Origin of the sequence: Sphingomonas sp. BK580 (genome assembly GCF_014194975.1) — a bacterium.
In the GTDB taxonomy this organism is placed as follows: Bacteria; Pseudomonadota; Alphaproteobacteria; order Sphingomonadales; family Sphingomonadaceae; genus Sphingomonas.
On record NZ_JACIAY010000009.1, the window covers coordinates 1 to 115,343 of the forward strand.

The 115,343-nt window shown below is 71.1% G+C and carries 94 protein-coding genes and 1 tRNA gene (1 of these 95 running past the window's edge); 41 read left to right on the forward strand and 54 right to left on the reverse strand.

Annotated elements, in window-relative coordinates:
- Positions 1-148 precede the first annotated feature (148 nt).
- A tRNA-Leu gene (locus FHY05_RS15365) sits at positions 149-235 on the reverse strand.
- A gap of 155 nt (positions 236-390) precedes the next feature.
- On the opposite strand from FHY05_RS15365, the gene FHY05_RS15370 reads away from it, so the two are divergent.
- The 6 genes from FHY05_RS15370 (at position 391) to gltB (ending at position 9,232) form a co-directional block, all read left to right on the forward strand.
- Entirely contained in the window at positions 391-1,320 is a 930-nt protein-coding gene (locus tag FHY05_RS15370; RefSeq protein ID WP_183945332.1) for a complex I NDUFA9 subunit family protein, read from the forward strand.
- A gap of 45 nt (positions 1,321-1,365) precedes the next feature.
- Positions 1,366-2,175, forward strand: a complete 810-nt coding sequence (locus tag FHY05_RS15375) for an undecaprenyl-diphosphate phosphatase (protein WP_183945333.1) — start codon at positions 1,366-1,368, stop codon at positions 2,173-2,175.
- Between the two features lie 152 nt (positions 2,176-2,327).
- Positions 2,328-3,767, forward strand: a complete 1,440-nt coding sequence (locus tag FHY05_RS15380) for an NAD(P)-dependent oxidoreductase (RefSeq protein ID WP_183945334.1) — start codon at positions 2,328-2,330, stop codon at positions 3,765-3,767.
- Positions 3,764-4,351, forward strand: coding sequence for a hypothetical protein (locus tag FHY05_RS15385; RefSeq protein WP_183945335.1), 588 nt, complete (start codon positions 3,764-3,766; stop codon positions 4,349-4,351). The genes FHY05_RS15380 and FHY05_RS15385 overlap by 4 nt, the downstream gene beginning before the upstream one ends.
- Positions 4,352-4,364: 13 nt before the next feature.
- Complete coding sequence (locus FHY05_RS15390; protein ID WP_183945336.1) at positions 4,365-4,718, forward strand: hypothetical protein; 354 nt, start codon at positions 4,365-4,367, stop codon at positions 4,716-4,718.
- Entirely contained in the window at positions 4,715-9,232 is a 4,518-nt protein-coding gene (gene gltB / locus FHY05_RS15395; protein WP_183945337.1) for a glutamate synthase large subunit, read from the forward strand. The genes FHY05_RS15390 and gltB overlap by 4 nt, the downstream gene beginning before the upstream one ends.
- Positions 9,233-9,492: 260 nt before the next feature.
- Here gltB and FHY05_RS15400 read toward each other — a convergent pair whose 3' ends face one another.
- The 9 genes from FHY05_RS15400 to FHY05_RS15440 form a co-directional block, all read right to left on the reverse strand.
- Positions 9,493-10,062, reverse strand: coding sequence for a hypothetical protein (locus tag FHY05_RS15400; protein ID WP_183945338.1), 570 nt, complete (start codon positions 10,060-10,062; stop codon positions 9,493-9,495).
- Positions 10,063-10,753: 691 nt separating this feature from the next.
- A complete protein-coding gene (locus tag FHY05_RS22890; RefSeq protein ID WP_183945470.1) occupies positions 10,754-10,921 on the reverse strand; it encodes a hypothetical protein in 168 nt (55 codons plus the stop codon).
- The gene (locus FHY05_RS15410; protein ID WP_183945339.1) at positions 10,878-11,078 is read right to left on the reverse strand and encodes a hypothetical protein; all 201 of its coding nucleotides are present in this window, start codon (positions 11,076-11,078) and stop codon (positions 10,878-10,880) included. The genes FHY05_RS22890 and FHY05_RS15410 overlap by 44 nt, the downstream gene beginning before the upstream one ends.
- Positions 11,079-11,247: 169 nt before the next feature.
- Positions 11,248-11,967 carry a PEPxxWA-CTERM sorting domain-containing protein gene (locus FHY05_RS15415; RefSeq protein WP_260181613.1) on the reverse strand — a complete coding sequence of 240 codons (720 nt, stop codon included), beginning with the start codon at positions 11,965-11,967 and terminating at the stop codon, positions 11,248-11,250.
- 226 nt (positions 11,968-12,193) lie between these two features.
- Positions 12,194-13,501, reverse strand: a complete 1,308-nt coding sequence (locus FHY05_RS15420) for a HAMP domain-containing sensor histidine kinase (RefSeq protein ID WP_183945471.1) — start codon at positions 13,499-13,501, stop codon at positions 12,194-12,196.
- 76 nt (positions 13,502-13,577) lie between these two features.
- Positions 13,578-14,243, reverse strand: coding sequence for a response regulator transcription factor (locus FHY05_RS15425; protein WP_183923825.1), 666 nt, complete (start codon positions 14,241-14,243; stop codon positions 13,578-13,580).
- Between the two features lie 15 nt (positions 14,244-14,258).
- A complete protein-coding gene (locus tag FHY05_RS15430) occupies positions 14,259-14,558 on the reverse strand; it encodes a hypothetical protein (RefSeq protein ID WP_260181614.1) in 300 nt (99 codons plus the stop codon).
- A gap of 103 nt (positions 14,559-14,661) precedes the next feature.
- Positions 14,662-15,051: a response regulator gene (locus tag FHY05_RS15435; RefSeq protein ID WP_183945342.1), complete on the reverse strand. Its 390-nt coding sequence runs from the start codon at positions 15,049-15,051 to the stop codon at positions 14,662-14,664.
- Positions 15,048-16,598 (reverse strand): sensor histidine kinase, encoded by a 1,551-nt coding sequence (locus FHY05_RS15440; RefSeq protein WP_183945343.1) that lies wholly within the window; start codon positions 16,596-16,598, stop codon positions 15,048-15,050. The genes FHY05_RS15435 and FHY05_RS15440 overlap by 4 nt, the downstream gene beginning before the upstream one ends.
- A 538-nt stretch (positions 16,599-17,136) precedes the next feature.
- On the opposite strand from FHY05_RS15440, the gene FHY05_RS15445 reads away from it, so the two are divergent.
- Complete coding sequence (locus tag FHY05_RS15445) at positions 17,137-19,071, forward strand: ribonucleoside-diphosphate reductase subunit alpha (RefSeq protein ID WP_183945472.1); 1,935 nt, start codon at positions 17,137-17,139, stop codon at positions 19,069-19,071.
- Positions 19,072-19,137: 66 nt separating this feature from the next.
- Here FHY05_RS15445 and FHY05_RS15450 read toward each other — a convergent pair whose 3' ends face one another.
- Both FHY05_RS15450 and FHY05_RS15455 read right to left on the reverse strand, forming a co-directional pair.
- Entirely contained in the window at positions 19,138-20,985 is a 1,848-nt protein-coding gene (locus FHY05_RS15450) for a methyl-accepting chemotaxis protein (protein ID WP_221191245.1), read from the reverse strand.
- Between the two features lie 512 nt (positions 20,986-21,497).
- A complete protein-coding gene (locus FHY05_RS15455; RefSeq protein WP_311732500.1) occupies positions 21,498-22,271 on the reverse strand; it encodes an IclR family transcriptional regulator in 774 nt (257 codons plus the stop codon).
- 283 nt (positions 22,272-22,554) lie between these two features.
- Between FHY05_RS15455 and FHY05_RS15460 the strand changes: the two genes are divergently transcribed.
- Positions 22,555-24,078: an alpha-L-fucosidase gene (locus tag FHY05_RS15460; RefSeq protein WP_183945345.1), complete on the forward strand. Its 1,524-nt coding sequence runs from the start codon at positions 22,555-22,557 to the stop codon at positions 24,076-24,078.
- A 149-nt stretch (positions 24,079-24,227) separates the two neighbouring features.
- Here FHY05_RS15460 and pcaF read toward each other — a convergent pair whose 3' ends face one another.
- Together pcaF and FHY05_RS15470 are read right to left on the reverse strand one after the other, a co-directional pair.
- Positions 24,228-25,430 carry a 3-oxoadipyl-CoA thiolase gene (gene pcaF, locus FHY05_RS15465; protein ID WP_183945346.1) on the reverse strand — a complete coding sequence of 401 codons (1,203 nt, stop codon included), beginning with the start codon at positions 25,428-25,430 and terminating at the stop codon, positions 24,228-24,230.
- Between the two features lie 982 nt (positions 25,431-26,412).
- Complete coding sequence (locus tag FHY05_RS15470) at positions 26,413-26,664, reverse strand: DUF2171 domain-containing protein (RefSeq protein WP_183945347.1); 252 nt, start codon at positions 26,662-26,664, stop codon at positions 26,413-26,415.
- 56 nt (positions 26,665-26,720) lie between these two features.
- On the opposite strand from FHY05_RS15470, the gene FHY05_RS15475 reads away from it, so the two are divergent.
- The 3 genes from FHY05_RS15475 to FHY05_RS15485 all read left to right on the forward strand — a co-directional run bounded on the left by FHY05_RS15475 (position 26,721) and on the right by FHY05_RS15485 (position 29,541).
- Positions 26,721-26,933, forward strand: a complete 213-nt coding sequence (locus FHY05_RS15475; protein WP_183945348.1) for a hypothetical protein — start codon at positions 26,721-26,723, stop codon at positions 26,931-26,933.
- Between the two features lie 62 nt (positions 26,934-26,995).
- Positions 26,996-28,048, forward strand: a complete 1,053-nt coding sequence (locus FHY05_RS15480; RefSeq protein WP_132909648.1) for a ribonucleotide-diphosphate reductase subunit beta — start codon at positions 26,996-26,998, stop codon at positions 28,046-28,048.
- A 596-nt stretch (positions 28,049-28,644) separates the two neighbouring features.
- Positions 28,645-29,541, forward strand: a complete 897-nt coding sequence (locus FHY05_RS15485; RefSeq protein ID WP_183945349.1) for an alpha/beta fold hydrolase — start codon at positions 28,645-28,647, stop codon at positions 29,539-29,541.
- 361 nt (positions 29,542-29,902) lie between these two features.
- Here the strand turns inward: FHY05_RS15485 and pgi are convergent, their stop codons facing one another.
- Positions 29,903-31,393 carry a glucose-6-phosphate isomerase gene (pgi, locus tag FHY05_RS15490; protein ID WP_183945350.1) on the reverse strand — a complete coding sequence of 497 codons (1,491 nt, stop codon included), beginning with the start codon at positions 31,391-31,393 and terminating at the stop codon, positions 29,903-29,905.
- 101 nt (positions 31,394-31,494) lie between these two features.
- On the opposite strand from pgi, the gene lepB reads away from it, so the two are divergent.
- The 3 genes from lepB (at position 31,495) to FHY05_RS15505 (ending at position 33,669) form a co-directional block, all read left to right on the forward strand.
- Complete coding sequence (gene lepB, locus FHY05_RS15495) at positions 31,495-32,310, forward strand: signal peptidase I (RefSeq protein ID WP_183945351.1); 816 nt, start codon at positions 31,495-31,497, stop codon at positions 32,308-32,310.
- Positions 32,307-33,026: a ribonuclease III gene (gene rnc, locus FHY05_RS15500; protein WP_260181616.1), complete on the forward strand. Its 720-nt coding sequence runs from the start codon at positions 32,307-32,309 to the stop codon at positions 33,024-33,026. Before lepB ends, rnc begins: the two co-directional genes overlap by 4 nt.
- Before the next feature lie 304 nt (positions 33,027-33,330).
- Positions 33,331-33,669 carry an HNH endonuclease gene (locus FHY05_RS15505; RefSeq protein WP_183945352.1) on the forward strand — a complete coding sequence of 113 codons (339 nt, stop codon included), beginning with the start codon at positions 33,331-33,333 and terminating at the stop codon, positions 33,667-33,669.
- A gap of 14 nt (positions 33,670-33,683) precedes the next feature.
- Here the strand turns inward: FHY05_RS15505 and FHY05_RS15510 are convergent, their stop codons facing one another.
- The 3 genes from FHY05_RS15510 to FHY05_RS15520 form a co-directional block, all read right to left on the reverse strand.
- Complete coding sequence (locus FHY05_RS15510) at positions 33,684-34,985, reverse strand: Nramp family divalent metal transporter (protein ID WP_183945353.1); 1,302 nt, start codon at positions 34,983-34,985, stop codon at positions 33,684-33,686.
- Between the two features lie 217 nt (positions 34,986-35,202).
- Positions 35,203-36,513: an amidohydrolase family protein gene (locus tag FHY05_RS15515; protein WP_183945354.1), complete on the reverse strand. Its 1,311-nt coding sequence runs from the start codon at positions 36,511-36,513 to the stop codon at positions 35,203-35,205.
- Positions 36,510-37,931: an amidohydrolase gene (locus FHY05_RS15520; protein ID WP_183945355.1), complete on the reverse strand. Its 1,422-nt coding sequence runs from the start codon at positions 37,929-37,931 to the stop codon at positions 36,510-36,512. Before FHY05_RS15520 ends, FHY05_RS15515 begins: the two co-directional genes overlap by 4 nt.
- 225 nt (positions 37,932-38,156) lie before the next feature.
- On the opposite strand from FHY05_RS15520, the gene FHY05_RS15525 reads away from it, so the two are divergent.
- Both FHY05_RS15525 and FHY05_RS15530 read left to right on the forward strand, forming a co-directional pair.
- Positions 38,157-38,672, forward strand: coding sequence for a MucR family transcriptional regulator (locus FHY05_RS15525; RefSeq protein ID WP_183945356.1), 516 nt, complete (start codon positions 38,157-38,159; stop codon positions 38,670-38,672).
- A 28-nt stretch (positions 38,673-38,700) separates the two neighbouring features.
- Complete coding sequence (locus tag FHY05_RS15530; RefSeq protein ID WP_311732501.1) at positions 38,701-39,552, forward strand: oxygenase MpaB family protein; 852 nt, start codon at positions 38,701-38,703, stop codon at positions 39,550-39,552.
- 33 nt (positions 39,553-39,585) lie between these two features.
- Here the strand turns inward: FHY05_RS15530 and FHY05_RS15535 are convergent, their stop codons facing one another.
- The 13 genes from FHY05_RS15535 to FHY05_RS15595 all read right to left on the reverse strand — a co-directional run bounded on the left by FHY05_RS15535 (position 39,586) and on the right by FHY05_RS15595 (position 55,158).
- Entirely contained in the window at positions 39,586-43,398 is a 3,813-nt protein-coding gene (locus tag FHY05_RS15535; protein WP_183945358.1) for a TonB-dependent receptor domain-containing protein, read from the reverse strand.
- 213 nt (positions 43,399-43,611) lie between these two features.
- Positions 43,612-44,130, reverse strand: coding sequence for a peptidoglycan-associated lipoprotein Pal (gene pal / locus FHY05_RS15540; RefSeq protein ID WP_183945359.1), 519 nt, complete (start codon positions 44,128-44,130; stop codon positions 43,612-43,614).
- A 68-nt stretch (positions 44,131-44,198) separates the two neighbouring features.
- Complete coding sequence (gene tolB, locus FHY05_RS15545; RefSeq protein WP_260181628.1) at positions 44,199-45,563, reverse strand: Tol-Pal system beta propeller repeat protein TolB; 1,365 nt, start codon at positions 45,561-45,563, stop codon at positions 44,199-44,201.
- A 257-nt stretch (positions 45,564-45,820) separates the two neighbouring features.
- Positions 45,821-46,795, reverse strand: a complete 975-nt coding sequence (locus tag FHY05_RS15550; RefSeq protein ID WP_183945360.1) for a cell envelope biogenesis protein TolA — start codon at positions 46,793-46,795, stop codon at positions 45,821-45,823.
- 7 nt (positions 46,796-46,802) lie between these two features.
- Positions 46,803-47,234, reverse strand: coding sequence for a protein TolR (tolR, locus tag FHY05_RS15555; RefSeq protein ID WP_183945361.1), 432 nt, complete (start codon positions 47,232-47,234; stop codon positions 46,803-46,805).
- A 12-nt stretch (positions 47,235-47,246) separates the two neighbouring features.
- Entirely contained in the window at positions 47,247-47,939 is a 693-nt protein-coding gene (gene tolQ / locus FHY05_RS15560; RefSeq protein WP_183923874.1) for a protein TolQ, read from the reverse strand.
- Complete coding sequence (locus tag FHY05_RS15565) at positions 47,936-48,421, reverse strand: YbgC/FadM family acyl-CoA thioesterase (protein WP_183945362.1); 486 nt, start codon at positions 48,419-48,421, stop codon at positions 47,936-47,938. Before FHY05_RS15565 ends, tolQ begins: the two co-directional genes overlap by 4 nt.
- Positions 48,422-48,739: 318 nt before the next feature.
- Positions 48,740-49,234 carry an asparaginase domain-containing protein gene (locus FHY05_RS15570; protein WP_183945363.1) on the reverse strand — a complete coding sequence of 165 codons (495 nt, stop codon included), beginning with the start codon at positions 49,232-49,234 and terminating at the stop codon, positions 48,740-48,742.
- Complete coding sequence (locus FHY05_RS15575) at positions 49,231-51,279, reverse strand: M3 family metallopeptidase (protein WP_183945364.1); 2,049 nt, start codon at positions 51,277-51,279, stop codon at positions 49,231-49,233. Before FHY05_RS15575 ends, FHY05_RS15570 begins: the two co-directional genes overlap by 4 nt.
- Positions 51,280-51,860: 581 nt before the next feature.
- A complete protein-coding gene (locus FHY05_RS22585) occupies positions 51,861-51,986 on the reverse strand; it encodes a hypothetical protein (protein ID WP_260181617.1) in 126 nt (41 codons plus the stop codon).
- 164 nt (positions 51,987-52,150) lie between these two features.
- A complete protein-coding gene (locus tag FHY05_RS15585) occupies positions 52,151-53,446 on the reverse strand; it encodes a PepSY domain-containing protein (RefSeq protein WP_183945366.1) in 1,296 nt (431 codons plus the stop codon).
- Positions 53,447-53,624: 178 nt separating this feature from the next.
- The gene (locus tag FHY05_RS15590; RefSeq protein ID WP_183945367.1) at positions 53,625-54,011 is read right to left on the reverse strand and encodes a hypothetical protein; all 387 of its coding nucleotides are present in this window, start codon (positions 54,009-54,011) and stop codon (positions 53,625-53,627) included.
- Between the two features lie 217 nt (positions 54,012-54,228).
- Positions 54,229-55,158, reverse strand: coding sequence for a LysR family transcriptional regulator (locus FHY05_RS15595; protein ID WP_183945368.1), 930 nt, complete (start codon positions 55,156-55,158; stop codon positions 54,229-54,231).
- Between the two features lie 113 nt (positions 55,159-55,271).
- Here FHY05_RS15595 and FHY05_RS15600 point away from each other — a divergent pair, with 113 nt between their 5' ends.
- Both FHY05_RS15600 and FHY05_RS15605 read left to right on the forward strand, forming a co-directional pair.
- Positions 55,272-55,970 (forward strand): pirin family protein, encoded by a 699-nt coding sequence (locus FHY05_RS15600; protein ID WP_183945369.1) that lies wholly within the window; start codon positions 55,272-55,274, stop codon positions 55,968-55,970.
- Positions 55,971-56,301: 331 nt separating this feature from the next.
- Complete coding sequence (locus tag FHY05_RS15605; protein ID WP_260181618.1) at positions 56,302-59,397, forward strand: TonB-dependent receptor plug domain-containing protein; 3,096 nt, start codon at positions 56,302-56,304, stop codon at positions 59,395-59,397.
- 50 nt (positions 59,398-59,447) lie between these two features.
- Here the strand turns inward: FHY05_RS15605 and FHY05_RS15610 are convergent, their stop codons facing one another.
- Positions 59,448-62,399, reverse strand: coding sequence for a TonB-dependent receptor (locus FHY05_RS15610; protein WP_183945370.1), 2,952 nt, complete (start codon positions 62,397-62,399; stop codon positions 59,448-59,450).
- A gap of 417 nt (positions 62,400-62,816) precedes the next feature.
- On the opposite strand from FHY05_RS15610, the gene FHY05_RS15615 reads away from it, so the two are divergent.
- On the forward strand, positions 62,817-65,687 hold the full coding sequence (locus tag FHY05_RS15615) for a TonB-dependent receptor domain-containing protein (protein WP_183945371.1): 2,871 nt from the start codon (positions 62,817-62,819) through the stop codon (positions 65,685-65,687).
- Positions 65,688-65,747: 60 nt separating this feature from the next.
- On the opposite strand, the gene FHY05_RS15620 is transcribed toward FHY05_RS15615, so the two are convergent.
- Together FHY05_RS15620 and FHY05_RS15625 are read right to left on the reverse strand one after the other, a co-directional pair.
- Positions 65,748-65,936, reverse strand: a complete 189-nt coding sequence (locus FHY05_RS15620; protein ID WP_183945372.1) for a hypothetical protein — start codon at positions 65,934-65,936, stop codon at positions 65,748-65,750.
- A 356-nt stretch (positions 65,937-66,292) separates the two neighbouring features.
- Entirely contained in the window at positions 66,293-67,405 is a 1,113-nt protein-coding gene (locus FHY05_RS15625; RefSeq protein ID WP_183945373.1) for an NADH:flavin oxidoreductase, read from the reverse strand.
- A gap of 101 nt (positions 67,406-67,506) precedes the next feature.
- Between FHY05_RS15625 and FHY05_RS15630 the strand changes: the two genes are divergently transcribed.
- A complete protein-coding gene (locus FHY05_RS15630; RefSeq protein ID WP_183945374.1) occupies positions 67,507-67,890 on the forward strand; it encodes a helix-turn-helix domain-containing protein in 384 nt (127 codons plus the stop codon).
- Positions 67,891-68,024: 134 nt separating this feature from the next.
- Here FHY05_RS15630 and FHY05_RS15635 read toward each other — a convergent pair whose 3' ends face one another.
- The 3 genes from FHY05_RS15635 to FHY05_RS15645 form a co-directional block, all read right to left on the reverse strand.
- Positions 68,025-69,647, reverse strand: coding sequence for an alkaline phosphatase (locus tag FHY05_RS15635; protein ID WP_183945375.1), 1,623 nt, complete (start codon positions 69,645-69,647; stop codon positions 68,025-68,027).
- Positions 69,648-69,854: 207 nt separating this feature from the next.
- Entirely contained in the window at positions 69,855-72,980 is a 3,126-nt protein-coding gene (locus FHY05_RS15640; RefSeq protein ID WP_311732502.1) for a TonB-dependent receptor domain-containing protein, read from the reverse strand.
- A gap of 198 nt (positions 72,981-73,178) precedes the next feature.
- On the reverse strand, positions 73,179-73,985 hold the full coding sequence (locus tag FHY05_RS15645) for a DUF815 domain-containing protein (RefSeq protein WP_183945376.1): 807 nt from the start codon (positions 73,983-73,985) through the stop codon (positions 73,179-73,181).
- A gap of 293 nt (positions 73,986-74,278) precedes the next feature.
- Between FHY05_RS15645 and FHY05_RS15650 the strand changes: the two genes are divergently transcribed.
- Positions 74,279-74,941 carry a hypothetical protein gene (locus tag FHY05_RS15650; protein ID WP_183945377.1) on the forward strand — a complete coding sequence of 221 codons (663 nt, stop codon included), beginning with the start codon at positions 74,279-74,281 and terminating at the stop codon, positions 74,939-74,941.
- Positions 74,942-75,015: 74 nt separating this feature from the next.
- Complete coding sequence (gene aguB / locus FHY05_RS15655) at positions 75,016-75,879, forward strand: N-carbamoylputrescine amidase (protein ID WP_183945378.1); 864 nt, start codon at positions 75,016-75,018, stop codon at positions 75,877-75,879.
- Between the two features lie 238 nt (positions 75,880-76,117).
- Here the strand turns inward: aguB and metK are convergent, their stop codons facing one another.
- The 3 genes from metK to FHY05_RS15670 form a co-directional block, all read right to left on the reverse strand.
- Positions 76,118-77,317 carry a methionine adenosyltransferase gene (gene metK, locus FHY05_RS15660; protein WP_183945379.1) on the reverse strand — a complete coding sequence of 400 codons (1,200 nt, stop codon included), beginning with the start codon at positions 77,315-77,317 and terminating at the stop codon, positions 76,118-76,120.
- A gap of 42 nt (positions 77,318-77,359) precedes the next feature.
- Complete coding sequence (lnt, locus tag FHY05_RS15665; RefSeq protein WP_183945380.1) at positions 77,360-78,895, reverse strand: apolipoprotein N-acyltransferase; 1,536 nt, start codon at positions 78,893-78,895, stop codon at positions 77,360-77,362.
- Positions 78,896-79,314: 419 nt separating this feature from the next.
- The gene (locus tag FHY05_RS15670; protein ID WP_183945381.1) at positions 79,315-82,209 is read right to left on the reverse strand and encodes a TonB-dependent receptor; all 2,895 of its coding nucleotides are present in this window, start codon (positions 82,207-82,209) and stop codon (positions 79,315-79,317) included.
- Positions 82,210-82,602: 393 nt separating this feature from the next.
- Between FHY05_RS15670 and FHY05_RS15675 the strand changes: the two genes are divergently transcribed.
- Positions 82,603-83,991 (forward strand): glycoside hydrolase family 27 protein, encoded by a 1,389-nt coding sequence (locus tag FHY05_RS15675; protein ID WP_183945478.1) that lies wholly within the window; start codon positions 82,603-82,605, stop codon positions 83,989-83,991.
- An 86-nt stretch (positions 83,992-84,077) separates the two neighbouring features.
- Positions 84,078-84,749 carry a FadR/GntR family transcriptional regulator gene (locus FHY05_RS15680; protein ID WP_183945479.1) on the forward strand — a complete coding sequence of 224 codons (672 nt, stop codon included), beginning with the start codon at positions 84,078-84,080 and terminating at the stop codon, positions 84,747-84,749.
- Between the two features lie 240 nt (positions 84,750-84,989).
- On the opposite strand, the gene FHY05_RS15685 is transcribed toward FHY05_RS15680, so the two are convergent.
- From FHY05_RS15685 to FHY05_RS15705, 5 genes are all read right to left on the reverse strand, one after another.
- A complete protein-coding gene (locus FHY05_RS15685) occupies positions 84,990-85,424 on the reverse strand; it encodes a response regulator transcription factor (protein WP_183945382.1) in 435 nt (144 codons plus the stop codon).
- Between the two features lie 88 nt (positions 85,425-85,512).
- Positions 85,513-85,815: a polyhydroxyalkanoic acid system family protein gene (locus FHY05_RS15690; protein WP_183945383.1), complete on the reverse strand. Its 303-nt coding sequence runs from the start codon at positions 85,813-85,815 to the stop codon at positions 85,513-85,515.
- Positions 85,812-86,258, reverse strand: a complete 447-nt coding sequence (locus tag FHY05_RS15695; protein ID WP_183945384.1) for a VOC family protein — start codon at positions 86,256-86,258, stop codon at positions 85,812-85,814. The genes FHY05_RS15690 and FHY05_RS15695 overlap by 4 nt, the downstream gene beginning before the upstream one ends.
- Before the next feature lie 399 nt (positions 86,259-86,657).
- The gene (locus FHY05_RS15700; protein ID WP_183945385.1) at positions 86,658-86,879 is read right to left on the reverse strand and encodes a hypothetical protein; all 222 of its coding nucleotides are present in this window, start codon (positions 86,877-86,879) and stop codon (positions 86,658-86,660) included.
- A gap of 461 nt (positions 86,880-87,340) precedes the next feature.
- On the reverse strand, positions 87,341-89,125 hold the full coding sequence (locus tag FHY05_RS15705; protein ID WP_183945386.1) for a DUF4231 domain-containing protein: 1,785 nt from the start codon (positions 89,123-89,125) through the stop codon (positions 87,341-87,343).
- 224 nt (positions 89,126-89,349) lie between these two features.
- On the opposite strand from FHY05_RS15705, the gene FHY05_RS15710 reads away from it, so the two are divergent.
- From FHY05_RS15710 to FHY05_RS15720, 3 genes are all read left to right on the forward strand, one after another.
- Positions 89,350-91,194 carry a toll/interleukin-1 receptor domain-containing protein gene (locus FHY05_RS15710; RefSeq protein ID WP_183945387.1) on the forward strand — a complete coding sequence of 615 codons (1,845 nt, stop codon included), beginning with the start codon at positions 89,350-89,352 and terminating at the stop codon, positions 91,192-91,194.
- 84 nt (positions 91,195-91,278) lie between these two features.
- Complete coding sequence (locus FHY05_RS15715) at positions 91,279-92,310, forward strand: PEPxxWA-CTERM sorting domain-containing protein (protein WP_183945388.1); 1,032 nt, start codon at positions 91,279-91,281, stop codon at positions 92,308-92,310.
- A 152-nt stretch (positions 92,311-92,462) separates the two neighbouring features.
- Positions 92,463-93,023 carry a hypothetical protein gene (locus tag FHY05_RS15720; protein ID WP_183945389.1) on the forward strand — a complete coding sequence of 187 codons (561 nt, stop codon included), beginning with the start codon at positions 92,463-92,465 and terminating at the stop codon, positions 93,021-93,023.
- On the opposite strand, the gene FHY05_RS15725 is transcribed toward FHY05_RS15720, so the two are convergent.
- Positions 92,993-94,237 carry a cyclopropane-fatty-acyl-phospholipid synthase family protein gene (locus tag FHY05_RS15725; protein ID WP_183945390.1) on the reverse strand — a complete coding sequence of 415 codons (1,245 nt, stop codon included), beginning with the start codon at positions 94,235-94,237 and terminating at the stop codon, positions 92,993-92,995. The genes FHY05_RS15720 and FHY05_RS15725 overlap by 31 nt on opposite strands.
- A gap of 157 nt (positions 94,238-94,394) precedes the next feature.
- Here FHY05_RS15725 and FHY05_RS15730 point away from each other — a divergent pair, with 157 nt between their 5' ends.
- The 9 genes from FHY05_RS15730 to FHY05_RS15770 all read left to right on the forward strand — a co-directional run bounded on the left by FHY05_RS15730 (position 94,395) and on the right by FHY05_RS15770 (position 100,898).
- On the forward strand, positions 94,395-95,213 hold the full coding sequence (locus FHY05_RS15730; RefSeq protein ID WP_183945391.1) for a chromate resistance protein ChrB domain-containing protein: 819 nt from the start codon (positions 94,395-94,397) through the stop codon (positions 95,211-95,213).
- Entirely contained in the window at positions 95,210-96,601 is a 1,392-nt protein-coding gene (gene chrA / locus FHY05_RS15735) for a chromate efflux transporter (RefSeq protein WP_311732503.1), read from the forward strand. Before FHY05_RS15730 ends, chrA begins: the two co-directional genes overlap by 4 nt.
- Positions 96,598-97,296: a DUF2490 domain-containing protein gene (locus FHY05_RS15740; RefSeq protein ID WP_183945392.1), complete on the forward strand. Its 699-nt coding sequence runs from the start codon at positions 96,598-96,600 to the stop codon at positions 97,294-97,296. The genes chrA and FHY05_RS15740 overlap by 4 nt, the downstream gene beginning before the upstream one ends.
- Before the next feature lie 103 nt (positions 97,297-97,399).
- Entirely contained in the window at positions 97,400-97,876 is a 477-nt protein-coding gene (locus FHY05_RS15745; RefSeq protein ID WP_183945393.1) for a cupin domain-containing protein, read from the forward strand.
- 239 nt (positions 97,877-98,115) lie between these two features.
- Entirely contained in the window at positions 98,116-98,691 is a 576-nt protein-coding gene (locus FHY05_RS15750; RefSeq protein WP_183945481.1) for a YkgJ family cysteine cluster protein, read from the forward strand.
- A 144-nt stretch (positions 98,692-98,835) separates the two neighbouring features.
- Positions 98,836-99,318, forward strand: a complete 483-nt coding sequence (locus FHY05_RS15755; protein WP_183945394.1) for a globin domain-containing protein — start codon at positions 98,836-98,838, stop codon at positions 99,316-99,318.
- Between the two features lie 69 nt (positions 99,319-99,387).
- Positions 99,388-99,669, forward strand: a complete 282-nt coding sequence (locus FHY05_RS15760) for a DUF427 domain-containing protein (RefSeq protein WP_183945395.1) — start codon at positions 99,388-99,390, stop codon at positions 99,667-99,669.
- A 451-nt stretch (positions 99,670-100,120) separates the two neighbouring features.
- Positions 100,121-100,315: a hypothetical protein gene (locus FHY05_RS15765; RefSeq protein ID WP_183945396.1), complete on the forward strand. Its 195-nt coding sequence runs from the start codon at positions 100,121-100,123 to the stop codon at positions 100,313-100,315.
- Positions 100,316-100,430: 115 nt separating this feature from the next.
- Positions 100,431-100,898 (forward strand): PilZ domain-containing protein, encoded by a 468-nt coding sequence (locus FHY05_RS15770; RefSeq protein WP_183945397.1) that lies wholly within the window; start codon positions 100,431-100,433, stop codon positions 100,896-100,898.
- 334 nt (positions 100,899-101,232) lie between these two features.
- On the opposite strand, the gene FHY05_RS15775 is transcribed toward FHY05_RS15770, so the two are convergent.
- The gene (locus tag FHY05_RS15775; RefSeq protein WP_183945398.1) at positions 101,233-101,949 is read right to left on the reverse strand and encodes a tRNA (guanosine(46)-N(7))-methyltransferase TrmB; all 717 of its coding nucleotides are present in this window, start codon (positions 101,947-101,949) and stop codon (positions 101,233-101,235) included.
- Positions 101,950-102,006: 57 nt separating this feature from the next.
- Between FHY05_RS15775 and FHY05_RS15780 the strand changes: the two genes are divergently transcribed.
- On the forward strand, positions 102,007-102,786 hold the full coding sequence (locus FHY05_RS15780) for a hypothetical protein (protein WP_183945399.1): 780 nt from the start codon (positions 102,007-102,009) through the stop codon (positions 102,784-102,786).
- Between the two features lie 169 nt (positions 102,787-102,955).
- Here FHY05_RS15780 and FHY05_RS15785 read toward each other — a convergent pair whose 3' ends face one another.
- Positions 102,956-104,038 carry an acyltransferase gene (locus FHY05_RS15785; protein WP_183945400.1) on the reverse strand — a complete coding sequence of 361 codons (1,083 nt, stop codon included), beginning with the start codon at positions 104,036-104,038 and terminating at the stop codon, positions 102,956-102,958.
- A 308-nt stretch (positions 104,039-104,346) separates the two neighbouring features.
- Between FHY05_RS15785 and FHY05_RS15790 the strand changes: the two genes are divergently transcribed.
- Entirely contained in the window at positions 104,347-105,240 is an 894-nt protein-coding gene (locus FHY05_RS15790) for an SGNH/GDSL hydrolase family protein (RefSeq protein ID WP_183945401.1), read from the forward strand.
- Position 105,241: 1 nt separating this feature from the next.
- Here FHY05_RS15790 and FHY05_RS15795 read toward each other — a convergent pair whose 3' ends face one another.
- The 4 genes from FHY05_RS15795 to FHY05_RS15810 all read right to left on the reverse strand — a co-directional run bounded on the left by FHY05_RS15795 (position 105,242) and on the right by FHY05_RS15810 (position 111,408).
- Positions 105,242-106,534, reverse strand: a complete 1,293-nt coding sequence (locus tag FHY05_RS15795) for a nitrate/sulfonate/bicarbonate ABC transporter ATP-binding protein (protein WP_183945402.1) — start codon at positions 106,532-106,534, stop codon at positions 105,242-105,244.
- An 11-nt stretch (positions 106,535-106,545) separates the two neighbouring features.
- Entirely contained in the window at positions 106,546-108,300 is a 1,755-nt protein-coding gene (locus FHY05_RS15800; RefSeq protein WP_221191257.1) for an ABC transporter permease subunit, read from the reverse strand.
- A gap of 14 nt (positions 108,301-108,314) precedes the next feature.
- Positions 108,315-108,638 (reverse strand): hypothetical protein, encoded by a 324-nt coding sequence (locus FHY05_RS15805; protein ID WP_183945404.1) that lies wholly within the window; start codon positions 108,636-108,638, stop codon positions 108,315-108,317.
- Between the two features lie 301 nt (positions 108,639-108,939).
- On the reverse strand, positions 108,940-111,408 hold the full coding sequence (locus FHY05_RS15810) for a PAS domain S-box protein (RefSeq protein ID WP_183945405.1): 2,469 nt from the start codon (positions 111,406-111,408) through the stop codon (positions 108,940-108,942).
- 197 nt (positions 111,409-111,605) lie between these two features.
- On the opposite strand from FHY05_RS15810, the gene FHY05_RS15815 reads away from it, so the two are divergent.
- The 3 genes from FHY05_RS15815 to FHY05_RS22590 all read left to right on the forward strand — a co-directional run bounded on the left by FHY05_RS15815 (position 111,606) and on the right by FHY05_RS22590 (position 114,251).
- Positions 111,606-112,502, forward strand: a complete 897-nt coding sequence (locus FHY05_RS15815; protein ID WP_183945406.1) for an NAD(P)-dependent oxidoreductase — start codon at positions 111,606-111,608, stop codon at positions 112,500-112,502.
- Positions 112,503-112,919: 417 nt separating this feature from the next.
- On the forward strand, positions 112,920-114,074 hold the full coding sequence (gene nhaA, locus FHY05_RS15820) for a Na+/H+ antiporter NhaA (RefSeq protein WP_409321841.1): 1,155 nt from the start codon (positions 112,920-112,922) through the stop codon (positions 114,072-114,074).
- Positions 114,075-114,119: 45 nt separating this feature from the next.
- Entirely contained in the window at positions 114,120-114,251 is a 132-nt protein-coding gene (locus tag FHY05_RS22590; RefSeq protein ID WP_260158640.1) for a hypothetical protein, read from the forward strand.
- Positions 114,252-114,446: 195 nt separating this feature from the next.
- On the opposite strand, the gene FHY05_RS15825 is transcribed toward FHY05_RS22590, so the two are convergent.
- Together FHY05_RS15825 and FHY05_RS15830 are read right to left on the reverse strand one after the other, a co-directional pair.
- Positions 114,447-115,253 carry a MetQ/NlpA family ABC transporter substrate-binding protein gene (locus FHY05_RS15825; protein ID WP_183945408.1) on the reverse strand — a complete coding sequence of 269 codons (807 nt, stop codon included), beginning with the start codon at positions 115,251-115,253 and terminating at the stop codon, positions 114,447-114,449.
- A gap of 8 nt (positions 115,254-115,261) precedes the next feature.
- Positions 115,262-115,343, reverse strand: partial view of a methionine ABC transporter permease gene (locus tag FHY05_RS15830; protein WP_183945409.1) — the end only. It continues 584 nt past the right edge of the window; only the last 82 of its 666 coding nucleotides appear in the window; its start codon lies beyond the right edge, outside the window; its stop codon occupies positions 115,262-115,264.

The following is a 115,343-nucleotide window of genomic DNA, read 5'->3' on the forward strand; positions in this document are numbered from 1 at the left end:
TAGCAAACGCGGCTCTGAACAGGGGCGGTTTTCCGGGACTTTTGGCCTGACGATGGGCCATTTTCCCGTAGCAGCTTGGGGTAGCAGACGCTCTCTGGGGACCGTTTTTGGGACGATCCCCGAGAGATATCACGCACTTGAGAAGTGCTGGTGCCCAGAAGAGGACTCGAACCTCCACGACCTTGCGATCGCCAGCACCTGAAGCTGGTGCGTCTACCAATTCCGCCATCTGGGCACGGGGTAGGCCGGCGCCTCTAGGGGGTGGTCGCCGCCCTTGTCAACACGCATTTTCACGAACCTCGCCGCACTGCCGCATCCGGCCTTGTCATCGGCGGGCGCGGCGGGCAGAGCGGCGCGCGTAGCGGAAAGGCGTTCGAGATGAAGGACGGCATGAACGACAGACTGGTCACGCTGATCGGCGGCGGGGGGTTCCTCGGCCGCTATGTCGCGCAGGCCCTGCTCAAGACCGGCGCGCGCGTCCGCGTGGCGCAGCGCGACCCGCGCCAGGCCTTCTTCATCAAGCCGCTGGGCGGGCTGGGGCAGACCCAGTTCGTCGCCGCCGACATCGCGCGGCCCGAGACGATCCAGCGTGCGGTCGCGGGCGCGGACGCGGTGGTCAACCTGGTCGGCACCTTCGCGGGCAACCTCCAGCGCGTCCACGTCGACGGCGCGCGCATCGTCGCCGAGGCGGCGCGCGACGCGGGCGCGGCGCTGGTCCATGTCTCTGCGATCGGCGCCGACGCGACCGGCGACTCGCTCTACGCGCGCACCAAGGGCGCGGGCGAGCAGGCGGTGCGCCAGGCCGACCCGTCCGCGACGATCCTGCGCCCCTCCACCGTGTTCGGGCGCGAGGACCAGTTCCTCAACCGCTTCGCCGGGATGATCGCGCGGCTGCCGGTGGTGCCGGTGCTGCGCCCGAGCGCGCGCTTCCAGCCGGTCTATGTCGTCGACGTCGCGCAGGCGGTGTTCGCCGCCATCGCCGACCGCGACGCGCACGCCGGCCACACCTACGAGCTGGGCGGGCCCGAGGTGCTGACGATGCTCCAGCTCAACCGCCGCGTCGCCGAGCATATCGGCCGCCGCCCGCGCTTCGTGACGGTGCCCGACGGCGCGGGCGCCCTGCTCGCCGCGCTGCCGCTGACGCCGATCTCGGGCGACCAGTGGAAGCTGCTCGGCCACGACAGCGTCGTCGGCCAGGGCGCCGAGGGTCTGGCCGCGCTCGGCGTCGAGCCGACCCCGATCGACGCGGTCGCGCCCAACTGGCTGGTGCGCTACCGCAAAGCGGGGCGCTTCAGCATGATCAACCAGACCGCGGGCTGATCGGCGCGCGGGAGACGCGCCGGTGAGCTCGGGGGGAGAAAGACATTGAACGACCTGCTGATCACCATCCTCCTCGGCATCGTCGAGGGGGTCACCGAGTTCCTGCCCGTCTCCTCCACCGGGCACCTCGTGCTCGCCGGCGCGCTGCTGGGGCTGAAGGAGGCCGACGCCACCTTCGACATCGTCATCCAGCTCGGCGCGATCCTGGCGGTGATCGTGCTGTTCTGGCGGCGCTTCCTGAAGGTCGGCGAGGGCCTGCTGCGACGCGATCCCGGCGCGATCCGCTTCACCCGCAACGTGCTGCTCGGCTTCCTGCCCTCCGCCGTCGTGGGCGCGATCGCCTATTCCTCGATCCGCAAGGTGCTCGAGGCGCCCGGCATCGGGCCGACCGTGGTGGCGGTGGCGCTGATCGTCGGCGGCATCGCGATCCTGTTCATCGAGCGCACCGTCCCCCCCGCCCCCAAGAGCGAGGTGGAGACGATGTCGTGGCGCGTCGCGCTCGGCATCGGCGTGGTGCAGTGCATCTCGATGATCCCGGGCGTCAGCCGCTCGGGCGCGACGATCATGGGCGCGCGCGCGATGCGCGTCGACCAGGAGACCGCCGCCGAGTACAGCTTCTTCCTCGCGATCCCGACGATGCTCGGCGCCACCACGCTGGCTTTGTGGAAGAGCCGCGACCTGCCCGGCCACGTCGACTACGGCGCGATCGCGATCGGCTTCGTCGTCGCCTTCGTCGTCGCGCTGCTGGTGATCCGCTGGTTCATGGGCGTCGTGACCAAGCACGGTTTCGCGCCCTTCGCCTGGTACCGCATCGTTGCGGGCACGCTCGCGCTCATCCTGCTCGCGCTACATTGATCCGGACCGGCCCTTCTTCTCACGCCCAAGTGGAAGGAGGCTGCGTCAGCGCGCAACAATCGAAGTTTTTGCGGCAGCTTTGCTGACGTATCGGCCAGAAAGTGCGTGACTCACCTATGTCGGTGTGAGACGTCGGCTGTCGGAGGACACCGATGGCCGACATGCTCAAGTTCGTGGATCGCGCGCAATCCTATCCCGCCAAGCGCGGGGCGGCCGATCGCGCCGACGATTTCCGCGAGATCGCCGAGCGCTACGCCACGCCCGCGGCGGAGGATCAGGCCGGGCGCTGCTCGCAGTGCGGCGTGCCCTATTGCTCGGTCCACTGCCCGCTCCACAACCACATCCCCGACTGGCTGCGGCTCACCGCCGAGGGCCGGCTGCGCGAGGCCTATGAGCTGAGCAACGCCACCTCGACCATGCCCGAGATCTGCGGCCGCATCTGCCCGCAGGACCGGCTGTGCGAGGGCAATTGCGTGATCGAGTTCAGCGGCCACGGCGCGGTGACGATCGGCTCGGTCGAGAAGTTCATCACCGATACCGCCTGGGAGGAGGGCTGGGTCGAGCCGCTCGTCCCCGGCCCGGCGCGCGGCCAGTCGGTCGGCGTGATCGGCGCCGGTCCGGCCGGGCTCACCGCGGCGGAATATCTGCGCGGCCACGGCTATGAGGTCCACGTCTACGACCGCCACGACCGCGCCGGCGGGCTGCTGACCTACGGCATCCCCGGCTTCAAGCTGGAGAAGCCGGTGGTGATGCGCCGCGTCGAGCGGCTCAAGGCGGGCGGGATCGTCTTCCACGAGGGCTTCGAGGTCGGCCGCGACGCCACGCTGGACGAGCTGCGCGCGCGCCACGACTCGCTGCTGATCGCGACCGGCGTCTACCAGGCGCGCGCGATCGATCTCGCCGGCAACGACCTGGCCGGGGTCGTCCCCGCGCTCGACTTCCTCACCGCGTCGAACCGCAAGGGCTTCGGCGACCATGTCCCCGCCTTCGAGGACGGCTCGCTCAACGCCGCCGGGCGCGACGTGGTGGTGATCGGCGGCGGCGACACCGCGATGGACTGCGTCCGCACCGCGATCCGCCAGGGCGCCACCAGCGTGAAGTGCCTCTACCGTCGCGACCGCGCCAACATGCCCGGCTCGCAGCGCGAGGTCGCCAACGCCGAGGAGGAGGGCGTCGAATTCGTCTGGCTCGCCGCGCCCGCCCGCTTCAGCGGCGTCGAGGGCAGGGTGAGCGGGGTCGAGGTCAACCGCATGCGGCTCGGTGCGCCCGACGCGAGCGGGCGGCGCGCCCCCGAGGTCGCCCCCGGCGGCGCGGAGACGATGGCGGCGGACCTGGTGATCAAGGCGCTCGGCTTCGACGCCGAGGAACTGCCGCGGCTGTGGGACGCCGCCGAGCTGGGCGTCACGCGCTGGGGCACGGTGCTGGTCGATTCCAAGACGCTGATGACCAGCCTCGACGGCGTGTTCGCGGCGGGCGACATCGTCCGCGGCGCCAGCCTGGTGGTGTGGGCGATCCGCGACGGCCGCGACGTGGCGGCGACGATGCACCAATATCTGAAGGCCAAGGCGAAGAGCGAGAAGGTCGCGGCGTGATCGCGCGACCCGTTCTCCTCGCCGCACTGGCCGTGGCCGCCGCGCCGGCCGCGGCGCAGACCGGCGCGCCCGGCCCGGCCGCCATCGCCGCGCCCGAGCCGGCGCGGCTCGCCGCCGCGCGGCGCGTGCTCGACCGGCTGATGCCGCCCGCGACCCGCGCGGCGACCGTCTCCGCGATGGTCGCGCCGATGATGGCGAACATGCGCGAGGGCATGAAGCAGAGCCCGCAGCTGGGTGCGATGCTGCGGGAGAACGCCAAGATGAAGGCGGTGTTCGATCGCTTCATGGGCGCGCAGGAGCAGCGCTCGCTGACGCTGATCCGTGACTCGATGCCGGGAATGGTGGAAGCGATGGCGCGCGCCTATGCGCGCCGCTTCGACGTGACGCAGCTCGGCGAGATCGAGCGGTTCTTCGCCACGCCGACCGGCGCCGCCTATGCCCAGGCGTCGATGTCGGTCATGAGCGATCCCGACGTCGCCGCCTTCCAGCGCCAGATGATGGCGGACGCGATGCGCCAGGCACAAGAGAGCACCGGCGATCTCGCCAAGGAGATCGCGGCGGTGCAGGCGGAGGCGCGGCAGTGACGCTGCGCTCGCGATGAGGCTGCCCGCCGACTATGTCGCGGCGATCAAGGAGGCCGCGCGCGAGACGTTCGGCGACGGCGCGGTGGTGCGCCTGTTCACGCGGAAGTCCGATCCCTCAGCGCGCGATCGTGCTCCGGCGAACGCCGGAGCCCAGGGCCGTGAGCGTAACGTGCGCGGCCCTGGGCTCCTGCCTGCGCAGGAGCACGGCCGTTCAACACGGGCATACGGCACGCTCGCGCACGATTACCCCACCCGCGCTGCCGCACCGGCCGAGCGCGCCCGTCTCGCCTCTCTCGACCTGCCCGACCTGATCGCCGGCACGCGCCGCACCCTCTCTCACCTGCGCTCCGAGGAGCTGATCCCATGACCGACACGCTCGACGCCCGCCGCCGGCACCTCGCCACCCACGGCATGTACCGCCCCGAGTTCGAGGGTGACGCGTGCGGCGTCGGCCTCGTCGCCGCGACCGACGGGCGCGCCTCGCGCCGCGTCGTCCAGTCCGCGATCGACGCGCTCAAGGCGGTGTGGCACCGCGGCGCGGTCGACGCCGACGGCAAGACCGGCGACGGCGCGGGCCTCCACGTCGACCTGCCGGTGCGCTTCTTCGACGATTGCGTCGCCGCCAGCGGGCACAAGCTGCTCCCCAACCGCCTCGCCGTCGGCATGGTGTTCCTGCCGCGCACCGACCTCGGCGCGCAGGAGACCTGCCGCACCATCGTCGAGAGCGCGATCATCGAGGCGGGCTACACCATCTACGGCTGGCGCCAGGTGCCGGTCGACGTGTCGGTGATCGGGCTCAAGGCGCAGTCGACGCGGCCCGAGATCGAGCAGATCATGATCGCCGGCCCGCTGCCCGACGAAGTCTCGGCCGAGGAGTTCGAGAAGAACCTGTATCTCGTCCGCCGCCGCATCGAGAAGCGCGTGATCGCGGCGCAGATCCAGGGCTTCTACGTCTGCTCGCTGAGCTGCCGCTCGATCATCTACAAGGGGCTGTTCCTCGCCGAGAGCCTGTCGGTCTTCTACCCCGACCTGCAGGACCAGCGCTTCGAGAGCCGCGTCGCGATCTTTCACCAGCGCTATTCCACCAACACCTTCCCGCAATGGTGGCTGGCGCAGCCGTTCCGCTGCCTCGCCCACAACGGCGAGATCAACACCGTGCGCGGCAACAAGAACTGGATGCTCAGCCACGAGATCCGCATGGCCTCGATCGCGTTCGGCGAGCATTCGGAGGACATCAAGCCGGTGATCCCCGCCGGCGCGTCGGACACCGCCGCGCTCGACGCCACCTTCGAGGCGATCTGCCGCTCGGGCCGCGACGCGCCCACCGCCAAGCTGATGCTGGTACCCGAGGCCTATTCGGACGACATGCCGCCCGCGCATCACGCGATGTACCAGTATCTCGCCTCGGTGATGGAGCCGTGGGACGGCCCCGCCGCGCTGGCGATGACCGACGGGCGCTGGGCGGTCGGCGGGGTCGACCGCAACGCGCTGCGCCCGCTGCGCTTCACCGAGACCGCCGACGGGCTGCTGATCGTCGGCTCGGAGGCGGGCATGGTGGTGGTGCCCGAGAGCACCGTGATCGCCAAGGGCCGGCTGGGGCCAGGGCAGATGATCGCGGTCGACCTGCACGAGGGCCGCGTGCTGCGCGACCGCGAGGTGAAGGACCGTATCGCCGCCGAGCAGGACTATGCCGCGATGATCGGCGAGTTCTCCACCATGGCCGACCTGCCCCCCGCGCCCGTCGACACGCTGACGCGCTACGCCCGCGCCGACCTCACGCGACGCCAGGTCGCCGCCGGGCAGACGATCGAGGACATGGAGCTGATCCTGTCGCCGATGGTGGAGAGCGGCAAGGAGGCGATCGGCTCGATGGGGGACGACACGCCGCTCGCGGTGATCTCGGACAAGCCGCGCCTGATCAGCCAGTTCTTCCGCCAGAACTTCAGCCAGGTGACCAACCCGCCGATCGATCCGCTGCGCGAACGCTACGTGATGTCGCTGCGCACGCGCTTCGGCAACCTCGCCAACATCCTCGACACCGAGGACCGGCGCGAGCGCGTGCTGGTGCTCGACAGCCCGGTGCTGACCTCGACCGACTGGGCGCGGCTCAAGGGCTATTTCGGCCAGGCCGCGGCCGACATCGACTGCACCTTCGAGGCGGGCGGCGGGCCGGAGAAGCTGCGCGCCGCGATCCAGCGCATCCGCAACCAGGCCGAGCAGGCGGTGCGCGAGGGCAAGAGCGAGCTGTTCCTCACCGACGAGCATATCAGCGAGGACCGCGTCGCCATCCCGGGCGTGCTCGCCGCCGCGGCGGTGCACACGCATCTCGTCCGCCGCGGGCTGCGCTCCTACGCCTCGGTCAACGTGCGCGCGGCGGAATGCCTCGACACGCATTATTACGCAGTGCTGATCGGCGTCGGCGCCACCACGGTGAACGCCTACCTCGCCGAGGCCGCGATCGCCGACCGCCACGCGCGCGGGCTGTTCGGAAAACTCTCGCTCGAGGACTGCCTCGCCCGGCACAAGAAGGCGATCGAGGAGGGCCTGCTCAAGATCCTCAGCAAGATGGGGATCTCGGTGATCTCCAGCTACCGCGGCGGCTATAATTTCGAGGCGGTCGGGCTCAGCCGCAGCCTCGTCAACGATCTGTTCCCCGGCATGCCGGCGAAGATCTCGGGCGAGGGCTATGCCTCGCTCCACGTCAACGCCACCGAGCGTCACGAGGCGGCGTACGATCAGGCGGTGGCGACGCTGCCGATCGGCGGCTTCTACCGCCAGCGCCACAGCGGCGAGGCGCACGCCTATTCGGCGCAGCTGATGCACCTGCTGCAGACCGCGGTGGCGACCGACAGCTACTCGAGCTACCTGCAATTCTCGCGCGGCGTCGCCGACCTGCCGCCGATCTACCTGCGCGACCTGCTCCAGTTCAACTTCCCCAACGAGGGCGTGCCGGTCGACCAGGTCGAGGCGATCACCGAGATCCGCAAGCGCTTCGTCACCCCGGGCATGTCGCTCGGCGCGCTCAGCCCCGAGGCGCACGAGATGCTGGCGATCGCGATGAACCGGATCGGCGCCAAGGCGGTGTCGGGCGAGGGCGGCGAGGACAAGGCGCGCTACACGCCCTATGCCAACGGCGACAACGCCAACTCGGTGATCAAGCAGATCGCCAGCGGGCGCTTCGGCGTGACGGCCGAGTATCTCAACGCCTGCGACGAGATCGAGATCAAGGTCGCGCAGGGCGCCAAGCCCGGCGAGGGTGGGCAGCTGCCCGGCTTCAAGGTGACCGAGTTCATCGCCAAGCTGCGCCACGCCACCCCGGGCGTGACGCTGATCAGCCCGCCGCCGCACCACGACATCTACTCGATCGAGGACCTGGCGCAGCTGATCTACGACCTCAAGCAGATCAACCCGCGCGCGCGCGTCTGCGTCAAGCTGGTCAGCTCGGCGGGGATCGGCACGGTCGCGGCGGGTGTGGCCAAGGCACACGCCGACGTGATCCTCGTCTCGGGCCATGTCGGCGGCACCGGCGCCTCGCCCCAGACCAGCATCAAATATGCCGGCACGCCGTGGGAGATGGGGCTCTCCGAAGTGAACCAGGTGCTCACGCTCAACGGGCTGCGCGGGCGGATCAAGCTGCGCGCCGACGGCGGGCTCAAGACCGGGCGCGACATCGTCGTCGCCGCGATCCTGGGCGCGGAGGAGTTCGGCATCGGCACGCTCAGCCTGGTGGCGATGGGCTGCATCATGGTGCGCCAGTGCCACTCGAACACCTGCCCGGTCGGCGTCTGCACGCAGGACGAGGCGCTGCGGCAGAAGTTCGTCGGCACGCCCGAGAAGGTGATCAACCTGATGACCTTCATCGCCGAGGAGGTGCGCGACATCCTCGCCCGGCTGGGCGTCCGCAGCCTCGACGAGGTGATCGGCCGCACCGAGCTGCTGCGCCAGGTCAGCCGCGGCGCCGAGCATCTCGACGACCTCGACCTCAACCCGATCCTCGCCAAGGTCGACGCCACCGACGCCGAGCGCCGGTTCTCGCTCAGCACCTTCCGCAACGAGGTGCCCGACAGCCTCGACGCGCAGATCATCAAGGACGGCGCGCCGGTCTTCTCGCGCGGCGAGAAGATGCAGCTCACCTATTCGGTGCGCAACACGCACCGGGCGGTGGGCACGCGCCTCTCCAGCGAGATCACGCGCAAGTTCGGCATGTCGACGCTGGCGGAGGGTCACGTCACGATCCGGCTGCGCGGCTCGGCGGGCCAGTCGCTCGGCGCCTTCCTGTGCCGCGGCATCACGCTGGAGGTGTTCGGCGACGCCAACGACTATGTCGGCAAGGGGCTGTCGGGCGGTACCATCATCGTCCGCCCGGCGGTGTCCTCGCCGCTGCGCAGCCAGGAGAACACGATCCTCGGCAACACCGTGCTGTACGGCGCCACCTCGGGCAAGTTGTTCGCGGCGGGCCAGGCCGGCGAGCGCTTCGCGGTGCGCAACTCGGGGGCGACCGTGGTGGTGGAGGGCTGCGGCGCCAACGGCTGCGAATATATGACCGGCGGCGTCGCGGTGGTGCTTGGCGCGGTCGGCGCCAACTTCGGCGCGGGCATGACCGGGGGCATGGCGTTCGTCTACGACGCCGACGGCAGCTTCGCGCGCTCCGCCAACCCGGAGAACATCACCTGGCAGCGCGTCGCCGCGGCGCACTGGGAGGAGCAGCTGCGCTCGCTGATCGCCGAGCATGCGGTGGCGACCGACAGCCGCTGGTCGCGCGGCCTGCTCGACGACTGGGAGCGCACGATCGCCTCGATCTGGCAGGTGGTGCCGCGCGAGATGCTGACGCGGCTGGCGCACCCCCTCGACGACGCGGAGACGCTGGTGGCGGCGGAATAAGGCGGGCGCGGGGCGCAGCCACCGGCACGTGCAGGCTCCGCCCCCTCCCCTGATGTTAATCGTGCCCCCTCCCATGATCGTCGTCCCCGCGCAGGCGGGTATCCAGACGCGCGGACCTCAGCGGTAGAGGCGCCACGTCAGCGTATCTGGATCCCCGCCCGCGCGGGGATGACGATAGTGGGGAGCGCGGGGTGCGACGTCAGCGTCCCTGGACCTCGCCTTCGCCGGAATGACGAAGGTGGCGAGCGCCCCGTGCAACGTCAGCGTCTCAGAACCTCGCCCTCGCGGGGATGACGGAAGAGCGAGCGTCGCCGCCCCCGCACCACCACGAACGCCACCCCGCCCGCCAGCGCGAGCACCGGCCAGCCGCCGGGGTCGTGCCACAGGTAGCGAAGCGCCGCGGCGAGCGCCGCCAGCGCCACCAGCGCGCGCGCGACCGGCGCGTGGAGCTGCCGCCCCAGCCACGAGGCCAGCAGCAGCGCCGCCGCGGCGTTGAGCGCGAGCCAGCCGTAGGACTCGAGCGGCGGCAGCGCGCCGTGCAGCGGCAGCTTTACCGTGGCATAGCCGACCATTCGGCGCGGGAAACAGTCGGCGGCGAGGTGGACGCCCACGCCCGCGGCGATCCCGCAGGCGGCGGCGCGCTGGCGCGACGCGAGCAGCAGCAGCGCGGGCAGCAGGCTGTGCGTCAGTGCGCTGCGATGGCCGAGCCCGAGCCGCAGGTCGACGTCGGGCAGCATCAGCCCGACCGCGAGCGCGATCAGGGTGACGAGCGCGGCGGTCGCGGCCGAGACGGCGGGCGGGGGCGCGGGGGCGGGCGCGGCGGACGGCATCGATGCCGCCGCTGCCACGCCGCGGGGTCGCCGTCACCCCCACGCGTGACCCGGCGGGGCGCGCGACCGCGCCGATGCCGGCGCTGGCGCTCGCGTGGGCGGACGGCCGGTCGAGTCAGGACCGCATCGACCGCGTTACCGGTGACCAGAGCCTGATCCATCCGAGCCGAACCGTGCTCCCGCGCACGCGGGAGCCCGGAGCCGGGGCGGTAGGATGGACGACCCTGGGCTCCGGCGTTCGCCGGAGCACGCTGGGAGTTCAGATGAGGTGGATCAGATCCTAGCTGACCGATCGCGGGCGACGCGTCGGCGATGTGCCGCGCTCGCTCCCTCTCGCCATCGGTCATCGTCGCCGAGCCGTGCGACGGCGCACGCCGGTGCTGAGCGTGACGGGCGATGGCGCTTGCCGTCCCGCGCTCCTGCGCGTTTCACGTTCGTGGTCGGCGGGTTGCTCGTGGGGAGCCGTGTAGCCGCCGCGGCGTCGCCCGTGGACGATCGTAGCGGGCGGCGTCGGCCGCGAACCAAGGCATCTCGGTGATCGCGTGAGGCGAGTCGGTCGCGGCCGGCGTGCTCGACTCCGCGGCTCCGCCATGCTGCCCTTTACCCGCTCCAACCAGCCGCCCGACCCACGACGGTTGCGCAGGAGCGCAGCGGCCGCGTTGCACCGATCTCCCGAATGGGCGCGGCGCGGTCAGCGCAGCGTCGCGCGGTAGCGCAGCAGCGCCTCCGGCTCGTCGGTCTGGACGATGCTGACGCCGTCGCGATACATCCGGCCCCACGCCGCGTCGGGATCGCGCGGCGCGTCGCGGTCGCCGTCATAGCCCGCGACGAACCCCTCCCACAGGCTGTTGACCCACAGCCGCGCCCCGCGCGCGCGCCGCCGCGCTCACCTGCGCCAGTTGCGCCGCGCTCAGTCGCGGCAGCTCGACGCCGAGCAGGCGCGCCAGCGCCGCGGTCTGACGGCGTAGCAGCGCGGCGAAATCGGCGCGCTGCCCCGGGTTGAGCAGGATCGGCATATGGCCAAGGCGGCGAGGGTCGGCTCGTCCGCCATCGCGGGCGCCTCGTCACCCACCTCGCTCTTGAGGATGATGACCTCTTCCATCCTGGCGCGGCGCACCCCCAACCGCGACGCCCTCGTCGGAGGGGATCGCCGCGGCGGAGTGTCGCGGGAAGGTCGCGGGGCCGTTACGATCCGCCGATCCGGGTCAGGCGGGCGCGTGTCTCCGCCGCACGTCCCCGGCGCAGCGCGATCCCGGCGAGCGCCAAGCCGAGGATCATCGTCATCCAGGTCGCCGGTTCGGGCACCGCGGTGCGCGCGATGATGCCACCGGTATAGTCGAGCACGCTGATCCCGTCGGTGGTGCCGGCGCCGTAGCTGACGCCCTGGCCGGTGTCGCCGTTGCTCCAGAAGTTGATCGCCTTGCCGCTGCTGGTGGTGAAGACCAGCCCGTAGATGTCGAGAAAGCCACCGCCGATCGGATAGTCGGTCGCGGTCGGCGGCGAGCCGCCGGGGTAGAAGAGGTTGTCGTAGGAGAAGCCGGGCGCCTTGCCATCGGGCCCGGGCACGCCGTTCTTGACGATGTAATGACCGAAGCTCGCCGGGGCGAGCAGATTGCCCGAGGTCGGCTTGCCCGGGTTGCTCGGCACCACGCCGGTGATCATGGTGGTCAGGTTGATGTTGCTGTTGCGCAGCGTGCCGCTCGCGCCGGTGACGATGTAGGAGCCCACCGGGTCGTAGCTGTTGGGCGAGGTGCCGATCGGCCCGGTGTTCGGGTTCGCCTCATAGGTGAGCGAGACGGTGCCGCTCAGCCCGCCCCCGCTGACATCGAAGACATAGCTCGCCGCGCTGGCCGGCGCGCCCATCGACACGGCCGCCGCCGCGGCGATCACTGCCCATCGCCTCATAGCTTCCTCCCTCCGGGACTCGCGCCGTCGGGTCGCCGCGGCGTCGGCGCCGAGGATGAGCGAGAGCATGGTGAAAAGATTGTACGTTCCGGCCGGGGCGGACGGCGGGTGAGACGCTGGCCCGTCCCTGTCACCCTGCCCGTCGTCCCGGACTTGGATGACGGACGAGCGAAGCCGACTGCCGTGCCGCGTCGGTCCTCGTGGCAGCGCGCGTCGTCGCGTCCGCTCAGCTCGCCATCGGCAGCCGCAGCCGCACCAGCAGCCCGCCGAGATCCTCGCTCTCCTCCAGCGCCACGGTACCGTCGTAGATCTCGGCGACGTCGCGCACGATCGCGAGACCGAGGCCGGTGCCCGGCTTGCCGGTGTCGAGCCGCACGCCGCGGTCGAAGATGCGGACGCGGTCGGCCTCGGGGATGCCGAGCCCGTCGTCCTCCACCACCACCTCGACGAAGCCCGCCTGCGCGCCCACCGTGACGAAGACGCTGCCGCCGCCGTATTTGGCCGCGTTCTCGACGAGGTTGCCCATGATCTCGTCGAGGTCCTGGCGCTCGATATGCGCCACCAGATCCTTGGGTCCGGTCATGTCGATGCGGACGTGCGGGTAGAGCCGCTGCACCGCGCGCTCGACCGACTCGACGCTCGGCCAGACCGCGGCGCGGCTGTGCGCCGAGCCGCGCCGCCCCACCGCGCGCGCGCGCGCGAGATGGTGGTCGACCTGCCGCCGCATCGTCCGCGCCTCGCGGATCACCGTCGCGGCGAGGTCGTCCGACTGGGCGGTGGCGGCGTTCATGATCACGGTCAGCGGCGTCTTGAGCGCGTGCGCCAGGTTGCCGGCGTGGCGCCGTGCCTCCTCCGCCTGGGTCTCGTTGTGCGCCACCAGCGCGTTGAGCTCCTCCACCATCGGCAGCAGCTCGAGCGGCATCTTGCCGCTGATCCGGCTCGACTTGCCCGCGCGCATCTTGGCGATCTCGATGCGCAGCCGGCGCAGCGGCAGCAGGCCGTAGAAGGTCTGCAACGCCGCCAGGATCACGAGCCCGACGCCGAGCAGCACGAAGCTGCGCACCAACGTGCGGCGCAGCACCGCGATCTGCGCGTCCAGCGCCTCGCGGCTCGACGCCACCTGGAAGCGCCAGCGCACCTTGGAGCCGGGCAGCGTCACGTCGCGCTCGACGATGCGCAGCTTCTCGTCCTTGAACTGCTCGCTGTCGTAGCTGTGGACGGCGCGGTCGTCGTGCGGCTTGCCGTAGGCGAGCGTACGGTCCCACAGCGAGCGCGAGACGAACGCCTCGTGCCCCGGGGCCGATACCTGCCAGTAGAGCCCCGAATAGGGCTCGACGAAGCGCTGGTCGGCGGGCTCGCGGTTGAAGATGACCTCGCCGGTCGAGTCCATCTCGGCCGAGACCAGCAGCGAGCGCAGCACGTATTCGAGCTGGTCGTCGGCGTTGCCCGTCACCGCGCCGACCAGCACGCGATCGAGCGCGAAACCTCCGCCGACCAGCAGCGCCGAGATCCACAGCGCCGCGATCAGGATCATGCGGCGCGTGATCGAGCCGCGCGCGCGCGGTTCCTCGACCGGCGCGTCGGCGGCGAGGTCGGCCGCGGTCACGCGATCATGCGTCCGGATCGTCCAGGCTGTAGCCGAGGCCGCGGATCGTGGTGATCACGTCCTGCCCCAGCTTCTTGCGGATGCGCGTGACGAACACCTCGATCGTGTTCGAGTCGCGGTCGAAGTCCTGGTCGTAGATATGCTCGATCAGCTCGGTGCGGCTCACCACCTTGCCCTTGTGGTGGAGCAGGTAGCTGAGCAGCTTGTACTCCTGCGCGGTGAGCTTCACCGGCTCGCCGTTGCGCGTCACCTTGCCCGAGCGCGTGTCGAGTCGCACGTCGCCCGCGGTCAGCTCGGACGAGGCGTTGCCCGAGGCGCGGCGGATCAGCGCGCGCAGCCGGGCGATCAGCTCCTCGGTCTGGAAGGGCTTGGCGACGTAATCGTCGGCGCCGGCATCGAGCCCCGCGACCTTGTCGGACCAGCTGTCACGCGCGGTCAGCACCAGCACGGGGGTGACTCGCCCTTCCTTGCGCCAGCGGTCGAGCACGGTCAGCCCGTCGATCTCGGGCAGGCCGAGGTCGAGCACGATCGCGTCGTAATTCTCGGTCGAACCGAGGAAATGCCCCTCCTCGCCGTCGGTGGCGAGATCGATCGCATAGCCCGCCCCCTCCAGCGTGGACTTGAGCTGCTGGCCGAGGTTCGGCTCGTCCTCGACGATGAGCACGCGCATACCTGTTCTTTCCCCTCAGTTGCCGGTTCGGCCGATGATCTGCCCGGAACGGCCGTCGACGTCGACCCAGATGACGTTGCCGTCGCGCAGGAACTTGAGCGTGTAGACGCCGCTCGGCATCTCCAGATCGACCCCGATATATTGCGCGCCCTTCATCGTCGGCAGCACGCGCCGCTCGATCTCGGGCAGCGGCAGGATCTTGCCCGCGCGCCGCGCCTGCAGCGCCACCGCCCCCTCGCGCACCTGCTCGGGCGCGGCCGCGGCCGGCGCGGCGAGCGCGAGCGGCAGCAGGAGCGGGAGCAGGCGGCGGTGCATTCTCACTCGTGCTCGCATAGGGAGAGGGGCTTGAACAGCCTGTGAATGGCGGCAGTGCCGCGCAGCAACCCCTTGCCGTGGCGGGATGTTCCGCGCCCCGCGCTCAGCGGTGCAGCAGCTGGTCGAGCTTCTGGGTCAGCTGTGTCAGCGTCACCGGCTTCTGCAGCCGCGCGACATCGCGGTAGAGTGGCGGGATGGTCGCAGTGTCATAGCCGCTGAGGAACATCAGCGGCACGCCGCGAGAGAGCAACGCGTCGGCGAGCGGGAAGCTGAGATCGCCGCGCAGGTTGATGTCGAGCAGCGCGGCGTCGATCGCGGCGTCCCCGGCGGCATGCGCCAGCGCGGGGGCGAGGCTGGCGAACAGCGTGACGCTCGCGCCGGCATCGAGCAGGGCGCGCTCCAGCCGCACCGCGACGTAGAACTCGTCCTCGCACACCAGCAGCCGACGTCCCGCGAGCACGCCGGCGCCCGCGTCTCGCCCGCCCCCGCTCATGCCGCCCCGCCGAGCGGGACGTGCAGCCGGCACGTCACCGCGCCAGCGACGATGCGATAGTCGCTCGACGCGCCGAGCTGGAACGGCAGCGCGCGCTCGATCAGCTCGCGCCCGAAGCCGCGCCGCGAGTCGGTCGCCGGCGCGGTCCAGTCGCCGGTCTCCTCCCAGCAGAGATCGAGCAGCGGCTCTTCCCCGCTGGCGTTCACCTGCCAGCGGATCGCGATCCGCCCCGCGCCGCGCGCGATCACGCCGTGCTTGCGCGAGTTGGTGGCGAGTTCGTGGATCACCAGCGCCAGCGTCTGCACCATCGTGCTGGGCAGCAGCACGTCGGGCCCGTCCAGCGTGATCAGCGACTCGCGGTCGGCGGTCCCCAGCGCGTCGCGCTCGGTCTCGAGCAGGTGGCGCAGCGTCAGCTTCTCGCTCCCCGACAGCAGCCGCTGCGCGCGCGCCAGCGCCTGCAAGCGATCGTGGAAGCTCGCCTCGAACGCCTCGGGCGAGGACGCCGCCGCCATCGTCTGGAGCGCGATCCCCTCCACGACGGCGAGGAGGTTGCGGGTGCGATGCTGCAGCTCGGCGACCAGCACCGCCTGGCGCGCCTCGAGCGCGCGCAGGTCCTCGACGTCGGTGAAGGTGCCGACCCAGGTCGGCTCGCCCAGCTCGACCGCGGTCGGCAGCGCGCGGCCCTGGTACCAGCGATAAGTCCCGTCATGCTGGTGCCAGATGCGACACTCCACCTCGAAGATGCCGCGCGCGTCGGCCGCGCCCCAGGCCTCCTCCACCGCGACCGCATCCTCGGGGTGGACCGCGTCGAGCCAGCCGCGGCCGAGGCTCGAATCGGGGTCGCGTCCGGTCACCTCGGTCCATTGCGGGCCCATCCAGCGCCATTGCGCGCCGGGCTCGGCGCACCAGACGAGTTGCGGGATGCCCTCGAGAACCAGCCGCAGCTGCCACTCGCTGCGCTCGCGCGCGGCCTGCTCGTCGCGGCGGCGGCGCAGCGCGTCGATCCGCAGCATGCTCGCCGCGACCAGGCTGGCGTAGATGCGCAGGAAGGCGAACTCGGCCGAGAAGTCACGCGGCTCGCGCGTGCTGATGTGGAGCAGCCCCAGCATCGGCGTGCCCGGCCCGTCGCGCAGCGGGATCAGCGCCAGCCCGCGCTGGTCGAAGCGGCGAAGCAGCCCGCGCGTCTCCAGCCGCGGCTCGTCCGCCACGTCCGGGACGATCACGGGCTCGCCGTCGCGCAGCAGCCGGCTCTCCAGCGACTGCTCGTCGCGCCGCGTGATCGAGCCCCCGATCAGCGACGGCGCGACCCCGGCGCCGGCGCGCACCTCGACCGACCGACGGTCGGCGCTCTGGCGGTACAAGAGCACGATGTCGGCACCGACCGCGCGGCGAACATAGTCGCAGGCCTCCTGCAGCAGCCGGTCGATGTCCTCGGACAGGATCGCGAGCTCGGCGAAGGCGGCGAGCATCTCGTGCTGGTGGAGCGCCGCGTCGGAGGCGCGCGGCGACGCGGGAAACGCGTCCAGCGGCGATCCGTCAGCAGGCATCGCATCGGTCTCCACACGCCGCTCCCGCGACCCTGGGCGGCGGCGTGAATCACGTAAACCTGCCGCACAGGCGGCAGAACTTATTGGACAAACTTGCAACCGCCGGGGTGCGTGCCGACAGCATTGACGACGCTTGATCCCGTTTCGGGACATAACGTTCGGCAGCGTCAAACAGCTTCGTTCGCGGTGAGACGGCAAAAAATTTTCGTTCGTCGATCGTTCTCTTGCAATCGCGGGAGGCCGCGAAAGTCCGCGCGTCGCCGCGGCGCGGCGCGGCGCTCCCGGTGCTTAGGGCCGTGATCGACTGCTTTTACCGACTTGCCCGCGCTCGCGATCTGCCACAATCTGTTGAGGTACGGGCGGCGTATCGACCCCAATGGTGGTAGAACAAGGCGCGGCACCTCATATTTCGTGGGGCGTCGTGCGCCGATCGCGGTGACGCGACGGTCTCTTTTTGTTCTCAGAGGGTTCGACGTCCGCTAGGATCGGGCACTGCCCCGATTCGGTGATAGTGGCCAGGAGCGGGAGCGGCATGGCGATGGATTTCAGGGAAACGGACGGTGCGGCGATGACCACCGAGACGATCGACACGGCGCCCGTCGAGACCAAGATCGGCGAGGCCCAGCCGAGCGGCGACACGATCGCGAAGCACGGCGCGCGGGCGCGGCCCTACCCGGTCGAGGTCGATCACGGGCGCGACGCGCTGCTGACGGACTTCGGCAAGGAGACGCTCAAGGACCGCTATCTGCTGCCCGGCGAGAGCTTCCAGGACCTGTTCGTCCGCGTCGCCTCGGCCTATGCCGACGACGCCGCGCACGCGCAGCGGCTGTACGACTACATCTCGAAGCTGTGGTTCATGCCGGCCACCCCGGTGCTGTCGAACGGCGGCACCGGGCGCGGTCTGCCGATCAGCTGCTATCTCAACTCGGTGCCCGACAGCCTCGACGGCATCGTGCAGACCTGGAACGAGAACGTCTGGCTCGCCTCGCGCGGCGGCGGGATCGGCACCTATTGGGGCAACGTGCGCGGCATCGGCGAGCCGGTCGGGCTCAACGGCAAGACCAGCGGCATCATCCCGTTCGTGCGCGTGATGGACTCGCTGACGCTGGCGATCAGCCAGGGCTCGCTGCGGCGCGGCTCGGCCGCCTGCTACCTCGACATCTCGCACCCCGAGATCGAGGAGTTCCTCGAGATCCGCAAACCCTCGGGCGACTTCAACCGCAAGGCGCTCAACCTGCACCACGGCGTGCTGATCCCCGACGCCTTCATGGAGGCGGTGCGCGACGGCGCCGAGTGGCAGCTCAAAAGCCCCAAGGACGGCTCGGTGCGGGGCACGGTGGACGCGCGCGCGCTGTTCCAGAAATTGGTCGAGACCCGGCTCGCCACGGGCGAGCCGTACATCGTCTTCGCCGACCATGTGAACTCGACCATGCCCAAGCATCACCGCGACCTCGGGCTCAAGGTCTCGACCTCGAACCTGTGCAGCGAGATCACGCTGCCGACCGGCCGCGACCATCTCGGCAACGATCGCACCGCGGTGTGCTGCCTCTCCTCGCTCAACCTCGAGACATGGGACGAGTGGAAGGATGAGAAGGGCTTCGTCGAGGACGTCATGCGCTTCCTCGACAACGTGCTGCAGGACTATATCGACCGCCACGAGCCCGGGATGGAGCGCGCGGCCTATTCGGCGGGCCGCGAGCGCTCGGTCGGGCTGGGCGTGATGGGCTTCCACTCCTTCCTCCAGCAGCGCGGGCTGCCGTTCGAGGGGGCCATGGCGAAGAGCTGGAACCTCAAGATGTTCCGCCAGATCAACGCGCAGGTGAACGAGGCCTCGATGGTGCTCGCGCACGAGCGCGGCCCGTGCCCCGACGCCGCCGACATGGGGGTGATGGAGCGCTTCTCGTGCAAGATGGCGATCGCGCCGACCGCGTCGATCTCGATCATCTGCGGCGGCACCAGCGCCTGCATCGAGCCGATTCCGGCCAATATCTACACCCACAAGACGCTGTCGGGCAGCTTCGCGGTGAAGAACCCGTACCTCGAGAAGCTGCTCACCGAGAAGAGCAAGAACTCGGACGCGGTGTGGAACTCGATCCTCGAGCACGGCGGCTCGGTGCAGCACCTCGACTTCCTCAGCCAGGAGGAGAAGGACTGCTACAAGACGTCGTTCGAGATCGACCAGCGCTGGCTGCTCGAGCTCGCCGGCGACCGCACGCCCTATATCGACCAGGCGCAGTCGCTCAACCTGTTCATCCCGGCGGACGTGGAGAAGTGGGATCTCTTGATGCTCCACTTCCGCGCCTGGGAGCTGGGGATCAAGTCGCTCTACTATCTCCGCTCCAAGTCGGTGCAGCGCGCCGGCTTCGCGGGCGCCGAGGGCCAGGGCGGGGTCGAGGCGGACAACACGCTCGACAAGCCGCAATTCTCGCTCGCCGAGAGCACCGACTATGACGAGTGCCTCGCCTGTCAGTGAGATGAGTGCCGGCTAGCCGATGAGCGCCCGTCCGCGGTCGCTCACCGGCGCACCGCCGTGTAAGGCTCAGAAGGCGCTCCACTCCTCCGCCAGCGCGGCGTTACCGCGCTGCGCGCGCGCCCCGGCGGCGATCCGTGCCCCCGTCGCCGCCGCGCGCGCCGTCAGCTGACGGACCGGCGCCGCGGCAGGGCGCCCGGCGCTCGGCGTGTCGTCGCCCTCGGCGAGGCGGAAGCGCGCGACCGCCTGCGCCATCGTGTCGGCCTCCTCGGACAGGCTGCGCGCCGCGGCCGTGGCCTCTTCCACCATCGCGGCGTTCTGCTGGGTCACGCCGTCCATCGCCGCCACCGCGGTGGCGACCTGCTGGAGCCCGCTGGCCTGCTGCTCGGCCGCGGCGGTGATGTCGGACACCAGCGCGCTGATCTCGCCGATCCGCCCGGTGATCCGCGTCAGCGCCTCGCCCGCCTGCCCCACCAGCGCCACGCCGGCATGGACCTGCTGCGACGAGGCGGTGATCTTGAGCTTGACGTCCTTGGCCGCGTCGGCGGAGCGCTGCGCCAGCGCGCGCACCTCGCTGGCGACCACGGCGAAGCCCTTGCCAGCGTCGCCCGCGCGCGCGGCCTCGACCCCGGCGTTGAGCGCCAGCAGATTGGTCTGGAAGGCGATGCCGTCGATCACGGCGATAATGTCGCCGATCTCGGCCGAGGCGCGCTCGATCCCGCTCATCGCCTCCACCGCGCGCTGCACCACGCCGCCGGACTGTTCGGCGTCCAGCTGGGTGTCGTGCACCACGTCGTTGGCGCGCGCGGCGTTGCCCGCCGTCTCCTGCACGGTGACGGTGATCTCCTGCATCGCCGCCGCGGTCTGCTGCAGGCTCGCGGCCTGCTGCTCGGTGCGGCGCGACAGGTCGTCCGAGGCCTGGCGGATCTCGCCGGCACCGGTCTTCACCCGCTCGGCCGAGCGGCTGACGTGACCGATCGCGACGCCGAGCTGGTCGACCGACTGGTCGTATGAGCGGCCGACCGCGCGATAGTCGCTCGGCAGGGTGTCGCCGACGCGGTGCGTCAGCGCGCCCTGGCCGAGCAGGTCGAGCGCGGCGCCGAGCTCGGCCACCACGCTGCGCTGCTCGGCGGCGGCGCGCTGCTGCTGCCGCGCCGCGTCACGGAAGGTGGCGATGCTGCTCACCAGATCACCGATCTCGTCGGCGCGGCCGATCCCCACCAGCTCGGCGTCGAGCTCGCCCGCCGCCATGCGACTCACCGTGCGCGAGGTGGTCTCCAGCGGGCCGAGCGCGCCGCGCATCAGCGCGACGAAGCCGGCCGCGACCACGGCGAGCAGGATCACCGCGAGCGCGGCGAGCGTCGTCAGCGCGAGCGTGAGGCTGTGACCGCTCGCCGCGGCGAGCGCCTGCTTCTTCGCCGCGGCGAGGCGGACGAGCCGGTCGATGCTCGCGCGATGGCTGGCGTAGGACTGGCTCAGCCGGTCGAAGCTGGCGCGCAGCGCGGCCTCGTCGCCCGCGGCGGCGGCGGGCAGGAAGCCGGCGTGCAACTCCTTCCAGAACAGTCGGGCCGGGGTACCCGACTCGTCGAGCCCGGCCCTGAGCGCCGGATCGAGCGTCGACTCGCGCCACTGCCGCAGCGCCGCGTCATAGTCGGTCTCGAATTGGGCGAGGCGGCGCTCGTGCTCGGCGCGCGCGCCGGTATGGTTGAGGATCGAGGAGGCTTCGAGATAGGGTTCGATGATATAGGCGGGCGGCGGCAGGATCGACGCCTCGAGATCGTCGATCTGCTGGCTGGCCCGATCGATGGGACCACCGACGCGGATCTCGTTGACGAAGTAGCTCGTGGTGGCCGAAGCGAGGAGCAGCGCACCCGCGATGCCCGACGCGGCGACCGACACCTTCCGCTTGATTCTCATCCTTGCTGCTCCCGACGCGGCCCGATCAACGAGACGGCATCTATGCCGACAGACTTAAAGCGAGATTGAGGCGAGATTGATCGTAAGCAGTGTTCGATCATCCATGCGAGAGTGCGAACCTTGTTCCTCGAAACATCTTCGCTCGATCAATATTAACCAACTTGGACAAAGACGGTATCTTCATTTAGATCAAAGGATTGATCTGGCGCCTGCTGTATCAGATTTTCGTCCGACCGGTCACCGCTTCGTCCGCGGAGGCATCATCTACGCCGTCGGCCCTGGATGGCGCGCCGGCACGGGCACGCTGGCCAGCACCGGCGTCGCCATCGCATCGCCGCCGACGCGTGGGATGCGGATCGTATGCTTGCCAGCCCTGAGCCGACCGACCTCGTGCGTCATGCGCACGACAGTCCGCCGGCTTATCGGCCCCTCGGGCGCCCACCGATGCGACCGCCAGCAGCTCTCCGGCACGCTTCGGCGTCGAAGGACCCGCGGCAGGCGCGCCGACGATCTCACGCCGCCGAGGAGAGGCCTTCGGTGATCTCGGCCGCCGCACCGGCGAGCAGCGCGCGCGCGGCGTCGATATCGATCGTCTGCGAGCCGTCGATGAGGCGGAGAAAGGGGATGGTCAGCGCCGCCGCGACGAGCCCGTCGAAGCCGAACACCGGATAGCTGATGTCGGTGACTCCGAGCGTGATCGGGCTCTTGCGCTGGGCGAACCCGGCCTTGCGGATCAGCGCCAGCTGCCGCTCGAGCGCGTCGCGGTCCACCGGCGCCGCGATCCCGGACGCGCGCGCGATCGCGGTCGTCCGGTCCTCGGGCGAGGCGAACGACAGCAGCACCTTGCCCGAGCAACTCGCGAGAAGGTCGATACTCGCGCCGAGACGCAGCGCGAAACCGCGGGTACCGGGACTGTGCTCGCGCGCGATGACGAGTCCGCTCGCCTCGTTGAGGACGACGAGGTGGCACGACTGGCCCGTGTCCACCGCCAGGTGTCGCATCACCGGGCGGGCCACGTCGACCAGGCTGCGCGCCGGCGTCGATCGATAGGCCAGATCGAGGAGCTTGTAGGCGACCGAGTAGCGATCGTCCTTGGGCGACTTGCGGAGATAGCCGAGCTGCTCGACGACGACGACGATGCGGAACAGCTCGCCGACCGAGCGGCCGAGCAGCGCCGCCATCTCGCTCACCAACAGGCCGCCGGGGTGCTGCTCCAGCAGACCGAGGATCTCGAAGGTCTTCTGAACCGCCGGCGCCGCGTAGGTCGCCTTCCCTCCCGCCGTCACCCGCCACCTCACCCCAGAGCGTGTCACGGCCATAGGAGCCGCACCGGCGCTGTCAAACCCGGCGAGGCGTACTGGCTGGCGCGAGCGGGACCGCCGCATCAACCACTTGGCTCACGCTGAACACGTCCGGGAAGACGGTGGGGCGTTCCGGACGGTACCGCGCTGCCGACCGACGCACTGGCCAGTCTCCGCCGCCGCCACCCGTGCCGCGCGGCGCTTGCCATGCCGCTTGCAAAATGAAAACACGCTTGCAAGGATGATAACAACCGGGAGAGGGCGAGCGATGACGGGCTGGAGCAAGCGCGAGTTCATGGCGGCGTCGCTGGGGGCCGCCGCCGCGGGCGATGTGTCTCCGACGGCGGCGCTCCCGATCGCACCGGGGCGTTTCACGCCGGCGGTCGAGTCGCTGCTCGGCTATCGGGCGCCGGACTGGTTTCGCGACGCCAAGTTCGGCATCTGGGCGCACTGGGGGCCACAGGCGGTGCCGCGCCAGGGCGACTGGTACGCGCGCTTCATGTACTGCCCCGGCCACCCGCATTACGCGCATCACGTCAAGACCTACGGCCACCCGTCCGAGTTCGGCTACAAGGACATCATCCCGCTGTGGACCGCGGAGAAGTTCGATCCTGAGGCGCTGATGACGCGCTATGCCGCGGCCGGCGCCAAGTATTTCGTCTCGATGGGCGTGCACCACGACAATTTCGACCTGTGGCGGTCCAAGCATCATCGCTGGAACGCCGCGGCCATGGGCCCAAAGCGCGACATCGTCGGGGCGTGGCGTGACGCGGCGCGCCGTCGCGGCCTGCGCTTCGGCGTCTCCGAGCATCTCGGCGCGAGCTACAATTGGTGGTACCCGAACCACCTGTACGACCAGTTCTGGCCCAAGCTCGGGGTCAGCTACGACGGCGCCGACCCGCGCTTCGCCGACCTCTACCATGACAACCGCGACGAGCCGTTCCTGAACCGGCCCGACACCTGGTACACCAGGAACCCGGCCTATCACGCGCTGTGGTTCAAGCGGATCCGCGACCTGGTGGACAGCTACCAGCCCGACCTGCTCTACTCCGACGGCGGGGTGCCGTTCGGCGAGGTCGGGCGTTCGCTGGTGGCGCATCTGTACAACAGCAGCATCGCGCGTAGCGGGCGGCTGGAAGCGGTCTACGCCTCGAAGAGCCTGGGGTCGGGCGAGTTCCACCGCGAGTGGGGCGTGCAGGACGTCGAGCGCGGCGTGCTGAAGGGCATCGATCCGCTGCCATGGCAGACCGACACGTCGAACGGCGACTGGTTCGAGAACGAGAACGACCGCTACAAGACGCCCGCGCAGGTGATCTCGATGCTGGCGGACATCGTCAGCAAGAACGGCAACCTCCTGCTCAACGTGGCGCTCCACGCCGACGGCAGCCTGCCGCCGCCGTCGCTCGAGCTGCTCGACGAGCTCGCCGCGTGGATGCCGGTCAACGGCGCCGCGATCCACGGGACGCGGCCGTGGAGGATACACGGCGAGGGGCCGACCGAGGCGGCGGCGGGCGACTTCAAGGAGAGCGGCGACTATGTCGCGCAGGACATCCGCTTCACCACGCGCGGCGAGCGGCTCTACGCGATCACGCTCGCGCCGCCGCGGGGCGCGGTCGCGGTCACGTCGCTCGCCGCGGGCAACCCGCACGAGCCGCGGCGCGTGCGGCGGGTGCGGCTGCTCGGCCACGACGGTGCGATCGCCTTCCGCCAGACCGATCGCGCGCTGGTGATCGACTGTCCCGCGCGGCTGCCGAGCCGGCATGCCAGCGCGTTCGAGATCAGCTTCGCCTGACCTCCCGCGAGGGCGACGCTCGTCCGACTGACTCGACCGGGCCGAACGGGCCGATCGTGTCACCCGAGGCGTGCTCCGGCGACGCCGGAGCCCGGGGCCGCGCGAACGGCCTCCCTCGTTCCGGCTGCTGCCTGCGCAGGAGCACGCGCCTAGACGCGCTCCAGCATGAGGGCGATGCCCTGCCCGACGCCGATGCACATGAACGCCATGGCATAGCGGCCCCGCGTGCGGTGCAGTTCCTCCACCGCGCTCATCACGATCCGCGCGCCCGACATGCCGAGCGGATGGCCCAGCGCGATCGCGCCACCGTTGCGGTTGAGCCGCGGGTCGTCGCTCGCGATCCCGAGGTCGCGCAAGACGGCGATCGCCTGCGCGGCGAAGGCCTCATTCAGCTCGATAACGTCGAGTCGGTCGAGGCCGATGCCGGTGCGGCGGCTCAGCTTGCGTGCCGCCTCGATCGGGCCGGCCCCCATGATCCGCGGCGCGATCCCCGCCGCCGCCATGCCGAGGACGCGCGCGCGCGGCGTCAACCCGTGCCGCACCGCGGCGGCCTCGCTCGCGACCAGCATCGCCGCCGCGCCGTCGTTGAGGCCGGAGGCATTGCCCGCGGTGACGGTGCCATCGGCACGCACCACCGGCTTCAGCTTGGCCAGCGCGTCCAGGCTGGTCGGGCGCGGGTGTTCGTCGCGCTCGACGAGCATCGGATCGCCCTTCCGCTGCGGCACGCTGACCGCGACGATCTCCGCCGCCATCCGGCCGCTGGCGATCGCCGCGGCCGCCTTCTGCTGGCTGGCGAGCGCGAAGGCGTCCTGCTCGGCGCGGGTGACACGCCACTGGTCGGCGACGTGCTCCGCGGTCTCCGGCATCGAGTCGACGCCGTACGCCTCGCGCATCGTCGGGTTGACGAAGCGCCAGCCCAGCGTCGTGTCCTCCAGCTGCTGCGCGCGGTCGAACGGCCCCTGCGCCTTGCCCATGACGAAGGGCGCGCGAGTCATGCTCTCGACCCCGCCGGCGACCAGCAGTGCGGCATCACCGCTGCGGATCGCCTGCGTCGCGCTGCCCACCGCGTTGAGCCCCGATCCGCACAGCCGGTTGATGGTCGCGCCGGGCACCGCGTCGGGCAGCCCGGCAAGCAGCGCCGCCATGCGTGCGACGTTGCGGTTGTCCTCACCCGCCTGGTTGGCGCAGCCGAGCAGCACGTCGTCGAGCGCGGCCCAGTCGACGTCGGGGTTGCGCTCCATCAGCGCACGCAGCGGGACCGCGGCGAGGTCGTCGGCGCGGATCGTGGCGAGCACGCCGCCCAGCCGGCCGATCGGGGTGCGGATCGCGTCACAGATAAAGGCGTGCGTCATCGGGCGTCCTGCTCCAGCGGCTCGGTGAGTCGCCGTGGGTCGTCGACATAGATAGCGGCAGCGGGCGGGCCGGCGTAGAGGCCAGACGAGCTCGTCGAGCGGCGATCGCTGGCGATCACCTCCGACGGCGTCGGGGGCGCGCGACTTCACCGCGACCCAAGCTGAGTTGCCGGCATCCCCGGGCAGCGACGCCGCTTTCCGAACCGGGGCAGCGCCCGGCGCAACGGCTGGACGCGGATCGTCGCAGCAGGGAGAGCCGCTCGCGCTTGCACAAGCCATGGCGCGACTCACACCGCAGCAGCCCCATATGTTGTGCTCGGAGGGTTCGGACTACCGCGCCTCAAGTGAGAAAGCGGTGGCGACGGCGAGGCCGATCGGGTATCGGGAGGAGGCTTCGGATTCTCGGCGCGTGCGACCGCAAGGGCGCTGAGAAGGCTGACACATCTCGTGCCCAAGGTGGTTGAACATGGCATCTGCTCCGAGCCAGCGGCGATCGCAGACACAGTGCGTGAGACGCGATCGTCTCATGGCGTCGGCGCCAGTCGTGGTGCGCGGCTCGAGCGGCTCGCCCGGCGCGCGCTGACTCGGTCGCCTCGCCTGTCGGCGGGGGGAAGGAAGATCTTCCCGCAGGTCGTTGAGTCGCGTGAGAGTGACGGTAGATAGGAGAGAAGGGATGCGTCCCAGAGACGATCGACCCGCCGCCCCCCGCGCCCACGCGTGGCGAGCGGAGCGCGCGGCCGTCACGCTGCACCGCCGCCCGCGCCACGCGCGGCCTCACGTCACCGCGCGTCACCCGGCGCCGAACGGCTCCCGTGGCGCCATGTCGTCCCTGTCGCGCCCTCCGCTCGGCTGCCACGCCGCTGTGGCGGCCAGCGACGCGTGCCCGCATGCGAAAGGGCGACGCTCGCTGACGAGCGCCGCCCCCTTCCTCGCGATCTCATCGGCCTCGCTCCCGCTCCCGCCAGGAGAGGGAGCTACCGCCTCACTCGTCCTCTTCGAACATGTCCTGCGCGTTCTGCGCGGTCGCCGAGAGGCGGACCTGGTCGCCCTCGATCTCGGCCACCAGCCCGAGCGGCAGGTAATGATGCTTGGCGCCCTGGCCGTCCTGCGTCGAGGGCGAATCGTTCTTGGTCAGCTTGATCCGGTCGCCGTCGACGTGGTCGACGGTGCCGACGTGCACGCCGTCCGCGCCGATCACCTCGGCATGTTCCTTGATCTGGCTGGCATCGACCATCGTCAGTCTCCTCTGTTCGGTTCGGGGGCGCAACGCACGGAGCGGGAGATGGTCGCATGCTGAGCACGCTGCCGCTCCCGTCCGCGATCATGTTCGCGGTCGCCGCGGTGTTCGCGTTCGTCGGCGCGTGGCTGCTCGCCGAGCTGCGCCGCCCGCTGACCGAGGCGCGCGTCTACGCCTATCGCATGGTCGGCGTGATGGCGCTGTCGGGCGGCGTCGTGCTGGCGCTGTCCGCCGCGGCGATGTGGCAGTGGAGCCTCGAGCCGTGACCGACCCGCCCGCCTGATCCGCCCACCTGATTTCCTATATTCGTCTCACCCGGAGTGTAGCCATGTCCCTTCTCGAAGCCCGCAAGCAGTACAAGCCGTTCGAATACCCCTGGGCGTTCGAGTTCTGGAAGCGCCAGCAGCAGCTCCACTGGCTGCCCGAGGAAGTGCCGCTCGGCGAGGACTGCCGCGACTGGGCGCAGAAGCTGACCGACCATGAGCGCAACCTGCTGACCCAGATCTTCCGCTTCTTTACCCAGGCCGACGTCGAGGTGCAGGACTGCTACCACGAGAAATACGGCCGCGTGTTCAAGCCGACCGAGGTCAAGATGATGCTGACGGCGTTCAGCAACATGGAGACGGTCCACATCGCCGCTTACTCGCACCTGCTCGACACAATCGGCATGCCCGAGAGCGAATATGGCGCCTTCCTCGAATACGGCGAGATGAAGGACAAGCATGATTACATGCAGAACTTCGGCGTCGACAGCGACGAGGACATCGCGCGCACGCTCGCCATGTTCGGCGGCTTCACCGAGGGCGTGCAGCTCTTCGCCAGCTTCGCGATGCTGATGAACTTCCCGCGCTTCAACAAGATGAAGGGCATGGGCCAGATCGTCAGCTGGTCGGTGCGCGACGAGAGCCTGCACTGCGAGGGCATCATCCGCATGTTCCACGCCTTCTGCCAGGAGCGCCAATGCCTGACCAAGGCGGTGAAGGACGACATCGCCGACGTGTGCCAGACGACGATCCGGCTGGAGGACAACTTCATCGACCTGGCCTTCGAGATGGGCCCGGTCGAGGGGATGAAGCCCAAGGAAATAAAGAAGTACATCCGCTATATCGCGGACTGGCGGCTCAACCAGCTGGGCTTGAAGCCGATCTACATGATCGACGAGCACCCGCTGCCGTGGCTCACCCCGCTGCTCAACGGCGTGGAGCACGCCAACTTCTTCGAGACGCGCGCGACCGAGTATTCGAAGGCGGCGACCAAGGGGCAGTGGAACGACGTGTGGGACTCGTTCGACAAGCGCCAGAAGGCCAAGGGCGGCAAGCCCGCCAACGAGGACGCGGGCGAGGCCAGCGGGGACATGTTCGCGGGCGTGGCGGCGGAGTGACTTAGCTCCCCTCCCCTTCAGGAGAGGGGCTGGGGGTAGGGCCTACCCGCGGGCGCGCCGCTCGCGGGAGCGCTCCACCCCGGCCCTCCCTTGAAGGGGAGGGATCAGTATTAGGTTTAGGTTGCGCCGGGACAGCTATTCCACTTTTTCAGTATCGCGTGTCACAGCAAGGCGAGGAGAGAGGAGAAACGAAAATTAGTACTTAGAGGTAACGATTGCACTAACTTGGTACGTGACGACGGGCAGCCGCTCAAAGACATAACCAACCACTGAATCGGAAAACCGACGGTCACTAGGTTCGATCTCGCGGCTTGCAGGAAAACTGATCGTATCTTGACAGTAGCCAGCTATCAGGAGGACAGAAATGGATTCCCTAACTTTCTGGCTGCATATGGATAGTGACTTCATGTGGTGCTGGTATTGCTTCGATGGCAATCGGACGATCATGGCTCGCTCATCTCGTAGCTATTTCAGCCGCGACGAGGCCAAGGCCGCTGTCATGGCTGCCAAGGCTCGGATGATCCAGGCAGCAGCCGCGTAATGAAGGGAGCGGCCGTTGGTCGCTCCCTCTCGCCTTACAGACGGAGGTCCGACCCATGACCCCCAGCTGGCATCCCGCGCCCGACAGCGGCATCGCGGTCCGCGCGATCGCCGCCAACGGCCTCACCTTCGAGGTCGCCGAGGCGGGCAGCGGCGAGCATCTCGCGCTGTGCCTCCACGGCTTCCCCGAGCTGCACTATAGCTGGCGTCACCAGATGCCGCTGCTCGCCGAGCTCGGCTATCGCGTCTGGGCGCCCAACCAGCGCGGCTACGGCGGCAGCTCCCGCCCGTCCGCGATCGCCGACTATACGATGGACCGGATCGTCGCCGACGCCGCCGCGCTGTTTGACGCGAGCGGCGCGCGCACGCTGACGCTGATCGCGCACGACTGGGGCGGCGCGATCGCGTGGAACTTCGCGATCAACAAGGTCCGGCCGCTCGAGCGGCTGGTGGTGATGAACCTGCCCCACCCCGCCTGCTTCGCCGCGGCGCTTCGCCACGCGCCGCAGCGGCGGCGCAGCTGGTACATGGGCGCGTTCCAGCTCCCGTGGCTGCCCGAGCGCGTGATGGCGCTCGGCGACGCCGCGCTGGTGCGCCGCGCCTTCCGCGGCATGGCGGTGGACAAGACGCGCTTCCCCGACGCGGTGCTCGACGTCTACGCCGCGGCGGCGCGGCGGCCGGGCGCGCTCAGGGCGATGATCGACTGGTATCGCGCCGCCGCGCGCCACCGCGACAGGATGCGCTTCGGCAACGGCGGGCGGGTCGAGGTGCCGACGCTGATGGTGTGGGGCGAGGAGGACAAGGCGCTCGGACTGGAGACGCTCGACGGCACCGAGCGCTACGTCGCCGATCTCACCGTGCGGCGGCTGCCGGGCGTGTCGCACTGGGTGCAGCAGGAGGCGCCCGAGGCGGTCAACGCGATCCTGCGCGAGTGGCTGCCGCGGGTCGCTTGAGCGCGGCGGGGCGAGAGGCCCCGGCCGACCGACGCTCCAGCCGGCGCCGTGCTCCGGCGCACGCCGGGACCCAGGGCCACGGGGGGGGTGGGGACGTGCGTGGCCCTGGGTTCCTGCGTGCGCAGGAACACGGGAGAGGCGTTGGCAGCGGCCACTCCCCGCGCTCCATCCGTCATCCTGGACTCGTGTCAGGATCCACGGCGCAGCGGACGTAGCCGCCGCCGCGGGAGAGTGATGCGGGCGGCGACCGCTTCACCCTCCACTTGGCCTCCAGGTGAGCGGCCGAGTAGATCCTGAGACGAGTTCAGGATGACGGCAGCGTAGCGTCGGGAGAGGAGAGGAGCGAAGAGGAAGCCCCCCTTCACTCCCCGAAGGCGCGCCTGATCAAATCCGCGGTGGAGGCGTCGAAGTCGCCGCCGCCCTTGGCGGCCGCCTTGGCCATCTCCTTGCCGAGCTCGACGCCGAACTGATCGAACGAGTTGATCCCCAGCAGCACGCCGTTCACGAACACGCGATGCTCGTAGAAGGCGATCAGCGCGCCGAGCGTGCGCGCGTCGAGCCGGTCGAGCAGCAGCGTCGACGACGGGCGGTCGCCGGGATAGCTGCGCGCCGGATCGTCGACCTGCTTGCCCGTCATCAGCGCCGCGCCCTGCGCGAAGGCGTTGAGCAGCAGCTGCCGGTGGTGCTCGGGCGGCAGCGTGTCGCCCGCCTCGATCACCGCGAGGAACTCCACCGGCACGAGATGCGTGCCCTGGTGGAGCAGCTGGAACACCGCGTGCTGCGCGTCGGTGCCCACCCCGCCCCAGGTGATCGGCGCGGTGGGGCGGCCGACCGGCCGGCCGTCGACCGTCACGCCCTTGCCGTTCGACTCCATCTCGAGCTGCTGGAGATAGCTCGGCAGCAGCCGCAGCCGCTCGTCATAGGCGAAGGGCGCGCGCGTCTCGGCGTGGCGCACCTGGGTGTAATAGAGGTCGGCGAAGGCGGCGACCGCGGGGGCGTTCTCGTGCAGCGCGGCGAGGCGGAAGTGGCGGTCCATCTCGGCCGCGCCCTCGAGCAGCTCCTCGAACTGGTCCCAGCCGAGCGCGATCGCGGCGGGGAAGCCGATCGACGACCAGAGCGAGTAGCGGCCGCCGACGCCCTCCGAGAAGGGCAGGATGCGGGTCTCGTCGACGCCCCACTCGATCGCCTTCTCGGGCGAGGCGGTCAGCGCGATCACGCGGCCGTACGGGTCCTCGACGCCGGCACCGGTCATCCACTGGATGACGCTCTCGGCGTTCATCATCGTCTCGGTGGTGGTGAAGGTCTTGGAGGCGACCACCAGCAGCGTCGTCTCGGGGTCGAAATCGTCGAACACGTCGTCCAGCGCCATGCCGTCGACGTTCGAGACGATCGCGACGTCGTAGCGGTCGCTGCCGCGGCCGAGCGCGTCGACCAGCAGGTGCGGCCCCAGCGCCGAGCCGCCGATGCCGACATGGAGGATCGAGCGCACCGGGCCGAACGCCTCGGCCTCGATCGCGTCGATCAGCCCGCGCATGCGCGCGTGGTACGAGGCCGCGCGCGCCACGCTCTCGGCCTTGCCCTCGCCGCGCTCGGCGGTGTGCTCGACCGGGCGGTCCTCGGTGACGTTGACGTTGGCGCCCGCGAACATCGCCTCGCGCTTGCCCGCCAGGTCGACCGACTTGGCCAGCGCCTCGAAGGCGGTGAGCGCGTCGGCGGTGAGATGCGTCTTCGACCAGTCGAAGTGGATGCCGGCGACGTCGAGCGACAGCCGCTTCAACCGATCCGGGTCGTTGGCGAAGAGCGCCTCGAGCCGCTCCTGCGGCAGCGCCTCGATCGTCGACCAGTCCGCCATGTCATCTGTCCTTCCGGCTGTCTCGTGTCGCGGCGCACAACGGGTCGGCGGCGCCAAGGCTCCGCTTGACGCGACGCGACGGTTGCGCGACGCGGTGCTTCATGGCCACCCCCACTGCCGCCGGCAAGCCCGCGCGTTCGGAAACCGCCGAGACGATCCGCTTCCTGCTGAAGCTGGCGCTGTTCGTCTTCGTGCTGCGCAGCTTCATCTTCTCGCCCTTCTCGATCCCGAGCGAGTCGATGCTGCCGCGGCTGCTGATCGGCGACTATCTGTTCGTCTCCAAGTGGAACTACGGCTACTCGCGCTGGTCGCTGCCGTGGGGCGTGCCGCTGATCCCCGGCCGCCTCTTCGCGCACGATCCGACCCGCGGCGACACGGTGGTGTTCCGCTCGATGGGGCCGGACGACCATGACGTGATCAAGCGCGTGATCGGCCTGCCCGGTGACACGGTGCAGATGCGGGGCGGCCAGCTGTTCCTCAACGGCCAGGCGATCCCGAAGCAGCGGGTCGCCGACTTCGTCGTGCCGCTCTCGCCGAATTTCCCCGCGGAGAAGTGCGGCGCGCGCTTCCAGGACAGCGACGCGCAGGGGCAGCCGATCTGCCGCTACCCGCGCTTCCGCGAGACGCTGCCGGGCGGCCGCAGCTACACTGTGCTCGACCAGGAGAACATCCCCGTCGCCGACGACACCGACGTGTACAAGGTGCCCGCGGGCAACGTCTTCCTGATGGGCGACAACCGCGACGATTCGGCGGACAGCCGTTTCGCCCCGCCGGTCGGCATGGGTTATATCCCGATGGAGCGGATCGAGGGCAAGGCGGTGGTCACCTTCTGGTCGACCGACGGCTCGTCCGAGTGGCTCAAGCCGTGGACCTGGGTCTCGGCGGCGCGCTTCCGCCGCATCGGGGAGGGCTTTTGAGCGACGCCGGCGACGATCTCGCCGGCTGGGTCGAGGCGCGGTTCGGCGTCCGTCCCGACGATCCCGCGCCGTTCGTCCGCGCGCTGACGCACAGCAGTCACGCCGAGGGCCAGGCCGGCGGCAGCTATGAGCGGCTCGAGTTCCTCGGCGACCGCGTGCTGGGGCTGTCGATGGCGGAATGGCTGGTGGAGCTGTTCCCCGCCGAGCCCGAGGGGCAGTTGTCGAAGCGCTTCAACGCGCTCGTCACCGGCGCGGTATGCGCCGAGGTAGCGCGCGAGATCGGCGCCGACGCGCGCGTGCGGCTCGGCAAGCAGGCGCGCGACGACGGCGCGCAGCACAGCGACAACGTGCTGGGCGACGTCGTCGAGGCGCTGCTCGGCGCGGTGTATCTCACCGCCGGGCTGGCGTCCGCGCGCGCGGCGGTGCGGCGGCTGTGGCACGACAAGGTCCATGTCGAGGCGCGCGCGCCGCAGCATCCCAAGTCGGCTCTGCAGGAATGGGCCGCGGCCAACCGCCGCGCGGTGCCCTCCTACGCGATCGTCGAGCGCGCCGGGCCGGGCCACGCGCCGCGCTTCACCGTGCGCGCGACGGTGGGCAAGGACGAGATGCTCGCGGAGGGCACCAGCAAGCAGGAGGCCGAGACCGAGGCGGCCAAGGCCCTGCTCGCCGCGCTGGCGGCGCAGGCGGCGCCGGCAAGGGGACGTCGGCGGCGGTGACGTGGCTGTGCTCCTGCGCACGCAGGAGCCCAGAGCCGCGGGCGCTGCGCTCCGTCTCCCTAGGCTCCTGCGTGCGCAGGAGCACGGCCGCATGTGGTGGAGTACGGCACCCTGCCCTTCCCTTAGCGTCATCCTGAACTCGTTTCAGGATCCACCGTGCGGCACGTACCGCCGCCGCTAGGTACGCGGCGCCGTGGATCCTGCGACAAGCTCAGGATGACGCCAGCGGGTAGCTCCGTGATCTTCTCCACGCCGCTTCGACCACCCACCGGAACACCCCGCCCGCCCCGCACATTCCACCCGCATGGCGGGACGGGTGCGGCGCAAGCAGGGACTGGCCGAAGCCGAGCGGCGCGCCGCGACCGCGGCCGTGCTCTCCGATCGCTGCGCGCTGTGCGATCGCCCGCTCGGCCGCCGCGTCGAGTGGCACCACGTCGTGCCGCGCAGCGAGGGCGGACGCGACACCGTGCCGCTCCACCCGATCTGCCACCGCGCGATCCACGCCGCCGCCGACAACGCTGCCCTCGCCCGCGCGGGCACGCTGGACGCGATCCGCGACTGGCCCGCGATCGCGCGGTTCCTCGGCTGGATCGCGGACAAGCCACCCGACTTCCACGCGCCGACGAGACGCGGCGTCGCGTGACTGCGGGAGAGCGCTCAGCCCGCCATCATCCCCAACAGCAGGTAGCCGTTGAGCCCGACGATCACCGCCGCGATCCCCCACGCCAGCCCCGCCAGCCAGCGCGGCGCGGCGAACTCGCCCATCAGCCGGCGGTTGGCGGTATAGGCCACCAGCGGGATCACCGCGAAGGGCAGTTGCAGGCTCAGCACCACCTGGCTCAACACCAGCAGCTCGGTCGCGCCGCGGTCGCCCATCGCCGCGACCACCAGCACCGCCGGCACGATCGCGATCGCGCGAGTCACCAGCCGGCGCAGCCACACCGGCAGCCGCACGTCGAGGAATCCCTCCATCACGATCTGCCCGGCCAGCGTGCCCGTCACGGTCGAGTTCTGCCCGCTCGCCAGCAGCGCCACCGCGAACACCGCGCTCGCCGCGCCGACGCCGAGCATCGGCGAGAGCAGCTCGTGCGCCTGCTCGATCTCGGCCACCTCGGTGCGGCCCGCGGTGTGGAAGGCGGCCGCCGCCAGGATCAGGATCGCGGCGTTGATGAAGAAGGCGAGCCCCAGCGCGACGGTCGAGTCGATCGTCGCCAGCCTGAGCGCCTCGCGCCGGTCGCGCGCGCCGCTGCCATAGGCCCGGGTCTGAACGATGGAGGAGTGGAGGTAGAGGTTGTGCGGCATCACCGTCGCGCCGAGGATGCCGATCGCGATGTAGAGCATCGCCGGGTTGGCCACGACGTCGCGCGAGGGCACCAGCCCGCGCGCCGCGCCGCCCCAGTCGGGGTTGGCCCAGAACAGCTCGAACGCGAAACAGCCCGCGATGATGATCAGCAGGCTGGCGATGAACGCCTCGAGCCGGCGAAAGCCGTAGCGCTGCAGCGCGAGGATCAGGAAGACGTCGAGCGCGGTGACCACGACGCCATAGACCAGCGGCAGGCCGAACAGCAGCTTGAGCGCGATCGCGGTGCCGAGCACCTCGGCGAGGTCGCAGGCGATGATCGCGATCTCGGCCAGCCCCCATAGCAGCCAGGCGAGCGGGCGCGACGAATGCTGGCGGCAGGCCTGGGCGAGGTCGAGCCCCGCGCCGATGCCAAGCCGCGCCGACAGCGCCTGGAGCACGATCGCCATCAGGTTGGACAGCAGCACGACCGAGAGGAGCGCGTAGCCGAAGGCCGAGCCACCGGCGATGTCGGTGGCCCAGTTGCCCGGGTCCATATAGCCCACCGCGACGAGCCAGCCCGGCCCGACGAAGGCGAGCAGCTTGCGCCAGAACCCCGCCCCTTGCGGCACGGGAACGGTGGCGAAGCTGTCGCCGAGCGAGCGTGCAGGTGAGGTCATGTGGCGCGTTGAATGCGGGAGACGCGCCGCGGTTTCAATGGGGAGGGTGGCGAGCCGCTCGGAGCACCTCAGATCCTCCCCGGCACGGGAAGAGGGAGCGCCGCGCGGTGCGCGGCGGTGGAGGGGGCTCGCCGCGAGCGAAGCGCTTGTGGAAAGCCCCTCCATCACCGGCCTTCGGCCGGCCCTCCCCCTCTCCGCCATGCGGGGCGGATCTTTGCTATCGCGGCTCGTACGCCTTGGGCAGCGCGCCCTCGGTCGGGGTCAGGTAGCGGTCGCGCAGGTCGGTCTGGCGCGAGCGCATCGGCTGCGCGCGGCCGTCGACCCAGGTCGCCACGGGCGCCGACGACAGCTCGAGCGGGTCGCCGTCCCACAGCACCACGTCCGCACGCCGCCCTGGCCGCAGCGAGCCGATCTCGCCGCCCAGCCCGATCGCCTCGGCGGGGCCGCTGGTGATCGAGGCCCAGGCCTGGCCCCAGTCGAGCCCGGTCGCGCCCGGCACGCGCGTGATCGCCACGAGGTTGCCCGCGAACTGGCGCAGCACATGGTCGCCGCCCGACGCGCCGGTCGCGGCCAGCGCCACCTGCACCCCCGCCGCGCGCATCCGCCCGACGTTCGACTCGGTCGCGGCGAGGCTCTCGAAGCTGGCGGGCAGGTCGGCGAGCGCGTGCGCGATGACCGGCACGCGCGCCGCGGCGATCTCGCGCGCCACCAACCAGCCCTCGGCCACGCCGACCAGCACCAGCTTCACCCTGGGGTAATCGCGCGTCATGCCGAGCACCTGGCGGATGTCCGCGGCGCGCTCGACATGGACCAGCAGCGGCAGCTGCCCGTCGAGCACGCGCCCGAGCGTCTCGGCGTCCGCGCGAGTCACCAGCGAGTCGCGCGACCGACCGTCGAACGCCTTGGGATCGCGGCGAAAGTCCTGCGCCTGCTGGAAGGCGTCGCGGAGCAGCGCCCAGGCCGCGGGGCGACTGCCGCCGGCGAGCTTGCCGCCGTCCTCGCCCAGCTCGACATATTCGAAGGCGCGCGCGCGGGTCAGCGCGTCCGGGTCGCTGCCGAGATCGATCACCGCCCCCTGCCCGGCGAAGATCGACCCGCCCGCCTCGGGCGCGACGATCGCGCGGGTCACGCCGCCGAGCCGCTCGTTGGCCACCTTCACGCCCGCGGGGTTGACCGCGACCGAGACGTCGATCGAGGCCTTGAACGGCGAGCCGCGCGCGCCCGCGTCGTTGCTCTCGGACACGCCGTCGGCGTCGACCAGCGACAGGTCGGTCATCGCCGAGACGACGCCGGGCGTCACCCATTTGCCGGTGGCGTCGACCACCTCCGCGCCCGCGGGCACCGCCACGCCAGCGCCCGCGGCGACGATGCGGCCGTTCGCGACCAACACGGTACCGCGCTCGATCGGCGCCGAGCCGTCGCCGATCGCGACGGTGCCGCCGGTGATCGCGATCGTCTGCGCCGCGGCGGGCAGCGCCAGCGCGCCGACGAGGAGCGCGGCGGAGGTGAGAAGCAGCGCGCGCGTCACTTGACGTCTCCCGAACCGGGCTGGCCGAGCTCGAAGTCGCTCACCGGGCGGCGCTTCGGATCACTCGAATCATAGAGCAACGCGCCGTCGACCCAGACCTTCTCGGGCCTCGTGTAGACGCTGAACGGATTGCCGTTCCACAGCACCGCGTCGGCCATCTTGCCGGGCCGCAGGCTGCCGGTCTGCGTGTCGATGCCGAGCGCCTTGGCCGGCCCGAGCGAGAGCCACTTCCACGCCGCCGCGTCGCTCACCTTGATGCCCGCGTGGCGCGCCGAGGAGATCACCTTGGCGACCTCCTGGTTGAGCCGCTGGATGCCGTTCTCGTCGTCCGAGTGGATCATCGCGCACGCGCCGGCATGATCGAGGATCGCGAGATTCTCGCCGATCCCGTCGTAGCTCTCCATCTTGAAGCCGTACCAGTCGGCCCAGACCGCGGCGCAGGTGCCGCTGGCCTTGAGCAGGTCCGCGATCTTGTACGCCTCGACCGCGTGGTGGAAGGCGGTGACGTGATAGCCGAACTCCTTGGCCATATCCAAGACGATGGCCATCTCGTCGGCGCGGTAGCAGTGGTTCTGCACCATGATCTCGCCCGAGAGCACGCCGCGCAGCGTGTCCATCGCGATGTCGCGGTCGGGCGGATCGCCGCCCTCCTTCTCGTATTTGTCCCACTTGCGCTTGTACGCCACCGCCTTGGCCCAGGCCTGGCGATCGACCGCGACATTGCCCATCCGGGTCGAGGGCTCGCGGTTCTTGCTGCCGTAGACGCGCTTGGGATTCTCACCGCACGCCATCTTGAGGCCATAGGGCGCGCCGGGGAACTTCATCGCCTGCATCGTGCGCGCGTAGACGTTCTTGAGCACCACGCTGCGCCCGCCCATCAGATTGGCCGAGCCGGGTAGGATCTGCAGCGTGGTCACCCCGCCGTTGGCGAGCGCGCGGCCGAAGCCGGGGTCCTGCGGCCATACGCTGTGCTCGGCCCAGACATCCGCGGTGATGGGCGCGGTCGCCTCGTTGCCGTCGGACAGCGCCTGCACCTGCGGGCTGGGATAGTCGCCGAGGTGGCTGTGGATGTCGACGATACCCGGGGTGATGTACTTGCCCGCGCCGTCGATCACGGTCGCGCCCGCGGGCGCGTCGAGCGTCTGACCCACCGCGGCGATCTTGCCGTCCGCGAGCAGCACCGCGCCGCCGTCGATCCGCCCGCCCTCGCCGTCGAACACGGTGACGTTGCGCACGAGCGTCGGCACGCCGGGGTAGGCGTGATAGGTGGAGGGATAAGGATCGCGCGCGTATCTCACCGGCGGCGCCTTGGCGGCGGCGCTCTTGGGACGATCCTTGCCGTCACTCGCGCAGGCGGCGAGTGGCAGCGCGATCGCGACCGCGCCCCACAGCGCGCGGCGCCCTCGACCGAGCTTCATCGATTTACCCCTTTTCTTATGCTCTACCCTCCCCGCGATCATGGAACGCTGGAAGCGCGGCGGTCAAGCTTCGTGCGAATATGGGACGGCTGGCCGCGACATCTGGCATAGCAAGAGTTCAACTGCATCTTCTATCGAACTCATGTTAGAACTATTATCCTGGGCGCGTTGACGGCATCTGAGCCGCTGTATAGACGCCACACCATCACTTCGAGGAGCGTTACGATGAACGACGAGACCGCCAGCACCAATGTGGTCGAGCTCGCGACCGAACTGACGATCGCCTGGCTGTCCAATCCCAACACGCGCGCCTCGGGCGAGGACGTGCCGGCGTTTCTGCGCACGATGCACGACGCGGTGTCGAACCTGTCGTCGAGCACTTCGGTGACCACGTCGGAGGAGCCGGCGAGCGACTATACCCCCGCGGTCTCCGTGCGTAAGTCGCTCGCATCGAAGGATCACCTGATCTCGCTGATCGATGGCAAGCCGTACAAGACGTTGCGCCGCCACCTCGCCGGCCACGGCCTGACCCCCGACGACTATCGCCAGCGCTTCGGCCTGAAGCCCGACTACCCGATGGTCGCCGAGAATTACTCGCAGGCACGCCGCGACATGGCGAAGAAGATCGGTCTCGGCCGCAAGCCCGGCGCGCGCCGCGGCGGTGGCGAGGATGCCGCGCCGACGCCGGCCCCTGCGCCCGCGCCGCGCGGCCGCCGCAAGTCGGCCCCGGCCGAGGCTTGATCCCGGCGACGGCCGCGGGGATCGGGGCGTGAGCGACGCCCCCGCGGCCGGACTGGTCGAGCGCGCGCGCGGCGCGCTCGGCGAGCGGCTCCGCGCGCTGGTGGCGAGTGAGCAGCTCGACCTGACGCGCGCGCCCGACGATCCCGGACTCATCGCGCGCGACTCGCCCGCCTGGGCGGTGCACGCCGACTTCTCCGCGATGATGATCGGCGGCATCTCCGCGCTGCTGCTCCAGATGCTCCACCCGCGCGCGCTCGCCGGGGTATGGGATCACAGCGGCTTCCGCAACGACCGGCTCGGCCGCCTGCGCCGCACCGCCAGCTTCATCGCCGTCACCACCTTCGGCGCGACCGACACTGCCGAGCGCGCGATCGCGCAGGTGCGCCGCGTCCACGACCATGTCACCGGCGCGCTGCCCGACGGCACGCCCTATCGCGCCGACGATCCCGCGCTGCTCACCTGGATCCATGTCGCCGAGGTGGACAGTTTCCTGCGCGCCTATCTGCGCTATCGCGACTCCACGCTGAGCACGGCGGAGCAGGACCGCTATCTCGCCGACACCGCGGTGGTGGCGGAGAAGCTCGGCGCCGTCGACGTGCCGCGCTCGCGCGCCGCGGTGGCGGACTATTACGCGCGGGTCTTGCCCGAGCTGCGCGCCGACCATCGCACACGCGAGGTGGCCGCGGCGCTGCTCGCGCCAGGCGACGACCCCGCCGCCGCCGCCGCGCTGGCGCTGGCGAGCGCGGCGGCGGTGGACCTGCTGCCGGGCTGGGCGGCGGCGCTGCACGGCCGCCTCCAGCCCGCCGCCGCGCGCCCCGCGATCCGCGCCGGCGCGGACGGGATGAGCCGCGTGATGCGCTGGGCGCTGAAGGCGCGGTGAGGGCGCGCTCCCGGCGAGTGGGAGCGCGAACGGTCACCATCTCACGTCGACGCTGAGCGTGAAGCGGCGACCGAAGTCGTCGACGATACCGCTCCTGAAAGCGTAGGACTGTACCGCGGTCCCCGCTGTCAGCTTATCGAAGACGTTGCTGACGTTGAAGGTGACGCCGAAGTGGCGCCGCTCGCCGAAGTCATAGCCGATAGAAGCGTCATGCAGGCTGTATGCGGGGACGTGGATGAAGTCGCGCACCTCGTTCCGCGCGTCAGTACCCTGCACCGGCGCGCCCGCGGAGAAGTAGCGGGTGGCGCTCGCCCAATTCCAGACCCACTGAGCGAAGAAACCGTCGCGCTCATAACCACCGCGCCACTGCGTGCGCCACTTGCTGACGCCGATGCTGCCCGCAGCCTCCTCGGCGTGGACTAGGTCGTTATCGGCGGCAGACAGATAGTGAAACAAGCGATAGACGTTGCCGTGCAGCACCAGCTTGCCCGCGTCGGCGCCGAACAGCCTGTCGAGCGGTACCGTGTCATCGAGCGTGGCGTTGGTCGCCTCGACCTGCAGCCTGCCCTGGTTGATGAAGCCCATGTTGAAGCCGTTGGCGATCTCGAACGCGCGCTGGTTGTCCGCCGGCAGGCGCTTGAAGAAACCGCAGGTGTTCACGCCGATATCGGAGCGGTTGTCGGGATAGTGCGGGCTGTCGAGGCACAATTGCATGGCGGTGTCGATGTCGGTCGGCACGATCTGGTCCTCGAGCAGCACGTGCACATAGTCGCCGCCTATTTTGAAGTGCGGCGCGAACGCGGGCGTGAACACCGCGCCGACGGTCCAGCTTCGCCCGCGCTCCGGGCGCAGGCCGGGCGAACCGTTGAAGACGCCCGTGATCGCGGCGCCGGATGGGACGTAGCCGTTGAGGAACTGGTCCGCGCCCGCCGTGTCGCTCGCCAGTCCCGCATCGATCACCGCGCGACGGCAGTTGGCGAGGCGCGTCGCTGGATGCACCCCCTGCCCGATCTCGCCGGAGGAACAGGGATCGGTCGGCGAGGTGAAGGCCGGCTGGCCGCCGAGGAACAGCTCGGTCACGTTCGGCTGGCGGATCGAGTGGGTGAAATTGCCGCGCACCAGAAGCGGCGCGATCGGGCGCCAGCTACCCGCGAGCGAGTAGACGCGGTTCCACCGCCCCGGCTCGCGCTGCGCCAGCGTACCGCCGTCGAGCGAGCGCACGTCGGGCGCGGCGCCGCTCTGGCGGACGAAGCGGATGCCGGGATCGAAGGTCAGCTGGCGCACCAGCGGCGCGGTGAACGCACCGCCGAGCAGCGGCACACTCGCCTCCCCGCCGAACTCGGCGGTCTGGACATGTCCCTCGGTCGCAGCGATCGCCACGAGACGCGTACCGCCGGTACGGGTGAGATCGTCGGTGTGGTAGGCGAGTTGCTCGCGACGATACTCGCCGAAGAAGGCGTACCGCAGCGCGCCGCCCGGCAGGTCGAACAAGGGCCCCGAGAGCGAGGATTGCGCGAAGATCATCTCGCTATGATTGGTCAGGCTGGTCGGGGCGGTGACATAGTCGCGCGCCACCGCCGACATCTGCCCATAGCCGAACACGTTCATCGGCCGGCACGCGGCGACCTGCGCGGCAGTGACGACGCGGCGCAGTCGCTTCTCGACCATGACGCCCGCAGCGTCGCGCTCGCGCACGATCTCCTCACCCACGACGCCGTAAGGAGTCTGGCCGAGGATGCCGGCGCCCGCCGCGGTCTGCGCGCGGCAGACGATCCGCCCCTCCGCGTCCCGCACCGCGTCCACCGCCAGCGCGTATTCGATGTCGCGGATCTGGCGCCCGGTGCCGGACAGGTCGCTGCGGCCGTAGCTGGCCGAGGCATCGTAGTGGGTGGTCTTGCCGAACGCCGCGAACGTGCCGCGCACGCCTAGCACCGAGCGATAGGTGTCGCTGGCCACCATCACCGGATTGTCCCCGAACAGGTCCTGGTTGCTGCGTGACACCAGGAACTTGTCCGTCACCCCTGCGGCGCCCAGCGCAGCGCGCGCCTGGTCGCCGAGATAGGGATTGGAGAGCTGCATCGTCAGCACGTTGCTCTCGGCGGTCGCGTCACCGATGCTGTTGCCGACCGCGCCGGTGCGGGGCAGCAGGTTGCGGACGTGCGCATAGCTCCCCTCGGTGTAGATCGTGGCAGCGTCGCTCAGGTCGAGATGCGCGAGCAGCGTGGCGATGAGGCGGTCCTGCTGGACTCGGAGCGGTGCGAAGCGCGTGCTGTCGCTGCCGCGTGCGGCGTCCTCGCTGATCGCCCCGGCGGTGGTGCTGGGCGTCACGTTCGGATCCGCGATGACTGCCGCGGTGATCGCGCGCAGGCCGCCCGCCGCGTCGAACTGGAGCGGCACCGCGAGGCGCGGCAACGCTCCCGCCGTCGCCGGATCGGTGTTGGCGCGCGTGAGGAAGCCGCGCACGAACGACCCGATGAAGGCGTCGATGTCCGCGTCGGGATGCGCCTTCAGATACTCGCGCGGGGTCGGCAGGTTCGCCTGGAGCAGGTTGAGCGCGAGCGCGTCGCGCTGCGACACGCTGCCGCCCGCGCCGGCCAGCGCGGGCGCGTAGCGCGCGATCACCGCGGCGTCGAAGACATCGCGTGCCGCGCCCGCCTCCGCGCTCGCGCGTGTGCCGGGCAGTGCGCCGGGGGCGAAGGCGCAGAAGCTCGTCAGGTTCGCCACGCTGCAGCGGCTGCCGCTCGCCACCGGCCGCCCCGGCACCAGATTGGTGTTGCCCGCCATCGTCCAGAGCGCTTCCGGCCGGTAATCGGGGGAGGCCACCGGATCGTTCGGGTCGGTGGTGGTCAGGCCCTGGAAATCGTCCGGTATATAGTCGCCCAGGTAGCCCGGCGCGCCGTAGCTGAACACCGCACCATTGTACGTGGTGAGCAGCGAGCCGCCGCGGTAACCCGCGCCCGCGATATTGTTGGGCACCTTGTCCGCGGCGCGCGCCACGAAGGCGTCGCCCCCGCTGCCGTCGAGCGTGGGAGTGTAAGCGGCATTCCGTACGCCGCCGTTGCGGAACGAGGTCGGTGCGAGGTAATGGGCGCGATAGCCGGCGCGGTCACTCTGATAGAGCGCGTCGTCGCGATTGTACTCGACCGCCACGCTGACGTTGCCGCGCCCGCCGGCGAAGTCGTGCCCCGCCGCGGCGCTCAGTCGGTAGCGCGCGCCGTCACCGCGCGCGGTCAGCCCGGACAGCGCGTTGAGCGAGAAGCCCTCGAGATGGTCCTTGAGGACGATGTTGATCACGCCCGCGACCGCGTCCGAGCCATAGGCCACCCCGCCGCCGACGGTGACCACGTCGCTATGGTCGATCAGCGCGGACGGGATGGTGCTGAGATCGACCTGCGAGCCGGTGGTGTTCCCCGCGACGAACAGCGACGCCGAGTTGCCCGAGACATAGCGCCGGCCGTTGACCAGCGTCAGCGTCCGGTTCGAGCCGAGGCCGAACAGATCGGCATAGGCCTGACCCAGACTCTCTCCTTCGCCGTTGTCGCCGTAGGGGTTCGCGCCGGCGGTCACGAACGGCACGTCGGTCAGCGCGTCGAGCGCGTTCGTGAAGGTGCGGCGCTGGATCTGCTCGCCGCTGACCTGTGCGCCGGGGATCACGCCGTCATAGCCCGGCTGGACGATGCGCGAGCCGGTGACCACCACCTCGCGCGGCGCCTCCGCGCCATCGGCGACCGGTGCACTGGCGGGCGACGGCGCCTGCTCGCCGGCCGCCGTCTGCGCGCGCGCCGCGCCCGGCGCGATCATGCCACCGACCAACGCGGTCGCGGCGAGTAACGTCACCCTGTTCATGTCCCACCCCTTGTCCCGGCCACCGGTGGCCGAGACGGGAGGTTGAACTTCGCAACAAAAACGTCGCAACTCTGTTGCCCATCAGCAACAGAGTCGCCACGACGCACTTATCAATGACTTGATCGAAGCGTGGCGGCGCCGCTCACCATCTTGAGTGACGCGATGCGGTGATTACCGCGCCCGATCGCCGATGCGGGTCGGGCGCGGCGTGACTTAGCCCACTACCACCGTCACCGCGCGGCGGTTCTGCGCCCAGCTCTCCTCGTCGGAGCCGAGCGCGACCGGACGCTCCTTGCCGTAGCTGATCGTGGTGATCCGCGCCGGCGCGATGCCGCGCGCCACCAGATAGTTCTTCGCAGCATTGGCGCGGCGGTCGCCCAGCGCCAGGTTATACTCGCGCGTGCCGCGCTCGTCGGCATGGCCCTCCACCGTGATGCGCACGTTGGGATAGCGCGTCAGCCACGCCGCCTGGCTGTCGAGGATGCCGCGGGCGGTGCCGTCGATGTCGTACATGTCGAGCCCGAACAGCACCGTGTCGCTCTGCGCCGAGCGCTTGAAATCGGCCGCCGAGCCCGGCGTGATCCCGCCGTTGGGGTCGGTCGCCCCGGTCGACGGTGGCGCCTCGGGCGCGCCGCCGGGGGCGGGCGGCAGCACGTCGGGGCGCTTCTTCGAGCAGGCCGCGGTGGCCACCAGAGCCGTCGCCATCAACAGGGTGGTCGTCAAACGTGCCATCGCGTGTTCTCCCATGTTCGCCAATGTCTTGGTCATCGTATGTCAGGATCGAGTGTCGCTGCTTCCGCTCACGGGCGCAATGGCCCCCAGGCCGGGTCCGAGCCGTCGAGCGGGGTCGGTACGCGGCGCTCGTTGACGCCCGTCAGGTCGACCGACCACAGGTCGGCCTTGCCGGCGTTGCCGCGGCCCTGGCGGAAGAACATCAGCACGCGGCCGTTGGGGCTCCACGACGGCCCCTCGTCCTGCCAGCTGTTCGTCAGCAGCTTCTCGCCCGAGCCGCTCGGGCTCATGATGCCGATGCGGAACGCGCCCTGGATCTTGGTGAAGGCGATCAGGTCGCCGCGCGGGCTCCATACCGGGGTGGCGTAGCGCCCGCCGCCGAAGCTGATGCGCTGCTGGTTCGAGCCGTCGGCGTTCATCACGTACAATTGCTGCCCGCCCGAGCGGTCGCTCTCGAACACGATCCTGGAGCCGTCGGGCGAGTAGCTGCCGCCGGTGTCGATGCCGGGCGCGTTGGTCAGCCGCTGCGGCGTACCGCCCGCGGCCGAGACGCGGTACAGGTCGGTGTTGCCCGCCTGCGCCATCGAGAAGAGGATATAGCGCCCGTCCGGCGAGAAGCGCGGCGCGAAGGTGGTGGCGACGTTCTGCACCACCAGCCGCTGCCGCCCCGAGCCGAGCTCGTAGATATAGATCGCGGGCGTTCTTCCCACGTAGCTCATGTACACGATCGACTGCTGGTTGGGCGCGAAGCGCGGCGTCAGCACGATCGACGAGCCAGCGGTGAGGAAGCGGCTGTTGGCGCCGTCCTGGTCCATGATCGCCAGCCGTTTGATCCGGTTGGCCTTGGGCCCGGTCTCGCTGACATAGACGACGCGGCTGTCGAAATAGGCCCCCTCGCCGGTGAGGCGGGTGTAGACCATGTCGGCGCATTTGTGCGCGGCGCGGCGCCAGTCCGACGGCGGCACGACGAAGCCCTGCCGCGTCAGCTCGGTGCGCGCCGAGACGTCGTAGAGGTAGCAGCCGACCGTCAGCGTGCCGTCGCCGTTGGCGCGGATATAGCCCTGCACCAGCGCCTGCGCGCCCGAGCCGCCCCAGTAATCATAGGCCGGCGCGGTCACCTCGGGGAAGGCGATCGCGCGCGTGGCGGCGGCCGCCACCGGGTTGAACAGCCCCGAGTTGCGCAGGTCGTTGGCGACGATCTCGCTGAGCTGGCGGCCGAGCCGGTCGGTCGGCCCGGCGGGGGTCTGCACCACCGACTGGGTCGGCATCGGCGGGATCGCGATCGGCATCGGCGCCGAGATGCCGCCGGTAACGTCCACCTCGAGGGGCGGCGGGGTCTGGCCCGAGGGCGCGCCGGGCTGCTGCGCCGACGCGGGCGCGGCGGGAGTGCCGGCGGGCGGGACGAGCTGCGCCGCGGCGGGGGCGGCGAGCAGCGCGGCGGCGGAGGCGAGGAGCGGGCTGATGCCGGCGCGGGCGGTGATACGCTCGCGCAGTTCACCATCACTGCTACCCCGGCGGACGCCGGGGTCCAGGTGGGAAGGCCCTCGTGATCGTTGCGAGACGTCCCCCACCTGAACTCCGGCGTCCGCCCGGGTGGAGCCTTCGGGAGCGACACCTAACGAGGTGACGGGCGAAGAGGAGGTCACCCGGCCGAAGCCCAGTGCCGAGATACCGCAGAGTCGGAGTCGCATCACCGCAGTTTCCAGTTATAGTTGATGTTGCTCCACCCCCCGTTGGCGGTGGCGTAGTATTCCGCCGGCAGCTTGAGCGGCGAGCAGCCCTTGAACGCGGCGATGCCGAGATCGACCACGCGCCGCGCGTAGCGCTGGTTGTCGTCGTCCACCCCCGACTGGCGCACCACCGTCGGCACCGCCGCCAGCGTCCCGTCGCGGTTGAGCCGCAGGTTGAGCGTGGTGACGATCTGGTTCGCGCCGGGGCCGGGGTCGACCTGGCGGTCGGCGCAGGGCTGGATCTGGCGCGCGATCGCCTGCTGGATCCCCGCCAGCGCGCGCGCGTCGACCCGCGCCGCGGACGGCGGCGCGTCGCTCTCCCTGGCGCTGCTCTTCTCCGCGGTGAGGCCCTTGAGGAAGTCGCTGCCGAGCCGGCCGCCCTTGGCGCGCTCGGCCTTGGCGGTCTCGGTCTTGCCGTTGCCCTTGGCCGCGGCGGCGGGCGCCTTGGCCTTGCTCGGCGCGCTCGCCGCGCTCTGCTGCTTGGTCGGCGCGGACTTGGCCGGCGCCTTCTCCGCCGCCGGGGCGGGCTTGGGCTTGGGCTGCGGCTTCGGCTCGGGCTTGGGCGCGGGCGCCGGCTTGGGCGGCGCGGGCTTGGGCGGTGCCGGTCTCGGCGGCGCGGGCTTCGGCTCGGGCTTGGGCTCGGGGCGCGGCTCCGGGACCGGCGCGGGAGCGGGCACCGGCGCGGGCGGCGCCGCGGCGGGCGGCGGCGAGTCGACCGGCTCGCCCGCCTCGGGCGACACGCGCTGCGACGGCGGCTCGGTCGCGGCGGGCGCGGCGGCCTCGAGCGCGACGTCCTGCACGAGGCTGACCTCGACCGGGTTCTGCTTCAGCTTGATCGGGTTGGGCGTATCGAGGAAGCCGACCGACAGCAGGCCGAAGAGCAAGAGGTGCCCGGCCGCCGCGACTCCCAGCCCGATCTTCTCGGCGCGTTCCACGTCCGCGTCAGTCCTCGCCGACCGTGACGAGCGCGACGCGGTTGAGCCCGGCGCGGTTGAGCTCGCCCATCACCCGCATCACGCGGCCGTAATCGAGCCCGCGGTCGGCGCGCAGGAACACCTGCGGCGGCTGGCCGTCCTTGCCGGTCGCGGCGATGGCGGCGAGCCGCGACGGCAGCGCGTCGGCGGGCACCTCCTCCTTGGCGACGAAGACGCGGCCCTGCTCGTCGAGCGAGATCTCGGTCGGCTGCTGGTCCTGGTCGAGCGGCTTGGCGCGGCTGTCGGGCAGGTTCACCGGCACGCCCTGGGTCAAAAGCGGCGCGGTGACCATGAAGATGATCAGCAGCACCAGCATGACGTCGACCAGCGGCGTCACGTTGATCTCCGCCATCGGCGCCTTGCGGCCCTTGCCGCGGCTGGAGGGGAGGTTCATCGCCATGCGCGCTCGCCCTCAGCGCTCGCCGTCGAGCTGGCGCGACAGCGTGGCGTGGAAGCCGTCGGCGAAGCGGTTGAGCCGCGCCTCGATGCGGTTGATCGCGTGGCCGAAGCGGTTGTACGCGATCACCGCGGGGATCGCCGCGAACAGCCCGATCGCGGTGGCGAACAGCGCCTCGGCGATGCCCGGCGCCACCACCGAGAGGCTGGTGTTCTGCTGGCTGGCGATCGCGGTGAAGCTGCGCATGATGCCCCACACCGTGCCGAACAGCCCGACGAACGGCGCCACCGAGCCGACCGTGGCGAGCACGTTGAGCCGGTCCGAGATGTCGTCGATCTCCTTGGCCACCGCCGCGCCCATCACCGTGCCGAGCCGCTCGCGCGTGCCGTCGCGGTCGATCACGTTGCCGTGGGTCGAGCGGCGCCACTCGGTGACGCCCGCGGCGAGCACGCGCGCCGACGGCAGGTCGCTCTGGCCGTTGCTCTTGTAGAAGGCGTCGATGTCGTCCGCCTTCCAGAAGTCGCGCTCGAACTGCGCGCTCTTCTTCTTGGTGCGGCCGAGCTTGAGCCAGAAGCCGATGATGATCGCCCAGGTCCAGATGCTGGCGAGCAGCAGCCCGAGCATCACGCCCTTCACCACCCAGTCGGCCTGGAGGAACAGCGCGATCGGCGACAGCGTCGCGGCGTCGGTCTGCAAGATCGGATTCACGAAGTCTCTTCCCCTGTGGTGTCGGCCGCGGCGGTGGCGGCGAGGCGACGGAACTGCTCGAGCCAGGCCGCCGGCTGGCGCCGCGGCCGACCGTCGGCGCCGACCAGCGCGGCGGTGACCTCTGCCCGGGCCAGCATTTCCGCGCCGCGCCTGACTGTCTGATGAATGACCACGCTGGCGGCGCGCGCCTGCGTGACCTCGCTCTCGACCAGCAGCGCGTCGCCGAGCCGCGCGGGGGCGGCGTAGCGGATGTGCAGGTCGGCGATGGCATAGGCGCCGCCGCCCGCCTCATGGTGCGCGCGCTGGTCGATGCCGGCGACGTGGAGCATGTCCGAGCGGGCGCGCTCCATGTAGCGCAGGTAATTGGCGTGGTAGACCACGCCGGAGAGGTCGGTGTCCTCGAAATAGACCCGCAGCGGGAAGAGATGCACCCTCCCCGCGAACCGCCCCTCTGCTGGCTGATCGTGCACGCCCGCCGTCATGGCTAGGGCTGGTAACCGATGCGCCGGGGGGTGGGAACCCCGCACGGGCGTGACGTGGGTCAGGCGGGGGAGGAGTGTGACCCATGAGCGATCCCCGCTTACCAGACCACCCCGGCGCACGCCGGGGTCCAGTTGGGGGACGCTGGTGGGTCCCACCACCACCTTCCCACCTGACCCTCGGCGTTCGCCAGGGCGGTCGGTCATGTGGCGGGCGCCCCGCGTCACCGAGGCAGCGTGCTGCTGCGGACGCAGGAGCCCAGAGCCGCGAGCAGAGCCCTACATGACCCCGGGCTTCTGCGTGGGCAGGAGCACAACTCCTCACCGCGCCACGAAGCTGTTGACCGAGCGGTCCTTGCGCACCCTGGCGCCGTCGAACACCGTGCCGTTCATCGCGATCCACACGCCCGGCGCGGCGGTCTGCGCCGCAGCCACCGCCATGCCGAGGTTGAAGGGCGCGTCGCTGTCGGCGAAGCGCGCGGGCGCCAGCGCGCCGACCAGCACGATCGTCTTCCCCGCGACTCCCGCCCCCGCCGCCAGCAGCGCCGCGGCGGTGTCGGTCATCGTGTCGGTGCCGTGGGTGATCACCGCGCGCGTCTCCGGCGCCGCCGCCACGGTCGCGACGATCGCGGCGCGGTCGGCGTCGGTGAGGTCGAGGCTGTCCTTGCGCAGCAGCTCCACCACGCGGAACGGCAGCGCCACGCGCGCCTGGCGCAGCACGCGCTCCACCACGCTGTCGCCGATCTGATACTCGCTCAGCGCGTCGAAATAGAGCTTGTCGATCGTGCCGCCGGTGGTGACGACGAGCAGGCTCACGCCTGCTGCCCCGCCGCCTCGAGCAAGCCGTGGCGCGCCAGCATCGCCGCCGGGTCCGGGTCACGCCCGCGGAAGGCGCGGAAGCTCTCCGCCGCGGGCCGCGTCGCGCCGCGCGCGAGCACCTCCTCGCGCAACGCGGTGCCGGTGGCGCGATCGACCAGACCGTTCTCGGCGAACTTGCCGAAGCCGTCCGCGGCCAGCACCTCGGCCCAGAGATAGCTGTAATAGCCCGAGGCGTAGCCGCCCGCGAAGATATGCGCGAAGCCGTGCGGGAAGCGGTGCCATTCGGGCGGACGGATCACCGCCACCTCGTCGCGCACCGCCTCGATCACCTCCATCGGGTCGCTGCCGAGCGTGCCGAGGTGGAGCAGCAGGTCGAACAACGCGAACTCGAGCTGGCGGACGATGAACAGCCCCGACTGGAACCGCCGCGCCGCGACCATCTTCTCGAACAACTCGGGCGGCAGCGGCGCGCCGGTCGCGTGATGCCCCGACATGCCGGTGAGCAATTCGCGGTCCCAGGCGAAATCCTCCATCAGCTGGCTCGGCAGCTCGACCGCGTCCCACTCGAACCCGCTCGTCCCGGCGATCGAGGGCCGGTCAACGCGCGTGAACAGGTGGTGGAGGCAGTGGCCGGTCTCGTGCAGCAGCGTCACCACGTCGTTGTGGCTCAGCAGCGACGGCGCGTCGGGACTCCTCGGCGCGAAGTTGCAGACGAGATAGGCGACCGGCACGCGGACGGTGTTGCCGTCGCGCAGCCGCGGGCGCGCCTGCGCCATCCACGCGCCGCCGCGCTTGCCCGGGCGCGCGTGGAGATCGAGGTAGAGGCCCGCGAAGGTCTCGCCCGCGTCGTCGACCACGTCATAGTAAGTGGCGTCCGCGTGATAGGTGGCGACGTCGTCGCGCGCGACCAGCCGGAGCCCGAACAGCCGGCCGAGCAGCGCCTGCCAACCCGCGGTGACCCGCTCGACCGGGAAGTAGCCGCGCACCTCCTGCTCGTCGACCGCGTAGCGCGCCTGGCGCAGCCGGTTGGCGGCGAAGCCCGCGTCCCACGGCTCGAGCCGGTCGAGCCCGAGCGTGTCGCGCGCGAACGCCTCCAGCGCGTCGCGGTCGCGCTGCGCCGCCGGGCGCGCGCGCCGGGCGAGGTCGCGCAGGAAGGTCAGCACCTCGCCCGCGTTGGGCGCCATCTTGGTGGCGAGCGACCACTCGACCGGATCGGTGAAGCCGAGCAGCCCCGCCGCCTCGCGGCGCAGCGCGAGGATGCGCGCGATCCGCGGGCCGTTGTCGAACTGGCCCGCGTTCGGCCCCTGATCGGACGCGCGCGTACCATAGGCGCGGTACACCGCCTCGCGCAGGTCGCGATCCTCGGCGAAGGTCAGCACCGCGGTGACGCTCGGCTGCTGCAGCGTGACGAGCCAGCCGTCCTGCCCCTTGGCCCTGGCGGCGGCGGCGAACATCGCCTTGTCCGCCTCGGACAGGCCGGCGAGCCGCGCTTCGTCCTCGACGGCGAGCGTCCAGGCGTCGGTGGCGTCGAGCAGAGCGCTGCCGAACTCGGTCGAGAGCGTTGAGAGCTCCACCGAGATGGTGGCGAAGCGCTCGCGCTTCTCCGCGTCGAGCGCGACGCCGGCGAGGCGGAAGTCGCGCACCGCATGCTCCACCGCGACGCGGTCCTGCCGCGGGAGGGCGGAGAAGGCGGGCGACGCCTCCAGCGCGGTGAGCACCTCGTAGAGCTCGCGGTTCTGCGCGACCTTCATGCTGTGTTGGACGAGCTTCTCCTGCCCGGCGGCGTGCGCGGCGCGCAGCTCGGGCGTGTCAGCGACGCCGCGCAGGTGCGACACCGCCGACCACAGAGCGTCGATCGCCGCCTCGGCGCGCTCGAGCGGGAGCCACGCCGCGGCGAAGTCGGTCGGGCTCTCGCGCGTGACGGTGGCGACCGCCTCGGCGTGGCGCGCGATCGCGGCGTCGAGCGCGCTGGCGATGGTGGCGGGGGTCAGCGCGGCATAGTCGGGCAGCGCGATCGGGTCGAGCAGGTCGGTGTCGGTCATCGTGGACGATGATAGGGAGGCGGCGGGCGCGATGCCAGTGGGCGGCGGAGCGGCCGGGTGCCCGCGCGGAGGCTTCTCGCGCTGCCCGGGCTGGGCAATGTCGAGCTAGAATGAGCGGCGCTTCCCTGAACGTCCGCGAGATCATGCGCAGTGCTCGCCCTGCTGCTCGGATCGCCCGCCGGTCGCGCCTGCCACGCCATCCGGGGCGAGCCCGCCGCGCGGGGATCGCTCCATCCCGACGGCGCTGCTGGCCGCCGCTTTCGCGCGACTGTTGCCGACCACCGTCGCGCCGCCGCCGGTGACTCTCGCCGACGCACCCCTCGTGGCCGCGTTCATGCGCCGCAAGCCCGGCGCGATCATCGTCGTATCACATGCGGTCGGGCTGGTCCGCACCCCGCCAGCGGCGCTCGCCTTCGCCGCGCTGGCGCTGGGTCATGCCACCGGCAGCGGCACCGCGGGCGAGCCCCCCCCGGCATCGACCTGCGTACCGTCACGGCCGCGCTGGTGGTCGCTACGGCGGGTGACCGGCTCGATCGCGCGGGACCGGCGGACACTCCCGCGGATCGCCGCGCCCGCCGCCGCTATGACGGGACGCCGCCGCCGCCGGAGCGGCTCGGCGCCTCGGCCGCCGCGGCGCAGCGCACCATGGCGCTGCTCACCGTCGCGGGTGGCTGCACCGCGCCGCTGGTGGCGCTGCCTCGCCGCATGGGCGCGGCGGACGGGCAGCGCGCGAGCCAGCCGCGGCGGTGTTCGCACGGCAGCTGCTGGGTGACCTGGGCACGATCGTCTACCCGCCCGACGAGTCCTGCCGCAGGCGATGACGCTCCCGCCGGCACCGCGCCGCGGACCCGTTCTCCGCCGTCGCGCCACGTTACTCCGCCGCGACGAGCCGCCGCGCGCCGATCCGTGCACGCCACCGCCACGCCGCCTGGCCGGCAAGCGCCGCCACCATCGTCAGCCCGGTCAGCGGGAAGAGGAGCCCGGCCACGCCCATGATCGCGACCAGCCCGGCGCCGCTCCGCCCGGGCGGGGCGCCGACGCGCCCGCTCGGCCGGCGCTTCCACCACATCACCGGCGCGCTCGCGCACAGCAGCGCCAGCGCGGCACAGGCGGCGAGCATCACCAGCCGGTTGGGTTCGCCATATTGCTTGCCCTGATGGACCGCGGCGCTCCACTCGATCACGCGCGCCGCGCCGCCGAACCCGTCGAAGCGCGCGTCCTGCAGCACGCGCCCGTCACTGGCGTCGACATAGATCACGTGCGCCGCTTGTGCCGGCCCGAGGTTGGCGCTGACCAGCCAGGGCGCGCCAACCATGGCGGGCCAGCTCAGCGTATAGTCGCGCACCACGCCGCGCCGCGCCGCCGCGGCGAGCGCCTGGTCGGCGCTGATCGCTGCGCTCCCGTGCATCGCGCGGTCGTGCGGCATCGGCCGCTGCTGGAGCGACCAGGGCAGGTCGTGCTGCGCGTGCTCGAGCGCGGGCGCGACCGGCGCGGCCGGCCGGCCCCAGCCCGCGCCCGCCACCGCGGCCTGGACGTTCCTGCCCCACACCGCGCTCCACGGCAGCCCGCTGAGCGACAGGAACAGGATCACCGCGCCCGCCACCAGCCCGGTCGAGGCGTGGAGGTCGCGCCAGAATAGCCGCTTCGCCGGCGAGCCGCGGACGCCGATCGCGGGTGCGCGGCCGCGCTGCCACCAGAGATACAGCCCGCTCAGCACCAGCACGATCGACCAGCCCGCGGCGATCTCGATCAGCCAGTTGCCGACCCGGCCGGTCAGCGCGAGGCTGTGGAGCTTCTTGACCGTCTGCATCACCCCGCCCGGCGGCGTGGTGCCGGCGATCCGCGCGTCACCCGGGTCGACGAAGGCCATGCGGCTGGCACCGTCGGGCAGCGCGTAGGTGATCCGCCACGCCTCGTCGTCGCTGGCGGGGCGGAGCAGCTGGACGACGCGGCCGCCGGTCTGGCGCTCGACGCGCGCCGTGATCGTGCCGACGGGCAGGGGTGCGCCGGGCGCGGCGACGCGCAGCCAGTCGCCGTAGACCACATGCTCGAGCTCGGGCTTGTAGAGGTAGAGCGAGCCCGTCACCGCGAGCCACAGCAGGAAGGGCAAGGTGAGCAGGCCGGCGAAGAAATGCCAGCGCCACACCGCGCGATACAGGTCCGCCATCGTCACCGCTCCGCCTGGACGGTGCGCGGCGTAGCGCAGAGATGGTTAACAACGCGCTCACCAGGGCGAGTAGGGCAGGTAGCAACGGTCATCGCGGACGATCCCTCGTTCGCCCGCGCGCGGCGCTGGGCACGCGCGCGGCTGGGACGGGCACCGGCGCGCGGGCGCCGGCGATGGGTCAGGCGACGAGGGCGAGCGGCGGCGCGCGCAGCGGTGGGCGCCACCGCGGCGGCGCGCGTGGGGCGGCGACGGCGCGCGGCCGCGGGGCCGGCGTCGCGGCGGCCAGCAGGGTCAGCGCCGCCGGCACCGTCGCGGCGGCGGCCGCGAGCGGCGTGGTAAGCGCGGCGAAGGCGCAAGGCTGATCGGGCGCCTGGTGGTGGGCGGAGGAGTCGGCGTGGCCGCGATGCGCCACCGGCACGACCCCGGGGCAGGCGATCAGCGCGAGCGGCCGGGTCGGGCTCAGCATATAGCCGGCCGGGACGAGCAGCCGCACCGCGAGCGCCGCCGCCACCAGCCACAGGGCCAGGCGCGGGCTGTTCGCGAGGAGTCGGCGCAGCGACGTCACGCCGGATGGACTAGGCACGTGGCGCGGGCGGCGCAACGACGTCGATCAGGGCCGCGGCAGAGGACCAGATCCTCCCCGTTCGCGGGGAGGGGGACCGCCTGGCGCAGCCGAGTGGTGGAGGGGCTCACCACGAAGCACATCCCTTGCGGAGAGCCCCCTCCACCAGCCTTCGGCTGATCCCCCTCCGCGTACCGGGGAGGATGTGAGACTTCTCTCCTCAGATATCCCCCAGCCCGGCCTCCCCCGCGTCCGCCCGCCCCTCGGCGACGAACTGCGCCAGCAGCCACGACGCCGCCGGCCCGGGCGGCGAATCGCGGCGCCAGATCGTGCCGAAGCGGTAGATGCCGCCGGGATGATCGGGCAGCGCCAGCCGCACCAACGTGCCCGCGAGCAGATCGTCCGCCACCATCGGCAGCGGCATGTTGCCCCAGCCGATCCCCTCGCGCAGCAGCGCGTGCTTGGCGCCGAGATCGGCGAGCCGCCACGTCTGGTGGCTCACCACTGCGAAGTCGCGCCCCTCGGTGAAGCGCGACCGGTCGCTCAGCACCAGCTGCGTGTAGCCGCGCGCCGCCCCGGGCTGGATCGCGGTCATGCGGCCGAGCGGGTGGTCGGGCGCCGCCACCGGCACCATCGCCAGCGCCCCCGCCGCCTCGCATTCCAGCCCCTCGACCCCGGCGGCGAGCGGCCCGGAGACGCCGATCGCGGCGGCGCGGTCGAGCACCATCGCCGCCACCGCGCCCAGCGCCTCGACGTGGAGCCGCAGCGCCACGGTCGGATATTCGCGCGCGAAGCCGCGCAGCACGCGGCCGAGCCGCTCCGCCGGGAGCATCACGTCGACCGCGAGCACCACCTCGGCTTCCAGCCCCTGGAGCAGGCCCCGCGCCTTCGCGCGCAGCCCATCGATCCCCGCCGCGACCGCGCGCGCCTCGGCCAGCACCGCGCGCCCCGCCTCGGTCAGCACCGGGCGGCGCGTGCCCTCGCGCTCGAACAGCGTCAGCCCGAGCTGCGCCTCGAGGTTGGCGACGCCGTAGCTGACCACCGAGACCGCGCGGTTGAGCCGGCGCGCCGCCGCGCCGAAACTGCCCGCGTCGACGATCGCGAGGAAGAGGCGCAGCTGGTCGAAGGTCGGCGTGCCGGGCTCGCTCACTGTTCCACTTCCTCGAACATGACGGACGATTTTATCCGGCTGAACGCGACGGTCCACAAGCCCTAGATCATCGCCACGCACCGGCCCGCAGCGGCCCAACGGGAGTGAACAGCATGATCGACCTCCGCCCCCTCGCCTCGCTCGGCGGCGCCAACCACGGCTGGCTCGACGCCAAGCACCATTTCTCGTTCGGCGGCTACCACGACCCCGCGCGCACCCACTGGGGCAACCTGCGCGTGTGGAACGACGACACGATCGCGCCCAAGACCGGCTTCCCGCCGCACCCGCACCGCGACATGGAGATCATCACCTATGTCCGCGAGGGCGCGATCACGCACCAGGACAATCTCGGCAACGCGGGGCGCACCGAGGCGGGCGACGTGCAGGTGATGAGCGCGGGCACCGGCATCCGCCACGCCGAGTATAATATGGAGGACGTGACCACGCGCATCTTCCAGATCTGGATCGTGCCGACGCGCACCGGCGACCAGCCGCAATGGGGCGCCAAGCCGTTCCCCAAGGGCGAGCGCTCGGGCCAGTTCGTCACGCTCGCCAGCGGCTATGACGGCGACGGCGACGCGCTGCCGATCCGCACCGACGCGCGCGTCGTCGGCGCGACGCTGCGCAAGGGCGAGCGCGCCGACTATCCCCTCGGCCGCGACCGCAAGGCCTATCTGGTGCCCGCCACCGGGGCGGTCGAGATCGACGGCGTGCGGGTCGAGGCACGCGACGGTGCCGCGATCAGCGAGGTCGAGGTGCTGAGCGTCACCGCGCTCGAGGACAGCGAGCTGGTGCTGGTCGACGCCGCCTGACGTCGACCGCGGCGTGTCCCGCACGGGGCACGCCGTGCGGCGGCCGGGTCAGCGCACGATGGCCTGGGTGACGGTCCGGCGCCCCTCGATCCCGGTGATCGGTCACGTCCCCTGATGCCCCCGCGCCACAGTCTTTCCAATTGTTAAATTGGTATTGTTTCGGCCCTGACATCGTGACAGCATGGTGACTACCAACACGGGAGGGAGCGGGTCCGCCGCGCGGTAATGGTCAACAGCCAGCCGCGCGCGTGTGGGCGCGGAAAGGTCGCGCGATAGCGGCCGTCGCGTACGCATGTCTCCCCCGCGCTCGTTGGCGAACGAAGGGGAAGACATGATGATGTTCAGGGGAATGCTCGCCGCGTCCTGTTGCGCGGCGGCGCTGATGGCGCTGCCCGCCGCGGCGCAGGTCACCACCGATAGCGCGGCCGACACCGACCAGGGCAGCGCCAAGCCGATCGGCGACCCGGTCGCTTCCGCCAAGCTCGCCGCCGACGTGCAGCGCGCTGGCGAGGCGGACGGCAGCGCCAGCAGCGGCGACGTGGTCGTCACCGGCACGCGCATCGTCCGTCCCAACAACCGCTCGGCCGCGCCGATCGTCACCACCACCGCCGCCGACATCGCCGCGCAGGGTGCGACCACGATCGAGGAGGTGGTGAACCGCCTGCCGCAGGTGCAGGTCAACTCGGAGCAGAATTTCAGCGATTCCGAGGGACGCCAGCGCATCAAGCTGCGCAGCCTGGGCTATGAGCGCACGCTGATGCTGATCGACGGGCTGCGCATCGGCCTGCCCAACACGGTCGACGTCGGCATCATCCCCAACGCCCTGGTCGAGCGGATCGACCTGCTGACCGGCGGCGCCTCGTCGGTGTACGGGTCGGACGCGGTCTCGGGCGTCGTCAACTTCGTGCTGAAGAAGAACTTCACCGGCGTCCGCATCGACGGAAACTACAGCTTCTTCAACCACAACAACCGCAGCAGCGCGGTGACGGAGGCGGCCGAGCGCGCCGGCTTCAACGCGGTCGATGGTCTGAGCAACGACGGCGGCCGCGCCGACGTCAGCCTCGCCGCCGGCGCCGACCTGTTCGACGGGCGGGTAAACATCACCAGCTTCATCAACTATCGCCAGTCCAGCCTGGTCAAGCTGGTGGATCGCTCGAACAGCGTCTGCGAGGTGACCCAGCCGAGCAACACCGCGCCGCTGTCGTGCACGCGCGCCAGCTACACGCCGGCGGGCACGATCATCCCCCAGTCGGGCGCCTTCGCGGGGCAGCAGTTCGTCAACAACCCCAATGGGAACGGCACCTTCATCCCGATCAACAGCGGGCCGGCGGGCAGCTCGGCGAACCCGTATGACGACTGGGCGTTCCAGCGCCCGTTCAACCGCGTCAACGTCGGCGGCTTCCTCACCGCGCAAATCGCCGACGACATCGAACTTTACAGCAACGTGCTGTTCTATCGCGACAAGTCGTACAACACGCAGCTCAACCGCACGTACAGCTATTCCGTGTACGGTGACACCCCGTTCCAGGTGAACTGCGACAATCCCTTCCTGTCCGCGTCGCAGGCGCAGGTGCTGTGCGGCACCAACGCGGGCGTGGCGGGCGCGTTCGCGCCGCTCGACGTGCGCTACCGCTTCGACGGCCTGCCGCTGACCCAGCAGAAGTTCACCAACGAGGGCTATCGCATCGTCGCCGGCCTGCGCGGCAAGGGCTTCAACGACGTCTGGTCCTATGACATTGCTGGCATGGTCTCCCGCGCGCGGCTCGACACGATCGACGTGCCGTTCGCGCGCTTCGACCAGATCAACCGCTCGCTCGACGTGGTCAACGTGGGCGGCACGCCGACCTGCCGCTCGGTCGTCAACGGTAGCGACCCGAGCTGCGTGCCGTTCAACGCCTTCGTACCCTTCAACCGCGACCAGGCGACCAACGACTATTTGTACGGCGGCGCGACCGGCGGGATCAGCACGCGCATCCCGCGGCTGCTCCAGTTCCTCGGCACGGTGAGCGGCGATCTCGGCAAATACGGCATCACCTCGCCGTTCGCGCAGCAGGGCGTCGCGCTCGCGCTGGGCGCCGAGTACCGCGAGGAGATGGAGCGGACGATCGTCAACGACATCTATATCGCCAACAACGGCGGGCAGAACCAGCGCGTCACGCAGAACATCTTCGAGGCGAACGCCGAGATCCAGGCACCGCTGGTGGAGGACCAGTCGTGGACGCGGCTGCTCCAGCTCAACGGCGGCTATCGCGTCTCCAAGTACAACCGGCTCGCCGGCAAGTTCGATACCTGGAAGATCGAGGGGCTGTGGTCGCCGGTCGCGGACATCACCTTCCGCGCCTCGTACAACAAGTCGCAGGCCGCGCCCGGCGTCGGCGCCGCGGCGGGGGCGAGCAACATCACCTGGAACCAGGGCTTCTACTCGGATCCCTGCGCGCCGCGCATCGATCCGGGCAACCCCAACGGCCCGCGGCTCGCGCCGCTCGGCACGCCGGCGCAGTGCGCCAACACCGGCCTGCCCGCCAACCTTTACGGCAGCGCGACGCTGATCTGCCCGAACGACGCCTGCACGGTGCGCGAGGGCGGTTTCAACCTGACGCCGGAGAGCGCGTTCACCAAGACGTTCGGCGTGGTGCTGCGCCCGCGCTTCCTGCCGGGGCTGACCGTCTCGATCGACCGCTGGCTGATCGATCTTAAGGACCAGTTGGTGTTCCTGCAGCCGCAGGACATCATCAACGAGTGCCTCACCACCGGCCTCGAGTATTTCTGCCGCGGCATCGTGCGCAACCCGACCACGGGCACGCTGTCGAGCTCGCCCGCTACTCGCCCGGCGAGCGGCTGGGTCGCGCGCGGTTCGTCGAACGGCTATACCGAGCAGTCGTACGGCTGGGACTTCCAGAGCCAGTACAATCTCGGCCTGGGCAATTACGGCAAGCTCGACATGAGCTTCAACGGCACGCTGATGACGCGCAACGGCGGCCAGGCCTCGCCCGCGGCGATCAAGCGCAACTGCACCGGCTATTACGGCGCGGGCTGCGGCGAGAGCATGCCGCGCTGGCAGCACCAGCTGCGCACCACCTGGACCGCGCCGGACAACAGCACCAGCGTCTCGGTCAACTGGCGCCACCGCGCGGCCATGCCGCTGACCTTCTACGCGCCCGAAGACACCGGCATCCCGCAGCAGGACGAGAGCGCGCGGCGGGACCAGTTCCCGGGCATCGGCGCGTACGACTGGATCGACCTGGCGCTGGCGTTCGACATCAACAAGCAGATGACGTTCCGCGTCGCCGCCAACAACCTGTTCGACCGCGATCCCCCGATCGTGCCCGACAGCCGCTCGACCATCGGGCTGCTGCGCGGCAACACGATCATGGGCTATGACCTGCTCGGCCGGCAGATCGTCGCGGGCGTGTCGCTGCGGCTGTGACCTGAGCGGGGCGGCCGTGCGCTTCCAGCGGGAGACACGGCCGCTCCCTCTCACCCCTCGCCGCGCTCGCCGAGGCGGACGCCGAGCGTCAGCCGCACCGAGCGCGGCGGCTGATACTCGAGCGGCAGGCCGTAGTGGCGGTTCAGCGAGCCGTCGCGATTCTCGCCATATTCCTGATAGTCGGTGCGCGCCGCCGACCCGAGCAGGTTGAACACGTCGATCGAGAGGAAGCTGCCGGGCAGGCGCGGCAGGTCGAGCTGCGCGTTGACGTCGAGCTCACGACGCCAGTCGCTGGCGAAGGCGGTGCCGCGCGGCACCAGATAGGTCACGCGCCCGCTCGCCGGATCGGCAAAGGCGCGCCGGTGGACGAAGCGCGGCTGCGCGCAATAGTAGCTACCGTTGTCATAGGCCGCGGCGAAGTTCGCGGAGTCGAAATAGGCTCCGAGGCAGGAGAAATGCCGCGGTGACTCGACCAGCACGTTGGCGCCCACCCGAACGCGCGCGCCGATGCCGTAGCTGCCGAGCATTTTGACCGTGTGAGCGCGCTCGTTGGGCAGGATGCCGTAGGCGCCGTCGAGCAGCCCGGGCTGGTCGAAATCCTGCGTCTCGCCGGCGTTGCGCTGGCCATTGTCTGACTTGACCGAGCCCTCGTAATTGCCGCGGAGCCGTGTGTAGGTGTAGCTCGCCTGCAGCGACCAGCGATCGGCGTAGCCGCGCTGCACCTCGAGCTGGACGCTGTCGTAGTCGCGCTTCGCTCGCGGTAGCTGCAACGCCGCCGCGCTGAGCCGCGCCACGCCGCACTGGCGCGGGTAGACGTCGCAGCGGCCGTTGAGCCGCACCGTCACGTCGCTGCCCGGGTTGGCGAGCACATACTGGTGGAAGCCGGTGAACACGTCCGCGCACCCGGCGATGCCGTGGTCGCGGCAGTAAGCGATCGCGGCGGCGTCCACCGCCATGTCGTCGAGCGCGCGGCCGAGGCGGCGGTTGATATAGGCGGCGCGGAAGCGCCACGCGCCGAGGCGCTGCTCGACGCCGAGATCCCACTCGTCGGCGTAGCTCGGCTGGAGCGTGCTCGAGATCAGCCCGTCGGTCGGCACCTTGACGCCGTCGCGATAGATGCCCGAGCAGAGCTCGCCCGCGTTGGGCGACACCGCGGGGCAGGCATGACCGCGCGTGGCACGGCCGAGGCCGACGACGTTGCCGCGCTGGTCGAAGCGCAGCCCGACAGGGATGCCCGCGGCGTCGACCACATGCGGGTCGACTCCGTCGGGATAGGCGAAGTCCTGGCGATATTGCAGCCCCGCGCCGCCGAGATGAATGTCGATGTCGGTCGACACCGGCAGGAAATAGCGGTTCCACGATCCGAACAGGCTGGTGCGATGGTCGCCGAAGACGTCCAGCGCGGCGCCGAGCCGCGGCCCCCATTGCTCGCCCGAGCGGAAGAAGGTGGCGCCGTCGATCGCGTCGTTGCTGAAACGATCGTCGCGCAGTCCGGGCTGGAGCGTCAACCGATCGCCGAGCAGCGACCAGCTGTCCTGCAGGTAAAACGACTCGTTGCGCGCGTGCCAGACACCCGCGTTATGCGAGAAGCTGCGCCGGATGTAGTTGGGCGTGAGGGTGAAATAATAGCCGCCGTTCAACGAGGTGTCGCTGGCAGACGTGAGCGACTCGCGCTCGAAGCCGGCGCGGACATGGTGCGTTCCCGCGAGACGGAGGTGCGCGTCAGCGTCGGCGCGGTAGAAGCGGCGGGTGTCGGACCCGACCGATCGGTCGTAGTCGAAGCCGCGAACCGTCTGGGTATCGCCGCCGAGCGTGCTCGTCACGATCGCTACCTCGGGGTCGGCGCGATGCCCGCGGTCGTCGTGGTTCTCGCCGTAAGAGAGCGTGAGCGAGAGGGACGGCGCGAACTGACCGTTGTAGGTCACGACGAAGTTGTTGCCGCCGGAGCGGTCGGTGACCGCGCCGATCCGCTCGCCCACGTCGCGGGACACCGGGTCGATCGCGCGGTAGAGATAACGATCGACCTGCCGATCGCGAAAGAACGTCCCCTCGACGCGCTGCCCGGCACCGAGGACGGCGTCGATCTTGGCGCCGTAGAAGGGCGAGTGACTGCGGTAGCGGCGCTGCTGCTCGCTCAGCAGGTCGAAGCTGCTCTCGGCGTGGCGGTTGGGGTTGTACAAGGCGTAGAAGAAGAGGTGATCGCGGATGAGCGGGCCGCTGACGTAATAGTTCGCCTCGGCCCCGGTCTTCTCGTAGCGCCGGTTGAGCGACGCATAGCTGTCGGGCGAGGTCGCGCGCAACGCGGCAGGCGCGTAGCTGACCAGCGCGCCCGCCTTGAAACGGTTCGATCCGGACTTGGTCACCGCGGTCACCGTGCCGCCCAGGACGCGCCCGAACTCCGCCGGCAGGCCGTAGGTCTGCACCGCGAACGATTGGTAGAACTCGATCGGGGGCGTGTTGCCGCCGAGGAAGGTGCGGAAGTTGGTGACGTTCAGCCCGTTCACGTAATATGCGTTCTCGGCCACGGTGGCGCCCGACAGCGAGGCGAGGCTGCCGAAGGTGGTATCGCCCGCGGTGGTGCCGGGCGCGAGCAAGGTCAGCGCGGTCTGGTCGCGCGCGATCGGCGAGCGGTCGAGCAGCCCGCCGACGTCGCCGATCGCCACGCCGCCGGTGCCCGGTCCGAGATCGTTGACGCGCCGCGCGCGTCCGGTGACGACCACGTCCGCCACGGCGGCGCTGTCTGCGGCGGCAGCCCCGACGGTGAAAGTATAAGCGTTCACCGCGCCGGCACTGATCGTGATCGTGTCGCTGAGCGTCGGAGCGCCGGGCACGTCGATCGTCACCTGGTAGCGCCCGATCGGCAATGCGGCAGCGCGGAACGAACCGTCGCGCGACACCGTCGCGGCGCGCTCGAAGCCCTGCGCGTCGGATCGCAGCTTCACGACGCCACCGTTCGCGCGCCTGCCGTCGGCGCGTTGCACCGTCCCGGCCAGTGCGCCCATGGTATAGTCTTGCGCTTGCGCCGGAAGATCTGCTACAAATCCGGCTACGGCCGTTGATAGATACCCTATCGTTTTCATGGCCGTCCAGGACAGCAGCACTCGTTCGGGGCGACGGGTCGTCCGCATGTTCATTTCCCCTTGTCTATCGTTCTCTTTTCCGGTGCGGCGGCGTGACGCGCTCGCGGAGAACAGAGACTAGGGACGATCAAGCCAAAAGCGCGAGAGAGCCGGTGGCTCATCTTGGCGAGTCAACGTGGCAGCATCGCTGTCACGATCGTGTCTTATTTACCACAAGTCTGAGACATTATCTGTCGTCGGCCATCTTGCGCCGCAAATAACCTTGCCGTCGCCCCCTGTCGCTCTGCAGCATCGTGTCCGACAGGCGCCGCACAAGGCGCCGCAGCACAGGGAAGACTCATGAAGCGATCGCTCGCCCGACGTCACCGCCTCCTCGCCCCTAGCCTGCTCGCGCTCGCCGCCGCCGCGGCGCTGCCCGCCGCCGCGCACGCCCAGGCCGCGCCCGAGCAGGACGCCGCGCAGATCGCCGCGCAGACCGGCGAGGACGTGGTTGTCACCGGCTCGCGCATCCGCCGCGACCCGCTCGACAACCCCTCCCCCGTCGTGACCGTCGACGAGGCCGCGATCGCCAAGACCGGCCTCTCCTCGATCGCCGACGTGCTGCAGCGCATCCCGGCCTCGTCGGGCGGGCTCAACTCCAAGTTCAACAACTCGGGCAATCTCGGCAACCCGCCCGACGGCGGCGGCGTCGGCGCCGGCTCGGCGGCGATCGACCTGCGCTACCTCGGCGCCAAGCGCACGCTCGTGCTGGTCGACGGGCTGCGCTACGTCAACGGCGCCAGCGCCAGCGGCATCCCCGGCACGGTCGACCTCAACTCGATCCCCGACGTGATGATCCAGCGCGTCGAGGTGCTCCAGTCGGCCGCCTCGGCGCTCTACGGCTCGGACGCGATCGGCGGCGTGGTCAACATCATCACGCGCTCGGGCCAGAAGGGCTTCCGCGCGCAGGCGCAATATGGCCAGTATCTCGGCGAGAACGACGGCGGCACGCAGAATTACCAGCTCAGCTGGGGCGGCGGCAGCGACCGGGTCCACCTCGACGTCGGCGGCTTCTACACCAAGCAGGATCCGGTGAGCGCGGCCGACCGCGACATCTCGCAATTCCCCAACCCGGGCCAGACGAGCTGCACCGACGAGATCGGCGGCTGCTCCAGCTTCACGCCGTCGGGCCGCTTCGTCGTCAACGGTCAGAACATCACGCTGCGCGCGCCGGTCACCGGCCGCCGAGCGGTCTATGATCCCACGCTGGCGACCGGCGACTTCAAGGCGTTCACCGCCGCGGATCGGTTCAACTTCGCGCCGTACAATTACTTCCTCACGCCGAACGAGCGCTACGGCGGCTTCGCCAACGCGCGTGCCGAGTTCGCCGACTGGTTCAACGTCCGCGTCAAGACGGTGTGGAACCACCGCCAGTCGCAGAACCGCGCCGCCTTCCTGCCGCTCGGGCTCGGGCCCGACATCGGCAACGGCAACCTGCTCGACACGATCACGATCGACGCGACCAACCCGTACAATCCGTTCGGCGTGTCGCTGGTGCCCGGGCAGAACTATAACGCGATCTACCGCCGCCTCGTCGAGGCCGGGCAGCGCACCTACAGCCAGACCGTCGACACCTTCTCGGTCACCGGCACGATCGACGGCAAGTTCCAGCTGTTCGGCAAGAACTGGTACTATGACGCGAACGCTGTGGCGGCCACCAACGACGCACACCAGCTCTTCACCGGCAACGTCAACGGCGCGCGGCTCGCGCAGGCGCTCGGGCCGGTGAGCCAGTGCACCGGCGCGTGCGTGCCGTTCAACATCTTCGGCGGCGAAGGATCGATCACGCCCGAGATGCTCAACTTCGTCGGCTTCGACGAGCGCTCGCGCAGCCAGCAGCGGCTCAACGACTTCACCTTCAACCTGTCGGGCGAGTTGTTCGACCTGCCCGGCGGGCCGGTCGGCGTCGCCGCCGGCTACGAGCACCGCTACCAGCAGGGCAGCTTCACCCCGGACCCCGTGATCCAGGCCGGCCTGGGCGCCGACATCCCCGCGCAGGCGGCACGCGGCGCCTTCAACGTCGACGAGGTCTACGGCGAGCTGCGGCTGCCGCTGATCCGCGACGTGCCGTTCCTCCGCCTCGTCGAGCTCAACGGCGCGGTGCGCCACTCCAACTTCTCGACCTACGGCGGCAACACCACCTACTCGGGCGGTGCGCTGTGGAAGCCGGTCAACGACCTGCTGCTGCGCGGCCAATATGCCGAGAGCTATCGCGCCGCCTCGATCGGTGAACTGTTCGGCGCCCAGTCGCGCTTCGACCAGCCGCTCGCGGACCCGTGCAGCAACATCGCCGGATCGCCGTACCAGAGCTCGGGGACGGTGCGCGCCAACTGCACCGCCAACGGCGTGCCCGCCAGCGGCAGCTACGCCGAGCCGACCGGCCAGTTGCCGATCCTGACCGGCGGCAACGCCGCGCTCGCGCCCGAGACCGCGACGACCTGGGTGTTCGGCGGCGTCTACAGCCCCGCCTGGGCGCGCACCGGCTTCGCCAGCGCGCTCAGCCTCGAGGTCAATTACTATGACATCAAGGTGGACGGCGCGATCGCCTCGATCCCGGCCGACACGCTGCTCAACCGCTGCGCGCAGACCGGCGACTCACTCTCCTGCGCCGCGGTCGTGCGCGCCCCCAGCGGCGTGATCACCGCGATCAACGGCATCCTGCTCAACACCGGCGGCATCCGCACCCGCGGCATCGACGCGACCTTCAACCTGCGTACCCAGCCGACCGGCGCGGGCACCTTCGGCCTGTCGGTCAGCGGCAACTATCTGCTCAAGTACGAGGAGATCGTCCCCGCTACCGACGGCACGACGACGACCAGCTACACCGGCACCGAGCGCGGCAGCCCCGATCAGGCCTATCCGCACTTCAAGGGCCAGGCGACGCTCGACTGGGACATCGGCCCGGTCGCGGCGGCCTTCACCGGCCGCTACATCGACGACGTGGTCGAGAGTCAGGGCGGCAACAAGCTCAAGAGCCGCTTCTACGGCGACGTCCAGCTGTCGTTCCGCCCGTCCTGGCTCGACGAGAAGATCGGGCTCACGCTCGGCGTCAACAACGTGTTCGACACCGACCCGCCCGCCTGCTTCTCGTGCAGCCTCAACAACTACGACCCGACCACCTATGACGTACCGGGCCGCTTCGGCTACGCGCGGCTGAGCTACGGCTTCTGACCCGCGGCGGGGCGGCGCAGCGCGCGTCGCCCCGCCTTAGTCGGTCGCTCGACGCGTCGTTCAGCGGCGGAACAGCGTGATGAGGGCGTCGATCAGCGTCGCGCCGCCGATCGGCGCGAGCAGCAGCAGCAGCATGTTGACCAGCACCAGCCGCCCGAGCCAGCGCTCCTGCCGCGCCGACAGCCGCGGGCGCGCCGGGTGCGGCTCCCACCGGGGCGGCGGGGGTTGATCGCGGAAGTCCATGAACATGCGCGTGTCTCCGACTCACCGGAGCCTAACGCATCGCGCGGCGCTTCGCACCGCCCGCGCCCGAGTCGAGGGACGTGCGGCTTCTCGGGCGTGACCGGCGGCGACGGCTCGACCGTCGCCGCGGCCGGATCGTCGAACAGGTAGAGAGCGCTGATCGACTCTGGCTCGCTCGCCGACGCCTTGTCGAAGTGCGCGTTGGCGCCACCGGCCGGTTCGTAGAAAGGAGCGCCGGTGTCGAGCACGCGCGTCGGCGTGCCCCGACCTGGAAGAAGCGGCGCCCGCGCAGGACCACGCCGGAACCCGGGACGGGAGCGGGGAGCGGCGGGCGGCACCTGCTCGTGCCGCCCGCCCTCACTTCACACCAGCTCGCGCAGCGCGCTCGCGTCGAAGTCCTTGAGCCCGTCGCTGTCGCCGGCGCGGACCTTGGCGACCCATTGCGGGTCGCTGATCAGCGCGCGGCCCACCGCGATCAGGTCGAACTCGTCGCGCTCCATCCGCTCGATCAGCCGCTCCAGCCCCTCGGGGCGCGACGCCTCGCCGCCGAACGCCGCGATGAACTCGCCCGACAGGCCGACCGAGCCGACGCTGATCGTCGTCGCGCCGGTGAGCTTCTTGGCCCAGCCGGCGAAGTTGAGCCCCTGCTCGCCGTCCAGCTCGGGGAACTCGGGCTCCCAGAAGCGGCGCTGCGAGCAGTGCAGCACGTCCACCCCGGCGTCGACCAGCGGCTGGAGCCAGTCCGCCATCTCGTCGGGCGTGTGCGCCAGCCGCGCGCCGAAATCCTGCTGCTTCCACTGGCTGACGCGCAGGATGATCGGATAGTCCTCGCCCACCGCGGCGCGGATCGCCGCCACCACCTCGCCCGCCAGACGCGCGCGCTCGCGGATCGTCGCGCCGCCGTAGCGGTCCTCGCGCTTGTTGGTGCCCGACCAGAAGAACTGGTCGATCAGATAACCGTGCGCGCCGTGGATCTCGACCGTGTCGAAGCCGAGCCGCTTAGCGTCAACCGCCGCGCGCGCGAAGGCGGCGACGGTGTCGGCGATATCCTCCTCGCTCATCGTCTGGCCGCGCGGACGGTCGGGCGCGAGCAGCCCCGACGGGCTCTCCACCTCTACCTCGGGCTCCCAGCCGCTCTGCCCCTTGGTCGAGCCGGTGTGCCACAGCTGCGGCCCCATCTTGCCGCCGGCGGCGTGGACCGCGTCGATCACCTGCTGCCAGCCCGCCAGCGCGGCGTTGCCGTGGAAGAAGGGGATGGCGGGTTCGTTGCGCGCGGCGGGGCGGTCGATCACCGTGCCCTCGGAGAGGATCAGCCCCACCCCGCCCTCGGCGCGGCGCTGGTAATAGGCCGCGTTGGCGGCGCCGGGCACGCCCTCGGGCGCGAAGGTACGAGTCATCGGCGCCATGACGATGCGGTTCGCCAGCTCGAGCGACTTGAGGCGGAACGGGCGGAAGAGGATGTCGGCCGAGGCCATGTGGGCAAGCTCCGTTGCGATAGACGTCCTCTAGGTATATCTAGGATACCAGGTGTCAATGAGGCGCCGCCGCGTCACTAGGTATCGTCGAGGAAACCGCCATGCATCTGCCCGCGGACAAGGCCGAGTGTCGGCGTCGCTTCGCCAGCGACTGCCCGAGCCGCGACCTGTTCGACCAGATCGCCGACAAGTGGACGATGATGGTGCTGACGGTGCTGGACGACGGGCCGCTGCGCTTCAACGCGATCCGGCGCGGGCTGGAGGGGGTGACGCAGAAGGCGCTGACGCAATGCCTGCGGCGGCTCGAGCGCAACGGCCTGGTCGAGCGGCGCGTGCTGGCGACCTCGCCGGTGGCGGTGGAATATGCGATCACGCCGCTCGGCCGCTCGCTCCAGCCGCCGTTCCGCGCTTTGTACCGCTGGACGCGCGAGGCGATGCCCGAGGTGGAGGCGGCGCGGGTGGCGTTCGACGCGCGCGCGACGTGAGGTCATCAGAGGCGGGCGCCGGCTGCTCCCTCCCCTCCAAGGCGAGGGTTGGGGTGGGGCGCCGGCTTGAACGCAGGGCTCGCGGTGCTGCCCCACCCCCAACCCCTGAAGGTGAACGGAGTGCTGTTCGCGCCCTATGCCATCACCCGCCGCCCGCGTTGCACCGTGGCGCTGTGACCGACGCTCGCGCGCGGCGTGCGCTGGCGGATCGTGTCGACGAACAGCCAGTCGTTGCGCACCTGCTCGGGGGTGATCGTCAATGACATATAGCCGCGCCGCGACGTGTCGCACCATTTGAGCTCGGGATTGCCCTCCACCATCATCCGCGCGACCCGCGCCGGATCGGTGGCGAAGGCGCTCTCGAACCCGGGCGAGGTCACCGCCTGCCCGGCGAACTCGACTCCCGCGGCGCCGTCCTGCGCCAGGTCGAACGCCCAGGCATTGTGGCTGTCGCCGCTGAGCACGACGAGGTCGGCCTCGGCCGCCTGCGCCGAGCGCAGGAAGCGCGCGCGCGCCGCGGGATAGCCGCCCCAGGAGTCGAGGTTGGAGGCGACGCCGGCGCGCGTCGCCGCGATCGCGCCGCGGACGTAATCGTCGACACGGCCGGTGCCGCCGCCGAGCAGCGCCTCGGCCGCGACCGGCAGCTGCTGCTTGCCCATGATCGTGCCGAAGCCGACCACCTGCCAGCGCTGCCCCTGCGTGACCGAGCGGCGCAGGTCGTGCGCCAGCCACACCTCCTGCTGCGAGCCCATCATCGTCACCGCCGGGTCCTGCCACGCGCCGTCGCGGAACGCCTTGAGCGCGGCGGCGGGATCGGGCGCGCGCAGCAGCGTGGCGATCTCGTTCTGACGCGAGCGCGCGAACAGCCGCGTCTCGGTGCGCCACAAGGTCGCGAGCGTGCCGATGTCATAGGCCTTCCACGGCTCCTCGCTGACGGGCATCCACTCGCGATAGGCCTGGACCGAGGCGGCGCGGCGCTGGTTCCAGTCGCCCTCGGTGGCGGGGTCGTGATTCTCGGCGCCGCCCTCCCAGCTGTCGTTGGCGCTCTCGTGATCGTCCCACTGCACCACCCACGGCACGCGCGCGTGCAGCGCCTGCAGGTCGGGGTCGGCGCGGTAGCTGGCGAAGCGCAGGCGATAGTCGGCGAGGTGGATCGTCTCGGCGAGCGGCTGCGGCACGCGGCCGGGCACCTGCGCCGCCTTGGGCGGGTAATTGCCTGGCGAATATTCGTAGAAATAGTCGCCGAGATGGATCACCAGGTCGAGGTCGTCGCGCGCGGCGGCGTGGCCGTAGGCATTGAACCAGCCGAAGCCGAGGTTCGAGCAGGAGAAGATCGCCGCCGTGAAGTCGCGCGCGCCCTCGCCCGGCAGCGTGCGCGTGCGGCCGACCGGCGAGCGCGTGCCGTCGGCGGCGACGAAGCGGTAGTGATAGTCGGTGCCCGGCGTCAGCCCGTCGAGCGTCACCTTGGCGGTCCAGTCGCGCCACGCGCCGGTGACGAACGCGCCCGACGCGATCACGCGCGCGAAGTCGGCGGTGTCGCTGATCTCGGCGACCAGCCGTGCCGAGTCGCCGCTGGCGGGGACGTAGCGGGTCCACAGCAGCATCGAGTCGCTCGCGGGTTCGCCGCTCGCGACCGAATGGGTGAAGCCGCGCGCGGCGAGCACGCTCTGCGCCGCGGCGAAGCCGGGCAGCGCGAGCGCGCCGAGGCCGAGCGTGCCGGTGGCGAGCAGCGAGCGGCGGGAGAGCGTGAGCGTCATCGTGGCAGGTCCCCGGGAAGCGAGTTCCCGCGCGCTCTCGGCCCGATCAGTGACGCCGGTGTGACAGGGGGCAATCGCGCCCTCACCGGCCCCGCTGGTCGTGCTCCTGCGCATGCAGGAGCCTAGAGCCAGGAGCACTGCCCTGTGATACCCTGCGCTCCTGCGTGCGCGGGAGCACGATCAGCGGGGATGAATGGCTCCGCTAGATCACAGCCCCACCTTGAAGCCGGCACGGAACATGCGCCCGAAGATCCCGGTGCCGCCCTGCACCGGGTTGTAGAGGTTGGCGCCGTAGGTCACCGGGTCGATCGGCGGCAGGTCATCGAACAGGTTGATCACGTTGACGTAGAAGGTCGCGCGATCGTTGATCTTGACGCTGCCGGTGAGGTCGACGGTGATGTAGCTCTTGACGTCGCACGGCACGTAGCCCGGGTTGAGCGAGCAGTCGCCGCGCGTGCCGCCCTGGTCCTCCGCCGAGAGATTGTAGCCGTCGAAGTACTGCGCCGTCGCGCTCAGCGTATAGTCCTTGTAGTTGAGCGTGTTCTGCCACGTCCCGCGCCACCGCGGCGTGCCCGAGCCGGCGGTCAGGTTGTAGTTGCCGATCGTGCCCTGGTAGGTCTGCTTCGACCCGTCGGCGAACTCGGTGGACAGCTCGAGGATCAGGCTCGCCTGCGCCGCCGAGGTGAAGCTGACGTCGTCGGCGATGTCGAGCGTGCCGGTCGCGCCGAAGTCGATGCCCTGCGAGCGGATCGTGTTCTCGTTAACGTAGCTCGCCTCGACGAAGGCGAGCCGCGGGCGCGCGTTCGGGAAGTTGGGGTCGGCGACGTCGGGCACCAGGCCGAAGCCGGCGGGCGCGGTCTGTCCGGCGTTATAGGCGTCGATCGCGGCCTGGTTGTCCGCCGCGGCGATCGCGTCGGTCTTCTTGATGTTGAAATAGTCGACCGTCAGCGTCAGTTGGCGGATCGGCTCGAAGATCACGCCCGCGGTGAAGCTGCGCGACTTCTCGGGCTTGAGGTCGGGCGTGGCGCGCGTCGTCTGCCCGTAGGACGAGTTGCTGATATAGGCCGGGCAGGAGGTGAAGGTCGCCTGCGAGCAGCCGTATTGCGCCAGGAACGCGTCCGAATAGGTGCTCGGCGAGGCGTTGACGAAGCCGCTGGTCGGCAGCGAGTTGGCCTCGCCGAAGCTCGGGATGCGGAAGCCGCGCGAGTAGGTGCCGCGGATCGCCAGCTGGCGGAACGGCGTGAACTTGGCCCCGACCTTGGGCGAGAAGGCGCTCTGCCCGCTCGAGTATTTGTCGTAGCGGCCGGAAACGTTGACGAGGAATTGGTCGACGATCGGCGCGTTCAGCTCGCCGAACGCCGAGTAGACCGAGCGGCTGCCGTCGATACCGAAGGCGTTGAGCACGAAATAGCGATCGGTCGGGCCGTTGTAATCGGCGTTGGCGCTCGGCGAGTTGATCGACTCGTAGCGATAGGCGATGCCGAGGCCGAGCTGGAGCGGGCCGCCGGGCAAGGTCGCGAGCGAGCGGCCCACCGTCGCCTGCACCTGCGCTAGGTCGGACTGCGCGTCGGTGACGTTGTCGGGCGAGAGGAAGTCCTGCTGCGCCTGCGTGTTGGCGAACGGATCGACGAAATTGTACGTGCCCTGCGCGATCGCGGTGAGCAGGTTGTCGATGCGGACATAGCCCTGCTGCAGCCGGCGCAGGTCGGTGTGCATCGCGGTGGCATCGACCGCATAGTCCCAGGTGTCGGCGACCTGCCCCTTAATGCCGAGCGCGGCGCGGTACACGCGACTGCGAGTCTCGTCATAGGTGCGGATGCTCGGGACGCGCCCGACGATCCGAGCCACCTGGTTGCTCGCCGCGAACGGGTTGTTGGGGTTGAGCGTACCGTTGCCGGCGTTGCAGCCGGTGTCGATGCCATTGGCCGCGCCGACGCCGTTGGCGCAGACATAGACCGGCAGCGTCAGGGCGAACGAGCCCGGCGCGAAGGCGCCGCCGGTGCCGCTCGTCGTGAAGCGCGGGTAGTCGATGCCGGCATTGGCGTTGCCGCGGATCGTCCCGAGATTGCCGCTGTATCCTACCCGGCTCTGCTGGAAGTTGAACATGGCATAGGCCTCGGCATTGTCGCCGACGCGCGCGGTGAAGCGCGCCGACCCGCCGAAGCGCTCGATCTGCGGCGAGATCACGCCGTAATTGTTGACCAGATCGTCCTGGCACACCGAGGTCGGCGCGGCGGCGTTGACGAGGTTGCCGTCCTTGTCGGTGCGCGCCAGATCGGCGGCGTTGAGCGTGTAGCTCGGCCCGGTGCGGCAGCCGAGCGCCGGGTTGAGCTGCTGGTAGCGCCCCTGCGGGTCGGTGTTGGTGGCGTCGAACGGGCGGACGTAGAGCGTACCGCCGGTGTTAAAGACGCCCTCCGAGAAGGTGTAGCCGCCGGTGCCGTCGAGCCCGTTGACCACCTGGTTGGGGCCGCACTCGCCGTCGTTGCAGATGCGGCGGCGATCGTCGGTGTTGAACGGGTAGGGCCGGTCGCGGTTGTACAGCGCGCTCTGGCGGAAATAGAAGCCGCTGACGTACGCGTTATAACCGTTGTCATCGAGGTCGCCGGTGCCCGCGATCAGGCTGAGCCGCTGGTTCGAGGCGTCACCGCGCTCGCTGATGCCCGCCTCGGCGCGACCGCCGATGCCCTTGTACTGGCGCTTGGTAATGATGTTGACCACGCCAGCGATCGCGTCCGCGCCGTAGCTCGACGAGGCGCCGTCGCGCAGCACCTCGATGCGGTCGACGATGTCGTCGGGGATGGTGTTGAGGTCGACGAAGTTGCGCGTGCCGTCGTCGGACAGCGGGTAATAGGCCGCACGGACGCCGTCGAACAGCACCAGCGTCGAGTTGGTCGACAGGCCGCGCAGCGACACCGCCGACGCGCCGCCGGCGAAGGCGCCGTTGGCGGTGAAGGAGTTGGTCAGCGCCGGCCCGTTGTTCGAGGTGAGCTGCTGGATACCCTCCTGCACCGTGGTGACGCCGCGCTGGTCGAGCGCCTCGGCGCTCACCGTGGTGACGGGCGAGGGGCTGGCGCGATCGGTGGTGCGCAGGATCGATCCGGTGACGACGATGTCGCCGCCCGCGGGGGCGTCGGGGCCGGCGGCGGGCTCGACCGGGCTCTGCTCGACCGGTGCGGGCGGCTGCTCGGTCTGCGGCAGCGTCGGCGTGGTCGGCGACGCGGCCTGGGCATGGGCCGGCGCGCCGGCGAGGACGGTCAGGCTGGCGAGCGCGAGCGCGGAGCAAGCGACGCCGTGGCGCAGCGACGCGCGCGAGAACAGACGATGATCGGACACGATGGACTCCCTGGTGCACCGGCGCCGAAGGGAGGCGGCGCGGGCGTCATGCTACCCAAGTCGCGCGGAGTCGGACGCTCCGCTGCGGCGATGATCGAGAAGACCCTCTCGTCACCTAATTGTAAACTCTGGCCATCGCTCATTCTGGCGCAAAGCAGGCACGGTCCGTCACTGATGCTGACCTAATTCACCTCGCGATCACAATGAGATGCCGCTGCGTCCCGCGAGCTCGACGACATATTGCCACGCCACCCGGCCCGAGCGGCTGCCGCGCTGGGTGGCCCAGCGCACCGCCTCGGCGGGATCGAAGGCGAGGCCGTGGCGCTCGGCATAGGCGCGCACGATCGCGAGATAATGGTCCTGGTCGACGGCGTGGAAGCCGAGGCTGAGCCCGAAGCGGTCGGCCAGCGCGAGCTGGTCGTCGTCGGCGTCGCGCGGGTTGATCGCGCGCTCGGCGGCGGCGTGCTCGCGCACCACCAGGTGGCGGCGGTTGGCGGTGACGATCAGCCGCGCGTTGGCGGGGCGCGCCTCGGCGCCGCCCTCGAGCAGCGAGCGCAGCGCGCGCGCCTCGGCCGCGTCGTCGACGCCGAGATCGTCGACGAACAGCGCATAGGCGCGCGGCTGCCGCGCCAGCACCTCGAACAGAGCGGGCAGCGTGGCGAGCTGCTCCGCCGCCACCTCCACCAGCGCGAGCGCGCCGCCGCGCGCCTGCACCGCGCCGACGCTCGCCTTGACCAGCGCCGACTTGCCCGTGCCGCGCGCGCCCCACAGCAGCACGTCCTGCGCGGCATGACCCGCGGCGAGCCGCTCGAGGTTGGCCACCAGCGCGTCGCGCTGCTGGTCGACGCGCTGAAGCAGCGCGAGGTCGAGCGGCGCGAAGGCGCGCGCGGCGACCAGCACGCCGCCGCGCCAGACATAGGCCGGGTGCGCCAGCGGGTCGGCGGCGGGCGGCGGCGGCGGCGCGAGCCGCTCCAGCGCGGCGGCGATGCGGTCGAGCGGGTCCATCGGCGCGGGCTAGCGGGGCAGCGCGTGCGGCTCAAGGGTTACGCCGAGGGTCGGCGCCAGGGCATGATCCGCCGCACGGCTCGCCGGCGTGCTCCTGCGCAAGCAGGAGCCCAGCGCCACGAGCGTCATCTCTGCGGCCCTGGGCTCCGGCGTTCGCCGGAGCACGGGTCAGCTTCAACCAGGAAACCCTCCCTTCCGTACCGCCCTTCGATCCGGGTCAGGCGCCCGCCCGCGTCGCCGCTCCGGCCCCGTCCTCTTCCTATAAGCCTTTGGACGAGCGAGGAGACGTGCGGATGGCGTGGCAGCGGATGCCGATGGAGACGTGGCAGAACAAGATAGCGGCGTTGGTGGAAGCGCTGCCCGATGCCGCGCTCGCCGACCTGCTCTCGCAGGTCGAGCTGGTCTCGCCCGTGCTCGAGCCCGACGACGTCAGCGCCGGGCGCCATACCGGTGACGTCGTGATCGCGGGCGACTATACGCCGTCCACGCTGCTGACGCTGATCGAGGGTGACGTCAGCGTCGCCGGCCAGGTCTCGACCCAGGAGGTCGACGGCAACGATGGCCATGCCGCGCTGGTCGTGTTCGGCAGCCTGCGCTGCGGCAGCCTGCTCAACGACTGGGGCAGCCGCGTCGTCGTCACCGGCGACCTGATCGTCGGGGACTGGATCTACACCGCCCGCGAGGATTCGGTGCTGGTGGTCGGCGGCGACCTGCGCGCGCCCGTGCTGGTCAGCGGCGACAGCGCGGTCGAGGTCGGCGGCGCGGGCGAGATCGAGCATGGCCTGGGGATGATCCGCCGGCTCGGCGCCCCCGGCGGCGCGACCGTGACGCCGCGCCACGGCTGGCACGCGCTCGCCGCGCTGCTCGCGCTCGACCCGGCGCGCGCGACCGAGGAGGAGGAGATCGTGCCGCTGCTCGAAGATCGCTTGTACCGGACGGGCAGCATCCTGCCGTGACGGTCCGGCAGGAGGAGAAGCGCCTCGCGGCTTGACCCTAGCCTCCCGCGCGCGCGCGCCTTATGTGCGCGCGCATGACCGAGATCACCGTCGCCGCGCTGCAGCTGGCCTTCTCCGCCGACATCGACGCCAATATCGCCAAGGTCTCCGAGGCGGTACGCGAGGCGCACGCGCGCGGCGCGCAGGTGGTCCTGCCGCCGGAGCTGTTCGAGGGCGAGTATTTCTGCCGGGTCGAGGATGAGTCGCTGTTCGCCAACGCCGCGCCGGTGCGCGAGCACAAGGCGGTACTGGCGATGCAGGCACTCGCCGAGGCGCTGCAGGTCTATATCCCCACTAGCTTCTTCGAGCTCGACGGCCCCCACCATTACAACTCGCTGGCGATGATCGGTCCCGACGGCGAGATCCAGGGCATCTACCGCAAGAGCCACATTCCCGATGGCCCCGGCTATGAGGAGAAATTCTATTTCCGCCCCGGCAACACCGGCTTCAAGGTGTGGGACGGTCCGGTCAGCGCGGGGCATCGCACCCGCCTCGGCGTCGGCGTCTGCTGGGACCAGTGGTATCCCGAGACCGCCCGCGCGATGATGCTGATGGGCGCCGAGGTGCTGTTCTACCCCACCGCGATCGGCAGCGAGCCGCACGACACCTCGCTCGACACCGCGCGGCTGTGGCGCCGCGCGATGGTGGGGCATGCGGTCTCGAACGTGGTGCCGGTGATCGCGGCCAACCGCGTCGGCACCGAGCATGGCCAGACCTTCTACGGCACCAGCTTCATCATCGACGAGCGCGGTGACATCCTGGCCGAGCTCGACCGCGAGGAGGAGGGCGTGATCACCGCGACGCTCGACCTCGACCGCGTGCGTCGCCACCGCGCCGCCTTCGGCTTCTTCCGCGACCGCCGCCCCGAGCTGTACGGGCGGCTGGTGGAGGATATCTGAGCGGGCCAGCAGCGACTAAGACTGAGGATCAGAGTCGCTTTTGATCCTCCCCTGTAAGGGGAGGTGGCGCGCACAGCGCGACGGAGGGGTGTCGCCGCTGGTTAGTCCACCGCTCCTCGCCAGCCGCGTCACCCCTCCGTCAGGCCTGCGGCCTGCCACCTCCCTTGCAAGGGAGGATGAGTACATCGCCTGCCGCGTGCGCCATCCCCCTCCCTGAAGGAAGGATGGCGCCCTCTCCTCAGGCGACCGCCTGCTTGAGCTGCTCGACCAGGTCGGTCTTCTCCCAAGTGAACAGGTCACCCTCGGGGTCGCGGCCGAAGTGACCGTAGGCGGCGGTCTTGCTGTAGATCGGCGCGTTGAGCTTGAGATGCTCGCGGATGCCCTTGGGGGTCAGCCGCACCAGCTTGGGCAGCGCCGCCTCGAGCTTGCTCTCCTCGACCGTGCCGGTGCCGTGCAGGTCGACGTAGACGCTGAGCGGCTCGGCCACGCCGATGGCATAGCTCAGCTGGATCGTGCAGCGCTTGGCCAGACCGGCCGCGACCACGTTCTTGGCGAGATAGCGCGCGACATAGGCCGCCGAGCGGTCGACCTTGGTGGGGTCCTTGCCGCTGAACGCGCCGCCGCCGTGCGGCGCCGCGCCGCCGTAGGTGTCGACGATGATCTTGCGCCCGGTCAGCCCGGCGTCGCCGTCGGGTCCGCCGATCTCGAACAGACCGGTCGGATTGACGTAGATCGCCTTCTCCTCGGGGAGCCAGCCCTCGGGCAACACCTCGGCGAACACGCCCTTGACGTAGTCGCGCAGCTTCGCCTGACCGGCCTCGTTCGACAGCTCGGCCGAGTGCTGCGTCGACACGACCAGCGCGGTGGCGCGCACCGGCACGCCGTTCTCATATTGCAGCGTCACCTGGCTCTTGGCGTCGGGTTCGAGGAAGGGCGCGGTGCCGGCGTGGCGGTCCGCCGCCATCTTCTCGAGGATCTTGTGGCTGTAGTAGAGCGTCGCCGGCATCAGCCCCGGGGTCTCGTCGGTGGCGTAGCCGAACATGATGCCCTGGTCGCCGGCGCCCTCGTCCTTGTTGCCGCTCTCGTCGACGCCCATCGCGATATGCGCCGACTGGCCGTGCAGGTTGTTCGAGAAGTCGAACGTCTGCCAGTGGAAGCCCGACTGCTCATAGCCGATCCGCTTCACCGTGGCGCGCACCGCCGCCTCGATCTCGTCGAGCACGCCGGGCGCCCATTGGTCGTTCTCATAGATGCCGCGGCCACGGATCTCGCCCGCGAGCACCACCTTGTTGGTGGTGGTCATCGTCTCGCACGCGACGCGTGCCTCGGGGTCCTTGGCGAGGAACAGGTCGACGATCGCGTCGGAAATCTGGTCCGCGACCTTGTCGGGGTGTCCCTCCGACACCGACTCCGACGTGAAGATGAACGACTGACGCATGGAGACTCCGGCAGATAACGATATAAAGATAGCTTTATATGCTTACCGCCGACGCGTGCGCAACGCAACCGCGCCCGCCACCAGCGCGAGCCCGACCAGCAGCGCCGCCCAGTTCCCCAGCCGGGAGAAGAGGGTAGCTTCGCGCGCCGGTGGCAGCGCCACGTCGACCGAACCGCCGGCATGGTGTGCCACCGTGCCGAGCAGGGCGCCGTCGGCGGCGATCACCGCGGAGATGCCGTTGGGGGTCGCGCGCACCACCGGCAACCCTTCCTCGATCGCGCGCAGCCGCGCCTGGGCGAGGTGCTGCGGCGGACCCCAGGTGCCGAACCAGGCGTCGTTGGAGGGATTGAAGAGCAGCCGCGGGCGCTGCGCGCGGTCGACCACCTCGCCCGAGAAGATGATCTCGTAGCAGAGCTGCACCCCGATCGCGCCGAAGCCCGGCACCGCCAGCGTGCGCGGCCCTGGGCCCGGCGCGAAGTCGAGGTCGCCGGGCACCAGCCGCGCCAGCCCGAGCGGCTTGAGCAGCCAGGGCATCGGCAGATATTCGCCGTAGGGGACCAGATGCGCCTTGTCGTAGCGCGCGCGGATGCGCCGCGCCGGGTCGAGCACGAACACCGAGTTGGTCGCGCCCGTGACCTCGCCGTTCGAGTCGAACTGGAGCGCGGTGCCGCCCGTCATCAGCATGTCGCGCGGACCGAGCACCGCCGTCATGCGGGCGCGGGTGACATAGGGGCTGGTGTCGCCGTAGACCCAGAGCGGATAATCGTCCTCGATGAAATCGCGGATCACGCCCTCGGGCCACAGCACCAGCCGCGGCGCCGCGCCCGGCCGACCGGAGAGGCGGGTGAGCCGCGCCAGCATCATCGCCTGGTCGCTCTCGCCGCGCTGGTCCTGCGGCACGTTGGGCTGCACCACGACGACGCGGGGCGCGTCCGGCGCCGCGGCAGGGGGCGGGTCACGGTAGCTCAGCGCCTGCGCACCGAGCAGCGCCGCGGCGGCGAGCGCGACCGCACCGAGCGGCAGCGTGCGGCGCGGTACCAGCAGCAGCGCCCCCGCGAGCGCGACGGTGAGCCCCGAGAGCGCGTAGGTCCCGATCAGACTCGACAGCCACGCCACCGGCTGGACCGGCACCCACATCACCGCGAGCGGATCCCAGGCGTAGCCGGTGAACAGCCACGAACGCACCCATTCGGTGACGATCCAGCACGCGCCCGCCAGCAGGACCCAGCCGAGATCGGGCGCGTCGCCGCGCCGCATCCGCCACGCCAGCCCGGCCGCGGCGGCGGGGAACACCGCGAGATACAGCGCGAGCGCGAACGGGGCGAGATAGCCGAGCGCGTGCGGCATCTTGTCCTGGAACGTGAAGGCGTGCTGGAACCAATTGTCGTTGATCGTGAAATGGCCAACGCCGAAGACATAGCCGCGCCACAGCGCCTGGCGCAGCGTCGGCGCGGCATGGACCAGCGCCAGCCATCCCGCGAACGCGGCGAGCGCGAGCCACCACAGCTCGAGCGGGGCGAAGCCGCAGGCGGCGGCGACGCCGAGCAGCAGCGCGACGAGGGCGGGGCGGCGAGTCATGCGCGCGCCGCTAGCACCTCCGCGGCGCGCGCGGGAGGGGGACGCGATGCCGCGACGGCGCGGCTCACGCGAATCCTCGCGGACGAGCATCGCGCTGCGACCAATCCGACGGCCGTCATCCCGGTTTCACGCCCGATCCGAGACGTCGCGAACACAACGCCTTCGCCGCTTGCGGCCCGATGGAACCCGGGTCAGGCACGGGATGACGAGATCGTAGGCCCGGGTTACTTCGCGCGGGAAGCTCCAGCGCACCGCAAGGGGTTGACCCGACTGGCGAACGCCGCGGCCGCCACAGGGCGCGACGCCCCTCCCAGCTGCTAACCCCAACCGGGATCGTTGCACCATCTATCGCTGGGCTCCTGCGCAGGCAGGAGCCCAGGGTCGCGCGCACCGTCGGACCGCACGGCGAAGCTCCGCGCTTAGAAGCGCGCGCGGACGCCGAACAGGTAGCGCGAGCCGGTGTTCTGCAGCATCAGCAGCCGGTCCTCAATCACCGAGTAGTCGTGGACATATTGGTTGGTGAGATTGACCCCCTGCGCGTAGACCTGGAACACCGGCGTGACGTCGTAGGAGACGCTCATGTCGAGCTGGCCGTAAGCGGCGCGGTTCTCGGGCCGCGACGCCGCGCCGAAACACTGACGCAGGAACGACGAGCGCCAGTTGTACGAGGCGCGCGCCTGGAGCCCGTATTTCTCGTAGAACAGGCTGCCGTTGGCGGAGTGCGGCGACAGGCCGTTGTAGCCGCAGTTGTTGGCGTTGGTGCCGCTGCCCTCGGCCCGCTCGACGTTGCTCGACACATAGGTGTAATTGCCAGCGACGCCGAAGCCGCCGAGCGCGCCGGGCAGCAGCCGGTCGAACGTGTACTGGCCGCCCACCTCGACGCCCGCGATCGAGCCGCTCTGGCCGTTGCGCGTGCGCGTGTCGAGGAAGTCGAAGCCGGCGATCGTCACCGGCAGCGTCTGGCTCTCGAGGAAGTCGGTAAACGCCTTGTAGAAGCCCGAGACGCTGACGTAGCTCACGTCGGTGATGTAATATTCGAGCGACACGTCATAGTTGGTCGACTTGAACGGGCGCAGCGCCGGGTTGCCGCCGCTCGAGGTCGCGTTGGTCAGCCGTCCGCCATAGCTGTTGTCGACGCCGAGCGAGGTCAGCGTCGGCCGGGTCACCGTCTTCGACACCGCGGCGCGCGCGAGCATGCTGGGCGTGATCGCATATTTGATGTTCGCCGAGGGCAGGAAGTCGGTGTAGCTGTTCCTGACGCTGATCGCCTGCGGGTCGGTGTAGATGAAGTTCAGATTGTCGTCGCCCGGGTTGACGAAGATGCGCACGATCTGCTGCCCGAAGCCGGCCGAGCGCAGCCGCGTGCTGACGAAGCGGCCACCGACATTGCCCGACCAGTCGTCGCCCTTGAAGTTGGCGTTGAGATAGGCCGCGACCACCTTCTCCTCGACGTCGAGCCGCGCGTTGGGCCGGTCGCGCCGGCCATAGGGGCCGCCCGCCAGCGCCTGGACGCGCGCCGCCTCGGCCGCCTGCTCCTCCGCGGTGCGCCCCTGCCGCGGGCGCACGAGGTTGGCGGGATCGGACAGGAAGGCGAAGATGTCCTCCTGGTTGAAGGTGAAGAAGTCCTTCGGCAGGGCGTCGCTGCCCGAGGCGCCGGGCAGGAAGTTGCCGAGCGAATAGGCCTGGACGAGGTTGGACGGGATCGGGATGTCATAGCCGCAATAGGTGCAGACCGTATCCGAATTGTCCGCGCGCGTGCGCACCTTGCGGCGCTGGTTGTAGGAGGCGCCGAACATCAGCGACTGCAGGATGCCGCGGTCCGCCTTCCACTCGCCGTCCGCGTGGAACTCGCTGCCCTTGTCGCTCACGCGCGTGAGGTCGTTCTGTGCGAAGTGCGCGCGCAGCAGGCTGGCGTCGGTGATCGGGCCCAGGTTGGTGAGGCCCGGCAGGTCGTTCTGCGGGTTGAGGTCGAACCGCACCGCGGTCTGCGCCAGCGAGCCGACGACGACGAACTTGTACGGATTGCGCTGCGTCGCCTTGGTGGTGGAGGCGTCGAGCTTGAGCTTGAGCTGGTCGGAGACGTCCCAGGCGAGATTGGCGCCGACCTGGTAGCTCTCGGTCTCGCGCTGGCTGGTCCAGACGATATTGTCGTTCTGCTGCCGGGTCACGCGCGAGTCGCTGCCGTCCGCGAGCGGCTGGAGCAGGCCGGGGTTGACCGCGAGGAAGTCCGAGCCGGGGCGATTGAAGCCGATCACCGTGTTGTTGGCGTCGGTCTCGACGCCGAGGAAGCGCTCGGTGAAGAAGTCGCCGTAGCGCCGCGTGTACTGCGAGACGTTGAACTGCGAGTAGATGCCGTCGACGGTGAGCAGCAGCCGATCGGTGAGCTGCCCCTGGATCGAGCCGGCGACGTTGATCCGCTCGCGCTTGTCCTCCTCGCGGTCGAAATTGAACTCGCGCGGCGTGTGGATGTCGCTGGGACTGTCGATCAGCGCCGCGGTGGTGAGCCCGGTCGACTGCGCGGTACCGTCGATCAGCCCCTGCGGGCCGAGGATCCAGCCGCCGATCCGCGCCGAGTCGAGCTGACTCCTGCGGTTGGTGTAGGAGGCCGAGAGCAGAGCGCCGAAGGTCTTGTCGGGGTTGGTCCAGGAGACGATGCCGGAGAAGTCCGGGCTCACCTTGTCGGCGAGCGAATCGTAGATGCCGCCCGCCGCCAGCGTGGCGTGGAAGCCCTCGCGCCCGTCGAGCGGCCGCGCCGTGACGACGTTGACGGTCGCGCCGATGCCGCCTTCCTGGAGCTGCGGCAGCGAGGTCTTGTAGACGTCGACGCGCTGGATCAGGTTCGAGGACAGCACGTCGAACGAGAACTCACGTCCCGGATTGTCGGTCGCCATGATGCGGCCGTTGACCAGCACGGTGTTGAACTCCGGGCCGAGCCCGCGGACGGTGATGAACTGGCCCTCGCCGCCCGAGCGGTCGATCGCGACGCCGGTGATGCGCTGGAGCGAGTCGGCGATGTTGGTGTCGGGGAATTTGCCGGTGTCCTCGGCGGTGATCGAGTCGACGATGTTCTCGGCGTTGCGCTTGGTGGCGAGCGAGGAGCGCAGGCTGCTGCGGATGCCGGTGACGACGATGTCCTCGACCCCGTCCTGCGGCCCCGCGCCGGGGGGCGTCTCGGAAGGCCCCTGCGGCTCGGCGGGGGTGTCCGCCTGCGGCGTGCCGGTGGGGGCGACCGAGTTGGCGTTGGACGATTGCGCCATCACAGGCGACGCGGCGCAGGCGAACAGCGCCGCGCCCGCGAGCAGACGAGCTCTCATGATCCTCTCCCGATGTGCGGGGTCTTATGCCCTCGCCCTATTGATCATCTTGTATGAGTAGTGAGGTGTCAAGCGGAACGGGTTATTCGGATCGATGATTCTTGGTGGGCGATTATCGAGGTGTTCGGCGAGGCTAATAGCCGCGAAATCCTCCCCGGCACGGGAAGGGGGACCGCCGGCCGCAGGCCGTTGGTGAAGGAGTCGCTTCACGCAGCGCAACATACGAGGAAGCGCCCCTCCACCAGCCTGCGGCTGGTCCCCCTTCCCGCCAAGCGGGAAGGATTTACGTTCGCGAACACTCTCGACAATTGTTTGAGTATTGATACGCTCGGTGACGAGATCGCGGGCAGGGAGCCGGTCACCGGCCAGCCGCCGCGCGAGCGGGAGGAGAGGATGATGGACGAGGTGCGACTCAGCCGGCGCGCGATGCTCGCGGCCGGGCTCGGCGGTGCCGCCGTGACCGCGCTGCCGGCGGCGGCGCAGCAGGCGCCGGGGGCGACCGGTGCGCCCGGCGGGGCCGGGGCCGGGGCCGCGCTCGCGCCGCGGCCGCCGATGGGGTGGAACAGCTGGAACAGCTTCGCCACCACGATCACCGAGGCGCAGGCGCGCGAGACCGCGGCGATCATGCGCGAGAAGCTGCTGCCGTTCGGCTACGACGTCTTCACCGTCGACATCCAATGGTACGAGCCCAACGCCACCAGCTACGAGTACAACAAGGTCGCCACGCCGACGCTCGATACGCACGGGCGCGTCATCCCCGCGCCCAACCGCTTCCCCTCGAGCGCGGACGGCTCGGGCTTCACCAAGCTCGCCGCCGCCGTGCACGCCTTGGGAATCCGCTTCGGCATCCACGTGATGCGCGGCATCCCGCGCGAGGCGGTGAAGCGCAACCTGCCCGTGCTCGGCACCAGGCTGCGCGCCGCCGACGTCGCCGACACCTCGAGCATCTGCCCGTGGAACCCCGACATGTACGGCGTCGACATGAGCAAGCCCGGCGCGCAGGCCTATTACGACAGCATCTTCGCGCTCTACGCCTCCTGGGGGGTCGATTTCGTCAAGATGGACGACATGAGCCGCCCCTATGACTCGCACGCGCCCGAGATCGAGGCGGCGCATCGCGCGATCCAGCGCTGCGGTCGCCCGATCACGCTCAGCCTGTCGCCCGGCGAGACCCCGGTGGCGCGCGGCGCGCACGTCCGCGAGTACGCGCAGATGTGGCGGATCAGCGACGATTTCTGGGACGAATGGGCGATGCTGGAGGCGCAGTTCACCCGGCTCGAGAACTGGAACCAGTGGCGCCGTCCCGGCGGCTGGCCCGACGCCGACATGCTGCCGCTCGGCCGGCTCGCGCTGGGCAAGCGCGACACCAAGTTCACCCCCGACGAGCAGCGCACGCTGATGACGCTCTGGTCGATCGCGCGCTCGCCGCTGATTATGGGCGGCGACCTGCGCCACCTCGACGCGTCGACGCTGGCGCTGCTCACCAATCGCGAGGTACTGGCGGTGAACCAGGCGAGCACCGACAACCGCCCGCACTTCATCGCCGACGGCACGCGGATCTGGTCGGCGCGGCCCGAGGGCAGTGGCGACCATTACGTCGCTCTGTTCAACACCACCGACAAGGCGAAAGAGGTGGCGCTGCCGCTGCGCGAGCTGGACGTCACCGGCGCGGTGCGCGTGCGCGACCTGTGGTCGGGGCGCGACGACGGCAGCGCGAGCGGGCGGCTCGCGCGCACGCTCGCCTCGCACGGCGCGGGCCTGTATCGGCTGTCCGCGGCGTGACGGAGGAGAGAGCGGTGAACGAGCTACCCGGTCAGGAGGCCGCGCTGCAATCGACCGGGCGGCGCTGGCGCGGCGCGATCGGCAACATGCTGGGCCGCGCGATCCTCTCGGGCGAATATGCGCCCGGCGACGTGCTGCCCGGCGAGATCGTCTTCGCCGAGACCAACGGCGTCTCGCGCGGCGCCTATCGCGAGGCGGTGCAGGGGCTGATCGCCAAGGGGCTGGTGGAGAGTCGCCCCAAGACCGGCACCCGCGTGCTGCCGCGGCGGCGCTGGAACATGCTCGACCCCGACGTGCTCGCCTGGGCCTTCGCCGACAAGCCCGACATGGCGCTGCTGCGCAGCCTGTTCGAGCTGCGCTCGGTGGTGGAGCCCGCCGCGGCCGCCTTCGCCGCCGAGCGCCGCGACCGCGAGGACCTCAAGGCGCTCAAGGACGCGCTGGCGCGGATGCGGCGGCACACGCTGTCGACAGAGGCGGGGCTCACCGCCGACCGCGACTTCCACGGCGCGATCCTCGCCGCCTCGCGCAACGACGCGCTCGTGACGCTGTCGGCCGGGATCACCGCCGCGGTCGCTTGGACCACCCAGCTCAAGCAGCGCGACCGAGCGCTGCCGCGCGACCCCATCCCCGAGCATGCCGCGGTGTATGACGCCATCGCCGAGGGCGACACCGCGCAGGCCGCGGCGGCGATGCGCCGGCTGGTCGACCTCGCGCTAGATGACACCCGCGCCGCGCTCACCGACGCGATCGAGGGCTGAGTCTTATTCTGGCACGATTGCGTCCGTATTGTGTCTGACTCGCGCCGCTCGCTCCATTATGAAGGGGATTGTCGCCCAACGGCGATACTGGGCCGTGCGGAACTCCCTTGGTTCACCACGACGCACGGCCCTTTACCGCCGCGCCGGGCCATCGCTACCTTGTCATCGCGGGATCGGTTCAGGATGACGCCGTCGTGTGCGGAAGATGGCCCGCCCTGAGCTGCACGGAACCGCCTCACCTCACCGCGTCGGCATGCGGCGACCGAAGCCGCCCGGCGCGACTCGGCGCACCGGCGCCGCCGCCGGCGGGAACTTCGTCAACAGCCGCTGCACGCGATAGACCACTTCCTCCGGGTCACACGGCTTTTTCAGATAATCGTTGCAGCCGGCGAAATAGGCGAGCTGCACGTCCTGGTCGTTGCGCCGCCCCGTCAGCATCAGCACCGGGAGGTCGAACAGCTGCGGCGACTTGCGCAGCTCCTGCAGCAGCAGCACGCCGCTCAGCTCGGGCATGCTGCAATCGAGCACGACCAGGTCGGGCCGGCGCGCCTTGATCGCGCGCAGCGCCTCGCGGCTGTCGATCAGTGCACCCGCGGTGTGACCGGCGGCGCGCAGTGCGTCGCACACCAGCTCGCCCCAGATGTCGTCGTCGTCAGCGACAATGATATGCGCCATGGTCCCGTTATCCTCGCGATATCGCGCGGGGTGCCATGAAATGGCGAACGGCCGGTTAACGATGCGGTGAGCAGGGGTGGCGCCAACCTCAGGCGAGCAGCTTCGGCCCGTCCTTCTGGAGCTTCTCGCGCAGCGGCTCGGCGAACATGGCGAGCAGACCGGGCAGCTCGAACACGGCGTGGACATTGCTGTCGGCCACGTCGAGCCGCACGCCGACGCGCTGCCCCATCCCCTCGACGGTGAAGTGCAGCGTGTCGCCGTCCCAGCGATGCTCGGTGACATGGCCGCCGGGGACATAGCCGGCGAGCTTGCCGAACCCGCCCTCGATCCGCTGCTTGGCGCCGGCCCGGCCGAGCTGGTGCGGCAGGTCGACCTCGACCGGGCGGCTCATGCCACCGCCTCCGGCACGCGCGCGGCCGTCGCGAAGAGCTGCGAGTCATCGGCGAAGGCCTTGAATTCCAGCGCGTTGCCGCTGGGATCGCGGAAGAACATGGTGGCCTGCTCGCCCACCTGCCCCTTGAAGCGGACGTGCGGCGCGATGCCGAAGCGCACCCCAGCCGCCTCCACCCGCGCGGCGAGCGCGTGCCAGTCCGCCATGGTCAGCACGATGCCGAAGTGCGGCACGGGCACGTCATGGCCGTCGACCGGGTTGGTGACCGCGACCGCCTCGGCCGCCGGGTCGAGGTGAGCGACGATCTGGTGACCGCCGAGATCGAAGTCGATCCACGAGTCGCTCGAGCGCCCCTCGGCGCAGCCGAGCACGCCGCCGTAGAAGGCACGCGCCGCGGCGAGATCGTGGACCGGAAAGGCGAGATGGAAAGGGCGGAGGGTCATGGGGTCGATGTAACGCATCGGCGCTTCGCTGGGGAGGGGGCTCGCGGCACGACCCCGCTCTTCGTCTCCCCGCCCCTTGCCGCAAGGACGCGGCGGCGGCAGAGCCCGGCGCCGTCGCTGCGGAAGCCGGATCGGACCGACAGGCGGGAGGTGCTCGTCGATCCTCCGACGTGATGTTCCTCTGCGACCGGTTCGCTGCCGCCCGTCCCTCAGCTACTTTCCCGCGAACGCGGGACCCCAGGGCCAGGCAGAACAACCATCAGCGGCGGAGGACCCCCGCGGTCGCGGAAGCCCGGGGGCGCTGCGTAGAGATGTGCCTCTGAAGGATAGCCCGGTTGAATACCGACTAGCCTAGTCCTGGGCGGCGGCCCGCCGTAGACGGCGCTAACGCCCGCGCCCTCACCCGCGGGTCTTGGTCACGGTCTTCTGAGCGCGCGCCTGCTTCGCGTAATGATGGTGTGCGATCACGCAGCCGCCGGCGGCACCGAGCACCGCATGGCCCTTGCCGACGAGATGCCCCGCCACCGCGCCCGCCGCGGCGCCGCGCACGCAACCCTTGGCCAGCGCGGGCGAAGCCGTCGCCACCGCCAGCGGGACCGCGAGAAGAGAGATCAGTCGCATCCTTGCCTCCGTCGTTCGATGACGGTGAATGTACGCGCGCGCCCCCGCTGTGTTGCGTTAAACTTCGGTCATGTTCCCGGCGCGCCGCTGTCACGGCTCGCTGGCCGCGGAGGTGTGATCCACGCCCCTATCGATACGAGGGGCGATGAGCGACAGCCGCAGCGCGGTAGGGCGATGATGGCGGCGAAGAACGATCCGGGCGAGTCCCCGCTGCCACGATGCCGCTCGCGGGGCAGATGGCGCGCGAGCACGGCGCGTCCTTTCCGTCGGAGCGACGATGCCGCCGGACGGCACAGTGGCGGCGGCTGTGGTGGATCGAGCAGGATGCCACCAGCGCGTCGGCGGTGGTGGACCCTCCCGCGCGGCGCCTGCCACGCGATCGCGTCGCGTCACGAACATCGAGCGACCGCCCTCGTCTAACACGCGCGTGTCACGCTCTCGGCACTGCCATCCTCCGAGCGCTAAGGCAGCTCGAGCTGGCGGCGCTCATAGGCCTGGCGCCAGTCACTGAGGTCGGCCAGCATCGTCGCCGCGGCGCCCTCGACCAGATCGACCACGCGCGGCAGGTCGTCGCCGTTGGTCTCGAGCGCGGCGACGTAGCGTGCCAGGTCGGCCGCAGTCGCGCTCGAGCGCGCCGCGCTGGCGCCGAAATCGCCCTGCACGCGGATGCCGAAGATCGCCGCGCCCAGGGCCGGCAGCCCGGCCGAGAGCGCCACGAACACCCCCGCGTTGGCGCGCACCCAGCCGTGCGCCACGACATAGCCGACCAGGAACACCAGGCAGCTCAGCAGCGAGGCGAGGAACAGCCACATGCCGATGCGGTGCAGCCGATGGTCGAGCAGGTGGAGCTGGTGCGCCGCGCTGCGATGGTAGGCGAGCTGCGGGCACAGCTCCTCCTCGGCGATGAAGGCGGCCACCGCGCGCCGGTCACTGAGGCAGCCGCTGGCACAGCCACTCGCGCGCCACACCGCCGCGGCGTACCAGTCGAGCCAGCGCGGCTCGCGCGCGGCGCCGGGGCGCACCGCCGGGCGGCCGACGCCGAGCAGCTTCAGGCTGCGCATCGGCCGCAGCCGCTCGGCGAGCTGGCGATAGTCGAGCCAGCGCCGGTGCCACTCGCGCGCGACGCCCACGCGCGTGTTGAGCACGAACCCCGCCACGGCGGCGAGCTCGCACAGCGCCAGCCAGAACTTCAGTTCCTTGAAGAGCAGCCCCGAGAGCGCCAGCAGCACCGCCGCGGCGCCGAGCAGGAAGTTGAGCACGTGCCCGCTGCGATAGCTCTGCGCGAAATGCTGCGCGAGCCGGTCGCTCCAGCCATAGGCCGCCTCGATCGTGTCGAGCCGCGGGCGGACACCGTGCGACCCGTCATGGCAGAAGGCGCGGAAACGCTCCCACTCCCGCCGCGTGTCGGCGTGATAGGGCCCGCTGCGGAAGGCGGCGCGGCGCAGCCGCTTGATCCCCAGCACGGCGAGCAGCGCGGGATATTCGACGCGCGCGCGCACGCGCCGCTCGGTCTCGCCGAGGAATCGATCGAGACAGGCGCGCTCGACCGGCGCGGCGGGCGGCGCGAGCAGCTGCGCCACCAGAGCGTCCGCGGCGGCGGCGTCGAACGCGCGCGCGGGCACCTGCTCGATCGACTCCGGGTTGGCGAGCGGGTCGTAGCCGGCCCAGCGGATCACCGTCGCGCCGCCGTCGAGCGGCACGTGGATCACGGGGAGCCCCTGGCGCAGCGCGCGGGCGACGATGTCGGCGGTGCCGCCGATCCCGCGCCCGGGCGCGCCGTCCCACAGCGCCACCAGCACGTCGCTGTGCGCCAGCACCGCGCGCCCCGCCAGCGCGTAGCTCGCCGGCCGCCCGGCGGGCAGCGCGGGCAGCTCGAGCGCGCAGCCGGCGCGGCCCAACAGCGAGTCGAACGCGGCGTCGCTGGCCGCGTCGGTGAAGTCGCCGCGATAGTCGTCGCGCGGCAGCGGCAGCACCGCCTCGACGCGGTAACCCGCGGCGAGCGCGAGCTCGGCGGCGAGCTGGTCAGCGCCCTCGGCGAGCGGGGTCACGAAACGGAGCGCCGGGGCGGCGTCGGCGAAATAGCGCGCCTCGGCGGCATGGACCCGCGCCGCCGCCGCGGCCAGCGCCGCCAGCGCCTCGCGGAGCCGCGGCGCGGCACGCGCGGCGGCCGCGTCGTCGAGCAGCGGCGGGCGATGCCCGGTGATACCGACCGCCAGCCCGAAGTTCGGGCGCGGTGGATGACTCACGACTGAACCTCGCTCACCGGCATCTGATCTCGGCCCCCCGACCGCGCGTGGCGCTCCCTGCTACGAGCCTTAGGGGCGCTCGGGCAAGCGCCTTGCGTTGATCCCTGTTAACCATCGCATTGCCAGCGTGCGGGCGCTCTGCCACGCTGGGTCGGAGGGACAGACCGAGCGCGGGCGCGGCGACACCGGACGCCCTCGATTCGAATGGATGCGGCGGGGGGCCGATGCATCGATACGCCGCCTTCATCAGCTACAGCCACGCCGACACCGCGACGGTGCGCTGGCTCCATCGCCGGATCGAGACCTATCGCCTCCCACGCGCGCTGATCGGTACCGACTCGGCGTTCGGGCCGGTACCACGCCGCCTGCCGCCGGTGTTCCGCGACCGTGACGAGCTACCCGCCAGCGGCGACCTCGGCCAGGAGCTTCGCGCCGCGCTCGCCGCCGCGCGTTGCCTGATCGTGGTATGCAGCCCGCGCGCCGCGCGCTCGCGCTGGGTCGACGAGGAGGTGCTCAGCTTCAAGCGGCTCCACGGCGAGGGTCGCGTGCTCGCGCTGATTGTCGCGGGCGAGCCCGGCGACCCCGACAACGAGTGCTTCCCGCCGGCGCTGCGCCGGCGCATCGGCGCCGACCGCGCGTTGAGTGACGTGGCGGCCGAGCCCATCGCGGCCGACGTGCGCCCGGGCAAGGACGGCCGCCGGCTCGCCGCGCTCAAGCTGATCGCCGCGCTCGCCGACGTGCGGCTCGACTCGCTGGTGCGCCGCGACGTGGCGCGGCGGCAGCGTCGGCTGATGTGGATCACCGCCGCCGCGGTGGCGGTGGCGCTCGTCACCGTCGGGCTGGCGGTCTATGCCGAGAGCCAGCGCCGGGTCGCCGAGCGCCAGCGCCGCCTCGCCGACCGCAGCCTCGAGTTCCTCATCGGCACCTTCAACATCGCCAATCCGGCGACCGAGAACCCGCGAACGATCACCGCGCTGACGGTGCTGACCCGCGCGAGCCGCAGCGCGCGCGCCGAGCTGGCCGACGAGCCGGCGGTCGGCGCGCGGCTGCTGCGCGCCACCGGCGAGATCTACGCCAACCTCGGGCTGCCGCGCGAGGCGGAGCGCGACCTGCGCGCGGCGCTGGCGCGACTGCCGGCGACCGGCGAGCAGCGCGCGCTGACCGAATTGCGGCTGGTGCGCGTCGCCTTCGATCGCGGCGACGCCGCCGCCGCCCGACGCGCGATCGCCGCCGCCGCTGCCGCGGTGCCGCCGCGCGCGCGCTACGCCGCCGCGCTCACCGCGTCGCTGGCCGAGGCGCGCGGGCAAGCCAACGTGCTGAGCGGCGACTATGCCGGCGCGGTCCGCGACCTCGCCGAGGCGGCGCGGCGGCGCGAGGCGCTCGACGGCGACCAGCGCGAGGCGCTCGGCGGCGTGTGGATGAACCAGGCGATCGCGCTGATGCGGCTGCACCGCTATGCCGAAGCCGACCCGCTCTTCTCGCGCGCGGTCGCGACCTACTCGGCCAAGTTCGGGGTCGACCATGTCCTTACTGCGCGTGCGCTGCAGAACCGTGCCTTCGCCGATTTCGAGAGCGGCCAGATCGTTCCCGCACAGCGCCGCATGGCGCAGGTGCTGCGGATCTACGACCATGTGCTCGAACAGGATCACCCCACCGTCGCCGCGGCTCGGATCCTGATGGGACGGATCCGCACCGCGAACCGCGATTATGACGGCGCCGTCGCCGACCTCGATCGCGCCGCCGCGATCTACCGACGGCTCTACGGTCCCTCCGCTCCCGCGGTCGGGGACGCGAACTTCTACGCCGCGGAGGCGGAGGCCGGCGCCGGCCGCACCGACGCCGCGCTGCGCCGCGTCGACGCCACCCGCTCGATCTACGACTCGGCCTATGCCGCGACCGATCCCGACCAGGTCGAGCTGCGGCTGTTGCGCGCGCGCGTGCTCGCCGGCGGCGGCCGCGTCGCGGCGGCGACGGCGGCCTGCGACGACGCGCTCGCACTGCAACGCCGCATCGACCCCACCCAGGCCGCCCTGGCCACCGCGCGCGCGGGCTGCGCTACCAGCAAATAAAAGCGCGGAACGGCAAGTTTTTACCTATCGGCCGCACACCGGTTCGCTACGCATTAACCATCGAATGCGCGGGGGGATGTCGCGATGAACTGGGGAAGAGCGCTCGCGGTCGTCGCGGCGGCGGGGCTGATGGCGGCGGCGCTACCGGCGCGCGCGGCGCTGGTCGAGACGGTGACGGTGAGCAACGGCCTGGGCTATGTCTTCAGCCTGGATGGGTCGCTGCCGGGGCGCAGTCCCGGTGGCACGCGCGAGCAGGTCTTCACCGGCCAGCGCGCGCCGACCCAGTCCGACCTGGGCGTCGACCTCGTCGGCGAGGCGGGATCGGGCAGCTTCTTCTTCCTGCACAACGATTATTGCGTCGGGGGTTGCTCGATCGCGTCGAGCACCGTGATCACCTTCAACGTCACCAACACCGGGCCGGACGCGGTCGACCTGCGCTTCGACTCGCTGATCACGCCGGGGCATCTCGCCATCGTCGACGGCGCGCCGGGACGCGGCGGCTTCGAGTTCAGCGTGATCCAGCGCACCCGCGGCCAGCAGGACGCGACGCTCTACTCGGCGTTCGGCAACGTCAGCGACGAGGAGCTGAGCGTCGGCGACGACAAGTTCAACAGCGAGCCCTTCCGCGGCCAGATCTTCACCGATTACGGCTATGGCCGGGTGCTCGACTGGAGCACCACGCCGCTCAACCTCGAGCTCGGCACGCTCGCCGCGGGCGCGACGACGCAGGTGGAATACAACGCCTCCTACTTCGTCACCGCCTTCGGCGAGTGCAGCGACATCACCAGCTGCAACGGCTTGCAGGTCGTGTTCGGCGATCCGCGCAACAATGGCAGCGTCGCCAGCTTCGCGCGCGCTCTCGCGATCGGCGACCCGGTGACCCTGATCAACCGCGAGTATGACGCGGTCGAGGTGCCCTATGCCTTCAACCCCTCGGGCAGCCCCTTCCCCAAGCTCCCGCCGGCGCAGGGGCCGGTGAGCTATGACGGCCCCTACGACCCGCTCAAGCTCGGCGCGGTGCCCGAGCCGGGGACGTGGATGACGCTGATCCTCGGCCTCGCGCTGGTCGGAGGCGCGCTGCGGCGTGATCGGCGGCGTCGCCTCGCCGCCGCCTGACCCTGCGTCGACCGGGTCGTATCCGGGGATGCGACCTCACGCGCTTCTCGACCCCGCCCACGGCTCGTCGCGAACGCCATCAAGTGGTTCGATTCGTTGACCTCTCGGTAAGGTCTGCGGCCTAGCTGGCGCTCCGGGGCACGGAGGCGCACTTGGCAATCTTGGACTCACTCGCCGGCTTCATCGACAATAACGGCCTGGCCGAGGCCTTCGCCGCCAAGGCGGAGGATCCCGCCAAGGCGCGCCGGCCGCTGCTCGACGGCATCCGCCGCGCGCGCGAGCAGTTCGCCGCGCGGGGTGGCGACGGCGCGCGCGTCGGCAGTCGCTGGTGGCAGCTGCAGAACGGCGTAGTCGCACTGACCGTCAAGATCGGGGGCGACGTGCTGCCGCTCAACGGCGCCGCCACCAACCACCTGCCCGAGGGCGTGTTCGCCGCCTTCCTCGACGCGCTCGAACAGGCGGTCGAGGCGGGCGAGCTCGACGAGGCGCTGCGCGCGCGCCAGGCCGAGCGCGCGCGGCCGGCGCGCGGCGCGGAGCCGGCGCAGCGCCAGCGCGTCCCCGGCCGCCACCCCAGCAACGACCGCGAGGACTGGGACAGTCTCACCTGGGCCGAGCGGCAGAAGGTCAGCGCCTTCTACCGCGAGGGCCGCAACCCCGACGGCAGCGTCATCGCCACCGCCGGCTACAAGCCCGACGCGCCGATCGCGGGCTGAGCAGCGCGCTGAGCTCCGGGCGGCATCATATAGTCGCGCGTGAGCGGCAGCGCCTCGCGCCGCCGGGTGAGCTGGATCTGATAGTTGAGGTGCCCGTCGTGGCGGAAGGCGACCAGCGCGCCGGCCAGGTAGAAGCGCCACATGCGATAGAAGCGCGCGTCGTAGAGCGCCTCGATCGCCGCGCGCGCGGCCTCGACGCGCGCGAGCCATCGGTCGATCGTCAGCGCATAATGCAGCCGCAGCGTCTCGATGTCGGTCACCCATAGCCGCGCGTCCTCGATCGCGGGGGTGATCTGGCTGAGCGCGGGGACGTAGCCGCCGGGGAAGATGTAGCGCGCCAGCCAGCGGTCGGTCGCGGCGGGGCCGTCGGCGCGGCCGATGGTGTGGAGCAGCATCACCCCGTCCTCGGCGAGCAGCGCGCGGCAGTGGCGGAAGAAGGCGCGATAGTGCGGCGGGCCGACATGCTCGAACATGCCGACCGACACGATCCGGTCGAACGTCCCGCGCACGTCGCGATAGTCGAGCAGCTCGAAGCGGACATGGTCCGCCACCCCGGCCTCGTCCGCGCGCCGGCGCGCCACCGCGAGCTGCTGCTCGGAGAGGGTGATCCCCAGCACCTCGACGCCGGCGACGCGGTGCAGGTGGAGCGCCAGCCCGCCCCAGCCGCAGCCGATGTCGAGCACGCGGTCGCCCGCGCGCAGCGCGAGCTTGTCGGTGATGTGGCGCAGCTTGGCCGCCTGCGCCTGCTCCAGCGTGGCGTCGGGCGCGTCGAAATAGGCGCAGCTGTAGTGCAGCTCGGGATCGAGGAAGAGCGCGTACAGCTCGGTCGAGAGATCGTAATGGTGCGCGACGTTGCGGCGCGCGCGGCGGCGCCAGTTGATCCCGGTGAGCACGGCGCTGCGCCGCCACGGCCGCCACCAGCGCAGGTCGGCGGCGTCGTCGTCGTCCCAGTGGGTGTTGCGCCCGATCAGGTCGAGGAAGCCGCGTATGTCGTCGCCGTCGATCACCATGCGCCCGTCGACATAGGCCTCGCCCAGCGCCAGCGCCGGGTCCAGCGCGGCGCGGCGCGGCGTCGCACGGTCCGTGAAACGGATCGTCGCGTCGGGCGCGGCCGGCGCGGGCTCGCCGAAGCGGTGCGTCCGCCCGGCGGCGTCGACCACCACGAGCACGCCGCGCCGGATCAGCCGGCGCAGCAGGAAGGCGAGCAGCCGCATCGCCGCAGGCTAGCCGAGACGCGGCGCGATGCCAACGCGGCGCGCGGCTTGACAGCGCGCGCCGGCGATGGCTGATTGGGCGGCATGGGGGCTGCGACCTCCCCATGAGGCGTCAGCCGAAGGTTCGCGTCCAGCATCATCCTGCCGAGGACGCACCGTGCCCGCTCTTCACGCCATCTCCCCCGACACGCTCGCCCGGCTCGTCGCGCTGCCCGGCGCCCCGGCGATCCTCGACCTGCGCGACGCGCCCGCCGCGACCGTCCCCGGTGCGCGCGTGCTCGGCGCCGGGAAGCGACCGACCGCGCCAGCGGGCCGCGCGGTCGTGGTGGTGGACGAGGCGGGCGGCGCCGCGGCGGCCGCCGCGGTCGCGCTGCTGCGAAGCGACGGCGTCCGCGCCGAGCGACTGGAGGGCGGCTTCGCGGCGTGGGCGAGCGCGGGATGGCCGACGGTGACGCTGGCGCACCTGCCGCCGCGCCACGACGACGGCCGCACCTGGTGGGTCACGCGCGCGCGGCCCAAGGTGGACCGCGTCGCCTGCCCCTGGCTGATCCGCCGCTTCATCGACCCCGCGGCGCGCTTCCTCTACGTCGCGCCGGGCGAGGTGCTGGCGGTCGCGGCGGCCGAGCGCGCCGAGCCGTTCGACGTCGCGGGCGAGGGCGTGGTGTGGACGCACCGCGGCGAGCGCTGCAGCTTCGACGCGCTGGTCGACGGCTTCGGGCTCGCCGGCCACGCGCCGCTCGCGCGGCTGGCCGCGATCGTGCGCGGCGCCGACACCGACCGGCTCGACCTCGCGCCGGAAGCGGCGGGGCTGCTCGCGCTGTCGCTCGGCCTGTCGCGACTGTACGACGACGACCACGCGCAGCTCGAGGCGGGGCTGACGCTCTACGACGCGCTGTATCGCTGGTGCCGCGACGCGCAGGGCGAGCGCCACGACGCGCGCTCGCACCGGCCCCAGCACGCCGCGGTGACCGCGTGAGCGCGCGCGTTCCCGCCGCGGGCGGCCGCCCCGCGCCGGTGACGCTGCGCGCCGCGACCCGCGTGTGGTGGCGCATCGCGCTGCTCTCGTTCGGCGGCCCGGCGGGACAGATCGCGGTGATGCACCGCATCCTGGTCGACGAGCAGCGCTGGATCGGCGAGCAGCGGTTCCTCCACGCGCTCAACTATTGCATGCTGCTGCCCGGCCCAGAGGCGCAGCAGCTCGCCACTTATATCGGCTGGCTGATGCACCGCACGCGCGGCGGCATCGTCGCGGGCGTGTTGTTCGTGCTGCCCGGCGCGGCGGCGATCATGGCGCTGAGCTGGGTCTATGTCCTCTACGGCCGCGTCGGCATCGTCGCCGCTTTGTTCTACGGGCTCAAGGCGGCGGTACTCGCGGTGGTGCTGCAGGCGGTGGCGCGGATCGGCGCGCGCGCGCTGCGCAGCACGCCGGCGCGGCTGCTCGCCGCGCTCGCCTTCGTGCTGATCTTCTTCCTCGGCGCGCCGTTCCCGCTGATCGTGCTGGGCGCGGGGCTGATCGGCTGGTGGTCGGCGCGGCGCGGCGGTACCGCCTTCCGCCCGGGCGGCCACGGTGGATCGGGCGGCGCGGGGGTGGCCGACGCCGACACGCTGCTGGGCGAGGACCTGCCCGCGCACGCGCGCCCGGGTTGGCGCACGACGCTGCGCACGGCGTCGCTGTGGCTCGCGCTGTGGCTGGTGCCGGTGGTGGCGCTGCGCGTCGCGCTCGGCCCCGACGACGTGTTCGCGCGCGTCGCGACCTTCTTCGCGACGATGGCGACGGTGACCTTCGGCGGCGCCTACGCGGTGCTCGCCTATGTCGCGCAGCAGGCGGTCGACCAGTACGGCTGGCTGGCCCCGCGCGAGATGCTCGACGGGCTCGGCCTCGCCGAGACCACCCCCGGGCCGCTGATCATGGTGCTCCAGTTCGTCGGCTTCCTCGCCGCCTATCGCGATCCCGGCGGCATGGCGCCGCTGCTCGCCGCGACGCTGGGCGGGCTGCTCGCCACCTGGGTGACGTTCGCGCCGTGCTTCCTGTGGATCTTCCTCGGCGCGCCCTTCATCGAGCGGCTGCGCGGCAACGCCGCGGTCGGCGGCGCGCTGGCGGCGATCACCGCCGCGGTGGTCGGCGTCGTGCTCAACCTCGCCTTGTGGTTCGCGCTGCACACCTTGTTCCGCGCCACCGTGGCGGTGCGCGCGGGGCCGGTGCGCTTCGACGCGCCGGTGCTCACGACGCTCGACCCGTACGCGCTGGCGCTGGCGCTCGCCGCCGCCGCCGCTCTGTTCCGGACGCGCGTGGGCGTGATCGCGACGTTGCTGGCGAGCGCGCTCGGCGGCCTCGCGCTTCACCTCGCCGGAGTATTGCCATGAGATCCTCTCCCCTCGCCCACGCCGTCCTGGCCGCGCTCACGGGGGCGATCGGGCTCGCCGCCGCGACGCCCGCGCGCGCCGAGGACGACGCCCAGGCCTGGGCCGCGGTGATCGCCTCGGGGCCGGTGCGCGGCGACCTGTTCCTCTGGCTCGAGGGGCAGGCGCGCGCCACCGACGAGGTGGGCGGCGGCAGCCAGCTGATCCTGCGCCCCGCGATCGGCGCGCGGATCGGGCGCGACGCGCATGCGGTGGCGGGCTACGCCTTCGTCCGCACCGACCCGGCGGGGGGTGCGCTCAGCCGCGAGCACCGGCCGTGGCAGCAGGTCCAGTTCGCGCCCGTCCGCCACCGCGACGGCACGCCGCTGCTGATCAGCCGCACCCGGCTGGAGCAGCGCATGGTCGAGGGGCGCGACGGCACCAGCTGGCGGCTGCGCCAGTTCGTCCGGCTGCAGCTGCCGGTGCGCGGCGGGAGCCCGGTGCAGCTGGTCGGCACCACCGAGGGCTTCGTCAACCTCAACGCGACCCGCTGGGGCGTGCGCGACGGCGTCGACCAGTGGCGCACCTTCGTCGGCGTCGGCTTCCCCGTGCTGCCGCGCGCGCGGCTCGAGCCCGGCTATCTCAACCAGCGGATCGTCCGAACGGGCGAGGACCGCGTCAACCACGTGCTGAGCGCGACGCTGTTCGTCCGGCTGTGATCGCGCGCGGCGCGCACCGGGTTTGTGGCGCGGTGCGCAAGGGGCCTCTGGCGCGGCGCGCGCGCGGGTGCGACAAGGTGCCGGTATAGAGGAGAGGTCAGCGATGCGACGGATCATCGGCACCATCGCCGTGGCGGCGGCGGGCGCGCTGCTCGTCGCCGCCAGCGCGTCGGGCACGACCGAGGTGGCGAGCGGCGCGGCGGTGCGCGCGCAGGTCGCGGCGATGCTCGCGGAGATGCGCCCCGACCAGGGTTTCCTGTGGCGCCCGCTGGTGCGCGACGGCGCGCGCGTCGCCGCGATCGAGGTGTGGAAGAAGCCCGGCCGCCCCGCGGTGCACCCGACCGAGGCGGAATATGCGACGGTGCTGGAGGGCGCGGGGACGCTGGTATCGGGCGGCACGCTCGTCGCCCCGCTCACGCGCCCCAACGGCATGATCGAGGGCGAGCGGATCGCGGGCGGCACCACGCGCGCGCTGGCGCCGGGCGACGTGCTGCTGATCCCCGCGGGCGTGCCGCACTGGTTCGGGATCACGGGCGATCGTCTGGTGCTGCTCGGCACCAAGCTGCCGGCGGAGCGCTAGGTCTGAGCCACCCCGTCTGAGCCGTCCGCGTGCTCCGGCGAACGTCGGAGCTCAGGGCAAAGCAGGAGCGACTGGCGGCCCGGGACCTTCTGCGCTCCCGCGTGCGCGGGAGCACGATGTGGTGTTCGCAGCGGTCCGCGCCCGCCGCAGCACGCTACGGCTTCGATGGATCATACTTCAGCCGCGTCGCGCGGTCGCTCCCCTTGCGCCGCGTCGCGCGGGGCGGCACGGGGGCGGTGATGCACGCCGACACCGACCTGGAGACCGCGCTGCTCGGCCCGCTCGTGGCGGAGCGGACGTGCGGCGACTGCACCGTTTGCTGCACCGTGCTCAAGGTCGCGTCGCCCGATTTCAGCAAGCCGGCGGACACGCGCTGCGCGCATCTCGGCGCGGGCGGCTGCACCATCCACGCGGTGCGTCCGCGCATCTGCCGCGACTGGTATTGTGGCTGGCGCCGAGTCGCCGCCATGCCGGAAGAGTCGCGGCCCGACCGCTCGGGGCTGCTCGTCTCGCTCGGCTTCGAGCGCGCGCCGCGCAACTGCCTCGAGGGTGTCGCGATCACGGTGCGCCGGCTCGAGGACAGCAGCGCGATCGAGGACGGTACCGCCGCCGCCGTGCTCGATGCGTTATGCGATCGCCTCGTCCCCGTCTGGTTCAGCGACGGCGCGCGCAAGATGCTGATGCATCCGGAGGACGAGGTCGCCGGCCACGTGCTCGCCGGCACGCCGGCGCCCGCCCACCTCGCCGCGGAAGTGGCGGCGTGGCGCGCGCGCTATGCCGCGTTCGCCGTGCCGGCGGCGGCCCAGACGCGCTGACCGCGACCCGGCGTCAGACGTGGCTGGACGAGTTGTAAACTATTCCCTCATCTAGGTTACTGATGGGGGCGTAATCCAGGTGTAGCATGCGCGGATGCTGGATCTGACCGAGACGATCGCGCTCGCTCCGCGCCAACCGCCCCGATGGGCGCTCGACGTCTGGGGCTGCCCGCGATGCCCGCCGCGTCGCGGGGCATGACTCGGCCGATCGCGCTGTCTCCCGCGCAGGTGCTGCTGGTGCGCGCCAGCTACGCCGCGATCGCCCCGCTGGAGGAGGATTATTCAGCCCGCTTCTACCACCGCCTGCTGCAGCGCCATCCCTTCACGCGGTCGCTGTTTCCCGACGACATGGCGCAGCAGATCAGCGTCTTCCGCCTCACGATCGACGCGCTGATCGCGCAGCTCGACCAGCCCGGCGCGTCGCGTGAGGCGCTGGCCGAGCTCGGCTACCGCCACGTCGGCTATGGCGTGCTGACGCACCATTACGACTATGTCGGCAGCGTACTAATCGACACGCTGGCGGAGATGGCGGGTGACCGCTTCGACGCCGAGACCCGCGCCGCCTGGGAGACGCTCTACGCCGCGGTGGCGCAGGCGATGCTCGACCCCGGGCGTATCCACGGCTGAGCGCGATCCGCGAGTGGCTTGACGGCCCGATCCGACGGGTCGACCGTGGTTCCCGACGGGAGACAGATGATGGTTGAGGCTCGGTGGAACGGCGCGCTGATCGCGCGCAGCGACGACACGTTGGTGGTGGAAGGGAACCATTACTTCCCGGCCGAGACGGTCGACTCGGCGCTGCTGCGGCCGAGCGACACGACCTCGGTCTGCCCGTGGAAGGGCGTCGCGCACTACTACAGCCTCAGCGTCGATGGGGCGGACAACATCGACGCCGCCTGGTATTATCCCGAGACCAAGCCCGAGGCCGCGGCGATCCGGGGTCGAGTCGCCTTCTGGAAGGGTGTCACGGTCGGCTGATCGGCCGGTCCCCCGCCAAGTCGTACCGATCGCCGGCGCGTGAACCGAGCACAGGGCGGGCTCGGACCGGGTAGGACGCCGGCGCCGCGATCGCCCCTCTGCGCGGCCGTCAACGACGCGCCGACATGGCGTTGCGACGCGATCCGGAGCACGCGCCGACACAATCGCGTAAGTATCGACAAAGATGGGAGGGATCCCGCGATCGCCGGCTGACCTGTTTCCCAGGGCAGCGCCTCGCGTCCGCCCGCGCGCGGGTCACAGCTCGACGTCGGCAGCGCATGGTTCACGCCGCCGCCTGACGCCACAGCGGGAGCACCCGCACCATCGCCGAAGCAGCTGCCGCGAAGGGGACGGCGAGGAGAGCGCTGACGGCGATCGACAATTTAGGTTGAGTAGCAGTTAACTAAGCGTAGCATCGGCGCCGCCCGATGGTCGGGCCGGAGATGGTCCGATGCGTTCGCTCTCTATCGTCGTCGCGGCCGCCGCGCTGCTCGCTGGCGGCACGCCCGCGCTCGCCGCGCCGTGCAAGGATGCCAAGACCGGCAAATTCATCAAATGCTCCTCCGCTCCCGCGAAGGCGACCAAGTGCAAGAACGCCAAGGGCCAGTTCGCCCGGTGCGGCACGCCCGGTGCCAAGCCGGTCTGAGCACGTGCCGGCGGTGCTCGCCTGTCGCGCCGGCTCGCCCGCACGCCATCTTGACGTAAATTACGGAATGTTAAGGTAAGGAGTTCAGCCCTATCCCATAGCGGATGGGAGAGAGATGAAAGAGGTCGCTGCCCGAGTCTATCGCACGCGTCGCGCCGGTGAGCGGTACGACACGGAGGCGCCGTCGACGCTACGCGGCGCGTCGCAGGTGCCGCTCGACGTTCTGGTCGATCAGATCTCGCTCTCGGGCTGCCACATCCTCACGCCGGAGGAAGTCGACGTCGGCGAGCTGATCTCGCTCGGCATCGCCGGGCTCGGCCGCGTGGAGGCGCTGGTGGTCCGCCGCACGCGCACCGGTTACGGCTGTGCCTTCATCAGCCACGTGCCTCCCAGCCTGCTCGCCCGAGTCGGCGAGGACACGCCGGTGATCGCGCTGTCCGACGACCGGCCGCTCCATGTCTTCGACGCCGACGCCGACGTGCCTCACGTCGAGAAGCTGCCGATCCGCGTTCGCTTCCTGCTGATCACGGGCTTCTGCGCGTTGAGCTGGATCGCGATAATCACCGTCATCGCCGCGATCTGAGCCTCCCGCCCCGACGCGCGTGACCCGCTGGTCGCCCGCGTCCGCGTGGCGCCGGTCCATCGAACCGCGATCGAGCCTGCCTCGGGCGAGCGGGTCGGCACGATCGCGCTGGGCCATGGCGCGGCCTGGCAGGTGACCGCGAACACGCCAGGCAATTCGCTGATCGCGAAGCCGCTCCAGCTCAGGCGCCGACCAAGATGCGGTAGCGACCGACGTGCGACGCTATCGGCTCTATCCGGTAGGCGTGGCCGATCGTCGCTCGGCTGTTTACCCGCTGACGCGGGCATCCAGCGCCACGCAGTGCGATGGCCAGCAGCGCGAGCCGTCACGAAGCTCACGCGGTGGCAGGGGCTCGTGAATGAATGCCGCAGCGCTCCCGCACGTAGCGGAAATACCAGACCTCATGCCCCTGCCGCCGCGCCTTGCGCTCGTAGCGCGTCTCGGGCCAGTCGGCCGGGCGCTCGAGGAAGTCGGCCGGACTCGCCGCGGTCCAGCTGAAGTCGCGGCGCTGGTCCATGATCATCATCGCCCAGCGGCAGTAGGTTGGGTCGTCGGTGCCGAGCCGGAACTCGGCCCCCGGCTTGAGCTTGCGCGCGATCAGGTCGAGCGGCCCGTGGTTCATCATGCGCCGCTTGGCATGGCGCGCCTTGGGCCAGGGATCGGGGTGGAGCAGATAGACCCGCTCGAGCGACTCGTCGGGCAAGCGCTCCACCGCCTCGAGCGCGTCGCCCATGTGGATGCGGACGTTGCCGAGCGCGCGGTCGCGCACGTGGCCGAGCGCGCCGACCACGCCGTTGAGGAAAGGCTCGCAGCCGATGAAGCCGGTGCCCGGCGCCGCCTCCGCCTGCGCGGCGAGATGCTCGCCCGCGCCGAAGCCGATCTCGAGCTGGAGCGGGCGGTCGTCACCGAACAGCACGCGCGAGTCGAGCGCCCCGCTCTCGGGCAGCGCCAAGCGGGGCAGCAGTTCCTCCACCAGCGCGGCCTGGCCGGCGCGCAGCGCGTGGCCCTGGCGACGGCCGTAAAGGCGTCGGATCGTTGTGGGATCGTTCATGCAGCGCCGCCTATCGCCTCGCGCGCCAAAACGAAACGCGGGAAACGGAGGACGATGATGCGGGCCTGGGTGATCGGCGCGGTGACGGCAGGGATCACGGCGGGCGCGATGGCGCTGCCGGCGACGGGCGCGGCGCAGCTGCGCGCGCTCGGCGCGGTGTCGATGCAGCGCGTCGACGGCGCGTGGAAGCCCGCCGCCTTCCTGTGCGACTCGACCGACCGCGACTGGGCGATCGCGATGTCTCCGCCCGACCGCGACGGCCAGGTGACGCTCACCAGCTACGCCAAGCCAGGGCTGGCGACGCATCGCGCGACGGTGCGAGTCGGCCAGGGCGACGCGGGGATGGGCCACGTGTGGTACGCGCTGACCAACGCCGCGGGGCGCGAAGTCGGCGCGGTGGAGACGGTCAGCCCACAGATGGTCGAGCCCGGCGCGACCACGCCGACGGTGGTGTCACTGCGCTACGGCCCGACCACCAGCCAGTGCCGCTTCGCCGCGCAGACGCGCTTGCTGGGAGTGACCGCGAAGCGCTCGGTCCAGGTCACCGGCGACCCGCGCGGCGGCTACCGCTACTCCAGCTACAACCACGATGCCGATCTCGGCGCGATCGAGGTGCCGTGGGGCGGCCGCGGCACGCGCGCCTCGCTGACGATCGACGGCGGCCGCGTGATCGACTCCACGCGCGAGCGGCGCACCTACCAGTTCGAGCGCGACGGCTTCGTCTATCGCGTGATCGCCTCGCTCGAGCCGGCGCAGGGCGGCGGCGCGCTGCAGGTGTGGCGTGATGGGCGACTGCTGCTGGAGGAGCCGTTCGCTGCCTACACCGCGGCGGGATGAGCTAGCGCTGCCCGTGGCCGCTTTTCCGGCACGTAACGTCACGCCGATCGAGCGTCAGCACCTTTCGGCGCGCGGCGTCGAGGAGCGGGATCGCGCGGGACGGCCCAGCATGCGGCGGGTCCAGCATGACGCCGGGGAAGCTGGCAGGTGAGTATCGCCCGCCGGCGCCTCACACCACTACGGTGCGCGCCGCCGTCGGCCGGAGCCTGTAGCCGCCGCGATGCAGCGCGCGCCGCACCTGCGCGAGCGGCTGGTCGACCCAGCGGTACATCGCCGCGGCATAGACGAAGGCAAGCGGGTAGGCGACCAGCGCCGCCGCGCCGCGGCTCGCCGTCCCGGTCAGCGCCATCACCAGCGTCAGCAACAGCAGGTGCGAGAGGTACAGGCTGTACGAATAATCGCCCACCCGCTTCATCGGCGCCGAGGAGAGCCAGCCGGCGATGCGGCCGCGTGACTGCAGCACCGCCGCGAACAGCACGAAGAAGGCGAGCGACTGGAGCGAGTAGCGGATCGTCTGACGGAACAGCTCGTCGCGGATCGCCAAGGTGGCGAGAAGCAGCGCCGCTGCCAGCGCGGTCTCGCGCCGCCGCGGGCGCCACGCCGCGGCGCCGTCGAGCACCGGGTTCCGATGCAGGGCCAGGCACGAGCCGGCGAGGATGCTGTCGATGCGGGTGTGCGACCAGTAATAGAGATGGTCGAGCGGGTCGCCGGCGAGGGCGTGCGCGCCGCGCACCAGCAACACCAGCACGCACAGCGCCAGGCACAGCTGCGCCGCGCGCGCGTTCGGCAGGCGCCGCAGCACCGCGACGTACAGCAGCGGGAAGGCGAGATAATAATGCTCCTCCACCGCCAGCGACCAGACCGGCATGCCCGGCACGGCGCCGCTCAGCCCGAAGCTGTCGGTGTAGTTGTTGAGGAACAGGAACTGCGCCGCCAGACCGCGCGGGTCGAGCCCGGCACCGCCGCTCGCGGGCAGCACGCCGGCGAGCACCAGCAGCAGCCCGAGCCCGAGCGTGATCCACATCGGTGGCACGATGCGCAGCACGCGCCGCGCGTAGAAGCCGCGCAGGCTCACCGCCATGGTACGCGTCTGCTCGACCCGCATCAGCGTGGTGATGAGATAGCCCGAAAGGAAGAAGAAGGCGGACACGCCAAGCCCACCCGGAACGATCCGCTCGAGCCCCGCGTGCGACAGCATCACGATCGCCACCGCGCAGGCGCGGATGCCGTCGAGCGGCGCGATATGTTTCACCGGCGCTCCACCCGCGCCGTCACCGCTCGCCAAGTTGTCGCCCTCGCTTCTCACGACCGCCCGAGTGAAAGACGGAATCACCGGAGATCCCGCTCGTCGATCGAGTGGCTCGTACCACCGTCTCAGCTGTCGCACGAAGCGGCTTGCATTTGCTTTAATGTACAATCTGCTCCACTTCTGGACAGAGGCGTCGCGCCGCACCGTGGCGGCATCGAGTCCTGCACGACGGGGACTGTTTACCTCTCGTAAACCACGAGCCGGTAACCAGTCGTCCGATAGCCGCGGCGCGGCGCAGGAGAGAGCTTGCCATGACGATCGCGTCCATGTCGCCACCCGTTGCCACCCGCCCGCTGCGCCGCCCGCTCCCGCGCGTCGTCGCGCTGGTCGCCTTCGCCTCGCTCTCGGCGTGTGGAGGCGGTGGTGGCAGCGCCGCCGCCGCCTCGCTCACCGCGCCGGTCGCGGTGATCGCGGCTCCCGCGCCCAGCCCGAGCCCCGTTCCCACCCCAGCGCCGAGCGCGTCGCCCAGCACGATGCCGGCCTCGGCGGCCGAGCCCGCCCCGGCACCGAGCCCCACCCCCACACCGAGCCCCGCCCCCACGCCGAGTCCCGCCCCCGCGTCGAGCGGTAGCGGCGTGCTGTCAGAGGGCGACTCGATCTCGGTCTTCTGGGGCGGCAGCCACACCGGCCTCTACGCCGCCGCACATCCCAAGGTGACCTTCTACGGCAAGGCGGTCGGCGGCTCGGGCGTCAACGACCTGGAGGCGCGCGTCGACGCCGACCTCGCGCTCCACCCGCGCCTGCTCACGGTGCTGATCGGCGCCAACGACCTGCAGGGCGCCACCGGCGCGCGCGCCTGGCTCGAGCAGCTGTTCCGCTACACCGCGCGCTTCAAGGCCGCCGGGGTGACGGTGGCAGTCGGCACGCTGCTGCCGATCAACATGCCCGACCAGCCGCGCTACACCAGCGTGCACAACGAACGGCGACAGATCGTCAACGCCGAGCTGCGCGCCGCGGTCGGGCATGAGATCGACGCGGTGATCGACTTCGCCGCCGATCCGATCATGGGACCCGATACCGCGCCGCTCGACAAATCGCTCTACAAGGACGGCCTCCACCCCACCGACGGCGGGCCCAACGGCGCGGGCGGTCAGGGCAAGCTCGCGCTGATCTACACCAAGGCGGTCGACGCGCTCCTGAGATAGCTCAGCCCGGGTCGTCGAGCGTGAACAGGTCGCCCGCCTCGTCATAGGCGAACAGCTCGGCGTAGCGGCCCCACTCCGTCACCGCGCGCAGCGTATCGTCCGCCAAATCGGGCGACAACGCCTCTTCCAGTCCGTCGCGGAACAGCCGCGCCGGCGCCTGCTGGCCGGCGCGAGAGTCGAGCGCCGCGCGGATCTCCGCCGCCAGCGGCACATGAGCGAGCAGCGCACCGCGGAACATCGCCTTGCGCTGGTCGACGTCCTCCTGCGCGAAGGCGGCGCCCACCGCGGTGAGCGCCACCTCGCCCTCCGCGAGCGTGACGAAGCCGAGCTGTTGCAGCGTCTCGACGATCGGGAACAGCTCGTCGACCTCGAGCTGGAGCGTGTCGCTCAAGTCGGCGAGCGCGGCGCGACCCTCGAATGGCGCCGCCTCCACTTCCTCGATCAGCCCGGCGAGCGACGTGACCGACACCGGCGCGAGCGGCCTGCCGAACTGGGGCGGCGCGGCGTGCGCCTCCTCCGGTGCCGAGGCGGCGCGCTCGGTCATACGCGCGTAGATCCGCTCGACGAGATCGCGGAACGCCGGGTCGAGCCGGTCGCGCGGCTGCGGCAGGTCGATGCGAAACTCGGCGGCGATGCGGCCGGGATTGGAGGAGAGCACCAGCACGCGGTCGCTCATCAGCACCGCCTCCTCGATATTGTGCGTGACGATCAGCACCGCGGCGATGCCGAGCCGCCCGTCGCCCCACCATTCGATCAGGTCGCTGCGCAGCGTCTCGGCGGTGAGCACGTCGAGCGCCGAGAAGGGCTCGTCCATCAGCAGCAGTGACGGCTGCACCACCAGAGCGCGCGCCAGCCCGACGCGCTGGCGCATCCCGCCGGACAGCTCGCGCGGGAAGGCGTTCTCGAAGCCGTCGAGCCCGATCAGGTCGATCGCGGCGAGCGCGCGCCGGCGCCGCTCGGCCGCGGGCACCTTCTTCGCCTCCAGCCCGAGCTCGACGTTCTGCAGCACCGTCAGCCACGGCATCAGCGCGAACGACTGGAACACCATCGCCACCGACCGCGCGCGCCCGTCCGCGCCGGGAGTGAAGCGCAGCGTCCCCGCGTCGGGCGTCACCAGCCCGGCGATCGAGCGCAGCAGCGTCGACTTGCCCGAGCCCGAGCGGCCGAGCAGCGCCACCACCTCGCCCTCGTGCACGGTCAGCGCGACGTCGTCGAGGATCGGTGGGCCGTCGCTCCCGCCGTAGCGGTGGCTCAGCGACTCCACGGTGACGAGCGGTGGATTGTGCTGCGCCATGCGCGCCTCCTTCACGACAGACGCAGCCGGCGCTCGGCCAGCCGGTAGAGCGGGCGGAACAGCGCCCGGTTGATCGCGATCACCAAGGCCGACATCATCAGGATGCCGAGCAGCACCCGCGCCTCGTCCCCCGCCGCGGTGGCCTCGGCGATATAGCTGCCCAGCCCCGCCGCGGTGAGCCGCGTCTGGCCCCAGCTCACCGCCTCGGCGACGATGCTGGCGTTCCACGAGCCGCCGCTCGCCGTCAGCGCGCCGGTGACGTACGAGGGGAAGATCGCTGGCAGGATCAGCCGCCGCCACCACGCCCATCCCCTCAGCCCGAACAGTCGCGCCGCCTCGCGCAGGTCGCTCGGGATCGCGCTCGCGCCCGCGATGACGTTGAAGAGGATGTACCATTGCGTGCCGAGCCCGATCAGCGGGGTCAGCCAGACGTCCGGGTCCGCGTGCCAGCGCACGATCAGCATCACCGCGGCCGGGAACAGCACGTTGGCGGGGAAGGCCGCGAGGAACTGCGCCACCGGCTGCGCGCGCGCGGTCCAGCGGGGACGGAGCCCGATCCACACGCCGACGGGCACCCAGACGAGGCTCGCCGCGACGATCAGCACCGCCACGCGCACCAGCGTATAGAGGGCGAGCCGCGCCACCAGCAGCGCGTCGCCGAGGCTCAGCCGCGCCGCCAGGTAGCGCGTCGCGAGCAGCGCCGCGCCCCCGGCGGCGAGCGCCACCGCGACCTGCCAGACTCGCTGCGACCGCGCCGCGCGCCGATCGGCGGCGTCGCGCGCGCCGAACGCCTGCTGCTGCGGGGCGGTGCGCGGCGCGGGGTCGAGCAGCAGCACCGCGCCCGCCAGCACGCGCCACGGCGCCACGAGCGCGGAAAGGAGCCGCGCGCGCCGCAGCAGCTCGAACAGCCAGGAGCGCGGCGACGCGACGCTCGCGGTCTGCTCGACTCGGAAGCGGTCGGCCCAGGCGATCGCGGGGCGAAACACGAGCTGGTCGTAGAGCAGGATCACCGCCGCCATGGTCGCCACCGCGAACGCCACCGCGCCGAGATCACGCCGCTCGATCGCCAGCCCGAGCCACGAGCCGATGCCGGGCAGCATCACCTGCGTCCGCCCAACGCTGATCGCCTCCGAGGCGACGACGAAGAACCAGCCGCCCGACATCGACAGCATCGCGTTCCACACGAGCCCCGGCGCGGCGAACGGCAGCTCGACCCGTAGCAGCCGGCGCAGCGGCGACAGGCCGAAGCCGCGCGCCACCTCGGCCAGATCATCGGGTACCTGGCGCAGCGACTGGTAGAGGCTCAGCGCGATGTTCCACGCCTGACTGGTGAAGATCGCGAAGATGGCGGCGCACTCGACCCCGAGCCGGCTGCTCGGGAACAGCCCCATGAAGGCGGTGACGGTGAAGGTGAGGAAGCCCAGCACCGGCACCGACTGGAGGATGTCGAGCGCGGGGACGATCACCAACTCGGCGCGGCGGCTCTTGGCGGCGGCGGTGGCGACCACGACGCTGAACACCAGCGAGGCGGCCAGCGCCGCGAACAGCCGCAGCGTGGTGAGCAGCGCGTAATAGGGCAGCGCGCGCGGTTCGAGCGTGATCGGCTCGAGCTGGAGCCGGCGCAGCGGCTCGACCGCGTCGTGCGCGCCCGCGGCCACCGCGGCGCCGAGCCCGGCGAGCAGCGCGAAGAGCGCGAGATCGGGCCAGCCGAGCGCGATCCGACGCGCTCCCGGCGGCGGGGCGATGCGGCCGAGCGGACGGGACAGCACGGGCGGTCCCGTCAGGCGGCGCGGCGGTGTGCCGCCACCATCGCGCGCAGCAGCCGCGCGCGGTGGAGCGGCGCGGCGGCGAGCGCGGCCCGGATCGCGCGCCCGTGCGCGGCGGCGCGGCAGGCGAGCAGGCGCTGGTCCTTACCGTGGTCGTGATCGTGACATGCTGGATCGATCCGGGCCGTGCCGTGCTCCGGCGAACGCCGGAGCCCAGGGTCGCGGGGATCGCGCTCGCGGCCCTGGGCTCCTGCGTACGCAGGAGCCCGATGCTCATCGAACGACGCGATATCCAACTCGGGCGCGCGCGCGGCGGCGCGGTGGTCATGTCGGGTCATGGCGACCTCCATCGGGGTTCCGGTGACGGGACCCGGCGGCGGTCGACTCAGGTCAGCGCGTGCCGACCTCGCGAGCCACCGACGGACCCGTGCGCTGACGTGCGGTGACGGCGAAGCGGGTGCTTCGACTGTCTCCGTCGTCGGACAAGGGACTAGATCGGGGCATCGGTGCGCGTTTCTCCGAGTCGCGCGGGAGCGCGCGGTCGGGTCGCCCTTACGCCCGTCGCGCCGCGGATCAACCCCGCGCCCACCGCGTCTTTACCCGATATGAGCGAGCGATCGGCCGGCGCCGCGCCCGCGCTCAGCCGACCGCCCCCAGCATCTCCGCGACCTTGGCGGTGAGCGCGTGCATCGTGAAGGGCTTGGTCAGCAGTTCCATGCCGGGTTCGAGATGCCCCCCGCCGACCGCGACATTCTCGGCATAGCCCGTCACGAACAGCACCTTGAGCCCGGGGCGCAGCGCGCGCGCGGCGTCCGCCACCTGGCGACCGTTGAGCCCGCCGGGCAGGCCGACGTCCGTGATCAGCAGGTCGATCGGCGCGTCCGAGCCGAGCACCTTCAGCCCGGCCGCGCCGTCCGCCGCGCCGATCACCGTATAGCCCGATTCCTCGAGCACCTCGTCGATCAGGTGGCGGATCGTGGTCTCGTCGTCGACCACCAGCACGGTCGCACCGCGCACCGCGGCGGCGGCGTCTTCCACGCCCTCCTCCTCGCCACCGAGCGCGGCGCCGGCGTGGCGCGGCAGGTAGATAGTGATCGTGGTGCCCGCGCCCGGCGTCGAGTCGATCCGCACCTGACCGCCCGACTGGCGCGCGAAGCCGTAGATCATCGACAGCCCCAGCCCGGTGCCCTGGCCGATCGGCTTGGTGGTGAAGAAGGGCTCGAAGGCCCGCTCCACCGTCTCGGGCGCCATGCCGGTGCCGGTGTCGCTCACCGCGACGCTGAGATAGGGCCCGGGCTCCAGCTCCAACTCGCGCGCGTCCGACTCGTCGATCCAGCGATTGGCGGTCGCGATCGTCACCCGGCCGGCGTCGGGCATGGCGTCGCGCGCGTTGATGGCGAGGTTGAGGATCGCGCTCTCCAGCTGGGTGGCGTCGATCATCGCGGTCCACAGCCCGGGCGCGGCGATCACCTCGATCGCGCTGGTCGGGCCGATCGAGCGCTGCAACAGCTCCTCCATCCCCGCGATCAGCCGGTTGACGTCGGTGGGCCGCGGGTCGAGCGTCTGCCGGCGCGAGAACGCCAGCAATCGCTGGGTCAGCGACGCGGCGCGGCGGCTGGCGCCCTGCGCGGCGAGGACGAAGCGCTCCAGATCGTCGTGCCGCCCGCGCGCCAGCCGCGCCTGCATGAGCTCCAGATTGCCCATCACGCCGGTGAGCAGATTGTTGAAATCGTGCGCAAGCCCGCCGGTGAGCTGCCCCACCGCTTCCATCTTCTGCGCTTGCCGCAGCTGTCCTTCGGCGAGCGCGAGCGCGGCGGTTCGCGCCTTCTCGTCGGTGGCATCGCGACCGACCGCGATGATCTTGCCGTCGCCCGGCCCCGCCGCCCAGACGATGTCGCGGTAGCTGCCGTCGCGGTGGCGATAGCGATTGTCGAAGCGCGCGAACGCCTGCCCGGCGCCGATCCCCGCCGCGGCGACGCGCGTCTCGTCGAGATCGTCGGGGTGGACGAAGGCGAAGATCGGTCGGCCGAGCAGCTCGAACTCGGCCCAGCCCAACACCCGCGTCCACGCCGGGTTGACCGCCTCGATCGTACCGTCGAAACCGGCGACGAGCATGATGTCCGACGACAATTGCCACAGCCGGTTGCGGTCGGCGGTGCGCGCGGCGACCTCCTGCTCGAGCGTGGCGTTGAGCCGCTCCAGCTCCTGCTGCGCCTGCCAGCGCGCGGTCTCGTCACGCGCGATCTTGATGAAGCCGCGCTCCTGCCCCTGCGCGTCGGCGGGGAGCGGGTGGACCGAGCCGTTGAGGAACACGCGCGTGCCGTCGCGGCGCAGGTGCCAGCGCTCGTCGGGCGCACAGCCGTCGCGCGCGGCGCCCGTGATCTCGCGCACGTCGGCGCCGGCGGCGCGGTCCTCTGGCGTGAAGATCATCGCGGCGGGCTGCCCTACCGCTTCCTCGGGCGTCCAGCCGAGCACCGCCTCCGCGCCCGCCGACCAGCTGGTGATCACCCCGCCCGCGTCGGTGGTGAAGATCACATGGTCGCGCGCGCCCTCGATGACCAGCCGCAGCCGCTCCTCGCTCTGGCGCAGCGCGGCGTCGCTCAGCACCCGCTCGGTGGTCTCGTTGGTGAAGATGAACAGGCCCGCCACCGCACCGCTCGAGTCGAGCACGCGGGAGTAGGAGAAGGTGAACCAGGTATCGGCCTGGCCGCGGTCGGTATCGAGCTTCCACGGCAGGTCGGTGAAGCGCTGGCTGCGCCCGGCGAAGGCGTCGTCGATGATCGGCCTGGCCTGAGTCCAGGCGTCGGCCCAGACGGTGTGGAACGGCGCCCCCATCGCCCAGCCCAGCCGCGGCCCGAGCAGCGGGAAATAGGTCTCGTTGAAAAAGAAGCTGAGCTCCTCCGCGCCCCAGCACAGGATCATCGACTCGGGCGAGTTGAGGACGGTGCTCAGCGTCGCCTTGAGCGCCTCGGGCCAGTCGGCCGGTCCGCCAAGCGGGTGGTCGGTCCAGTCGCGCGCGAGGATCAGCTCGGTCGCGCGGCCACCCCCGGCGAGGAAGCGCAACGGTGCGGGCAGCTCGGCCGGATCACGGTAAAGGGCAGAGATCATGGGCCTGTCGCGTTAGCGCGACAGCGGCGGCAAAGATACCGCCCGACGCGGTGGCGCGGTCCTCGCCCGTTCACACCGTTCGTGTGCTCCTGCGGACGCAGGAGCCCAGGGCCAAGGGCGCATCGCTCTGCCACCCTGGGTTCCTGCGTGCGCAGGAACACGGTGCGGCCCGGGCCGATCCCGTCTATCGCGGGCGCATGGCCAAACTCGACCTCTTCCTCGCCCAGCCCCAGTCCGCCACGCTCGAGGCCGCGCTGGCGGAGCGCTTCACGCTCCACCGCGGCACCGCGCCGGCGACGACGCGTGCCGTCGTGGGCGGTGGCTCGCTGCGCTGGGGGGCGGCCGACTGCGACCGGCTGCCCGCGCTCGAGATCGTCGCGATCCACGGCGTCGGGCACGACGGAATCGACCTCGACGCGGCGCGCGCGCGCGGCGTGCGCGTGACCATCACGCCCGAGGTGCTGACCGACGACGTCGCCGATCTCGCGCTCGCCCTGTGGTTGGCGGTGGAGCGCGCGGTGGTGGCGAACGACCGCGCGGTGCGCGACGGCGGCTGGGGGGTGCCGCTGGCGCGGCGCGCGACGGGGCGGCGCGTCGGCATCTTCGGCCTGGGCCAGATCGGCCGCGCGATCGCGGCGCGCGCCGCGCCCTTCGCCGGCGGGATCGGCTATTGCGCGCGCTCCGCCAAGGACGTGCCCTTCGAGCGGCTGCCCGACGTCGCCGCGCTGGCGGCGGCGAGTGACGTGCTGTTCCTCGCCGCGCCCGGTGGGGCCGCGACCCAGCGCGTCGTCGACGCCGCGGTGCTCGACGCGCTCGGCCCGGGTGGCGTGCTGGTCAACGTGGCACGCGGCAGCCTCGTCGACGAGGCGGCGCTGGTCAGCGCGCTGGAGCGCGGGGTGATCGCGGGCGCGGGCCTCGACGTCTTCGCCGACGAGCCGCGCGTGCCGGCGGCACTGCGCGCGCTGCCGCAGGTGGTGCTGGCGCCGCATCAGGGCAGCGCGACGCGCGAGGCGCGCGCGGCGATGGAGGCGCTGGTGCTCGCCAACCTCGACGCCTGGCTCGCGGGTAAGCCGCCGGTGTCCGCGATCGCCTGAGCGGGACCTTGGGCCGGAAGGGCAAGGCAAGCGGCGACGTCGGCGAACACTGGGTCCGCGAGCACCTCGGCCGGAGAGCGCGCGGCCCGGTGGATCCCGGACCGGGTCCGGGATGACGGGAGAGGGTAGGCGGTGTGCTCGGTGACGCTCGGCCATTCTCGTCGGCGCCACCGGGCGTGCTCCCGCGCATGCAGGCGCCCAGCGCAAGGGAGACTCGCGGCTGTGATCCTGGTCTCCTGCACTCGCCGGAGCACGGTTCCACCGACCACGCCACGGCCTCGCCACCCTTGCCCCCGGCCACCGCCGATGCGATACCTCCCGCGGGTGTCCGCGCCGCGCCGGCGCGGGCAGGTTCTCGCGCTGGTCGGGCCGCCAGCGCGTCGACGCCTGCCCGGAGTCCGCGCCATCACCCAGCCGATCCACCCGACCCGTTCGCGCGTCACCGCGCTGCGCCGCTTCCTCACCGGCCAGGCCGCCGGCGGCACGGTGCTGATCGCCGCCGCGTTGCTCGCGCTGCTGCTCGCCAACTCGCCGCTTGGTCCCGGCTATGCCGCGCTCCTCCACGGCGAAGTCGGGCCGCTCGCGCTGGAGGGCTGGATCAACGACGCGCTGATGGCGGTGTTCTTCCTGCTCGTCGGCCTCGAGATCAAGCGCGAGACGCTGCACGGCCAACTCGCCTCCTGGTCGCGCCGGCTGCTGCCCGGCATCGCCGCGGCGGGCGGGATGGCGGCGCCCGCGCTGATCTATCTCACGTTCAATCGCGGCGGCGCCACGCAGGGCTGGGCGATTCCGGCGGCGACCGACATCGCCTTCGCGCTGGGCGTCATCGCGCTGCTCGGCGAGCGCGTCCCCGCGTCGTTGCGCGTCTTCCTCGCCGCGCTGGCGATCATCGACGACCTCGGCGCGGTGGTGATCATCGCGTTCTTCTACACTGGTGCGCTGGCGCTGCCGTATCTCGCCGCGGCGACCGCGGTGCTGGCCGTGCTGGCGCTGCTCAACCGCGCGGGCGTGACCCGGCTGACCCCCTATCTGCTGCTCGGCGTGCTGCTGTGGTGGCTGGTGCTGCGCTCGGGCGTCCACGCCACGCTCGCGGGGGTGATGCTGGCCTTCACCATCCCCGCGCAGGGCGGGCGCGAGGGCAGTCCGCTGTGTCGGCTCGAGCACCGGCTGCACGCGCCGGTCGCGTTCCTGATCCTGCCGCTGTTCGCGCTCGCCAACGCCGCGGTGCCGGTGCTCGGGCTGCCGGCAGGCGCGCTCGCCGCGCCGGTGACGTTGGGGGTGGCGACGGGGCTACTGCTCGGCAAGGTGGCGGGGGTGTTCGGCGTCGCCGCGGCGGCGGTGCGGCTGCGCTGGGCCGAGCTGCCAGCGCACGCCGGCTGGACGCAGCTGCTCGGCGTCGCTCTGCTGTGCGGGATCGGCTTCACGATGAGCATCTTCATCACTTTGCTGGCCTTCGCCGACGCGCCGCTGCTCCAGGCCGAAGCCAAGCTGGGCGTGCTGGCAGGCTCGCTGCTGTCGGGCGCGGCCGGTTATCTGCTGCTGCGGCTCGCCGCTCCTCGGACGGATCGTTAGCGCTTTCAGCGAGTTACGAAGCCGTTCCGGCGCGGGAGAGCGACCATGCGGCACGACGACCACGGTGACCAGAGCTTTGGCAAATCGGGCGTGAAGATCCGCGGCGGGCTGATCTACCTCGCCTTCCTGCTGGCGAGCAGCATCGGAATCCTGTTCTACGCCGGCGACGTGATCTGAGGCGCAGGGCGGGGCGGAGCCGATCGGGCGAGAACGAAGATCCACAGTCGATGGAGCGGACGCCTCCTCCCCCCTCCGTCATCCCCGCGCCGGCGGGGATCTAGACGCTCTGACGCTCATGAGCCGCACCGTCCGTCCGTCTGGATTCCCGCCTCCGCGGGAGTGACGGTGGTGTGACGGGGCGAACCGATCCACTCAGAACGCCGGCAGCACCGCGCCTTTATAGGTCCGCTCGATGAACGCCTTCGTCGCCGGGCTGCGAAGCGCCGCCACGAGCTTGCGCACGCGCGGGTCGTCGGCACTGCCGGGGCGCCCCACCAGGAAGTTGACGTAGGGCGAGTCCTTGTCCTCGATCGCGAGTGCGTCGCGTACCGGATTGAGCTTGGCGTCGAGCGCGTAATTGGTGTTGATCAGCGCCAGATCCACCTCGCCCAGCACGCGCGGCAGCGTCGCCGCCTCCAGCTCGCGGAACTGCAGCCCTTTGGGGTTGCTGGCGACGTCGCGGATCGTGGCGAGCGGGTCGGTCGGGTTCCTGAGCCGGATCAGCCCCGCCTTCTGCAGCAGCTGGAGCGCGCGGCCGCCGTTGCTCGGCTCGTTGGGGATCGCCACGCTCGCACCCCGTGGCAGCTGCGCCAGCGTCTTCCAGCGGCGCGAATAGGCGCCGAGCGGCTCGACGTGGACGCCGGCGATCGGCACCAATTTGGTCCCGCGCTCGCGGTTGAACTGGTCGAGATAGGGCTTGGTCTCGAAGTAATTGACGTCGATCTGGCCCTGGTCGACCTGGAGGTTGGGCTGGACATAGTCGTTGAACACCCGCACCTCGAGGGTGACGCCCTCGTTGGCCAGCACCGGCTTCACCTGCGCGAGGATCTCGGCGTGCGGCACCGCGGTCGCCGCGACGGTGAGCGTCGCGCCGTCGCCCTTGCCGGCGCCCCCGCCCCCGCCGCAGGCGGCGAGCAGCAGCGCGGGGAGCGTGGCGAGCAGCAGGCGGCGGTGGATCATGTCGGTCCTCAGCGGTGGTCGAGCCGGCGCGCCAGCGCGTCGCCGCCCCATTGGAGAAGCTGCACCAGCGCCACCAGCAGCGCGACGGTG

Bases quoted from the DNA above. Each gene is read 5' to 3' on its own strand.
- FHY05_RS15370 (WP_183945332.1), top strand. From the start codon at position 391: ATGAACGACAGACTGGTCACGCTGATCGGCGGCGGGGGGTTCCTCGGC.
- FHY05_RS15380 (WP_183945334.1), top strand. From the start codon at position 2,328: ATGGCCGACATGCTCAAGTTCGTGGATCGCGCGCAATCCTATCCCGCC.
- FHY05_RS15390 (WP_183945336.1), top strand. From the start codon at position 4,365: ATGAGGCTGCCCGCCGACTATGTCGCGGCGATCAAGGAGGCCGCGCGC.
- gltB (WP_183945337.1), top strand. From the start codon at position 4,715: ATGACCGACACGCTCGACGCCCGCCGCCGGCACCTCGCCACCCACGGC.
- FHY05_RS15400 (WP_183945338.1), bottom strand. From the start codon at position 10,062: ATGCCGTCCGCCGCGCCCGCCCCCGCGCCCCCGCCCGCCGTCTCGGCC.
- FHY05_RS15410 (WP_183945339.1), bottom strand. From the start codon at position 11,078: ATGCCGATCCTGCTCAACCCGGGGCAGCGCGCCGATTTCGCCGCGCTG.
- FHY05_RS15415 (WP_260181613.1), bottom strand. From the start codon at position 11,967: ATGAGGCGATGGGCAGTGATCGCCGCGGCGGCGGCCGTGTCGATGGGC.
- FHY05_RS15420 (WP_183945471.1), bottom strand. From the start codon at position 13,501: ATGATCCTGATCGCGGCGCTGTGGATCTCGGCGCTGCTGGTCGGCGGA.
- FHY05_RS15425 (WP_183923825.1), bottom strand. From the start codon at position 14,243: ATGCGCGTGCTCATCGTCGAGGACGAGCCGAACCTCGGCCAGCAGCTC.
- FHY05_RS15430 (WP_260181614.1), bottom strand. From the start codon at position 14,558: ATGCACCGCCGCCTGCTCCCGCTCCTGCTGCCGCTCGCGCTCGCCGCG.
- FHY05_RS15435 (WP_183945342.1), bottom strand. From the start codon at position 15,051: ATGAGCGGGGGCGGGCGAGACGCGGGCGCCGGCGTGCTCGCGGGACGT.
- FHY05_RS15440 (WP_183945343.1), bottom strand. From the start codon at position 16,598: ATGCCTGCTGACGGATCGCCGCTGGACGCGTTTCCCGCGTCGCCGCGC.
- FHY05_RS15445 (WP_183945472.1), top strand. From the start codon at position 17,137: ATGGATTTCAGGGAAACGGACGGTGCGGCGATGACCACCGAGACGATC.
- FHY05_RS15450 (WP_221191245.1), bottom strand. From the start codon at position 20,985: ATGAGAATCAAGCGGAAGGTGTCGGTCGCCGCGTCGGGCATCGCGGGT.
- FHY05_RS15460 (WP_183945345.1), top strand. From the start codon at position 22,555: ATGACGGGCTGGAGCAAGCGCGAGTTCATGGCGGCGTCGCTGGGGGCC.
- pcaF (WP_183945346.1), bottom strand. From the start codon at position 25,430: ATGACGCACGCCTTTATCTGTGACGCGATCCGCACCCCGATCGGCCGG.
- FHY05_RS15470 (WP_183945347.1), bottom strand. From the start codon at position 26,664: ATGGTCGATGCCAGCCAGATCAAGGAACATGCCGAGGTGATCGGCGCG.
- FHY05_RS15475 (WP_183945348.1), top strand. From the start codon at position 26,721: ATGCTGAGCACGCTGCCGCTCCCGTCCGCGATCATGTTCGCGGTCGCC.
- FHY05_RS15480 (WP_132909648.1), top strand. From the start codon at position 26,996: ATGTCCCTTCTCGAAGCCCGCAAGCAGTACAAGCCGTTCGAATACCCC.
- FHY05_RS15485 (WP_183945349.1), top strand. From the start codon at position 28,645: ATGACCCCCAGCTGGCATCCCGCGCCCGACAGCGGCATCGCGGTCCGC.
- pgi (WP_183945350.1), bottom strand. From the start codon at position 31,393: ATGGCGGACTGGTCGACGATCGAGGCGCTGCCGCAGGAGCGGCTCGAG.
- lepB (WP_183945351.1), top strand. From the start codon at position 31,495: ATGGCCACCCCCACTGCCGCCGGCAAGCCCGCGCGTTCGGAAACCGCC.
- FHY05_RS15505 (WP_183945352.1), top strand. From the start codon at position 33,331: ATGGCGGGACGGGTGCGGCGCAAGCAGGGACTGGCCGAAGCCGAGCGG.
- FHY05_RS15510 (WP_183945353.1), bottom strand. From the start codon at position 34,985: ATGACCTCACCTGCACGCTCGCTCGGCGACAGCTTCGCCACCGTTCCC.
- FHY05_RS15520 (WP_183945355.1), bottom strand. From the start codon at position 37,931: ATGAAGCTCGGTCGAGGGCGCCGCGCGCTGTGGGGCGCGGTCGCGATC.
- FHY05_RS15525 (WP_183945356.1), top strand. From the start codon at position 38,157: ATGAACGACGAGACCGCCAGCACCAATGTGGTCGAGCTCGCGACCGAA.
- FHY05_RS15535 (WP_183945358.1), bottom strand. From the start codon at position 43,398: ATGAACAGGGTGACGTTACTCGCCGCGACCGCGTTGGTCGGTGGCATG.
- pal (WP_183945359.1), bottom strand. From the start codon at position 44,130: ATGGCACGTTTGACGACCACCCTGTTGATGGCGACGGCTCTGGTGGCC.
- tolR (WP_183945361.1), bottom strand. From the start codon at position 47,234: ATGGCGATGAACCTCCCCTCCAGCCGCGGCAAGGGCCGCAAGGCGCCG.
- FHY05_RS15565 (WP_183945362.1), bottom strand. From the start codon at position 48,421: ATGACGGCGGGCGTGCACGATCAGCCAGCAGAGGGGCGGTTCGCGGGG.
- FHY05_RS15575 (WP_183945364.1), bottom strand. From the start codon at position 51,279: ATGACCGACACCGACCTGCTCGACCCGATCGCGCTGCCCGACTATGCC.
- FHY05_RS22585 (WP_260181617.1), bottom strand. From the start codon at position 51,986: ATGCGGCGAGGCAGCGCCACCAGCGGCGCGGTGCAGCCACCCGCGACG.
- FHY05_RS15585 (WP_183945366.1), bottom strand. From the start codon at position 53,446: ATGGCGGACCTGTATCGCGCGGTGTGGCGCTGGCATTTCTTCGCCGGC.
- FHY05_RS15600 (WP_183945369.1), top strand. From the start codon at position 55,272: ATGATCGACCTCCGCCCCCTCGCCTCGCTCGGCGGCGCCAACCACGGC.
- FHY05_RS15605 (WP_260181618.1), top strand. From the start codon at position 56,302: ATGATGATGTTCAGGGGAATGCTCGCCGCGTCCTGTTGCGCGGCGGCG.
- FHY05_RS15610 (WP_183945370.1), bottom strand. From the start codon at position 62,399: ATGGGCGCACTGGCCGGGACGGTGCAACGCGCCGACGGCAGGCGCGCG.
- FHY05_RS15615 (WP_183945371.1), top strand. From the start codon at position 62,817: ATGAAGCGATCGCTCGCCCGACGTCACCGCCTCCTCGCCCCTAGCCTG.
- FHY05_RS15620 (WP_183945372.1), bottom strand. From the start codon at position 65,936: ATGTTCATGGACTTCCGCGATCAACCCCCGCCGCCCCGGTGGGAGCCG.
- FHY05_RS15625 (WP_183945373.1), bottom strand. From the start codon at position 67,405: ATGGCCTCGGCCGACATCCTCTTCCGCCCGTTCCGCCTCAAGTCGCTC.
- FHY05_RS15630 (WP_183945374.1), top strand. From the start codon at position 67,507: ATGCATCTGCCCGCGGACAAGGCCGAGTGTCGGCGTCGCTTCGCCAGC.
- FHY05_RS15635 (WP_183945375.1), bottom strand. From the start codon at position 69,647: ATGACGCTCACGCTCTCCCGCCGCTCGCTGCTCGCCACCGGCACGCTC.
- FHY05_RS15645 (WP_183945376.1), bottom strand. From the start codon at position 73,985: ATGGACCCGCTCGACCGCATCGCCGCCGCGCTGGAGCGGCTCGCGCCG.
- FHY05_RS15650 (WP_183945377.1), top strand. From the start codon at position 74,279: ATGGCGTGGCAGCGGATGCCGATGGAGACGTGGCAGAACAAGATAGCG.
- aguB (WP_183945378.1), top strand. From the start codon at position 75,016: ATGACCGAGATCACCGTCGCCGCGCTGCAGCTGGCCTTCTCCGCCGAC.
- metK (WP_183945379.1), bottom strand. From the start codon at position 77,317: ATGCGTCAGTCGTTCATCTTCACGTCGGAGTCGGTGTCGGAGGGACAC.
- lnt (WP_183945380.1), bottom strand. From the start codon at position 78,895: ATGACTCGCCGCCCCGCCCTCGTCGCGCTGCTGCTCGGCGTCGCCGCC.
- FHY05_RS15670 (WP_183945381.1), bottom strand. From the start codon at position 82,209: ATGAGAGCTCGTCTGCTCGCGGGCGCGGCGCTGTTCGCCTGCGCCGCG.
- FHY05_RS15675 (WP_183945478.1), top strand. From the start codon at position 82,603: ATGATGGACGAGGTGCGACTCAGCCGGCGCGCGATGCTCGCGGCCGGG.
- FHY05_RS15680 (WP_183945479.1), top strand. From the start codon at position 84,078: ATGCTGGGCCGCGCGATCCTCTCGGGCGAATATGCGCCCGGCGACGTG.
- FHY05_RS15685 (WP_183945382.1), bottom strand. From the start codon at position 85,424: ATGGCGCATATCATTGTCGCTGACGACGACGACATCTGGGGCGAGCTG.
- FHY05_RS15690 (WP_183945383.1), bottom strand. From the start codon at position 85,815: ATGAGCCGCCCGGTCGAGGTCGACCTGCCGCACCAGCTCGGCCGGGCC.
- FHY05_RS15695 (WP_183945384.1), bottom strand. From the start codon at position 86,258: ATGACCCTCCGCCCTTTCCATCTCGCCTTTCCGGTCCACGATCTCGCC.
- FHY05_RS15700 (WP_183945385.1), bottom strand. From the start codon at position 86,879: ATGCGACTGATCTCTCTTCTCGCGGTCCCGCTGGCGGTGGCGACGGCT.
- FHY05_RS15710 (WP_183945387.1), top strand. From the start codon at position 89,350: ATGCATCGATACGCCGCCTTCATCAGCTACAGCCACGCCGACACCGCG.
- FHY05_RS15715 (WP_183945388.1), top strand. From the start codon at position 91,279: ATGAACTGGGGAAGAGCGCTCGCGGTCGTCGCGGCGGCGGGGCTGATG.
- FHY05_RS15725 (WP_183945390.1), bottom strand. From the start codon at position 94,237: ATGCGGCTGCTCGCCTTCCTGCTGCGCCGGCTGATCCGGCGCGGCGTG.
- FHY05_RS15740 (WP_183945392.1), top strand. From the start codon at position 96,598: ATGAGATCCTCTCCCCTCGCCCACGCCGTCCTGGCCGCGCTCACGGGG.
- FHY05_RS15745 (WP_183945393.1), top strand. From the start codon at position 97,400: ATGCGACGGATCATCGGCACCATCGCCGTGGCGGCGGCGGGCGCGCTG.
- FHY05_RS15750 (WP_183945481.1), top strand. From the start codon at position 98,116: ATGCACGCCGACACCGACCTGGAGACCGCGCTGCTCGGCCCGCTCGTG.
- FHY05_RS15755 (WP_183945394.1), top strand. From the start codon at position 98,836: ATGGGCGCTCGACGTCTGGGGCTGCCCGCGATGCCCGCCGCGTCGCGG.
- FHY05_RS15760 (WP_183945395.1), top strand. From the start codon at position 99,388: ATGGTTGAGGCTCGGTGGAACGGCGCGCTGATCGCGCGCAGCGACGAC.
- FHY05_RS15765 (WP_183945396.1), top strand. From the start codon at position 100,121: ATGCGTTCGCTCTCTATCGTCGTCGCGGCCGCCGCGCTGCTCGCTGGC.
- FHY05_RS15770 (WP_183945397.1), top strand. From the start codon at position 100,431: ATGAAAGAGGTCGCTGCCCGAGTCTATCGCACGCGTCGCGCCGGTGAG.
- FHY05_RS15775 (WP_183945398.1), bottom strand. From the start codon at position 101,949: ATGAACGATCCCACAACGATCCGACGCCTTTACGGCCGTCGCCAGGGC.
- FHY05_RS15780 (WP_183945399.1), top strand. From the start codon at position 102,007: ATGCGGGCCTGGGTGATCGGCGCGGTGACGGCAGGGATCACGGCGGGC.
- FHY05_RS15790 (WP_183945401.1), top strand. From the start codon at position 104,347: ATGACGATCGCGTCCATGTCGCCACCCGTTGCCACCCGCCCGCTGCGC.
- FHY05_RS15795 (WP_183945402.1), bottom strand. From the start codon at position 106,534: ATGGCGCAGCACAATCCACCGCTCGTCACCGTGGAGTCGCTGAGCCAC.
- FHY05_RS15805 (WP_183945404.1), bottom strand. From the start codon at position 108,638: ATGACCCGACATGACCACCGCGCCGCCGCGCGCGCGCCCGAGTTGGAT.
- FHY05_RS15810 (WP_183945405.1), bottom strand. From the start codon at position 111,408: ATGATCTCTGCCCTTTACCGTGATCCGGCCGAGCTGCCCGCACCGTTG.
- FHY05_RS15815 (WP_183945406.1), top strand. From the start codon at position 111,606: ATGGCCAAACTCGACCTCTTCCTCGCCCAGCCCCAGTCCGCCACGCTC.
- FHY05_RS22590 (WP_260158640.1), top strand. From the start codon at position 114,120: ATGCGGCACGACGACCACGGTGACCAGAGCTTTGGCAAATCGGGCGTG.
- FHY05_RS15825 (WP_183945408.1), bottom strand. From the start codon at position 115,253: ATGATCCACCGCCGCCTGCTGCTCGCCACGCTCCCCGCGCTGCTGCTC.